The sequence below is a fragment of the Marinobacter sp. LM1 genome, from assembly GCF_042763285.1.
Lineage (GTDB): Bacteria > Pseudomonadota > Gammaproteobacteria > Pseudomonadales > Oleiphilaceae > Marinobacter > Marinobacter nauticus.
This window is the reverse complement of sequence record NZ_CP114373.1, coordinates 1,209,406-1,324,748: the sequence shown is the minus strand read 5'-3', so window position 1 is coordinate 1,324,748 and position 115,343 is coordinate 1,209,406. Positions and strand designations below refer to the sequence as shown.

Genomic DNA, 115,343 nt, shown 5'->3' with positions numbered 1-115,343 from the left:
CGACAAGGAATACCCGTTCCTCCGGAACAACTTCCAAAAGCTTTACCAGGGCTTCACGGTGCAGCCGCCTGAATCCTTCCCCCGGAAGCTGATCGGCACATGTGAGCACGAGAACAGCCAGCACAGCGGATTCAGGCGTGGGCGGGCGCAGGATGAGCCGGTGATGATCGGCAACGCCGAGAAGGCACGACTGGTGTATCAGGGTGGCGGCGACCTCGGTATTACTCATATCCACCAGCCTGGTACCCAGGAGTACCTGGAAAGCGCCATTGACAGTGGAGTTAAGAAACTCGGAGGCCTGCATTGAAGGAAGTAACGAAAAAGGCCGGCCCAGCGTTCAACCAGGAGAAGCGACCGCTCAAGCCCTGCCCTCATTGTCTTGGAGCGGGATTCGTTCAGTCGATGTTCTACCAGCTGCGATGCGACAACTGCGAGGCGTCCGGCGTTGTGTGCAAAGAGACCGGTGAAAGCCTGGCAATGGATGATCTGGTGATTCAGCTACGGATCCGCCTGAAGGAACGTAGCCAGCAACTCAAATCTGCGCACCGCCAGCTGGCGGAGCTCAGAGGCGGGGAAAGCGGCCGGGGTTATGGCGCTGGCGGATCACGGTACCACGGTGACTGACATGCTGAAGAAACCGACACCTATTCGCTCAAACCACATCCGGAACGCTGCCCGTGGCCAAGCATGCACCCTGCAGATCGTCGGCGTGTGTAACGGAGATTGGTCAACAACCGTACTGGCTCACCTTCCTGACGAAAGCCACGGCATTGCCAGGAAAGCGGACGATCTGAGCGCCTGCTTCGCGTGTGACGCCTGTCATTCAGTCATCGATGGACGGATGAAGTGGCCACCCATGGAGCGGGAACACAAAGACTGGTACCTGCGCCGGGCCCAGATGCGCACCTGGCGAGAGTTGTTTGGTATGGGGGTTATCACGATCAAGGGCGCGGCGTGATCCAGCTCACCGCGATAGTGGATGGTAAGCGCTCGATGATGCTCACAGGCGAGAGCATCGAAGAAGCTGGGCGCAGCTGCCGGGATCGGTTCGGAGCGAGATTCGAGGGCTTCGGGCCGATATCGACAGAAACGAAAGCCCGGGCAAAGTGGGCGGAGTATCGAGCCAAGGCAATCACCAGGGACGAGTTGGAAGCATGGCTGGCGGAGCAGGAGGACGAGCACGAAATCAGGGCGATGTTCAACCGGATGAGGAATGCAGCATGACCGACCCACACCCAGACCCAGAGCGTTACTGGAAACACAGGCGGCGACTCGCCTACACGGCCATGGGAGCTCTACTGCTCACGTTGGCGGCGGCATTGTTTACTCCGGTACGCCCCTCATCTGTCCCTCTGCTGGAAGGTCTGGCGTGGGTCTTTGGGGTAATCGTCATTGGTTACTACGGGAACAACGCTATCGAATCATTCAGCAGGGGGCGCAAATGATCGGGAAGCTGTTGACATCAAAAGCCCTGCCCTGGCTATCCGGCGGCCTCGTCGTCCTGATTCTCGGCCTACTGGCTACGGTGTACGCCCTCCACTCACGCAATAGCGCGCTGAACGAGAAGGTAGGCACCTTGAACACCGAGAACACAATGCTGGCCGAATCCCTGCGCAGCCAGTCTGAAAGCTATCAGGCCTTGGCCACGGAAATACAGAAGCGCGATGAGCTCATTGCCCAGGCACAACAATCCCGACAAACCTCAGAAAGGAAATTCCGTGAACAGATCGAAGCCCTTCGCCAGGCGCTGGCCGACGATGAGTGTGCTGGCCGCCCTCACCCTCCCGCTGTTGCTGACATCCTGCGCGCGGGATCCAGTGATCGAGTACAGGACTGAGTATGTGTATCCACCCTCGGTGCTCATACAGCAGAGCCAGATGCCTCAATACGAGGGCACTGACTGGGGTGATATCCCAGAGTATTGCGCACAGGTTCAGAGGGCTCTCAGTGACTGCAATGCAGACAAGGCTGCGCTGCGAGAGTGGGCGGGTGGTGAGTGACAGGACCGGTTTCAAATTCGGAAAGGTACTCCTGGGCATCAGAGCTGTACGGGGACGCGGAACCGCGAGTTTTGGCAAATTTTCGGGTTCCCATGGCTCCACCACCGCGAGCCCTTGGGGCGCGTGGCTTCGCGATTAACGGGTGGTGAAGGTGGCGGCGGAAATCAACAAGTTAGCGGATGCTTACAACTGGAACATCACCCGGCTGGCGGATGCCTTCGGAATGGACCGAGGGACAGTCCGCCGGCGGCTAAGGGAGGCTGGCGTACTTCCGGCTAGTCAGAAAAACGGAGTGAGCGTCTACGCACTCAAGGATGCCGGCCCCGCGCTGTTCGGCGATGTTGTGACCGGCACCGGAGCGGATCCGGACGAGATGCATCCCAAGGACCGCAAAGACTGGTACCAGTCAGAAAACGAGCGCATCAAGCTCGAAAAGGAAATGCGCTCCCTGGTGCCGGTCGAGGAGGTGCACCGAGAGATGAGCAATCTGGCCAAGTCCATTGCGAGCAAACTGGATGCGCTACCCGATTTACTCGAGCGCGACGCAGGGCTCCCGCCGGAGGCAATTGATCTGGTCGAGGGCGTGACCGACAACCTGAGGGAACAGATGTATCAATCCGTCATCGATGATGAAGAGGAGTTGGAGGCCCATGGGTAGTTACGGAAGCGCAAGAATGATCCGCCAGGATGTAGCAGAGCTGATCCGCCCTCCGCGCCGAATCAAGCCCAGCGAGGCGGCTGCCCAATACATGAAGATGGTGAACGGTGACGGCACTGTCCAAGACTGGAGCGCAGACGGCGCCCCATACATTCGGGAGCCGCTGGACTGCATGGGCGGGCGCAGCTATGACGCCGTGATCTTTGCCGGGCCAGCCCGGACAGGAAAAACGCAGGCGCTCCTGGATGGTTACATCGCATACCGGATTGAGTGCGACCCAGCCGATGGGCTGATCATTCAGATAAGTGAAGAAAAGGCTCGGGAATACAGCAAGAAACGAGTCGACCGGATGCTAAACCACTCTCCGGCGCTCGCAAAAAGACTGAGCCCCAGGGGGCACGACAATAACGTTCACGACAGGATTTTCAGAGCGGGCAATTACCTGGGCATCAAGTGGCCATCGAAGAACGTCATGGCCAGCTCCGATTACAAGTTTGTTCTGATCACAGATTACGACCGGCTGGCGGCGGACATGGGCGGTGAGGGTGACCCGTTTACCTTGGCCTCAAAGCGTACCCAGACGTTTGGCTCTACCGGCATGACGCTGGCGGAAAGCTCGCCTGGGCGGGATATCACCGATCCCACCTGGCGACAGCCGGAAGACGCGCCGCACATGGCCCCGCCTACGACCGGCATCCTTGATCTCTACAACCAAGGAACCCGCTGCCGCTGGTATTGGCAGTGTCCTGAGGGCCACTGCAGGGAGTGGTTCCAGCCCATCATGGAGAACTTCAACCTGCAGTCCGCCCGGGCTTTTTGTCCGCACTGCGGTACTGAGGTGGACCCTTCTTTGAAAAAGCGCCTGAACCTCAATGGCCGATGGGTTCCCGAGGGCGGTTACCTGAACGCGGACGGCGGGCTGGAAGGTGAGCCGCGCAAGAGCCGAATCGCATCGTTCTGGATGGAGGGCCCTGCCGCGGCCTTTCAGACCTGGTCCAGCTTGGCTGAAAAGCTTAAGCGCGCCCGGGAGACCTACGAATCCACCGGAAGCGAACACACCTACAAGGCCGTAATCAATACCGACTGGGGAAGGCCTTACCTCAGCCAGGCCATGCTTGAAGAGTCTCGCTCGACCAACGTATCGGATCTGGCAGAGGACTTCCCTAGATTTGTGGTTCCGGAAAATGCCCGTTTCTTGATTGCCTCCGCGGACGTGCAGGGGGGCCAAGATGCACGGTTCGTGGTTCAGGTTCACGCCTTCGGCCCACAGATGGAACAGTGGCTGATAGACCGCTTCGAGATCAGAGACAGCAACCGCCCCGGTGTTGGTGGTGGCAAAGCCCCTATCGATCCGGCCAGCTACCCAGAGGACTGGGATGTTTTGACCGAGCGGACTCTGGGCGCCACGTACAGAACTCAGATCGATGGCCAGGAGCTTCGAGTCCGACTGGTAGTCGCAGACTCCGGTGGTGAGGGCGGTGTATCGGAGAACGCAAAGGCCTGGTGGCTCCGCCTCCAGAAGCAGCAGCTCGGAGACAAAGCCAGGCTCTATAAAGGCGGCTCTACACTCACCGCCCCCATTCTGAGGAAAAGTCGAGTGGGAACCCGAAAGAACATACCCCAGCTGCTGTGCAACCCCAACCTATTGAAGGATTCCGTTTTCAACGCGAGCCGGCGTCAAAGTGGCGGGCCGGCCAGGCTCCACTTTCCCGCCTGGTTGGGCGCGGCCTTCTGGGATGAATTCAGGGCAGAGGTACGGCAGCCGAATGGCAAGTGGAAACAGATCCGCAAGCGGAACGAATCTATCGACCTCTGCGCAATGATCTGGGCTGGCGCCCTGCATCTGGGGGCAGACCGGATCAACTGGGATAACCCGACCCAACCCTGGGCAAGACCTATCGAGCACAACAGTGAACGCGAAACCCGGGAAGAACGCCGGGAAAGACAGCAGAAGCCAAGAACAACGAAATCCGCCCGCCGAGGCGTTGGCAAATCAGAGTGGAGTAGCCGGCTATGAACACAACCCTGAACCGCGACACTGATTCAGCAGTGGAGCTGCACCGAATTCTGACCGCCTGCCTTACCCGCAGGTATGGCCTGGTGGAGCTGGCAGCGTCAGCCATGGCGGACGAGATTGTGCTGGAGATTCGCCGGGAGGTGGGCGGCGGTGAGATCTACGTGCCCTGCCCCAACCGCAACCAAAGGAACAGCGAGATCGTCCGAGAGTACAACGGAACCAATGTCCCTGATTTGGCCAAGAAATATAACCTTAGTGAGCGGCATATCATGAGGATTGTTTCGGTCACACCTTGCCGGTAACGATGTCAGGCGGACATTTGTAGAGTGAAAACATCCACAAAAGCAGGTGCAGACCATGACAACCCCAACAGCCTCAGAAATGCTTGCCAAGTACCTATCCGCCGAAGCGGCTGTGCTTCAGGGCCAGCAGATTGAATTCGAAGGGCGTCGAGTATCGAGGGCAGATCTCGAATCAATCCGCAAAGGCAGAAAGGAATGGGAAGCGAAGGTTGCGGCGGAGCGGCGGGCGGCCTCCGGCGCACCCAGCTTCGGAGGCTTGGGGTTTGCAGTAGCGAGGCTTGATCGATGAGTAAGGCAAAGCTGAATTCAATAGACCGCCTCGTTGGTGTCTTCAGTCCTCAGGCAGCCCTGAAGCGAGCAAAGGCTCGTCAAGTGCTGGCCTACTATGAAGCGGCAAAGCCGGACCGGACGCGCAAATTTCGGAGGGATCAAGCCGGCCCGAACCTGCAGACTCAGCAGGGCGCAATTGCCATCCGTAACCAAATAAGGCACCTGGAACAAAACCACGATATTACTCGTGGCGCGTTGCGCACTATGGTCAACAACGTGGTTGGCCCCAAGGGTATAGGTGTAGAGCCGCAGCCCCGGCGAGCTGATGGCTCGATCCATCAAGAGTATGCCTCGGCATTGCTGGCGGCATGGAAAGACTGGGAGCACCATCCAGAGGTTACCCAGCAATTCCACTGGGCCAGAGTTCAAAGGCTTGCGTGCCGCACATGGATCAGAGACGGCGAAGCATTCGCACAAATGCTGTCCGGCCCAGTACCGCTTCTGGAACACGGAACACGAGTTCCGTTTTCGCTCGAGTTATTTGAGCCGGACATGGTGCCTTACTCATTCAACGACACCCGCCGCGGCATCCGACAAGGTATCGCCTTAAATGCGTGGGGGCGTCCAACCGGTTATTGGGTGCACAAAAACCACCCAACCGATGGCGTTGTCCTGTCGTCCAATAGCGACCTGAAGTTCGTTCCTGCTGACCGAATCCTCCACGTAACCATCGCTGACCGCATTGGCCAGATTCGTGGCGTTTCCGAATTCGCCAGCGTCATCACTCGCCTTGAAGATATCAAGGATTACGAAGAATCCGAGCGGGTAGCGGCAAAGATCGCGGCCATGCTCACTGCTTACGTTAAGCGTGGCAACCCAGAAGACCTGGACCCCGACACCCTGCCCCGAGACGAGAACGGAGACATCAAGCCCCGGGATATTGGGCTCGAGCCCGGCACCATCATCGATACCCTGGAGATCGGTGAAGAGATCGGGATGATCGACTCCAAGCGCCCGAACCCGAACCTGGTAACGTTCCGCCAAGGCCAACTCAAAGCGTTCGCCGCGGGCATTGGCGCGAACTACAGCAGTATTGCCCGGGACTACAACGGCACTTTCTCTGCTCAGCGCCAGGAATTGATTGAGCAGTGGGTTCACTACGCCACACTGACTGACGAGTTCGTGGGCAACTTTGTTCAGCCAGTATGGGCTCAGTTCGTCAGAGCCGCGGCCCTTTCGGGCGTTGTGCCAATTCCTCCCGACCTTGAGCTCGGCACTGAAGATGATGCCATGTTTGTTGGCCAGCAAATGCCGTGGATAGACCCGGCAAAAGAAGCCACCGCCTGGCTAACCCTCGTGCGCGCCGGCTTTGCCTCGGAGTCCGAGGTAATGCGCAAGCGCGGGGTCAACCCGACGGATGTCCTCGACCAGATCGACAAGTTCCGGCGGAAAGCCAAAGAAAAAGGCCTGGTGTTTGATTCAGATGCCGCCTGGAAGCTCGCCACAGAACAACTTCAAGAGGACCCAGAGGAAACCTGAAAATAACGACATTGCGCAGCTAAAAATGTCGCAAGTGCTTTGAGAGGCTGACAGCATCCAAGAACCAAGGGTGCTGTTATGCCTCAACCGAAGAACAACCCCTTTTCCATTAAGGCCCTCGCTGATAACTCCGTGGAGATTTTTATCTACGGCGATATTGGCGACAGCTGGGATGACGAAAGCACGACTGCTGCACAGTTCGTTAAAGACCTGGCCGGGCTGGGTTCCACCGACATTACCCTGCGCATCAACTCTCCTGGTGGATCAGTCACTGATGGCCTGGCCATTTACAACGCACTCAAACGCCACCCCGCGAAAGTAACGACTGAAATCGACGGCATTGCGGCCAGCATCGCCAGCCTGATCGCTATGGCTGGCGATACCGTCAATATGGCAAGCAACGCGCTGTTCATGATTCACGCCCCCTGGGGTTTCAGCATGGGCAACGCCACGGACATGCGCGACATGGCCGACACCATGGACAAGTTCGCAAGAGCGATGGCCGAAGCCTACGCCGATGGCACCGGCAAGCCCGCCGAAGAGTTCATGGCGCTGATGGAAGATGGCAAAGACCACTGGTTTACAGCTGCAGAAGCCGAGGCAGCCGGCTACGTGAACCAGGTAACAGAAGCCCTCCCTATTGCAGCCAGCATCGATAAAACGTTCGACCTCACCCGCTTTGCAAAATTCGCAAAACCTGAACCCGCGGCAGCCGCCGCAATAAAGCCAGAGGAACCAGCTATGCCTGATCCAGTGAAAAAGCCGGCGGCAGAACCGCAGGCCACGGCCCCCACTGAGGCCGAAATCCGCGCCAAGCTGCAGCAGGAAGAAACTGCTCGCCGCGAGGGCATTAACGCAAAATTCGATATGTTCAAAGGTCGCGATGACCTTGCTGAACTGAGAGCTGCCTGCCTGGATGACTTCTCCGTCACTCCGGAAAAAGCAGGAGAGAAAATCTTGGCCAAGCTGGCGGAAGGTGTTGAGCCAGTTCAGGGTCGGGTAACCGTGGTGCAGGATGAACGCGACGTTAAGCGTGCCGCTGCGGTTGAAGCCATTATGGCCCGTGCCGGTATTGCTGGGGTCAAAGCCGACCGCAATAACCCCTATCGCGGCCACAAGTTGCTGGATATTGCCAAGGACTCCCTGGTTGCATCCGGTACCAACACCAACGGCATGGACCAGATGAAGATCGTGGCCAGCGCCTTCACTCAGGGCACTAGCGACTTCCCGGTCATTCTGGAAGAAGCCATGCACAAAACGCTGCAGACAGCGTATGCCTCAGCTTCTGACACCTGGTCTCGCTTTTGCGCCGCCGGCTCCGTGAGCGACTTCCGCGCCCACAACCGGTACCGCTTGGGCAGCCTGGGCAATCTGGACGGCCTGAACGAGCACGGCGAGTACAAGTACAAGGCCATCCCGGACGGCGAGAAGGCCAGCATCCAGGCCGAAACCGTCGGCAACATCATCTCACTGACCCGTAAGGCGATTGTGAATGATGATCTGGGCGCGTTCATTGGCCTGTCCAACATGCTGGGCCGCGCAGCTGCTCGCACCATCGAGGCTGCTGTATACGCCCTGCTGGCGGAAAACGGCGGCAAGGGCCCGACCATGGATGATGGCAAGAGCCTGTTCCACGCCGACCACAAGAACATCGGCACCGCTGCAGCGCTGTCGGTGGAGTCGCTGGAAGCCCTGCGTGTTCTGATGGCCAGCCAGAAAGACATCAGCGGCAATGACTTCCTGGATATTCGCCCTTCCAACCTGCTGGTGCCGATGGGCCTTGGCGGCACCGCTCGGGTAATCAACGGCGCTGAGTACGATCCAGACACCAGCGGCAAGCTGCAGCGCCCGAACAAAGTTCGCGGCTTGTTCTCTGACGTGATCGACACCCCGCGCCTGACAGGTACCGGCTATTACACCTTCGCATCCGCGACCGAGGCTCCGGTTATCGAAGTCGCGTTCCTGGATGGAAACCAAGAGCCCTATCTGGAAATGCAGCAAGGGTTCGACGTAGACGGCACCAAGTACAAAGTGCGCCATGACTTCGGTGTGGCTGCGCTGGACTACCGCGGTGCAGCTTACAACGCTGGCGCATAAGGAGAACTGACATGGCTACAAACTTCATTCAGCCGGGTCAGGTTCTGACCCTCACCGCCCCTGCTGGCGGCGTTACCTCCGGCGTTGGTTATCTGATCGGCGCCCTGTTCGTTGTTGCCCTGCAAGATGCGGCAGAGGGTGCGGCTTTTGAGGGCCAGTGTACTGGCGTTTGGGAGCTGCCGAAGACCTCTGCGCAGGCGTGGACGGAAGGGGTGGAGGTGTATTGGAACGGCAATGCCGCCACCACTGCGTCCACCGATAACACCTTTATCGGTCACGCAGCGGCAGCAGCTGCCAACCCATCCAGCCACGGCCTGGTGCGCCTGAGCGCATAACCAGTGGGCTTTTACAGCACCCTGTTTCGGCAGGGTGCTGAATAAAGGTCATTGCTGAATCACGAGATCTATATGGACCGGCAACTACTCAGATCACAACTCGAACGGCACGAAGGCCTGCGCCTTAAGCCCTACCGGGACACCGTAGGCAAGTTGACTGTCGGGTACGGCCGCAACCTTGAAGATATCGGCATCAGTCGTGATGAGGCAGATTTCATGCTCGACAACGATATCGAGCAAGCCGAGCGCTACATGCAAACCGTGGATGAGTACAGCGAGCTGGACCCGGTGCGCCAAACGGTCCTGATGAATATGTGCTTCAACGTTGGATTCCGGGGGCTGATGGGCTTTCGGAAGATGTGGGCCGCTATCGCCCGAAAGGATTACGCCGAAGCTGCGCGCCAGATGCTGGATTCAAAGTGGGCCAGGCAGGTCGGTTCGCGTGCCGTAGAGCTGTCGGAGATCATGCGGACTGGCGAGGTGCAGCGGTGACGGAAATGGCAGATCGCAGAGGCTGGCATGTTGATAAGGGTATTCCTATCGCAGTCATCATAACGGTGATTATGCTGGCGGTAGGCATCTCTCGAGATCAAGCAAAGCAAGACGAGAGGATTGCCCTTGTAGAAAGCTCCGTGCAAATGATCCAGCAATCCCGGATCTCAGATCAACAGCGAAGCGAGAAAAAGTTTGACGAGCTAAAGACAGACCTCCGCCTCATCAGCGGGAAGCTGGATCGATTGATAGAGGATCGCCGCAATGATTGATCTGGCTCGAGAAACCGCCGAAGTCTGTATGGATATGTTCGGCGAAGATATCACATTTGCAGGCCAGCCCGCCCGGGGCATTGTCGCCAACGAGCTGGTGGAGCTTGGCAGCTACGAGCCGGTGGTGGAAAGCCGACTGACTGTATCTGTGCTGCCAGACAACGTGCCCGCCATCCGCGAGGGCCTGCCGGTGGTCATCCGAGGCGAGACCCACAAGGTTGATCAGCTGATGGCCGTGAAAGACGACGCGATGACCAAAGTGGTGTTGCGATGAGCCTGAGTATCGATAAACGCCAGTTTGCCCAAGCCCGGAAGTTTATCCAGGGCACCGTGAAAGCTGCCGAGAAAGCACAGTTCCGGGCGGTGAACCGAGTGGCCTCAAAGTTCCGAACGGCAGCCAGCAAGGCTATCCGCGACCAGGTGCGCCTGCCAGCGGCCTACGTTAACGACAACCTCACCGTTACTCAAAAGGCGACGGAGCGAAACCCAGAAGCCGTCATTTCTGGCCGCAAGCGCCCCACCCGACTTGCCCGTTATGGTGCCAAGCAAATGGCACGAGCTGCTCGCGGGGCCGCGGGTGACCAGCTGCGTGGCATTCCGTCCGGCAAAAAGCAGGCTGGTGTATCCGTGGCCGTGTCCCGCAAGGGCGGCCGAAAGAAGATGCGCGGCGCTTTCCTGCTGCCGCTAAAGAACTCCGGGGTTATGGGGGTGTTCGTTCGTACAGGCTCCGCCCGTGGCGACATCGAACACCTTTACGGCCCTTCGGTTGACCAGGTGTTCCGTGGGGTCCGGCGCGAACTGAAGCCCGAGATCAGCAAAGAGCTGGTGAAAGAGTATCGGGCCCAGCTCAACTACGCGATGCAGAAGGGGGGCCGGTAATGTCCGCCAAAGGCACCGCCCTGGTTAACCGAATCATCGAGGAGCTGGAGCGAATCCGGCCAGAAAATGGCTTCCATACCAGTGCTGGAAACAAGGTAACCCGAGGCCGGCCAGAGTCGCTGCGGATCAACCAGCACGATCTGCCGCTGATCTCTGTCAGCACATCGTCCAACGCCCCAGGCGCCGCCAAGCCCAAAACGGTCATGAAGTCCCGGGAGGTGCTGGTCACCGGCATGGTTGACGCCAACGATCGGGACTACGAGCCAGAGCTGGACGAGCTGGACGAAGACATCACCATGGCCCTGGCATCGCTACTGGCTATGGATGCACTGCCAAACACTACCAATGTATCGATCTCCGGCGGCGATTACGTCCACCCGGAGTCTGGATCAAACACCGCTGGTGTCACGCACACCATCACAATCAGCTACCCGCTGACCAAAAACGAGGGGTAATGCCATGTCCTTGCAATCAACCACACGCGGTTACAAAGGCCGCGGCCGCTTCATCCTCAAGCCGATTGGCGGGGGCCGTCCATTTGAGCTGGGGAACGTCACCGGCTTCACCGAATCCATCGAGGTGGATCGCCAGTCCCGACAGGACTACACCACTGCAGCTGGTGGAGAGCTGGACGTTGATGAAAACGTAACGTCCTTTACCTTCGAAGCCACCTGTAACGACATCACTCCGCGCAACATCGCGGCGGGCTTCCTGGCAAACATCGAGCAGATCGGCGCGCAGTCCATCTCTGATGAGATTGTCGAGTCCTGGTCTGGCACCCGTATCGGCTTCCGCTACCTGCCGGACCCGGATCAGGCTGTCAGCATCACCGTGGCCGACGACACCACATGGACAGCTACAACCGCGGTTGCAGCAGGCGCTGTGCTGGTTGACACCACCGAGGCCTATCTGGCCACAACTGGCGGCGAAACGGGTGCAACCGAACCAACATGGCCGACCGCAAACGGCACGGTCACCGATGGCACCGTTGTTTGGCAGCACATCGGCAACGCCGCTCTCGTTGCTGGTGATGACTACGACCGCACCCCGCACGGCATCCGTGTTAAAGACACCCCGGTGAATATCGCCTACCCAGACGATGAAACCATGGTGCCGCTCAAGGCCACCTACGAGCGCAACCCTCAGTACCTGATTCAGGCGCTGGCGGCCTCGCAACAGTTGTTCGAGCTGCGCTGGGAAGGCCTCAACTCTGTTGATAGCGGTAACCCGCTGCACGCAACGTACTTCCGCGTGAAGCTCTCCCCCACTTCGGGCTTCCAGCGTCACGGTGGCGACGACTTCGCCGAGCTGACTCTGTCCGGCACCGTGCTGGCGGATGAAGGTCGCACCGGCGCAGGCCTGAGCAAATTCGTCGAAATGGCGATGATCTAAGCTGGGAGGCAATGAAACCACATGGCCGGAGGAAATGACGAACGCGTCAACCTGCTGATTTCTGCAGCCGTCGATGGGCTCAAGAACGTAGAGGGCCTGATCAGCGATCTGCAAGAGCTGGAAAAATCCGGTCGTGTGGAGCTACCCGACAACTCCGCCGCCCTGCGCGAAGGCCTGGGGAAAACCTCAGAAGAAATGCAGGCGCTGGCGGGCCGCCTGACCGAGCTCCGGGAGCAGCAGGGGCTCGTCACTCAATTTGCAGAACTCAAGCGCGAAACCAAAGAGCTGGCCGAGCAGCAGCAGGCCGCGAAAGCCCGAGCCACCGAACTCGGCAAAGCGCTTGCACAAACCGAAGCACCCACCCGGGCGCAAGTCCAAGAATTCGAGCGCGCGAAGAAGGCCGCCCAAGGCGCGGACGAAGCCTGGATCTCCAATAACAGGCAGCTGAACGAACTCCGTGGCGAGATGGAAGCCGCCGGGATTAGCACCAAAGACCTGGCAGGCGAGCAGGTCAGAATCCGGAAGGAGCTGGACGGAGTAAACACGCAGGCGGCCAGCCTGTCATCCGAGCTCACCGAAATGGGCCAGAGCGCCCAGCAAGCGGCCCCCGCCACAGAAGACGTGGCAGAAGCTGCAGAAGACCTCGGCGAAAAAGCCGACAAATCCAGCGGCCTACTCAGCAAACTCGGCTCCGGCCTCAAAACCGTAGCTGCCGGCGCCACTGCGCTGGTCGCGGGTATTGGCGCATCTGCCGCCACGCTCACTGTATTCTCCCGTGGCCAGGCCTCGCTGGCGGATGAGCTCACCAACACCGCCAATGCCATCGGCGCAAACCGTGAAGCCCTGCAGGTCTGGCAGATCGCCGGCGAACGGGTGGGGCTGACTGGCGATAAAGTTGCGGACATTCTGCGCAGCGTAACTGAGCGCCTGGGCGAATTCGGCGCTACGGGTGGTGGTGAAGCAGCTCAGGTAATGGAAGCGCTGAACCTCAAGATTGAGGACTTTCAGAACCTGCGACCGGAAGAGCAGATGCTCAAGTTCGCGGCCGCAATCGAAAGCCTGCCCAAAGAGCAGCAGGTAGCCATGCTGGAAAAGCTGGCCAGCGATGCCAGCCAGTTGCAGCCCCTTCTGGAGAACAACGCCGCCGGCCTGAAAGCCATCCAGGCGGCTGCCGAGGAAGAAGGCGCCATCTACACCGATGAGGAGCTGGACAAGCTTCTCAAAGCCAATGACATCTACAACGACATCACCCTGAAGATTCAGGGCCTCACCCGCCGAATCGGTGCCGAGCTGGCCCCGGTGGTGGCCGACGCCACAGACAAAGTGGTGGATCTGTTCGACCAGAACGAAATGGGCGAGAAGCTCATCGATCTGTTCAAGCGCCTGACCGACTGGGGCGCCGATATGGCGGCCAAACTGGTGGAGAACGCGGACAGCATCTCGGCAGGATTCGGCACGCTCTGGAACACGATTGAATCCGGCGCCAGTGGTGCCATGACCGTTTTCCGTGGCCTTCAAACTATTGTGGCAGGATGGGCTACGCTGGTGGCCGGCAGCTTCGCGACAGTTCTGAGTGGTGCGGAAGGTATTGTTTTCGCAATGAACAAAGTCGGCTTGGCCAGCGACGAGACTTACAACAGCATCAGCGCCAAGGCCGGTGCTGCCAGAGATACGGTCGTCGATCTGGCGAAGCAAACGGCAGAGTATGGCCGCCAGACTGTAGAGGCAGGCCGAGGAATCGTCACCGCATTTGAAGATGTCGGCAACGCGGCAGAAGCTGCCGGGCAAAAGATCAAGGACACTGCCACTGCTGAGGAGCGCTTCTGGGAGTGGGTCCGGGAAAACGCCGAGAAAGCTGGGAACGACATCGATGAGGCCACCAGGAAGGCAAAAGATTTAGAGGATGCCTACGAGACTCTTGGCGTAACGGCGCAAAAAGAACTTGAAAAAACTGCCGAGGAGGCAAAGGAGGCTTTTCTCGAAATCGAGCAGAACGGAGAGGCAACCCAACGCGAAATCTCCGAAGCCTTCGAGGCCTATGCAAAAGCTGTCATTGCGACAGGAAACACCACCAAGATCAAAGCTCTTGAGAGCCTGGCCGCCGTCAAAGGATTGAGGGGTGAGCTTGAGCTGCTTCAGAAAGGCTCAGGCGGTGACGGTGCGGGAGGTGTCAGCAAGCCCATCAGAGATGCAGGTAATGAAGCTGCCGCCGCTACGCCCAAGATCAGAAACATGGCGAGCACCATCGGTGATAGCAGTGACGCCGCCGACGAGTTCCGGAGAAAGTGGCAGGATGCCTGGGGTGGTGCATTCGGAAAAGCCATCTCCAATGCGCGGCAACAAGTAACAGCCCTGAGCGTAGCGGCCCGAAACCTGTTCGAGATGAAGATCGGCGGTAACGCCTTCGTTACAGAGAGCGAATCAGCTGCAGACGCGCTTGAAAAAGCCCAGCAGCGCACCGACGAGTTGGCTGCTGCCCGCCGTCGGTTGATGTCCAGCAGCCTCGCGGCATGGTTCGCCGATACCGCCCTGGCCGCTGCCGAGGTAGAGGAAAGGTTCTGGTCCCAGGCCGTGGCCATGGAGAACCTCCAGGGCAAGATCGATTCCGGCAGCTTCAGCCTTGATCAGCTCAACCGCCTGAGCGAAACCGCAGCCAACCGGTTTGACCTGCTGGACAAGCAGCGCCTTAGCGGCCTGCAAAGTGCGATCGACTCCGCCAAGCAGAAACTGCAGTCACTCACCGACACCGCAGACAACACCCTCAACAGCCTGCGCCAGCGGCTGGCTGATATCCGGGGCGACACCGAAGAAGCCCAACGAATCCAATATGAGGCCGAACGAAAACGCCTGCAGGAACAGCTGGAACAGGCCCGGCAGGCCGGCGCCGATGAGGCCGCTGCCGACTACCAGCAATCCCTGGACACCCTCGAAAAGATCTACCAGATCGAACAGAAGAACCGCCGGGAAGCCGAGAACGCCCGCGAGAAAGAGGCCGCCGATCGGGCGCGTGACCAGCAGCTGGCGGAGATTGAGCGCCAGCGGGCAGAGCGTGAACTCAACAGGCCAACCCAAACCACAACCCAGGCCCGAGTCGAAACCGTCAAAACCCTGGACATCAATCTCGGTGGCGAGAGCTTCCGCGTGCTGGCGGCCGATGAAGACGCCTTTGTTCGGGCACTGGAGAAAGCACGGAGTACCGCCCTGTGAGCATCACTCTTTCGGATGACACCACGACCATCGAGCTGCCCGAAGACCTGAGATGGTCTGACCGGAATTGGTCGCCCGTGGAACAAAGCTTTACCCGTAGCGTGACCGGCAAGCCCATCATCATGGTAGACGCCAGCCAGTACGGGCGACCGATCACGTTGCAGGCGCCGGACCGGGGCGGCTGGATGCTGGCAACCAAGGAGCCCCAGATCATCACCTGGCATAACACTCCGGGACAAAAGCTTACGTTGAATTTCCATGGCGAGGTTCACACGGTTCAGTTCCGCCATCACGACGGCCAGGGCTACGAGAGCACCCCGCTGCGCTTCCTGATCAACCCGGGCCCAGATCACCAGGTCATCCCCACATTCCGATTCATCACCGTGGAGCCGTAATTCATGCCGATTCAAGAACAGAACATCAAGTTCCTCGCGTCCCAGGTTATGGACGACGTACCCGAAGGCGGCGGCGCTGCCACTGGCAACGAAATCCCTGACGGCATGATGAACAACGTCTTTGAGGATATTAGCGACCTGGACCGGGCCATGGGCCGGTTTAATTTGCGGAAGCTATTTCTGGCGGTGCGTACCCTGAGCACCGATCTTTTCGGCGGGGCTAAAACCGTGGTGACAGCCCTCCCGGAAGATCCGGCCATCGGCTATACCCTGTTCACCACCAACGACCCGTTCGATACCCGGGCAGACGCGGCGAACCGCGTGGAAGCCTATCTGTTCAAAGGCCCCATGTGGCACGGCGCTCTGTACGAAAACCACATCACCGGCATGCGCCAGATCCGGATCATCCAGCGCGACGAGAGCACCACCCTGCCGCCGCGCGGGAAAACCCTCTGCCTCGTGCAGAACGAAGGCCAGCCGGACGAAAAAGAGCAGTACGTGCGCGTGACCGAAGTCAGCGCCGAGATGCAGACCTTCACCGATGCCCAGGGCAACGATTTCCAGCGCCTGATCGTGTCCCTGGATCTTTCGGATGCCCTGCGCTACGACTTCACCGGCCACCAGGTTAACAAACAGGACAGCTACAACTACGACACCGGCGCGCGCCTGCGGGATACCACCGTCGCCGATGCAACCCGCTACTTCGGGGCACAACGGCTGACCGCTGCCGCCAATATCGGCGACCTGAAACTGAAAGCCGCCTCCATGTTCACCCAGCTGGTACCCGCCGCCCAGAGCGAAGAACCGCTGGCAAACCAGACCCTTAACCCGGAACTGGTGCAGACCATCGACGCCGGGGAGCGCGAGGTGGAAGTAGCGCAACAGGCCCACACCTTGGCCCGTACCGTAACCGCCGAGAACCGGCGCCTGAACTGGATCGAAACCCTGGCCCCGGTACCGGCCCCCAACGCTCTGACCATCAGCTACATGGCCCAGGGCAACTGGTACACCCTGAGCGATGACGGCAACGGCACCATCGCCGGTTCTGACCCCGGATTCGGTACCGGAACCGTGGATTACGTAACCGGCAACGTGACCCTGACCACCGGCGCCCTGCCGGACGTAGGCAGCCAGATCCTCTACACCTATGGCTCCCGGGTACACTACGAGGTTCGCAGCGGCACCCAGGCCCTGAACGCCGACGAGGCCCGCGTGCCCTTTACGCTATCCCAGAGCCCCGTTATTCCGACCTCCGTCGCCATAAGCTGGACAACAGGGGGCGCGGCCAAAAGCGCCACCGTGGACGCCACAGGAGCAATCAGCGGCGACGCTACCGGCCAGATGGACGAGTTCGAGGGCACCGGCGAGCTGATCCTGACCACCCTGCCGGATCGGGGCAGCGACCTGACCATCAGTTACAACTGGTACGAGGCTCAAGATGCCGGCGAGGCCGTAAAGGCGGACGAAACCGTGTCCGCAAGCAGCCCCATCACCCTGAGCGCCGCCGCAAAACCGGACACCCTAAGGCTGGAGCTTTGGCTGGTATCACCTACCGGACAGAGCCGGCAACACAAAATCACCGCAGTGGATCAGGGCGGCAACCTGGTTGTGCCGAAACAGCGCGCCTCAACAAGCTGGGGTAGCAGTGGCAGTGACAGTGTTGTGACTGATCAGATCATCGGCACCGTCAGCGGCGACACCGTGACCATCACCGAATCGGCGGTAGACGTTGAGTTCTACCAAAGGGGCTACGGATTGGCGAACTGGTACGAGCGCAGGGACACCAAAAGCCTGAGCATCGATACCAGCAAGGACGCCACCGCCCGCTATGTAGTGGACGGAGTAACCACCAACTCCACGGCCGCCACCGACACCACGCCCATCGCCAGCGTGACCCTGGAACTGACCCCGGGGAACATCGACGGCATCGTGCCGGATTCGGTGCGTTTTACCCTTGGAGGGAAAACCTACGACGACCGCAGCGGCAACCTGCTGACCGATATCGACCCCCAGACCGGCAGCGGCCTGGCAGCCGGCTCTATCGACTACAACGCCGGCACCGCCGAGGTAACATTCTGGCAGGACGGCCAGCCGGTCGGCCTGAACGTGACCAGCCTGCTGACCGTGTACGGGGAATGGACTGCCACCGAGGGCTTTTTCCGAACCCCCAGCGCCCCGCTGAAACCGGAAAGCCTGCAGATCGTCGGCACCACCGAGGACGGCGAGCAGATCATCGCCACCGCCAACCAGGACGGCGAATTTACTCACGAGTGGCTGCAGGGAACCGTCAACTACACCTTCGGCACCGCCGCCGTGACCTTCGGCAAGCTGGTGGCCGACAGCAGCCTGACCCCCGAGGAAAAAACCGAGTGGTGGTATGACCCCGCCAAGGTGGATGGCGACGGGAACATCTACAAGCCCCGGCCGATGATCACCAGCACCCTGCGCTATAACGCCGTCGCCTTCAGCTATATCCCGCTGAACGCAGACATCGTGGGCATCGATGCCGTGCGCCTGCCCTCCGACGGCCGAGTACCGATCTACCGCCCCGGCGATGTGGTCATGGTCATGCACCCGCAGGAAACCGCGCCCCAGACCGTGACCAATGGCGGCACCATCGCCACCCGCCCGCGCGTGGGCTGGATACGGGTGATTGACGCCAACGGCAACCAAGTGACCGACGGCTACACCCTGGACCGCGCCACCGGCACCGTGACCTTTGACGACACCAGCGGCATCACCATGCCCGTCACCGTAAAACACACGGTCGGCGATTTGCGCCTGGTCACGGACGTACAGATCACCGGCGATATCACCCTGAGCCGGCCCCTGACCCACAACTACCCGGCCAACGAGTCCATCGTTGCCAGTTGCCTGATCCACGGCGACCGGCGCGCGCGGGTGTCGGCGACCTGGGATCAGCAAACGTGGAGCGGCACCTGGCAGGACAGCATCGAAGGTGACGAGGCCACCGCCACCCTGAACACCATCGCACACCCGATCACTGTGACCAACGAGGGGGCCGAAACCGAGCGCTGGCTGCTGAGATGGAAGAACAGCACCGAGGTGGAGCTGATCGGCCAGCGGGTGGGCTTGGTCTATGCCGGCCCCTTCACCGAGGACATAGCGCCGATCAACCCCCGCACCAGAAACGAGGACGGCAGCGGCGGTGTGCCCTACCTGACCATCCCGGTCGCCGCCAACGGGGGCGGTTGGAGTGCCGGCAATGTTGTGCGTATTAACACCGTCGGCGCCTTGGCAGACTTCTGGATGGCCCGGGCAATCCAGCAGAGCGACGAGCCCCTGGACGACGGCGCAGACGGCTGCGAAATCCACGCCCTCGGCAACATAGACAGACCGTAAAGGAGAGACAAATGGCAGTTCCGCAAAACAGCACAGTTCGATGGTTTACCAGCGACATGGTCGGTGCTCCGATACTGGATGAAACCCCGGGTGCAATTGTCGCAATCCTTGACGCCTGTTTGATTAACGGCTTCGGTACCGCCACCCCAGACGGAAACAAGATCACCGTCAGTGGTGGCGTTGCGACAGTTGAGTTCAGCGGAGGCAATACCTTTGAAAAATATGCCGTAATTGAGATCGCCGGCGCCAACCCGATAGAGCTGAACGACGTATGGCGAATCAAAGCGACGACGGCCACGACCTTTAGTTTTGACTGCCCCGGCATCCCTGATGGTAATGCCACGGGAAGCATAACAGTGAAGCGCGCGACCCCCGGTTATTGGGAAAAGGCTTTCGGCGACAACCTGAAAGCAGCCTACCGCTCAACTCACCCGGACAGCTATGGTTGCTTTATTCGGGTAGACGATACTGCGCCGTACAACGACGCTTTCCGCGTCCCTGTTCGCTGCTATCAAGCCATGACTGATATTGATACAGGAACTGATGAGTTCCCTACCTTCGCCGACCAACCAGCCGATAACAGCACCTCAAACCACCAGTGGACTCGAATAGGCACACCCTCATACGCGCCGGCGAACTGGGCGATTGTTGCTGACGAGCGCTTTTTCTACTTTATGCCCAGTTATTATAACAACCGGGGAGCAGCACTTTATGAGTTTGGAGACATCGTTGGGGCGGCCCCCTTGGATGTCTTTGCATGCCTCACGTCGGCAGATATCAGGCAATCAACTTACCCTGGTCAAAACTGCAAAGCGCACGAAACAAGAGATAGTGCCTCTACTGGATACTACTTTGCCGCGTCGAGAGAGGGGGCAACGAGAGGGCCTAAAGCGTCGAAGGTCGGTATATACGGCCAGAATTACCTCGGGAACTCTGACACTTACGCATCAAGTAATATTTACCCTTCTCCAGTGAGCGGCGGTTATCTGTTTTTGCCGGTCATTGTAACGCAAGACAAAGTTATGCGAGGAAGAGCCCCAGGGCTTTTGCAAACCATCACTAAGCTAACGAGCGAATCCAGGGTGCCAGAAAACGGCGTTGCAAAGCTGATCGATAAAGCCCATGTCAATGATAACGCTTTGCTCATGGTTCAGCTCAATTTTGGCTCAACCAACGTCCTCGGCTCAGAGGTGGGAGTGTTTGACATAGAGGGGCCATGGCGATGAGCAGGCTCACACTAGGCGGCGTTTTTGGTCGTCGAGGAGGTCTCGGCGCCGGTAGGTTAAAAGGACTAGTCACGGACGCTACCGGTGCCCCGGCGGGAAGATGGGTGAACATTTACACTCAGGCTTCCAGTTCTTTCCTTGGGGAAGGGCCAAGAACCCACATTGCCAGAATTAAAGCCGACGAGCTGACGGGGGAGTGGGTATTGGACTATCTGGATACGGGGCGACTTTATACCGTGATAGCCCACGACCCGGACCAAGAATACGATCCCGTAATCAAAACCAACCTGCGCCCCGAGCCGATGGAGTAACGCATGGCCTTGACCCTATCGACAACCCATCAGGCGGCACGACAGGAAGCCGCGCGAGTGCCAGCCCTGCAGGCCAGCTATGCCCGGCTGGTCGCCAGCCCGGGGGAAGCCGTCATTCAGCTATTCGAGGGCACGCCGGACACCGGCACCCTGATCGCCGAGCTACCAATGGCGCCGGAGGTTTTGACGTTGGACACCGAACAGATCCAGATCAGAACCACCGCCGCCCTTGAAGGCCAGGTGACAACCGCCGGCATCGTAGACAGCGCCCGGATACTGGACGGCACCGGTGCCCATTGGGCCGACGCCACCGTGACCGACGAAGCCGGCTCCGGCGACATCAAACTGCAGGACACCAATCTGCAGGCCGGCGCCTTTGCCCGGATCACCAGCGCCGTATTTCAGGGGTAAACCGTGATCAAGCTTCGGCTCTGGAAGCGACGGCAGGACACCCCGGGGCCGGTAGACCTTCGGTTCACCCCAGACCCCGGCATCATCCTGGAGCTGCTGCGCCCGAGGGAACCAACCCCCGGGCCGGTCACGCTCCAGTTTGGCCGCTATGAGCCGCCGGAATACCCGACCACCAGCGGCACCCTGAGCGCCAGTCTGCCCGTTCCAGCCTTGCCGGACATAACCCTGGCCGCAGAAGGCGAAAGCGCCGTCCCGCCGGTCATGGGCACCCTGAGCGCGATCCTGCCGGCACCGGCGCTGGCGGACATAACCCTGCAGGCCATCGATCAGACCCTGCGGGGGGATTTGCTGGCCACCCTGCCAGAATCCAGCCCGCAGATCGCCATGGCCGCCGAGGGCAGCCAGAATCTGGACCTGCCCGACGCGGACGGGGTAGCCGCCGGGCTGCCCGCGCGCAACTTCCAGACCAGCCAGACCCGGCTGGCCACCCAGCAGCAAGAGATGGCGCGCACCCAGACCCGCGCGGCCCCGATCCAGACCGAGGCCCTGCCCGTCACCAAAGGCCAGAGCATCCGGCAACAGCAGTCTGAAAAGCTGGAAGCCAGCCGCCGAATCGTGGCCCAGCACGGCCAGAAAATCGAAGGCCGCGCCACCACCATCGGACACGCAGACGCGGTACGCATCCGGCAGGCGTTCACCAGCGAACACCAGCGCGGCATCCGCCTAAGCAAAGGCGTGGGCCAGCGATACGCGGAAACCATCAAACTGAGGGCCACGCGGGCGCTGACGGAGCAGCAGAGCCTCCCGGTCGCCGGCACCCTCACCGTGCGCAGCAATCAGGGCGCCAAGCTGGCCCTGAAAGTCAGCATCCGAGCAACCCAGGCGATTTACCCGCCGCCCGGGCTGGCCACCTGGCCACCACCGGTTGACCCGGAAACGCCGGACGACGACCAGATTGTGCTCCGGTTCTGCCGAGAGCAAGACGGCACCACAACACTGATATTCGGTTGCCCGGATGACAAACCAGACCCGGGCGGCACCGTCATCATACCCATCAGGGAGATTTACACCGTGATCAACACCCTGACCCTGACCGAGCTGGACGGCACCCCCGTCCCGGCCGAGGATTTCAGCGCCAGCATCGATGCCGATAGCTGGACCTGGAGCTGGTCAACCCGTATCCCGGCCAGCGCATTGGCACAAGTGCGGCCGGACAGCAGCACCCGAGTGGAGCTGATCGCCACCATCAACGGCGAACCCCTGCGGGTATTGGTCGAAAACATACAGCGGGAACGCCGCTGGGGCGAAGCCTGGCTACGAGTTTCAGGAAGGGGGCGCGCCGCGTTCCTGTCTGCCCCCCTCGCACCGGTCACGCAGTACACCAACACCAGCGGCATGACCGCCCAGCAGGCCCTGAATGAAACACTGAAAATCAACGGCGTTCCGATCGGCTGGTCGCTCGACTGGCAGATCGAGGACTGGCAGATACCCGTCGGTATCTGGTCCCATAACGGCACTTGGATCGACGCGGCGAAGCGGATCGCTGAGGCCGGCGGCGCCTACGTCCAGAGCCATGACACCGACCAGACTCTACGGATTCTGCCCCGGTACCCGGTCGCCCCCTGGGACTGGTTAAGCGCCACCCCCGACATTGTACTGCCGGAGGACGTTGTGGAACTGGAGGGCATCGAGTGGCAGGAAAAACCGGACTATAACGCGGTCTGGGTACACGGCGGCGACCAGGGGCGGGCCGACCGCATCATCGTCGGCACCAGCGGCGGCACCAAGCCGGCCCCGACCATCATCGACGAGCTGGCCACCGACCCGGCCATGACCCGCCAGCGAGGCCTGGCTCTGCTGGGTAACACCGGCAAGCAAGCCCAGATCAGCCTGCGCTTGCCCGTTCTGCCTGAAACCGGCCTGATCCGACCCGGCAAGCTGATCGAGTATCAGGAGCAGGGTAACACCCGGCGCGGGCTGGTTCGCAGTCTGAGCGTCAATCACAGCCGCCCTCAGCTTTGGCAAACCATTGGAGTAGAAACCCATGAGTAACCTGTATAAGCGCCTGCTCGGCGTGCTGCCCTCAGAGCCCAGGGATAAAGGAAAGGTGGTGGCGGTGCACCCTGATGGCGCGACAGTAGAGCTGGTAACCGGAGCGAGAGTGCGAGTGAGGGGAGATGTCCAGGTGGGCGATCATGTGTTCATCCGAGGCCGGCAAATTGAAGGGCCGGCCCCAGCTTTGGCTGGCATTGATCAAACAATCTGATCAGCGGTAGTAGCCACTCCAGTTAACAACACACCCGTTTCTGAAATACACATAATTGGCCGAGCCGCCAGTGTAGTGATAGGCCCACTGAGTCAGATCGCCAGTCGATATGCTTGATGGGCTCCCCCAAGATCTCCTGACATCATCCGGTTTCATGCCTCGCTTGATCTTGTTCTGCACGATCAGGCGTCGAAGCTCCGTAGAGTTAATGTAAGGGCATGGGTCGCTGGCATTGGATCTCTGGCGAGTTTCCGGCTCGTAGAATTCCGCATCCGTGCCAGTGTCGAATCGACCGCCAATAGCCGGAGCTGGCTTATGATCCAGTTCCTTGGCGTTATCACCACAAGGCTCGTCGGAGAAGATCGTCTGGCCATCAACCTTGCACTGATAGATGGCAGCCTGACCGACTACAGGGAATAGTAATGCGATGAAAAGCAACGTCCTTTTGAGCATGCTAACCTCCTTTATCGAGATACCTTAGCCAATGCAGTCAGAAACTGGATGTCAAAAGATGTTAAATAGCACGCTGGCGGATTGGTTGTACCCCTATTTTTGGCAGGGGTTTGAAGGGAAGGCTGGCGGAATTTCGAACCAAAACGGCATTGTAATATTTTGATTTTTAAGGGACGGTTTTCCCGATTTTCTGACCTTTCCAAACTCGCCTTTTTCTATATATTTCAGCGCCCTGCCCCACTTTCCACCCATACATGGGGTGCAAGGGGTCGTAGGTTCAAATCCTACCGTCCCGACCAGAATTCCCTACACAAAGCCCGGGCCGAAAGGTCCGGGCTTTGTCGTTCTATCAGGCAGCGACCGCCTGCCCACGCTTCTCCCAGGGGTATTCCCGAATCGGCAGGTGAATCAGTGCCGACAACGCCCCGACGCCTACACCGATCCACCACACCAGCGTGTAGTTATGGTAGAGGTCGTACAGGGCTCCACCCAGCCAGACACCAAGAAAACCGCCAAGCTGGTGCGAAAAGAATACCAGGCCATAGAGCGTGCCCATGTACTTCAACCCGTAGATGTGGGCAACCAGGCCAGACGTCAGCGGTACCGTTGCCAACCACAACGAACCCATCGCCACCGAGAAGAGCACAACGCTTTCAGGAGTGATGGGCGCCATGATAAAGGCGGCAGAGACGATTGTTCGTAACAGGTAAATCGTCGCCAGAAGGTACTTGCGCGAGTATCGGTTACCCAACCAGCCGGCCATCAGTGTGCCACCGATATTGAACAGACCGATCAGGGCAATTGAGATGGCGCCGAGCCCGGACGCTGACGTTACCCCCAGCACGTAGATCAGGCTGTCCGGCGTAATTGGCCCACACATTTCCGTAATAAACGCCGGAAAATGCGCGGTGATGAACGCCAGTTGGTACCCGCAAGAGAAAAAGCCGATAAAAATGAACAGGAAGGAGGGGTCTTTCACCGCTCGCTTCAGCACCACCCCCATCGGCTCATCGGTCGATACCGAGGGCGCCGCCTTGGGTGCCCGCATAAACAGAAGGGCAAGCATCGACACCGTAATGAAACCGGCCAACACCATGAACACGCTTTGCCAGGGCATCTGGCTCAGCAGCGCCTGCGCGACGGGCGGGCCAATGATCTGCCCTGCAGAACCGGCTGCGGTTGCAATGCCCAGCGCCATGGAGCGATGCTTTTCCGGGGCAGAGCGCCCTACGACAGCGAGGATGACCCCGAATCCGGTTCCGGCAATCCCGAACCCAACCAGGATTTCCAGAAGCTGGTGCTGGCCCGGGGTAATGGCGAATGCCGAGGCAACCAGCCCGACCACGTAACAGATACCGCCCACCAGGATAGCTTTGCGATCACCGTAGCGTTCGGCAAAAGCTCCAAAGATCGGCTGCCCGATGCCCCAGAACAGGTTCTGAATGGCGATGGCCAGAGAAAACGACTCCCTTGGCCAGGCAAATTCCAGGGCAATCGGCAGTTGAAACAGACCAAAAGAAGCCCGCACGGAAAAACCAACCAGAATAATAATACAGCCTGCGACAAGTACAGGGTTGATCAGTCGATCATAGGTGCCGGAGGCCGTGCCAGACATGGTTACAGATTCCCGGAGCTGAACAGTCGGTGCGCCACAATAAGCGCGAAGCCAATCAGTATACCTGAAGCAGCGAAAGCCAGTGTAAAGCCGCTCAGTTCAAGTAGCAGACCAAAGAACAGGGGCGCCAGAAAGTGCACCGCCCGGTTTGCCATCAAACGCATACCCAATGCCCCTGCACGCCGCTCCCGTTCCACGGATTCCGCCAGAATCACCATGGACAAAGGCTGGGTGAGGCCCGAACCGATACCCACCAGCATGGCCAGGGCTGCCATCAGCATGACCTGCTCAGACACGCCCAGCAAAGCCAGGCCAGTGGCGAGGGTTCCGAGCGAGAGCAAGACTGTCGGGACGCGCCCCCCCGCGAGACCAATAATGCGCGCCATAAACGGCCGAACCAGCATAGAAACGCCGGCACGAAGACTGACCAGAACTCCGATTATCAACGGGCTGATGGCCAGGCTCTCCAGGTACACTGGCAAATAGCTTCCGTAGACCCCGAGTGCGAACATCCCCAATACCGTGACCAGAATCGACAACTGCACCCCACGGTTACTGCCGACAAGCTGCCATTGCGCCCGGAAACCCGCCTGCTTTCGGGTAACGTGAATACGCTCCCTCGCCTGCCCGGTCAGGCGGAGTGTTACAACGCCCGAGACCAGCGCAAACAGAGCCATTACCAGGAACACGTACTCGGTACCGGAAGACTTCAGCAGGACACCGGCCAGCAACGGGCCAATAACCTGCCCGCCCGACAGCCAGGTGGCATACCAGCCAAAATACTGCTCCAGCCTCGGCCCGGTGCCCAGGTTGGAAATGATGGTTTGGGCGGCCAGAACCATCTGGAGGTGAGCCAGCCCCACCAGCAACTGACCAGTCACGAGGCCCGCATAGCCATACCACGCATGCATCGACAACAAGCCTGCCACCATAATGCCCGCCCCGGCCAGCAGCGTGGCCCTGCCACCAAACCGGCTCACGATGCCTCCCAGGGGAATGGCCAGCACCAGCGGTAGCAGATACTGGGCGCTTAACACTGCACCCAGAACGAGCGGAGAGGCGCCAAGTTGAAGTCCATACACAGGCACTGCCACAATCAGCATTGAGTAGACGACAAAACACAGCGTCAGTGACAGACAGACCGCGAAGAAATTTTGCGAGGCCTCAGAGGCTCCCCCGGAAGAGTCGCGGTGGCTGGAATGGTTGCTTTGCAAGTGGATGCCCGATTCGAATGATGTAGCTAAAACGGGCTATGGTAACGCGAATGGCTCGCAACAGAAACGCGAGGAAAGGAAAAGCCGGGGGAAGCACTCCCCCCGGCCCAAACCGGCTTTATTCAGCCGACGCAATCAGGCTGGCGTTACCACCGGCCGCTGTGGTGTCGATACACAGATGCCGCTCAATCACGTAGCGTTGATCCAGCTTGTGTTCTGTGATCACCGGCAACAGCGCGCCCTCACGCTTGCTCAGCGCCATGCGATACTGCTTGAGCAGCGGCTTCTCGGCTACGCTCACCACCGCTTCAAATCCGGTCAGGTGGCTCAGAGCGTCCGGATCAAGCATGCCATCGCTGGCAATAACCGGAAGTCCGGCCTTGATGGCATCGGCCAGTGCCTTCTCGGCACCCGGTGCAATCACTACCACCTTGTTACCCTGCGACAGGGCGGTGCCGGCCTGCTCAACGGCAGACTCGGCGTCTGGACCAAGGCACAGTACCAGCCCGCGACCATGGCAGGACAGATGGTTCTGCTCGCCCGTCGGCCCCGGCATCTCCTCGTACCCTTCGTCCAGAGGCGCCGGCACCTTACCGAAGAAGGGCTCCAGCAACGCCTGACGACCTTCCGCTTCCGGTACCGCTGCTTTGGCCAGCTTGTCGATCAGCTTCTGGGCCTTGTCGGTACTGAACACCTTGTCACTGGACTGAGCAGGCTTTTCAACCACCTCACCCCGCAGGAAACGGCGCACGTATTGCGGGCCACCGGCTTTCGGCCCGGTACCCGACAGTCCCTCGCCACCGAATGGCTGGGAGCCGACGATGGCGCCGATCTGGTTACGGTTAACGTAGGTGTTGCCCACCTTGATACGACTGGCAATGTGCTCGATCCGGCGGTCAACGCGGCTATGAATACCGAAAGTCAGACCGTAGCCCTTGGCATTGACGGCATCAATCACCTTGTCGATGTCCTTGGCTTCAAACGTAGCCACGTGCAGAACCGGGCCGAAGATTTCCTCTTCCAGTTCTTCAATTCCGCTCACCTGAAGCACTGCCGGCGACACGAACAGGCCCTTCTCCGGTACGTTGAGTTTCTTGAGCAGTTTGCCTTGCTGCTCGAATTTCTGGCAATGGTCGGTAATCTTCTTGCGGGCGTTTTCGTCGATCACCGGGCCCACATCGGTCGACAACTGCCACGGATCACCAATACCAAGTTCCTCCATGGCACCGTAGAGCATGTCCAGGAGATTATCGGCAATGTCCTTCTGTACATACAGCATGCGAAGTGCAGAACAGCGCTGACCGGCACTCTGGAAGGAGGATGCCAGCACGTCACGCACCACCTGCTCCGGCAACGCGGTGGAATCCACGATCATGGCGTTCAGGCCACCGGTTTCTGCCACCAGCGGTGCATCCGGCTCCATGTGTTCGGTCATGGCCTTGTTGATCCGCTGCGCCGTGGCGGTTGAACCCGTGAAACACACGCCGGTCACCCGGGCATCTGAGGTCAGTCCGGAACCCACGGTGGCGCCGGTACCAGGCAATAGCTGGATCGCAGCCCGGGGGATGCCCGCCTGATGCATCAGCTCCACGGCCCGGAAGGCCAGCAGCGAGGTTTGTTCTGCCGGCTTGGCCACCACCGCGTTACCGGCCGCCAGGTTCGCCAGAATCTGGCCAGTAAAGATCGCCAGCGGGAAGTTCCAGGGCGAGATGCAGCACATCACACCACGGGCTTCGCCGTCATTCTTGTAACGAATGCCTTCAATGGCATAGAACATGGCAAAATCCACGGCCTCACGAATCTCGGCCACGGCATCCAGCAGGGATTTGCCTGCTTCTCGGGTGGTCAACGCAAACAGCTCGTGCACATTCTCTTCGTAAAGGTCGCCGACCCTGCGAATCATGGCCGCACGCTCTTCCGCCGGTACCGAAGACCACTGTTTGAAGCCGTCCTGAGCGGCGTCCAGAGCTGACGAAATATCCACGTCTGAGGTATAGGTGATGTGACCGACCAGGTCGTCCGGGTTTGCAGGATTCCGTACCTCAACCACTTCGTCACTGACAGAATCCACGGCCAGTATCGGGCCACCTTTCCACTGATGGCTCTTGTAACGATTACGACCTTCATCAATCTCGGCCACCGTCACCGGATCCGTAATATCCCATCCTTTGGAGTTTCGACGCTGCTCACCAAAGATTTTCGACGGGTGCACAATCGCTTTGCTGGACAGGTTTTGGCCAAGGCCCACCACCACGTCAATAGGGTCTTTGGCGATTTCTTCCGGGGTGATGCTGGTATCCACAATCTGGTTAACAAAGGAACTGTTGGCGCCGTTCTCCAGCAACCGGCGAACCAGGTAAGCCAGCAGGTCTTTGTGGGCACCTACCGGCGCGTAGATCCGGCAAGGCACACCGCTGTCCTCCAGAACCTGGTCGTGCAGGGATTCGCCCATACCATGCAGGCGCTGGAACTCGAATTTATCCCGACTCAGATCCTTGGCCAGTTCCAGCACCGCTGACACCGAATGGGCGTTGTGGGTGGCGAACTGCGGGTAGATACGGTCGGTCATGCCCAGAAGCTTGCGAGCACCGGCCAGGTAAGCGACGTCGCTGCAGGCCTTGCGGGTGAAGACCGGAAAGTCTGACAGGCCCATCACCTGGGCACGCTTGATCTCGGCATCCCAGTAAGCACCTTTAACCAGCCGCACCATGATGCGGCGATCCAGTTTTTCAGAAAGCGCATAGAGCCAGTCCAGGGTCTGCGAGGCGCGCTTGCCGAACGCCTGGACCACAACACCAAAACCTTGCCAGTCTTTCAGTTCCGGGTCGGACAGGATGGCCTCAATCACATCCAGGGAAAGATCCAGACGATCCTGCTCTTCGGCATCAATATTGAAGCCCATGTTGGCCGCTGCTGCCTTTTTGGCGAGCTTGAGTGCCCGGGGCATGAGTTCATTCATCACCCGCTCTTTATGCCCGTACTCATAGCGTGCCAGCAGCGCTGACAGCTTCACCGAGATACCCGGATTCGTTCTTACATCGCCTTTGCAGCGCTTGCTGATGCTGTCAATGGCATCAGAGTACGCCTGGTAATAACGCTGAGCATCGGCATCGGTGCGCGCCGCTTCGCCCAGCATGTCATAGGAATAGGTATAGCCCCGCTCTTCCTGGGACTTGCCGCGGTCCTGCGCCTCTTCAATGGTACGACCCAGTACAAACTGGCGCCCCATTTCCTTCATGGCCTGGCCCGCCACGGTGCGCACAACCGGTTCGCCCAGGCGCTTGACCAGCTTACGAAGGGTATCCCCCACACTCTGGCGCTCGGAATCTTTCAGCAGGTTGCTGGTCATCAGCAGGGCCAGGGTGGCCGAGTTGATCATTCCGGACTTGGCCTTGCCCACGTGGGCGCCCCAGTTACCCGAGGTGATCTTGTCTTCAATCAGATCCTGGATGGTGAGATTGTCAGGTACCCGCAGCAGAGCCTCCGCCAGACACATCAGGGCCACACCTTCTTTGGTGGTCAGCCCGTATTCGGCGAGAAACTTTTCCATGATGGTCGGGCGGGCGCTGTTGCGCACATCCCGCACCAGCTCTGCCGCCCGGGCCGAAATCGCCTTTCGGGTTTCATCCGACAACTGGGCCTCAGCAATCAGCCGGTGGATCACTTCATGTTCATCTGCCAGGTAGTTTGCACGGATCGCCTGGCGAATGTCGTTAAGTTCCGGTGCCACAGATTGCTGAAGACTCATGGTGTACCCTCCTGATTGTTTGAATACTGACCGCATTTTAGCGAAGCAGGTACATGCAATTAGCCTGTTCAGCATCAAAATAGATTATTATTTTCCTTTTTTAGTACCCTAAAAATTATCTATAAGCCTGCACTTTCGCTAATATTGGACGTTTCGGCCTTTTAAAAAAATTCATCCACTATCTCAAAGGATAGCAGTCATGGCAGATCTCGACAGAATCGATCTTTCCATCATCCGGGAACTGCAAAAGAACGGCCGTATTACCGTGACAGACCTTGCTTCCCGGGTCGGTTTATCAAAGACTCCCTGTCAGGTACGAATGAAACGGCTGGAAGATCAGGGATACATTACCGGCTACAGCGCCATGGTGAATCAGACCAAGCTGGGGCTCTCTCATGTTGCGTTCGCCCAGGTCACTCTGAATGACACCAGCAGCAAGGCACTGGCGGCGTTCAATGAGGCCGTCCGGCAAATCTCCGCGGTGGAGCAGTGTCATATGATGGCGGCGAATTTCGACTATCTTCTGAAAATACGTACCCGCAACATGGCTGAATACCGCCAGGTTCTGGGAGAACAGATCTCCAGCCTGCCCCACGTACTCCAGACCAGCACTTTTGTCGTGATGGAAAACGTTAAAGACCGAGGACAGTAAGATGCGGATCGTTGTTGCGCCCGACTCCTTCAAGGAATGCCTGTCTGCGAAGCAGGTCGCCTCTGCCATCGCCCGTGGATGGCGCAAGGCTGCCCCGGAGGATGAGATTGTGGAAATCCCCCTCGCCGATGGGGGTGAAGGAACCACTGTGGCACTGACAGAGGCTATGGGCGGGCGGCTGCATACGGTGGCCGTCACGGGCCCGCTGGGTGAGCGTATCGAAGCCCGCTTTGGCCTGGCCAATAACAACGAAACCGCCGTCATTGAGGTAGCTGAAGCCAGCGGCTTGCATTGTGTACCCGCCGAGGCCCGTGATGCGCTCCGGGCAACCAGCCGTGGTACCGGAGAGATGATTCTGGCAGCCCTGAAACACCGGCCGAAAACATTGATCATGGGCCTGGGAGGAAGCGCCACAACGGATGGCGGCGCGGGCATACTGCAGGCTCTGGGGGCGCGCCTGCTGGATAACCAGAGCGAGGAAATCGGGCCCGGCGGCGCCGGCCTGGCAAGGCTGGCCACCGTTGACCTGGAACCTGCCATTCGTCGACTCAACGGCATCCAGTTGATTGTGGCCTGCGATGTCACCAATCCACTGCTGGGCCCGGAGGGAGCGGCAGCGGTTTTCGGGCCGCAGAAAGGCGCCAATGAAGACGACGTTCGTCAGCTGGACGCCAATCTTGCGCATTTTTCCCGTCTGGTTAAGGCGCAGGGCCTGGACATTGCCAGCTTTCCCGGTAGTGGCGCCGCCGGGGGTATTGGTGGCACGGTCAAGGGTATTCTGGACGCCCGACTCCAACCGGGAATAGAGCTGGTGATGGAGGCCGTCAAACTGGAGCAGCATATCCGCAACGCGGATCTGGTGATCACCGCGGAAGGCGCCATCGATGCTCAAAGCGCCTTTGGAAAAACGCCGGCCGGCGTGTCCAGACTGGCGCATGCCTGCGGTGTACCAGTGATTGGCCTGTGTGGAAAATTAGGGGCTGAACTGGCTCCGCTCCATAGCGTTGGGTTAACAGCGGCTTTCTCGATCACCCCCGCTCCCATCACCCTGACGGAAGCCTATGGTCTGGCAGAAGCTAACCTCGAGAAGTCTTCGGAGCAGCTGGCGCGCCTGACGCACAGTTTCTCACGCCGGTGAAGCGGTTTTCCGTAATCCGGTGAGCTCAACCCGGCCGCGGGCTAACCGAACCTGGCCCCGGCGTTCGAGTTCTTTAAGCAGTCGGCTGACCACTTCCCTGGCCGTTCCCAGCTCCACGGCCAGCTCCTGATGGGTAATATTCAGTACACTCTGACCATCAGCCGCACGGGCCTGAAGCCACTCCGCCAGGCGCTCATCCATACGGTGAAACGCTACTTCTTCAACCAACAACATCAGATCGTCAAGTCGACGGCCATAGGACTCCATAATCCCCAGCCGGAACTCTGCCGACTGATCCATCAGCCGATCGAATAATCCGCGCGGGATAATGGCGGCTTCTGCCTCCTCTTCAACGATGGCTTCAGCCCGGTAGCCACGGCCCGTCATCAGACAGCCAATGGACAACGTGCAGATATCGTCAGCGCCCATACGGTAGAGCACGATGCTGTGGCCAGATGCTCCGGTCATCTGCACCTTGATACTGCCATCCAGCACCAGGGGAAGCCCCCGGCAATGTTCTCCGGCACTGAACAGCACCTGCCCGGGAGGGAAACGCATGGCCTGGAGACCCTCCAGGGCATCTTTGCGCAAGGAGTCATGTAGTGTGTCGAGAATACTGTGCCTGGCCATTCCGCATTGCCTTGTATCGAAAGTCGTCTGCCTGTGTGACTTTATCACTGAACCCGGCCAATAACAGGCCTATAGTCAAACCATCATCCGACATCACACAGGAGAGACCAAGATGACGGTAAACATGGGTTCCGCTGATCGTATTATTCGTGCCATCGTGGGTGTTGTCCTGCTGGCCCTGGTCTTTGTTGGCCCCCAGACACCCTGGGGCTGGATTGGCATTGTACCGCTGGCAACAGCACTGGTGGGAAACTGCCCTGCCTATTCCCTGCTCGGCATCAAAACCTGCAAAACAAAATAGGCCTCCAGGCACCAGAAACACAAAGGCCAGAGCAGCTCTCGCCACTCTGGCCTTTGTCGTTCTTCAATGCAGACAGGCTTACTGCTGTTTCAGCGCACCGGCGTGTTCAGCACATCCAGCACTTCCTCAAGCTCGGTGATCATCTGACGGATCAACTGCTTGTACTGTGAAGTATCATCCTTCACTTCGCTGCTGCTGAGCTTCTGCTTGGCACCACCAATGGTGTAGCCCTGATCGTACAGCAGGCTGCGGATCTGGCGGATGGTGATCACATCCGCGCGTTGATAGTAACGGCGATTGCCCCGGCGCTTGACCGGCGACAGCTGCGGGAATTCCTGCTCCCAATAGCGCAACACATGCGCCTTGACCGCACACAGCTCGGCTACTTCACCAATGGTGAAATAACGCTTGCCCGGAATAACCGGGAGCTCATTGTTATGACTGGGTTCCAGCATACGCTTCTACTTTCTGCTTCAGTTTCTGACCTGGTCGAAACGTAACTACGCGCCGTGCACTGATGGGAATTTCCTCACCCGTTTTCGGGTTCCGTCCCGGTCGCTGCTTCTTGTCCCTGAGATCGAAGTTGCCGAAACCCGACAACTTCACCTGCTCGTTGTGGCTGAGTGCGCCTCTGATTTCGTCGAAGAAAGCTTCCACCATTTCCTTGGCTTCCCGCTTGTTAAGCCCCAACTCCTCGTACAAGCGCTCTGCCATGTCCGCTTTCGTCAAAGCCGCCATCTGTCAACTCCTCAGTGTTGCCCCCAACTCTTCTTTCAGGGCATCGATAACCCCATTGAAGAGCGAATGCACTTCGTCCTCGTTAAGCGTGCGTTCAGGATGCTGCCAGAACAGGCTCAGAGCCAGGCTTCGGTTACCCTCACCCAGGCTTTCACCTTCGTAGACATCAAACACACGCAACGCCGTGAGGTGCTCGCCAGCATGTTTACGGGCCACATGTTCTACCTGGGCGAACGCCACATCGCTCCCGATAATGATAGCCAAATCCCGGCGAACTTCCGGGAATTTTGAAATATCTTTGAAATTAGGCACATAACCGGCAACGATCGAATTCAAGAATAGCTCAAACATCAGGATCGTGCCATTAAGTTCAAGATTTTTCTGAACTTGTGGATGCAGTGCACCCAGCCAGCCCACATGCTCGCCATCCCTCAACAGTTCCGCCGTCTGGCCCGGATGCAGCGCAGGGTGCTGGCTGGCAATAAAATCAACCTCGATGCCAAGCAGTCGGAACAGGCTTTCCAATTCCCCTTTTACATCAAAGAAATCCGTGGTTCTGCGACCGTTTACCCAGTTTTCGGGATTCTGGTTACCAACCACCACCCCTGCCAACATCGGCTGCTGACTGATGCCATCGGCATCCTGAACGAATCGCAAACCGGTCTCGAACAAGCGAATACGGGGCTGCTGCCGGTTCTGGTTGTAGCCCACGGTTTTAAGCAGGCCGCTCCAAAGCGTCGTGCGCATCACCGAAAGATCCGACGAGATGGGATTGGCCAACGCAATCCCCTCACGTTCCGGATCCACCAGCTGTTGAACCTTGGGATCAACAAAGCTGTAGGTCACCGCTTCCTGGTAGCCCTGGGCGACGAAAAAGTTACGCACAGCAGACAGCGGCCGAACCGCTTCTTCCCGGGCCCGCAGCCCAAGCGAGCCGGTTGGCTCGGTGACCGGCAGATTGTTATAACCAAAAATGCGACCGACCTCTTCGATCAGGTCTTCTTCGATGGAAATATCCGGCCGGAAGCTGGGCACACTGATACGCCAGCCGTCTTTCAACAGCTTGTCGATGTGCAGGCCAAGCCGGCTGAGAATCTCTTCAACGGTAGTGCGGTCAATTCTAAGCCCCAACACATCCGCCAGGCGCTGCTCACGCAGATCAATCACCCGCGCCTTTGGCAGGTGTTCCTTGCTGGCCACTTCGACAATTTCGCCGGGCTCGCCCCCGACAATAGCCATCAGCAGACCGGTTGCCCGCTCCATGGCATCCCGTGCCAGCTCATAATCCACGCCCCGCTCAAAACGGTGGGAGGCATCTGTATGCAGGCCATATTGACGAGCCTTGCCGGCCAGCGTGATCGGGTCAAAATAGGCGGATTCAAGCACCAGATCCCGGGTTTTCTCACTCACCCCGGAATGCTCGCCCCCCATCACACCGGCAATGGCCACTGGCTTCTCGTGGTCGGCAATCACCAGCGTTTCCGGAGTAAGCTCGACCTCCTGACCGTCCAGCAATACCAGTTTTTCGCCCGAGCCAGCCATACGCACAACAATCCCACCCTTGATCTCATCCCGGTCAAAGGCATGCATGGGCTGGCCCAGTTCCAGCATGACGTAGTTGGTGACATCCACCGCCGCATCAATGGAACGGATACCGGAACGACGCAGCTTCTCCTGCATCCAGAGCGGCGTTTCTGCCTGCAGATTGACGTTTCGCAGAACACGCCCCAGATAACGGGGGCAACCCTCAGGGGCTTCCACCCGGATATCAGGCACTTCCGAGTGCACCGCTTCCACGTGCGGAATGGAAGGCGCATTGGTGACCAGGCTGTTCAACACGCCCACTTCCCGGGCCAGGCCCTTGATGGACAGACAGTCGCTGCGATTCGGGGTTAGATCCACATCAATGGTGATGTCATTCAGCTTCAGATAGTCAACCACCGGCTGCCCAACCGGGGCATCCTCCGGGAGCTCCATCAGGCCGTCATGGTTATCGGACAAGCCCAGCTCGGATTCCGAACACAGCATACCCTCGGAGGGCTGCCCCCGGAGCTTGGCTTTCTTGATCTTGAAATTGCCGGGCAGCACAGCGCCCACCTCGGCAAAAGGCACCTTCAGCCCGTCGCGAACATTGGGGGCACCACAGACCACCTGCACGGTCTGCTCGCCATTGCTCACCTGACACACCCGCAGCTTGTCGGCATCCGGATGGGGCGCAACGGAAACGACCTCACCCACAACCACGCCGGAAAATTCGCCGGCCACGGCCTCAAAGCCGTCGACTTCCAGCCCCGCCATGGTGATCTGGTCCATCAACTCCTGAGAGCCAATGTTCGGGTTTACCCACTCGCGCAGCCACTGTTCACTGAATTTCATTATCCTGGTCCTGTCCTGATTCGGTTGATTCTGAGCCTGTTACGCCAATTCCTGGTGTCGTATCAACGGAACTGACGAAGGAAACGCAGGTCGTTTTCGAAGAACATACGCAGGTCTTTTACTCCATAACGAAGCATGGCCAGGCGCTCGACACCCAGACCAAAAGCAAACCCGCGATATTCCTCGGAATCAATACCGCAATATTCGAACACTTTCGGATGCACCATGCCGCAGCCCATCACTTCCAGCCACTTGATGCTGCCATCCGGCTCACGTCCCCATTCAATATCCACTTCCGCCGATGGTTCGGTGAACGGGAAGTAGGAAGGACGGAAGCGCACTTTCAGATCCCGCTCGAAGAACACCCTGAGAAATTCCTCCACGGTGCTTTTCAGATCGGCGAAGCTGACATTCTTCTCCACCAGCAGACCTTCTACCTGGTGGAACATAGGGGTGTGAGTCATATCGGAATCACAACGATAGACCCGTCCGGGGCAGATCATGCGGAACGGCGGCTTGCCTGCTTCCATGGTCCGGATCTGTACCGGTGAGGTGTGGGTACGGAGCAAGGTACCCGGATTGAAATAGAAAGTGTCGTGCATGGCACGAGCCGGGTGGTGCCCGGGAATATTCAGAGCTTCGAAGTTGTGGTAATCGTCTTCGATTTCAGGCCCCTGCTCTACGCTATAACCGGCACGGGCAAAGATTTCCTCAATGCGCTGCAGGGTGCGGGTTACCGGATGCAAACCACCCAGGTCCTGCCCCCTTCCCGGCAGTGTTACGTCAATGGATTCCGCCGCAAGCCTGGCTTCAATGGCCGCTTTCTCAAGATCTGCCCGCCGTGCGTTGATGGCTTGCTCCACCTGCCCCTTGGCTTCATTGATCTTCTGGCCGGCCGCAGGGCGCTCCTCCGCAGAGAGCTTGCCCAGAGTTTTTGCCTGCTGGGTAATCACACCCTTTTTGCCGAGGTATTCCACACGAATTTGATCAAGCGCCTGCAGGTTGTCGGCCTTTTCTACGGCATTCAACCCGTCCTGAACCAGTTGCTCCAGGTTTTCCATTGACCCTGCTCCAAACCAGAAATGGGGTAGGTTAAAACAAAAATAGGGGAAGAGCGTGCCCTTCCCCTATCAGAAGGCGCCGTCATGAAACATGGGGCGCCCGGATCGATCAGCAATCGATGAAAGAGCTTAAGCGATCACAGGGACGCTTTGGCCTTCTCAACAACAGCGGCAAACGCCTGCTGTTCGTTCATGGCCAGATCGGCCAGAACCTTACGATCGATTTCAACATTCGCCTTCTTCAGACCAGCGATCAGACGGCTGTAAGACAGACCGTTTGCACGGGCGCCAGCGTTGATACGGGCAATCCACAGAGCGCGGAATGCACGCTTACGGTTGCGACGGTCACGGTAGGCATACTGACCGGCCTTGATAACCGCTTGCTTGGCAACGCGGTAAACACGGCTACGGGCACCGTAGTAACCTTTGGCCTGATTGAGAATCTTCTTGTGACGACGACGTGCTACCACGCCACGCTTTACACGAGCCATACTTTAATCCTTCTACCTTTACTTTCTAAGGAATGATTCGCGCGGCTGAATCAGCACGCGGTCATGCGCTTGATAGACGCTACGTCCGACTTGGCGATGAGCTTGGTACCGCGCAGCTGACGCTTACGCTTCGGGCTCTTCTTGGTCAGGATGTGGCTGGTGAAGGACTGCTTGTGCTTGAAGCCAGTGGCGGTCTTCTTGAACCGCTTGGTAGCTCCGCTCTTGGTTTTCATCTTCGGCATTTTTAAAACTCCGCATTCTATTTTGGATAAACAATTGTGCCCCTGAACGACAAATCCCCCGCTAATGCGGGGGACCCGTCACGGGATCAGGTTCACTTCTTCTTGCGGGGTGCGATAACCATGGTCATCTGCCGGCCTTCCATTTTCGGCCGCATCTCAACCTGGGCTATTTCTGCCACATCTTCCTCAATCCGCTGCATGAGCTTCATACCAATTTCCTGGTGTGCCATCTCACGTCCACGGAACCGGATTGTGATCTTGCCGCGGTCCCCGTTCTCAAGGAAACGTACCAGGTTGCGTAGTTTGACCTGATAATCCCCTTCTTCCGTTCCTGGTCGGAACTTCAGCTCTTTGACCTGCGTCTGCTTCTGCTTTTTCTTGGCAGCCGCCTTGGCCTTTTTCTCTTCAAAGATCTTCTTGCCGTAGTCCATTATCTTACAGACGATCGGATCGGAATCCGTAACCTGTACCAGATCCAGGGTCGCCTCTTCCGCCATACGCAGGGCGTCTTCGATCGGAACAATCCCGACCTGATTGCCTTCGGCATCAATCAGTCGGACTTCAGTTGCGTCAATATTCTCATTGATAGGCGCCTTGGGTGCGCGCCCACCCCGATTCGCTCGCTGTTTAATAATCAGATCTCCGTTTTGGTTCTACCTTTGCGCTCGACGTCGGCTGCAAGCAGCTTTTCAAAATCGTCGACCGACATGGTTCCCAGGTCTTCGCCCTTACGTGTCCGGACGGCAACGGCGTTGTTCTCGATTTCTTTATCGCCAACAACAACCAGATAGGGAACCTTATTTAGAGTATGCTCGCGGATTTTAAAGCCGATCTTCTCGTTTCTCAAGTCAGCATTAACCCGATAGCCTAAAGAATCCAGTTTTTTGGCCAGATTCTGACAGTAATCACGCTGTTTATCGGTAATATTCAGGACAGCAACCTGTGTCGGTGCCAGCCAGGTTGGGAAAGCACCCTCGTACTCCTCGATCAGGATACCGATGAAGCGCTCAAAGGAACCCAGTACAGCCCGATGCAGCATAACCGGCGTTTTGCGCTCGGAATTGTCGGCCACATACTGCGCCCCCAGACGACCCGGCATCGAGAAGTCGACCTGGATGGTACCACACTGCCACACCCGACCGAGGCAATCTTTCAGAGAAAACTCGATCTTCGGGCCGTAGAAGGCACCTTCGCCCGGCAACAGCTCCCAGTCAACCCCTTCACGGTTCAGCGCCTGCTCGAGCGCTGCCTCGGATTTGTCCCAGACTTCGTCCGACCCGACCCGCTTTTCAGGGCGGGTGGACAGCTTGTAAAGGATTTCACTGAAGCCGAAGTCTGCATATATCTCGTGCAACATGGCAATAAATGCAGACACTTCTTCCTGGATAGCATCTTCCTCACAGAAGATATGGGCATCATCCTGGGTAAAACCACGCACCCGCATCAGTCCATGCAACGCGCCAGAAGCTTCATTCCGGTGGCAGGAGCCAAACTCGGCCAGGCGCAGCGGCAGATCCTTGTAGCTCTTCAGGCCCTGATTAAACACCTGCACGTGACACGGACAGTTCATGGGCTTGATGGCGTAATCGTGCTTCTCGGACTCAGTGGTAAACATGTCGTCCTTGAACTTGTCCCAGTGGCCGGACTTTTCCCACAGGGTCCGCGACACCACCTGAGGTGTCTTGATCTCCTTGTAGCCATGCTTATGCTGCTGGGCACGCATGTACTGTTCCACCTCCTGATAGAGGGACCAGCCATCCGGATGCCAGAACACCATACCCGGGGCTTCTTCCTGCATGTGGAACAGGCCCAGCTTCTTGCCAATCTTGCGATGATCCCTTTTTTCAGCTTCTTCCAGGCGGTGCAGGTAGGCCTTGAGGTCTTTCTTGTTACCCCAGGCAGTACCGTAGATACGCTGCAGCTGCTCATTACTGGTATCGCCACGCCAATAGGCACCGGCCACCTTGGTCAGCTTGAAGGCCTTGAGCTTACCGGTGCTGGGCACGTGAGGACCACGACACAGATCGATGAAGTCGCCCTGACGATAGAATGACAGGTCTTCCTCTCCCGGAATGTCTTCGATGATGCGAACCTTGTACTCCTCGCCCATCTCGTTAAACAGCTTGATCGCTTCGTCCCGGGACATAATGGAGCGGGAAACCGGCAGATCCTGTTTCGCGAGTTCTTCCATACGCTTTTCAATGCGCGCCATGTCTTCATTGGTAAACGGGCGCTCATATTTGAAGTCGTAGTAGAAGCCGTTCTCGATTACCGGACCGATGGTGACCTGGGCGCCAGGGAACAGCTCCTGAACCGCCATGGCCATCAGGTGAGCAGTGGAGTGGCGAATAATATCCACGCCGTCTTCATCACGCTCCGTCACAATCGCCAGCTCTGTATCGTTTTCAATCAGGTGGCTGGTATCCACAAGCTTTCCGTTAACCTTTCCGGCCAGGGCCGCTTTGGCCAGGCCCGCGCCAATGTCTGCGGCAACGTCGTGTACGGTTACGGGTTCAGCAAAACTGCGATGACTGCCATCTGGCAGGGTAATGACGGGCATGATGATCTCCTCGTGGTTTCTCAGCGGTGATCTATACCAAAGATCACTTGGTTGCCGGGCTGCGCGACACAAACCGCGAGCCGGATTTGAGGGGGAGTCTAACAGAAAAAAACCCGGCAGCAACGCCGGGTTTTTACGGAGCCGAAGCCAATCAGGCCGGCTGGGGTTGAGCATCCTCCCGTGCCTTGCGCCTGAGCTGTCCGAAAGCGACCAGGCCCAACAGTAACAGTGCCGGGATAAACATCAACTCTTTTGGTGGCCGCTCCAGCTCAATCTGGACTGCATCAATGGTCCAGCCAAACTGGATACCGGCATCTTCCGCGGCACTGCCAAAGTTGACGAAATCCACCACCAGATCACCGCCCTGCTCTGACACTTCCAGTCCTGCACCCGCCAGGCGCTCCTGCGCGGTTTCACCTTCAGGGATCTCAAGCTCGACGTAGGTGGTGACATCACTGCCATCCAGCGCCATGCCTGACACCTTCAGCACCACCTCACCGTCAGCAGGCACATCCGCCACGTATTCCATAACGGCTGTCCCCGGCCGTTCTTCGTTCGGCGGATAGATCATGTCCCACCAGAAACCGGGCCGGAACATGGTAAAGGTAATCAGCAACAACAACAGGGTTTCCCACTTCCGGCTCCGGGTGAACCAGAAGCCCTGAGTTGCCGCCGAGAACACCAGCATGGCCGTGACGGCACTGAACACCGTAACCAGCAGATCAAACCAGCCAGTCAGGCCAATCAACAACAGCTGCGTATTGAAGATGAACATGAACGGCAGGATGGCGGTTCGAATATCGTAGGTAAAACCCTGGACACCCGTTCGGATAGGGTCTGCCCCTGAGATTGCGGCCGCCGCGTAGGCGGCCAACCCCACGGGCGGCGTATCATCCGCCAGTATCCCGAAATAGAACACGAACAGGTGCACCGCAATCAGCGGAACGATCAGGCCATTCTGGGCCCCCAGGGTTACGATAACCGGCGCCATCAAGGTGGAAACCACAATGTAGTTGGCGGTTGTCGGCAATCCCATCCCCAGAATCAGACTGATCACAGCAGTGAAGATGAGCATCAGCAGCAGATTTCCGCCAGACAGGAATTCCACGAACTGAGTCATCACCAGGCCGATACCGGTCAGCGTCACCGTACCAACTACGATGCCGGCCGTTGCTGTCGCAACGCCGATACCCACCATGTTCCTGGCGCCGGTCGCCAGCGAATGGAACAAATCACTGATGCCGCCGGTGAATTCAGACATCAATCCGCCATGCTTGCGGAAAAAGGCCTTCAGCGGCCGCTGGGTAATAACGATAAAGATCATGAACAAGGTCGCCCAGAAGGCAGACAGCTGGGGCGAAAAGCGTTCAACCGTCAGACACCAGACCAGCACCACCACCGGCAGCAGATAATAGAGCCCGGTTTTAACGGTGGGGCCTACCTCCGGCAACTCGTTCATTTCTTTATTGGGATCGTCTTCCTCCAGCTCCGGGAAGCGGGTGGCATAACCTACCAGGCCGACATAAATCATCACCAGAATCGGCCCAAGCACCCAGGGCGCGGCCTCACCCAACACCCCTTTGGTCCAGCCAACCCCGTAATAAACCGCGAAGGTCAGTACGATCAGGCCAATCAGAATGACCACCCAGTTCAGCATGCGCTGGGCCAGGGTTGGACGATTCAGCCGCTCTACCCCTTCCATCTTCAGCTTGCAGGCTTCCAGATGGACGATGTAAATCAGGGCAACATAGGAAATCAGTGCCGGCAGAATGGCGTGCTTGATCACCTCGAGATAGGAAATCCCCACGTACTCGACCATCAGGAAGGCCGCGGCACCCATGATGGGCGGGGTAAGCTGACCGTTGGTGGACGCAGCCACTTCAACCGCGCCGGCTTTGGTTGCCGGGAAACCGACCCGTTTCATCAGGGGGATCGTGAAGGTACCGGTGGTCACCACATTGGCGATGGAGGATCCGGAAATCACTCCACTCAGGCCACTGGAAACCACCGCCGCCTTGGCCGGGCCTCCGCGCATATGCCCCAGCATGGCGTAAGCCACCTTGATAAAGTAGTTACCGGCTCCCGCCCGCTCAAGCAAGGCACCGAACAACACAAACAGGAAAACAAAGCTGGTAGACACCCCAAGAGCAACCCCGAATACCCCCTCGGTTCCGAGCCATTGGTGGGAAGCCAGCTTGTTCAGGCTCACGCCTTTATGAGAAATCACATCCGGCATGTAAGGGCCGGCCAGTGAGTAGGCAATAAATACCGCCGCAACAACCGTCAGCGGGAGCCCAAGGGCCCTCCGGGTAGCTTCCAGCAGCAATACCAGGCCGCCCAACGCCACCCAGAGATCCATGGTGGTTGGTGCCCCCGGCCTCTGCGAAAGAGCATCATAAAAAACATAAAGATAGGAAGCCGCAAATGCAGCAGCCAAAGCCAACACCCAGTCATATATGGGCACCTTGTTGGCATGCACCCCTTTGATCATCGGGAATGCCGAGAATGCAAGAAACACCGCAAACGCCAGATGGATTGAGCGCGCTTCGGTGGAATTGAATATTCCGAAATTCAGAATGAACGGCAGGGGTGATGCAATCCAGAGCTGGAACAACGACCAGCACACCGGAACGATGAACAGGATAACCGCTGCAGGCCCGGTCAGCGCCCGGCCTCCGGTTTCGGTCTGCAATACCTGTTCTACCTTGCTGGCATCAACTCCCGCCCCGGTACCGGGGTCATTCTTTGCCATAGAATGTTCCTGTGATGGGAAATAACCTTACTGAATCAACAGAGCGGGCCTCAGCCCGCTCTGTTGACATGCCTGGCCGATCAGTCGATCAGGCCAGCCTCGCGATAGTACTTGGCCGCGCCCGGGTGCAGCGGCGCACTCAGGGCATCAGAGACCATTTCTTCTTTCTTCAGGTTGCCGAAGGCAGGGTGCAGACGCTTGAAGCTGTCGAAGTTCTCGAACACGGCCTTGACCACTTCGTAAACGACATCTTCCGGAACGTCAGTTGAGGAAACGAACGTAGCAGCCACACCAAAGGTGGTTACATCTTCGTCGGAACCACGGTACATGCCACCCGGAATCACTGCCTTACGGTAGTATGGGTTTTCCTTGATCAACGCTTCTGTCGCCTTGTTGTCAACGGCAACAATTACACTGTCACAGGACGTGGTGGCTTCCTTGATGGCACCGGAGGGGTGGCCAACGGTATAGAAGAAAGCGTCAATGTTGCCATCGCACAGCGCCTGGGACTGCTCGGCAGCCTTGATCTCAGCCGCCAGCGAGAACTTATCCATAGTCCAGCCCATTTCATCCATCAGCACTTCTGCTGTGGCGCGCTGGCCAGAACCCGGATTACCCACAGACACGCGCTTACCTTCCAGGTCTTCAAAGGTCTTGATGCCGGAACCTTTGCTGGCAACCACGGTGAACGGCTCAGGGTGCAGAGAGAAGACCGCACGCAGCTTCTCGTTCTTGCCCGCATCTTCAAACTGGCTGGTGCCATTGTAGGCGTGGTATTGCCAGTCGGACTGGGCAACAGCCAGGTCCAGCTCGCCCTGGCGAATGGCGTTCAGGTTGTAAACGGAGCCACCGGTACTCTCAACCGAGCAACGGATACCATGCTCCTTGCGATCCATATTCACCAGGCGACAGATAGCGCCACCCGCCGGATAATAAACGCCGGTAACACCACCGGTACCGATGGTCACGAAGCGCTGTTCCTGCGCGGAAACCGCAGAGGACGCGGCACCCAGGCTCACGGCGGCTGCAACGGCAAAAGCGGACGCTTTGAGTTTCAGTGTCATGTGTGCTCTTCCTTTTCTTGATAGTTATAGTCGATTACCCGCACGGGTATACGGGCAAACATCCGGTTCGTTCTAGAACATAGAACACTTCTGGCCATAAATAAAGGAAGGATTAGCACGCTAACCAGCTGACCTATCAACAAAAAAGCCCGCACAGGCGGGCTTTTTTGCTGGTTCAGGGCGATTTTCAGGACTTCGCAGCCCGTGCTTTCGCCAGCATCTTGTCCGGGCGAAGCAGGAATCTCGCCAGGGCCGGCAGCAGCCAGATTGCCCCTACCATGTTCCACAGGAACATGAAGAACAGCAGGAAGCCCATGTCCGCCTGGAACTTTATCGGAGAGAATATCCAGGTCACAACACCAAGACCCAGAGTCACACCGGTAAAGATAACCGCCTTACCGGTGGAGCGCAGGGTTTCATAGTACGCCTCCTGCAGCGTCTTGCCCTCCAGCAGGAACTTTTCAAGTTTGCTGTAGATATAGATACCGTAGTCCACACCGATACCCACACCCAACGCAATCACCGGCAGCGTGGCCACCTTGATGCCGATACCGGACACCGCCATGATCGCCTCACACAGGATGGAGGTCAGGCCCAGCGGAATCACAATACAGGCCACAGCCCTGATGGAGCGGAAGGTCAGGAAGCAGAGCAAACTCACTACGCCATACACCAGCAGCAACATCATGTCCTTGGCGTTCGAGATCACCTCGTTAGTCGCCGCTTCGATACCGGCGTTACCAGCTGCCAGCAGGAAGGTATGCTCCTCGTTGCTGTTGGCATCGGCGAACTGTTCGACCCGCTCGACTACCGTTTCCAGAGTTTCCGCCTTGTGATCTTCCAGGAACACCAGAACCGGCGTGAGGCTGCAGTTGGTATTAATCAAACCTGCCGGCGCGTCACGAATGGAGGCATTGATGATGGTCTGGTTGCGGGAAATCTCGTACCACTTCCAGTTACCCTCGTTCAGAGCCTTGGTAACCAGCTTGGAGACATCAGCCAGGGAGGCGGAGCTCTGCACACCCGGAGTGTTCTGCAGCTCCCACTGCAGACTGTCCATGGCCCGGAGTACGTTGTACTGGGTACATTGTTCTTCCGGGGTCTTCACCATCACCACAAGCACGTCTGCACTGGTGGAATAATTGTTGATGATGTAGGCGTTATCCTTGTTATAGCGGGAATCCGGGCGCAATTCGGGCGCACCCTGGTCCAGGTCACCCACTTTCAGGTCCTGCTTGTAGTACATGCCCAGCCCCAGGCCGATCACCGCGATCAGCAGGGAAATCGGCGCAACCCCCGGATGGGAGAAGTAGGACATGACCCGCCACTTGCGGTCCTGCTTTTCACCATGATTCTGAACATGCTGAACACCGCCTTTGGAGATGCCGATGTAAGACATGATCAGAACGTGCAGCACCAGGTTGGTAATGATGACGAACGCCACACCCAGACCGGCCGCCACAGCCAGATCACGAATAACGTCGATTTCGATAAACACCAGCGTGAGGAAGCCGACAGCGTCAGAAATCAACGCCAGCATGCCCGGAATATAAAGAGCCCGGAACGCCAGACGAGCTGAGGTGACGGCATCGAAACCCTTGGCCGACTCAACCGCCATGGCATTAACGATCTGAACCCCATGACTGATACCGATCGCGAACACCAGAAACGGCACCAGTACCGAGTATGGATCCAGGCCATAGCCCAGCAGCCGCAGGGCCCCCAACTGCCAGAACACGGCAATGATTGAGGTAAAGATCGGCACCAGGGTTCCGGCGATGCAGCGGGAATACCAGAACAGCAGCAGCGTGGTCAGCAGAATGGTAATGCCGGCAAACCAGGCAATGGAGCCGATACCTTCAATCAGGTCACCGACTTTCTTGGCGAAACCAACAATGTGAATATTGACGTTCGGATTCTGTGCTTCGTACTTCTCCCGGATCTTCTCTTCCAGCTCACGGGAGAATGCTGCGTAATCCAGAGCCTCACCAGTTTCCGGATTTTTCTCATACAGGGGAGCATACACAATCGTGGACTTGAAGTTGTCTGATATCAGACGGCCCACTTCGTTCGAACGCAATACGTTCTGGCGCAACTGCTCCAGGCTCTCCCGGGAGCCATCGTAGCCATCCGGAATAACCGTACCGCCCTGGAAGCCCTGCTCGGTAACCTCTACCCAGCGAACGTTCGATGTCCACAAGGTTTTCAGGCCGGAACGGTCCACCCCATTCAGATAGAACACCTCATCGGTGATCTGCTTGAGGGTTTCCATGTATTCGGCAGTAAAGATGTCGCCTTCTTCCACGGCAACCGCAATCCGGACAAAGTTACCCAGGTTGTCCAGGTCGTCCCGGTGATCCAGCATATTGACGATGTACGGATGTTCCAGCGGAATCATCCGCTCAAAACTGGCATCCGGCTGAATTTTGATGGCGTTGTAGCCAAGAAACAGCGTCAGCACAAAAAAGGCGACCAGGATCAGCGCCCGGTTGTTGAAAAGTAAACGCTCAAGGAACGGTTCCGCCTTGGGCGTTGTCAGGTAATGTTCACCCCTGTCATGCATCGGGTCAGACATTAAAAAACCCCTCTATCCATTAATCCGTTGATGCCACACCAGGGCGTTAATTCAGGTTCCGGCCGCGAGCGTCGGTAATCTCAACACCGCCTTCGCCGACCAGCAATAGATTGGTTCCCGGCAATGGAACCACACCCATGACACCTTCCCGGTCATTGCGGAAGTAGGGGCGGAAGCTTTCACCATTGTTGGTGCTCATCAGCACTGCGCCGCCATTTCCCACCAGGGTAATGCGTCCATCCTCGGCCACCGCCGCGTTATTCAGGGTGGCGCCGCCCTCATTGGGCACCATGGTCCAGCTACGGCCAAGATCGGTCGACAGCAGAGTGTTGCCCCGCAAGCCGAACGCCAGCACCTCGTTCACCCGTCCGGTTCCGGTGACGCCAAACAGGGAGCCATCGTATGGGCTTTCCCGCTTCTCCCAGGATTCGCCGCCGTCAACAGAAACGTGAATCTGACCAGCTTCACCGACCACCACCAGCGCACCACCCGCTACCTCGGCGATGCTGTTGTAGTGGAAGTTGGTTGGGTTATCGAGTTTCGGCGCCCAGTCTTCCCAGGTCTGCCCACCATCCTGGGTTCGCAGAATCATGCCATAGGCACCCACCACAAAACCGTGGTTCTCGTCTTCGAACCAGACATCAAGGAACGGGTTAACCGGCCCGATTTCCATATCTGCCTGGGTGTTTTCGAGGGCGAAGAACAGATCGTCAAGCGCCCACTCCAGGTCAGCCTTCTCTTCTTCCGGAGCCTGTTCAATGCGCTCTTCCAGCTCAGCAATCTGGTCTTCCTTGCTGGCAATCACCAGCTCGGCGGCCTGAATACCATCGAGCTGCAGCTCCCAGGTCTCCCCGGAATCGCTGGAATGCAGCACAACACCGCTGTGGCCAACCACCCAGCCATGCTGCTCGGTGCCAAAATCAACGGCGGTCAAGGTGACCGCCACCGGCACCTCGGCCTGCGTCCACGACTGGCCCTGATCGTCGGAATAGATTACGTGCCCACGCTCACCCACTGACACGATTCGATCGCCTGCGCGGGTTGCGTCGGTCAGTAGTGACTGGGGAGCCAGTTCTGTTGGCCTCGCCGGTGTCTCGATAATATCCGCGAGTGCAAATGCCGCTGGAGCTGCCAGTGCCATAGAGAGGCCAAGGCAGGCAGTTCCCAGTGTCTCGCACATGAACCTTTTAGCCATTCAGATTGCCTTTACGTTGGTTAAATCCTGATGCGCCTGCTGCACGACTGGCAGCAGCCTTCGCAAACAAACCGGCAGCCCCCTGGGCCGCCGGTCGACATCCTGCTTGTGGCCTCGGGCGCCGGATCAAACCGGCGCCGAAGCCTCAGCGTACGCTTCGCCTGCGCAAAGAAGCTGGCGAGAAGTACCGTGTGTTTGGTACATCATTGGTAAATACACGGGTATTCGGCTCTTCGGTATCCAGACCCAACACGTGATATCGACGGGCCTGGAGATCGTGATACACATCAAGCACCGTCCAAACTCCCGGCAACTCGTAGTAGTTCTTGGGAATACCCATGGTCACACGCCAGAGATTGCCGCGACCGTCATACTGGTCGAGCAATACGGTGTTCCAGCTGTCTTCATCCACATAGAAGCGACGCTTACCATAGATGTGACGCTCACCTTCCTTGAGGGTCGCTTCGACCACGTGCACGCGGTGCAGCTCCCAGCGGGTCAGATCAGGATTGAGGTGGGACATACCCAGAATTTCAGAGTAAGGCGTTCCCTTCTCACCGATCCGGTAGTTGTTGTAGGGAATGTAGATTTCCCGAACACCTTCGTAATCCCAGTTATAGCGGTCCATGGCACCATTGAAGATATCGGTGTCATCAGCGGTACGCAGGTTATCAGAGGCCGCAATCGGTGAGTCGTAGCCCAGGTTCGGAGCACGGCGGACACGACGTTGACCAGCGTTATAGCCCCAGCCATTGCGCGGATTGATGATCTGGTTCAGGGTTTCGTGAATCAGAATGGCGCCACCGGCAAGACGGGGTGGCGACTGAGTGAACGAGAGATAGTAGAAGATCACGTTGTCCAGATCTTCTTCACCACCCTCAGGGTTGTAGAAGTTGAAGAACGCTTCCTGCTGAGAGGTCACCAGGCTGTAGTCGCCGTTGGTCTGAACCGCCACCTCACTGGAGCGCCGGGTGACAGACACACCGCGCCAACGGGTCAGGTGGTTCCAGATTACCTGCCAGGCCTTTTCTTCGTTATTGCCGTGAAGAATCGGGAAAGGATAGCCACCAAAGGCACCCTCAATACCCTCTGCCTCACCCACAATCTCGGCATTCACCGCGTTCTTACGGGTGTTTTCAGCCACCCATTCGGGCACCGCGTGGGTGCGCCGGGACTGATACACGGGTATGCGGAAGGTGGTCGGGTAGGTTTCCAGCATCGCCCGGACGCCATCGGTCAGATACTCGCTGTACTGATCCATGTTGGAGGCTGTTATGGTAAACAGCACTTCGTCGTCGGGGAATGGATTGATATGGTGCTGCCCGCTGCCTTCGTAGCCAGCCGGCGGCTCCGTCAGGCCGCCATCCCACGCCGGAATGGTGCCGGCATCGTTACCGGCCTTGGGTGAACCGAACGGGGTGAGATCCTGGCCAAGGCGCGCTGCCTCGGATGAAGACACTGCCGCCTGAAGTGGCGAAGCAGCAAAGGACAGAGCCAGCAACCCGCCAAACAAAACGTTTTTGTTGTATCTCATTGTGCAACCTTAAATCCGTCTGGAAGCCTCTGTGGGCCTTTTTGTTATCGTCTGATGCAATCGCAGACTTTCTGACAGATTAGCCGATCCGGCAACATTGTCTATCGACCGAAAGTGCGATTTTGTATCCGGCTGTGACGACGGCTTTACAATCACAGCCAGACAAAGGGCCCCACGGCATCAGTCGCGGGGCCAGGCTCCGGCGTCAGTCTGCCAGGCTCTTGTGTACTACTTCATACACGTCTCGGGACAACTCGGCTTTATCGCGAATCCGCTCCAGTGCCGATTTCATCTGTTTGCTATACCCGGGAGCGAACTTCCGCCAACGGGTCAGCGGTGCCACCAGTCGCGCCGCAATCTGAGGATTGCTGTCATCCAGTCGGCATACCTGCTCGGCAAGGAATTCATACCCGCTGCCGTCAGGATTGTGGAATGCCGCCAGGTTCTGGGCCGCAAAGGCACCCACGACAGAGCGCACCTTGTTCGGATTCTTCCAGTCAAACGCCGGGTGGTCGAGCAACTGCCGTATCTGCGGCAGCTGACCTGCACGATCGCTGGAGGCCTGCACCGAGAACCACAGCTCCACCACTTGCGGGTCGTCACTGAATCGCTTGTAAAAGGCTTCCAGAGCCTGTGTACGATCTTCCGCGAAATCAGAATTCACCAACGCTCGCAGTGCGCCGAGCCGATCCGTCATGTTATCAGCGCCCCGGAACTGCTCTTTGGCCAGCGCCAGCGCTTCCTGATCACCAATATGCAGCAACCAGCCCAGCGCGGTGTTACGGAGACTGCGGCGGGCAATGGCCTCAGGCGTCAGCTGGTAATCGCCCTGCCCGGCGTTGCCCCGATAACAGGCCATGAGTTCATCCCGCAGGCCTTCAGCCAAATAACCAAGCACGTTTTCACGGGCCTGGTGAATGGCAGCAACATCAGCCTGCTCCGCCAGCTCAATGAGATAGGCCTCTGAAGGCAACTGCAGCATCTTTGCCATCAGAGCCTGATCCAGCTCGCTGTCCTGCAGCAACGACCGATAAGCATCCACCAGGCGCGGCTCCACCCCGGCAGACTCCGGAGCCCCCACCAGAGACTGAATAACGTCCACGGCCAGGCGCTGACCTGCGTCCCAGCGGTTAAAACCGTCCGGATCATGGCTCATCAGGAACAGTAGTTGCTCCCGCGTCCAGGGGTAGTGCACCCGCACGGGGGCAGAAAAATCTCTCAGCAGAGAAGGTACCGGGCGCTCCGACAGGCCCTCAAACTCAAAGCAGTGTTCCTCCTGGCTCAGCTCCAGCACCCGCTCCAGAGGCGCTTCGCCACTCTCACCACTCAGCTTCAGGGGCAGAGGCTGCCCGTCGGCGCCCAGAAGGCCGAGCGCAAATGGAATATGCTGCGGCTTCTTGCCGGTCTGGCCTGGCGTGTCAGGAATACTCTGGCGCACGGTAAGCCGATAGATACCGCTCGACTCGTCGTACTCATCAGACACCGAAACCACCGGCGTGCCGGCTTGCTCATACCATAGCCGGAACTGGCCCAGGTCCCGCCCGGAGGCGTCTTCCATAGCGCGAACAAAATCATCGGTGGTGACCGCCTGCCCGTCATGGCGCTGGAAGTACAGATCGCTGCCCTTACGGAACATCTCGTCACCAAGGAGGTTGTGGATCATCCGAACCACTTCGGCACCCTTTTCGTAGATGGTCAGGGTATAGAAGTTGGAGATCTCCATGTAAGACGCCGGGCGCACCGGGTGGGCCATGGGGCCGGCATCCTCAGCAAACTGTGCTGTGCGCAGCAGGGTGGCATCCTCTATTCGTTTCACAGTCGGCGATCCCATATCGGCAGAGAACTGGGAATCCCGGAACACCGTAAAACCCTCTTTCAGGCTCAGCTGAAACCAGTCGCGGCAGGTTACCCGGTTGCCGGACCAGTTATGGAAGTATTCGTGGGCGACGATGGCCTCGATACGCTGGAAGGCGGCGTCCGTGGCAGTCTCCTGACTGGCCAGCACACAGGAAGAGTTGAAAATATTCAGCCCTTTGTTTTCCATGGCGCCCATGTTGAAGTCGTCCACCGCCACGATCATGAAGATATCCAGGTCGTACTCCCGCCCGTAGACATCTTCGTCCCAGCGCATGGAACGCTTGAGGGCATCCATCGCGAAATCACACTTCTTCGCGTTGCGGGGCTCGACATACATCCGCAGATCAATGTTGCGGCCGGAACAGGTGGTGAAGGTATCTTTTTTCTCCACCAGGTCTCCGGCTACCAGGGCAAAGAGGTAAGCCGGCTTGGGGAACGGGTCTTCCCAGGTGACAAAATGGCGTCCGTTTTCCAGCTCGCAGTTATCCACCGGGTTACCATTGGAGAGCAGCACGGGATAGGCGCTTTTGTCTGCCTCGATACGGGTACGGAAGCACGCCATGACATCCGGCCGGTCCGGATAGAAGGTAATGCAGCGAAATCCTTCCGCCTCGCACTGAGTGCAGAACATACCGGAGGACTTGTACAAACCTTCCAGCCGGGTGTTGTTCTGAGGTTCGATCCAGGTGACTACCTGCAGCTCGAATTCTTCCGGCACCGAGGGCACTACCAGCGCATCGCCACGGTCTTCGAACTCACCAGTGCCCAGAGGCGAGCCATTCAGGGAAACCGATTCCAGTTGCAGACTATCACCGTGCAGAAACAGAGGGGCAGCGCTCTCCGCGGAATCCGGGTTGCGGCGCACAGTCAGGGTACTGTGCACACGTGCGCCGTCTTCAAATAATTCAAAACGCAGATCCACCTGATCAACCAGATACGCAGGAACCTTGTATTCACTCAGGTAAATGGTTTGTGGCTGGTTGGTTCGCATTCATACTCTCCAGAGAAAAGACATGGCGGATTCAGTCAAGAACCCGGAACCGGACTTCATAGCCGGTAAATTTGCGGATATTGATTACACCGGTGTCGAGCATCAGATACTGGCCTTTGATACCTTCCAGCAAGCCTTCCACTTCCGGCGTTTTGTCCAGATTATGGGTTTTCACCTTGGCCGGCCATACCTGAACCGGATAACCCAGCCCAAGTGTGGCTTCGTCCACAATTCGTATGCTGTCTTCACCATGCTGCGCCCGCAATTGCGCCAGGTCGTCTGCGATCAAGTCCAACAGGCGCTCACGCTCCTGCACCAGATCCAGCTCCGGCACATCACCCTTTAGCATGGCTCGCCAGTTGGTGCGGTCGGCCACGTGGTTCTTGCACGCCACTTCCACCAGACCAGACAGGTAACGGCTGGCGACCCGCAGCATCGGTATCGCCGTTACCGCCCCCTGATCAATCCAGCGGGTCGGTACCTGGGTGGCCCGTGTTATACCCACTTTCAAGCCGCTGGAATTGGCCAGATACACAACATGTTCAACCATGCAGTTGGCCTCGCCCCACTCCGGCTCCCGGCAGGTACCCAGGTGATAGTGGCATTTTTCCGGGCTCATGATGCAGCTGTCGCAGGCGGCCAGCTTTCGGAAACACGGATAGCAGTAGCCCTGATTGAAACTCTTTTTGGTGGTGCGATCGCAATGAATACAGCGAATCACGCCATCAAAATTCAGCCGGACCTTATGACCAATAAGGTCATTCAGGGTAATGCGGTTGTCGCCGATGGCCAGGTTATAAGCCACCGGGTCGCCGGCCTCGACCGGCATCTTGCGAAGCCGGCCGGTTACATCAATGGATTCGCTCAAACCTTGACCTCAACAAACTGATCTGGGTCCACATCGTTGTTGCCCTGGCGATCTTTGCGGAACTGCACAGACGGATCGCAAGCGGTACCGGCTTTCTCGCCACGGTCCAGGTATCCCACTCGCTGTTCTTCCGGGACGTTGTGCTTTTCTTCATAATAAATCACCGCTTCCAGGCTGATAGCGCGCTGCTCACGGGTCAGCGCGCGACCATCTGGCCATTTACCAAGCTCAATGGCCCGTTTCAGGTTGCGGTAAACCGTCGGGTCCAGCCGCTCAATCAGTTCTTCGTATGTCATTCCCGCCTCCTGAACGTTTCTTCATATAAAAAATGCCAAGACCGTTTGACAATTAAAAATGATAACGATTATCATTAATTCACCAAATGACAACGGTCGTATCATTTGGTCTCTCTCATCAGGAGCTAAAAGCTCTTTTAACAGCCTCACCTTTTGGTGGGGCTTTTTTTTGTTTCAGCCTCGGTATCGACGAGGAGGCATGATCGCCGCCATCGCCAACCCGGCCAGAAAGCCGCCCAGGTGTGCCTCATTGGCCATGCGACCCACGCCAATCATCTCCGGCACTGGCGTAAAGCCAATGATCATCCACACCAGCGCAAAGGTCACGAGTGCCGGCGGGAATTGGAAACGCGGCAGTCTTCGCTGGCTCAACCAGCAATAACCGAGGATGCCGTACACCACCCCCGAGAGCCCGCCGAACAGCGGGCCGGACACCAGATACTGTAGAAGATTGGACGCCAGACTGGTGGCCAGAAACAGCCCTACCAGCCGTGCCCGGCCGTCCATCCATTCGATCTGACTGCCCAGGAACCAGAGCATCACCGAGTTGAAGATGATATGGGTCCAGCTGAAATGCAGGAAATCCGGCGTCAGCAGCCTCCAGACCTGGCCTCCCGAAAGGGTGATAGAGAGCGCTTCCAGGCGCCCGGCCAGTGTGCTGAAGGTATCCCAGCTGAACGGCCGGGGGTCGACAATCATCATAGCGGCGGCAAAATTGCTCTGCCCCATGCCGGTCAGCCATACCATCACCACGGCAACCACGATGACGCCAATGACAAAAGGAGCATGGCGGGGCGCCGGCTGCCAGCGGCCGCCAGGAGTGATCGGGGAAGACGACGGACTATCCAAAACTACCTCTCTGGTGTTAGCGGGCGACACTATCTTCGCTGGTCGGGTAATCGGGCTGCTCCGGCCGGTCAACATCAACCCAGACAAATTTGTCCGAAGAGAGCACTTTTTCCCCATCAAACCGATAGGCCACCAATTTGCCATACTTCACGGCGCTGAAATCAATACACGCCACATTGTGCTTGAGCGGAGCGGGGGCACCCTCCATCCAGTAATGCCCGACAAACACCGGCGGCGCGTCCAGTGGATAGGTAATCAGCTGCTTGCGCTCCTCCTCGCGCAAAGTCCTGCTGGCCACCTCCGGCGGCAGCGGATCCGGCTGAAACACCACATCTGCATAGGTTTGCGGGTCGTCTGCCCAGAACTTGGTACGGAAGAACTGCCGGACGTAGCCATCCCGGCCCGTAATGGACATCCCTTCCGGCAGGCGCAGGTCAGTTCCGCGCAACAGGGTATCCATCACCTGCCCGGCGAAGGATTCGATGGCCGCCGAGGCGTGCAGGAAATCCTCGTCGATACAGGCGCCGCCCTGGCTCTGGCGGAACTGATCAATCAGGGTCTGATCCCAGCAGGCATGCACCACGCGGAAGCCTTCCTCATCAATGAACAGCGGAATGCTGTAAAACCACTCCAGAAATTCGTTCCATTCATGTGGATACGCATCAAACTGCTCAAGGGTTTCCTTGATCAGCCGATCGTGGCGGGCATTGTGTTCCCTCAGAAATTTCTTGCCGCTGCCTGGCCGTGCCCGGGTGCAGTAACCCAGTGCGTTGTACTCGTGGTTGCCCATGACAATTCGGGCAAAGCCGTGTTCCACCATGTCACGCACCAGGTGCAACGCTTCCCGGATTCTCGGCCCACGATCAATAATATCGCCGATAAAAATGGCCTGTCGGCTGGGGTGCTGGTAAATGCCGTTCCGCTTCCGATACCCCATCTGCTCCAGCAATCGCTCCAGGGTATGGGCGCAGCCGTGGATGTCACCAATAACGTCGTAGCCGCGATGTGCGGTTGTCTTGATTGCCGCCATGATCAACTCGCTGCTATTTCGCTTGCCCAGCCCAGCTTGTCCCGGCAGGTCGCGTAAAAATTGTGATCGGTGGGATGAATCAGACGGATCTTGAATGGTTTTTTGGTGATTCTGATGATATCCCCCGGGGCACAGGCAATGTTCATCTGACCATCGAAGCTGACCTGTGGATAGGTCTCATTGGTTTCGCCGATCACCAGTTTGATCTCGCTTTTACCATCCACCACGATCGGCCGACTGCTCAGGGTGTGGGGGAACATGGGCACCAGCACCACCGCATCCAGCTTCGGATGCATAATCGGGCCACCAGCCGACAGGGAGTAGGCTGTAGAGCCGGTCGGCGTCGCCACAATCAAACCATCTGAACGCTGGCTGTAGACGAAATGACCGTCGATAAACAGATCAAAGCCAATCATGCGCGTGGATTTGCCCGGATGCAGAACCACATCGTTGAGTGCCGAGCCATACCCCAATGGCTGGCCATTGCGCTCAACGTGACCATCCAGCAAAAACCGGGACTCTTCGATGTAATCGCCCTCAAGAACCCGGGCCAGGCGCTCTTCAAGATCTGACGGCGAGATATCGGTCAGAAACCCCAGTCGGCCGCGGTTCACGCCAAGAATCGGAATCTTGGACTTGGCCAACTCCCTGGCGGCGCCCAGCAGGCTACCATCGCCCCCGACCACGATCACCAGATCACAGATCTCACCCAGGAGCTTCTTGCTGGCCACCTGCAGACCATGGCCCGGAATCATGGTGGAAGTGTCTTCCTCGATGATCACATGGTAATTGTTGGCGGTAAGGTACTGCTTGAGCTGCCGTAAAGATTCCACCACCTTGACGCTACCCATGCGCCCGACGATGCCGATATTCCTGAACTGGTCCATGAAGTGTCCCGTGGTCTCTGAATGAAACAGGAAACAGTTTAACGAAACTCGGGCCGATTCTGAAAAAAGATACCGATCAGGCCTTGTGCTGGTCGCAGCGATCGTCCTGTCCGGGCTCGAATTCGGCAGGCTGGGTCACGCGCATGATGGGCTCGCCACAGGCTTTGCCTTCGTCATCAACATGTTTGCATACGGGGTGTTCATAGTGGGCAAGCCATTCCCGATAGGCTGGCTCATTCATGCCACAGCGCTCTGCGGCATAGGCCAGTGGGTTCCCGAAGTAAGTGTCGATGTCTTCGTAGGGCAAAGTAATATGCCCGACACCGGGGTGGTAGGCCACCAGGAATACCGCCTGGGTGCGCAGCTGCTCCAGCAGGGAATCTTCCGGAGGCTGGCGATGGCGGAGTTCATGGTTCTCCTGCTCCAGCGCCACAATCTTGTCGTCGCGCAATTCCAGCTCCCGCTGTTTGCGCTCCAACTGTTCCCGCAACAACACCGTCTCGGCATTGGCGTTAGCATCTTCCCTGCCCTGTTCGGCACTGCCCTCCGCCATTTTCTCCTGCATGGTGAGGTATTGCTCATTGCGCTGGGACAGGCGTTTTTTCAACTGTTCGTTGGTCAGTTTCAGGCGCTCGTATCGCTGTTCCAGGTCCGCCAGCTCACTGCGCAGCCCCTGCATTTCATTGCGATGCTCACGCTGAAGGTCAGCCAGTGAATCCCGATGGACGCTCTGGAGCGTCTTGATTCTGAGCCGTTGCTCGCGGAGGACCTGAGCCAGACGCGCGCGGTCACGGCTACCATCGTCACTATTCGATTGCGGGGTCGGGGCAGTGAGTACCGGGATATTCTCTTCTTCGGGCTCGATCTTCTGAAAACGGAGAGTATTGGCGTCAACCGCCTTGCGAATGGCCTGAAAATGGTTGTTGCCGGGGGTCATGTCCGGGTCCCAGAGTTCATTGGCAAACTCCGGATCCGGACACTGACTACGACACACCAGCCTGATAGGGCCGCCCCCCATGTTGGGGCCTTTCGCGCCCTGCTCTGCCAGCGCTTCAATGGGGACATTCCAGTGGCTGTCTGCGCGCCCCTCCTCATCAAACCAGATGCGGAAGAACACCAGAGAACGCACATTCAGATCGGTGCTGAGATTGACGAGAACCGCCCGGACATCAGTCTCGGCCAGGTCTGACAGACCAACATAGCCATCCAGGAAAGCGCCAAATTCCGACAGTCTCATCTGCCGGGCAACCTGGCTACCGTCCATAAAAAATACCGCCGAATAACCTTCAGCGGCCTGGCTGGCATTTACCATCAACCTTCTCCGTGCCCCGGGAATCTCAGTTCCGGACGCTCGCCAGCGCCCTTTGGTTCCAATTCAAACACTTTCCGACATAGTCTAGCCAGACAAGTGCCGAAGCACAGAGAAAAACTGCAACGATTTGTGATCAAATCTCCGCAGCGAGCCGGCTACCCTGGTTAATGGCCCGCTTGGCATCCAGCTCCGCCGCCACATCGGCGCCACCAATCAGGTGTACCGGAATGCCCGCTGCCTCAACACCGGCCTGCAGTTCGCGAAGAGGTTCCTGACCGGCACACACAATGATGGTATCCACCGGCAGGATCTTGTCCTCACCCTGCTCTGCGCCTTTCGGCGTAACCGTGATGTGCAGACCTTCATCGTCGATCTTGCGATAAGTCACCCCCGGCACCATCTGAACATGGCGATTCTTCAGCGAGGTTCTGTGAATCCAGCCTGTGGTCTTGCCCAGATTCTTGCCCACTTTGGAGGCCTTACGCTGCAGCAGATAGACCTCGCGAGCCGGTGCCGGCACTTCCGCCGTAACGCCCTGGATACCGCCGCGATGCTCTACCGACAGGTCCACGCCCCACTCCTTCATGAAGTGTTCGGTATTCAGAGAGGGAGAATCGCCCTTGTGGACAATAAACTCGGACACATCAAAACCGATACCACCGGCACCGATCACCGCCACTCGCTGGCCCACCGGCTTGCGCTCCAACAGGGCGTCGAGGTAACCGATAACGTTCGGGCGATCAATGCCCTCGATATCCGGAGTGCGGGGTTCCACACCAGTAGCCAGAACCACTTCATCGAAACCACCCGCTTTGAGTTCCTCGGCGGAAACCCGGGTATTCAGACGTACATCGACCCCGGTCTTGTCGAGCATTTTCCGGAAATAACGCAGGGTTTCGTAGAATTCCTCCTTGCCCGGAATACGCTTGGCCACGTTGAACTGGCCACCGACTTCGCTGCCGGCATCAAACAGGGTCACCTTGTGACCACGCTCCGCGGCCACGGTGGAAAACGCCAGGCCCGCAGGGCCGGCACCCACCACCGCGATGGACTTGGGCTGCGCCGCTTTAACGTAAGCCAGCTCGGTTTCATGGCAGGCCCGCGGGTTGACCAGGCAGGAGGTCAGCTTGCCGCTGAAGGTATGATCCAGACAAGCCTGGTTACAGCCGATGCAGGTGTTGATCTCGTCGGCACGATCCTGCTCCGCCTTCAGCACCAGCTCAGCATCGGCCAGGAACGGCCGGGCCATGGAGACCATGTCGGCATCGCCGTCCGCCAGGACTTTCTCGGCGACATCCGGCATGTTAATCCGGTTGGTGGTCACCAGGGGAATGCTGACCTCGCCCTTCAGGCGCGCTGTTACCTTGGTAAATGCGGCCCGGGGCACCGAGGTGGCAATGGTCGGAACACGGGCTTCGTGCCAACCGATACCGGTGTTGATAATGGTGGCTCCGGCTTTCTCGATTTCCTTGGCCAGGTGAACCACTTCTTCCCAGGTGCTGCCGTCTTCAATCAGGTCCAGCATGGACAACCGGTAGACGATAATAAAGTTCTCACCCACCCGCTCACGGACCCGGCGCACAATCTCCAGCGGCAGACGGATACGGTTCTCGTAGCTGCCGCCCCACTGGTCGGTGCGGTGGTTGGTGTGAGCGACGATAAACTGGTTGATGAAGTAACCTTCAGAACCCATGATCTCGACGCCGTCATAGCCGGCCCGCTGCGCGAGAGCGGCGCAATTCACGTAATCGTCGATCTGCTTCTGGATACCGGCTTCGTCCAGCTCCCTGGGTTTGAAAGGGTTGATGGGCGCCTGAATAGCAGAGGGTGCCACCAGCTCCGGAGAGTAGGCGTAGCGGCCAGCATGCAGAATCTGCATACAGATCTTGCCACCTTCGTCGTGAACCGCCTTGGTGATGACCTTGTGCTTGTCGGACTCTTCCTCGGTATTCATCTTGGCCGCATGCTGGAATACCGCACCTTCCGTATTCGGGCCTATACCACCAGTCACGATAAGACCAACGCCGCCACGGGCGCGCTCAGCGTAGAAAGCCGCCAGGCGCTCAAAACCGTTTTTCACTTCCTCAAGACCGGTGTGCATGGACCCCATCAGGGTACGGTTGCGTAACGTGGTAAAGCCCAGATCAAGAGGCTTCAGAAGATTCGGGTATTTGCTCTCGCCGGAAGCAGTGGTCATGAAATTCTCCTCATCTGATCAGGTATCGGGACATCCGCCCATTTGTTATGGGCATAACACTACCGACCCTGCTCTGCGCCAACAATATCAAAAAATAACATTTGATTATCCCTGAACAACATCAATAATAGGCCCATGATCAAATCCCGAACGCCGGCCCGGAATGCTCTGGGCGATATCAGCCTGCTCTATGTCTCCGTGCTACTGCGGGCCGTTGCTGCCGAAGGTGGAGATGCGGAACAGCTGAAAGCACGGTTCCATCTGAGCGCTCCGGAACAGGCGGCTGTCGATGCCCGTATCAGCATCCCCAGATTCATGCGACTGGGCCACGCCGCTATCAATGCCACGGGGAATACGGCGCTGGGGCTGCGCATGGGGGCGCTGTCACGCCCGGTCGACGCCGGCATGGCGGGGCTCGCCGCCGAAACCGCCGGGACAGTCGCCGGGGCACTTGAATTGCTGGTGCGATATTCACTCCTCACCAGTCATAATTCCCGCGGGGCTCCCAGCTTTCAGCGCGCAATGAAAACCGTGAGCTTCTATTCCATTCGCCCCTACAACCAATACAACTATTTTGTCGTGGATTCTGTGCTGGCCGCCTGGACCCAACTGATTCGACACATGACCGGCCGCTACGATGTACTGGAGCGTGTCCGGATTGAGTACCCATCCATTGGTCAGGACGACCTGTTCGAGAGCTGGTTCCGATGCCCCGTGGAATTCGGGGCTCCGGCAAACGATATCCGGATCAAGGACACAATCTGGGAGCTGGTACCGGCGCAGGCGCAGAGAGGCATGAATGAGAAACTGGTGAGCCTGTGCGAACAGGAACTGCAGCGAATCCAGCGAGGGTGGAGAATTACCGATCGCGCCCGCCATCACATGGCGCCATTACTGGTGGGTGGCAAGGTGTCGGTGGACGTTCTGGCCGCAAAAATGGGCCTGACGCCCTGGACACTGCAACGACAGCTGGCCGAAGAAGGCAGTGGATTCCGGCAATTACTGGACACTACCCGCCAACAACTGGCCTGGGATTACTTGAAGGAAACCGACAGCTCGCTGGCAGAAATTGCCTGGCTGCTCGGCTTTGCCAACCCTCCGGCATTTCACAAGGCATACCAGCGATGGCATGGCATCAGCCCGGGCGAACATCGAAAGATTCTGAGGATCAAGAAAAACTGATAAGACTTCAGGGGAGGTAAAAAATGGCGGAGCGGACGGGACTCGAACCCGCGACCCCCGGCGTGACAGGCCGGTATTCTAACCAACTGAACTACCGCTCCGCGTAGCTGCCTGAGCTGTCTTGCGACTGCTCTGTGACAACGAGGGCGCATTATAAAGAGGCCCTCGTTTATGTCAACGATTTTCCCAAACTTTTTTCAGATTTGCCTGAATCGCCACTTACATGGCATCAACCATTGCATCCTTGCCCTGGGCGGTCTTGCGGTATTCAATCGGTGTCATGCCAGACCAGCGCTTGAACGCCCGATAAAACGTACTGGGTTCTGAAAAGCCGGTCAGGTAGACAATTTCATCAATGGATTCATCGGTGGTGGCCAGTAGCTGCCGTGCTAGACGGTAGCGGAAATCCGCCAATACCTGATTAAAACTGGTCTCGGCCTCGGTCAGCCGGGTTCGCAGGGTCCGGGGCTTGATCCCCAAACGCTCAGCCACGGCATCAAGCGTGACTTCGCCGCTATCAAGCAATTCCGCGATGATGCGCTCCACCTGGCCAACAATGTCCTTCTTCTCGAGCCGGGCCACCTGCTCACTGGCGAAGCGTTCATGCAGGGCCAACAGTTCGGGTTCCGCATGAGGCGATGCATGGGACAGCAATTCGGCGGGGAAATAAAGCCGGTTCTCCTCGGCACCGAACACCACCTCACACCCCAACACCTCACGAACATGGTCCTGACCCTGCTCCCGATCATGCTCGAACTCAATCCGGGATGGGTAGAAATTGCCGTCGGTAATGGATTTGAAGAAGGTAATCAGGCCTTGAACAAAACACTCATTGAAGTGTTTCAGACGGCGAACATCGTCTGAGGCGGTATCAAGAACCATGCAGGCTTCATCGCCAGCCACGAAAAAATCCGTGTTGGCGGCATCGCTGAGCAAGCGCTGATAATTCTGGGCGCGGCGCAAGCCCTCGCCAAACGTCGGACTGCTCAGGAACAGGTATTCCAGTACCTGCCCCTTGTAGGCGGGGAGCAATGGCCCAAGGTGCAAACCAACATCGGGGTCACCGGAAACATCCTCCACCGCCTGCCAGAAATAGAGCTGGGCGCTGTGGGGAGTCCTAAGCTGATCCGTGTATACATACTGCTCGTTAACGCCAAGGCGGCTGAAGATGGCGTCGGTATCAATACCTCTTCGCTTCATCGCCTCGTATATCAGGCGTAGCATCACGCCTGCATCACGTAGTTCCTGCATAGTATCCCGCTTTTTTATTTATTGGTTACTACTTTGACCCGCCGGACAGGGCCCGGAGCACGCCAGGTCAATGCCAGATCTGGCCGGGTTTGCCAGACTTTCGTCGTACATTAGAGCATATCAGGCCACAGACGCACAGTTGTACCAGAAATTGGCAATGCCCAGAATAAAACCACATTGCCATCAAGACATGCACATGGACGCCGGCCCCGGGCCGACCAAGGAGAACGCTACGATGTCCGCGCCACTGGTTTATCACCACACGCCTCCTGCCCTCTTGCCTCTGTACGGCCGGGCACTGCTGCCGAAATCCGGAACGAACAACCCGGAAGCGGTGCAGATTCCAAGACTGGAGGCCAGCCTCCTGGGCGTTACCACGGACACCCCTGCACTCCGTGATTATCTGAAAATCTGCAGTTTTCATCCGGGAACCCGGCTGCCTGTGACCTGGCCGCATATCCTGGCGTTCCCCCTGCATCTGAAACTGCTGACCGAACCCGCATTCCCGCTGCCGTTGCTGGGCCTGGTGCATCTGAGAAACAGCATCACCCAGCATCGCCCTCTGGCCGCAGGCGAAAACCTGGACCTCAGGGTTATCCTGGGCAACCAGCAACGCACCGACCGGGGCCTGGAATTTGACCTGGTGACGGAAGCGAGGGCCTCAGGGCGCCTGGTCTGGGAGGAAGTCAGCACCAACCTGTTCCGGATGGCCAACGGACACAGTAAAGCCGGCTCAAAACCGAAACCGGAGCTGGAAACCTATCCATTCTCCGAAGCGATCAAGGCCCCGGAAAACCTGGGCCGGCAATACGCCAAAGTCTCGGGGGATCGAAACCCGATCCACATGCACGCCCTGAGCGCCAGAGCCTTCGGCTTTCCACGGGCCATTGCCCATGGCATGTGGAGCAAAGCACGGGCATTGGCGCTGCTGGAGAATCAGAAGGGCTGGAAGGATGGCCCTGTGCGGGCCAGTTGCCAGTTCAAGAAACCCCTGCTGCTGCCGGGAAACGCGATGCTGAACTGGCAGACAGGAGAGGATGGCTGGGATTTCCAGTTACTGAATGCGAAAGGCGATGCCCCGCATCTGACCGGGCGCATCGACTGGCTGTAGCGCTTATTCCTCCGGAGCGCAGAGCCCTCCTTCGGCTCCGGAAACAGGCAGGGTGAACCAGAAACAAGCGCCGCCGTCGTCCGGTCGTTCGTATCCGATTTCGCCGCCCTGGGCCTGAATCAGGGAGCGGCAGGTGGCCAATCCGATACCCATACCCTCGTCCTTGGTGGTATGAAACGGATGAAACAGTTTCTCTTCGGCCTCTTCGGCGACTCCGATGCCATGGTCCCGCACCTGAACCCGGACACAGTGGTCGCCACAACGGCGGGCACTCACTTCAACCGGCGTTGCCGCGCCGGCACTGCGGGTGGCTTCCAGGGCATTGCGTATCAGGTTCAGGGCGACCTGCTGCACCTGTATGGGGTCGGCCAGCACATCCGGCAGCGAATCCTCTACCTGTACCTCGATGCCACCTTCGTTGTTGCGCATGTCGACTTCGGCAAACTGGCGGGTATCCTCCAGCAAACCGGGAACCGAGAGTATTTCCTTACCGGTGGCGGGTTTTTTCATGAATCGCCGGATCCGGCGGATGATTTCGCTGGCGCGATGGGACTGAGCCTCGACCTTGTCCAGGGTTTCCTGCAGCAAACCCAGGTCGGGTTGCTCCTTGCCCATCATACGCTTGGCCACTCGGGCGTAATTGGTGATTGCCGTCAGTGGCTGATTGACTTCATGGGCAAATCCCGCCGCCATCTCGCCCATGGTGCTCAAACGGGAGGTGTGGGCCAGCTGATCCCGCTGCTCCTGAACCATGGCCCGGGCATCCTCCAGTGCCTGCTCGTTTTCCAGCTCGGTAGTGATATCCCGGAACACCACCACCGCGCCGTGGAGTTCTTCGTCATCCAGCTTTGGCGTTGAGCGATACTCCGCGGGGAAACCGGAACCGTCGGCCCGTAGCATACGGATATCGCGCTGGTTCTCGGCCACGCCTTGCCGGCAGGTAGCCATTACCGGCAGGTTGTCTTCCGAATCTGACGCGGTGGAAAAATGCAGATCAAAAAAGCTCTTGCCGATCAGGTCTTCAACCGGGCAGCCCATGATCATGCCCGCAGCGGGATTGGCGAATTCAATGATGCCATTCTCGTCGAGGCCGTAGATGCCCTCGCTGATGGAATTGAGAATCCGGGCCTGATCACCCTGGAGTTCGCGGTTCCGGGCCTGCAATTCACGCTCAAGGCGAATCACCTGGGCATGGGTTTTCACCCGCGCAATCACTTCCTGGGACTGAAACGGCTTGGAAATGTAATCCGCGCCGCCAAGAGAAAAACCTTTTACCTTGGCCTGCAGATCATCCAGTGCCGACAGAAACACCACCGCGCAGTCGGCCGTTTGCGGGTCGGCTTTCAGGCGCTCGCAGACCTCATAGCCGTCCATTTCCGGCATCATGATATCCAGAAGGATGACTTCAGGGTGGTGTCGGTGGGCAAGGTCCAGTGCTTTCTCGCCTTCGTTGGCGATCAGCAAACGGTAGCCTTTGTCTTTCAGGGTCTCGTAGAGGACCTTCAGGTTCTGCGGGTTGTCGTCCACCAACAGAACCGTCACCTCGGAGTTCTCACTGACAGTTTCAGTCATAGAAATACGGCCGGTTAAAAACGTTCGGACATGATGACGGTGCCGGCCGTCCTAGTCGATAAGGTCCTTTACGGACAGGACCATACGTACCAGATGGGCCAGGGAATGGGTGCCCATTTTGTGCATTACGCGGGAACGGTGAATCTCCACGGTACGCTGGCTGATTTCCAACTCAATGGCGATGACCTTGTTGGCCTGGCCGGCAATCATGCGGTCCATGATTTCCCGCTCGCGGGGCGTCAGGCTCTTCACCCGGCGGATGATTTCCTGTTTTTCGTCCAGGGATTTACGCTGTTCCTGATCCTGCTCCAGGGCCGCCTCGATCTTCTCCAGCAGAGCCTCTTCACGGTAGGGCTTCTGGATGAAATCCACGGCGCCCTCTTTCATGGCGTCCACCGCCATCGGCACATCGCCATGGCCGGTCACAAAGATAATGGGCAGGATCGAATGCTTGTCGTTAAGCTTCTTCTGAAGCTCCATGCCATCCATCCCGGGCATACGGATATCCAGCACGATGCAGCCGGCCATCTTGTCGGAATAGTCCTTCAGAAAGGCATTGGCGCTTTCGTAGGTTTTCACCGGCTTGCTATCGGATTTCAACAACAACTCCAGTGAATCACGAACGGCTTCATCGTCCTCTACCACGTACACAGTTTGCTGGATCTCAGTCATGGATCTGTACTCTCCTGTCCGTTTTATTATGGTGCCGGTCAGTGAATGGACGGATCTTTATGATCGTCCCGGGCGTGCTCCTGCCGCTCATGCTCGCGCATTTTTTCGAGCCGTTGCTGAATAATGCCAAAAACACTCTGCTTGGGGTACCTGCCTTTCTCATCGGCTTTGCCCGCCGGCTTGCCCAGTAACAGTGTAATCGCCTCTTCCACCCGGGCAACCGGGTACACGGCAAACCGCCCTGCCCGGGCCGCCTGCACCACTTCGCTGTCCAACATCAGGTTCTGGACATTGGTGGTTGGAATGATGACACCCTGGCTGCCGGTCAGACCACCTTTAAGCTCACAGGTGGCATAGAAGCCTTCCACCTTTTCGTTCACACCACCAATCGGCTGAACCTCGCCAAACTGATTAACAGAGCCGGTAATGGCCAGATCCTGCCGCACCGGAATGCCGGACAAGGCCGAAATCAGCGCACAGAGTTCCGCCAACGAGGCACTGTCGCCATCCACCTCGCCATAGTTCTGCTCAAAGGTCAGGCTGGCAGACAGGTGCATGGGATCGTTCACGGCAAAATGAGAGGCCAGCCAGGAACTCAGAATCATCACGCCCTTGGAGTGGATATTGCCTCCCAGCTTCACATCGCGCTCAATGTCCATGACTCCGCCATCTCCATAGTAGCAGCTTGCGGTCACACGATTGGACAAACCAAACTCGAAGCCACCGGTGGACAATACCGAAAGCGCGTTTACCTGACCTACGCAGGTGCCCGTGGTGGTCACCAGAGTGGAACCGTCCCGGATGGAATCATAGAACTGATCACGGATGCGACTGCTGCGGTAACGGGCGCTCTCCAGCGCACGTTCCACATGTACCTCAGAAATCAGCTTGGCACCAGCCTGGCGGGCCCAGAAATCCGACTCTCGCAACAGGTTGGCGATGTCGGCGGCATGCAACGACAGCCTGTCCTGATGGTCAGCCATGCGGGCACTATGCTCGATAATGCGAGCCACCGCCTTGTTGGTGCAATGCAACAGCTTCTTCTCAACCACAAGGCTGGAGATGAACTTGGCGTACAGCAACTGGCTCTCTTCGGTGCGGTACATCTCGTTTTCGAAATCCGCCGTTACCCGGAACAGCTCGGCAAACTCGGAATCGTATTCCTGCAGCAGCATCCAGGTTTCCCGATCGCCGAACAACACAATCTTGACGTTCAGGGGAACCGCCTCCGGCTCGATGGAAATGGTACCGGACAGGGTCAGCTCCCGCTCCAGGGAGTTGATCTGGATCGATTTTGATCGCAATGCGCGCTTCAGACCATCCCATACGAACGGCTGCTCCAGCACCTTGATGGCGTCCATCAGCAGATAGCCACCGTTGGCCCGGTGCAGGCTTCCGGCCCGAATCAGAGAGAAGTCGGTAAAGACCGTGCCCTTGTAGGTCACGTTTTCCACATAGCCGAACAGATTGTGATAGGTGGGATTATCTTCCACCACCACCGGTACTTCATTGGTTTTCTGATGCACCAGCACATTGATGAGGTAGCGCCGGGGCATTCTCTTGTCCAGTGCGGCCCAGGCAATGGCAGCCTGCTCCTCGTCGTCTTCCAGGAAAATATCCAGGTTATCCACCAGGTCTTTGCGAACCGCCTCCAGGTAAGTAACCACATCGGGCTGTTCACGGTATTTCTCCACCAGCTCGTCAATCTGATGGCCGGAGATACCCTCCAGGGTCTCCTGGTTCAGAGCCTGCTGTTTGTCGGCATATTCCTGTTCCCAGTCCGCCATTTTCCGCAACGCCTGGCGCAACTTCTTCTCAAGCTTGTTGATCGAGTCCTCAAACTTGTCCCGCTGCTCCTCGGTCAGAGCCTGGAAACTTTCCGCGGTGTGAGGCTCGTCGCCGTTCATGGCGACCAGGCGATAGCCACCGGGGGTGGTTACCGTCAGGCTTACCTTTTTCCGCTTGGCCTGGGCAGCCACTTTGGCCAGCTCATCTTCCTGCCTCTTGCCGTAATCATTCTTCAACTGCTCCGAGCGTTCCAGAAAGCTGTCGCTGTCAAAAGTCTGGGGGATCGTTTTCACCAGCCGGGTCATCAGCTTTTCCATGTCCTGCTTCAGCTGGGTCCCCATACCTCCCGGCAGCTGCAACAGCTTGGGATTACGCGGTTCCTCGAAGTTGGCGACATAACACCAGTCATGGCTTTGCTGCAGCGTGTCCACATGATGCTCAAGGTAACGCAGCATCATGGTTCGCTTGCCCAGCCCATTCCGACCCACGGCATAGACGTTGTAGCCGCCATGGGGCATGGCCAGGGCAAAGCGCACGGCCTCCTGGGCACGGTTCTGGCCCACGATTTCGGCCAGGGGCTCAAGTTGCCTTGTGGTCTTGAATGGCAGGTCTTTGAGGACGCAGGCTTTATACAGCTGATGCAGGGGCAGAGACTTCAAATTGGCTTCCCGTAACGGTCAGTTTTGTCGGATTTCAGGCCCGCCATTGTAGTGCCTGGGGCCGGGTCTGTCGCGTACCTCGTCCGGTTTTATCGAAAGGGGCCAGAGCCGACCGCAAGTGCCAACTTGGTCACAAATCCGGCCGTGGTCATTTTTCATGCAAGCCGTCGATTACTACACTTCATCTCCCGGACGGAATCCGGCCACAACAAGTACAAGACACGTGATGACTGAAAACATGACGAATAATTCCGCAGATCGCCGCATCAAGGATCGTTTTCCGGCGTCCTGCCTGAGGGTTCAACTTCGTGAGCGCGGTTTCTTCGGCCGTGGCAAACAGCCTGTGGCAGTTACCTGCCTGGACATGAACCGCTATGGTATGGCGGTTCTCTGCCCACGACCGGTGGATGTAGGTGTGCGACTGTTTCTTGATATCGAGGGCAAGTACATCAGTGAATCCCGGGTCGGAGCCCGGGTTATCGCCTGCCAGCCCTACCAGGCGGGATATCGGGTCAGTCTGCAGTTTGCCTATTGCCTGGACAAAAATGCCTACTCACGAACGATGGACAACGCACTGTCCCGTATTGAAGGCTTCTACAACCGCTACGCCAGTTGATCAAATCAGGCCGGCGTCAAGGCTGGCCGCCACTGCCATACCCAACTCGTAACACTGCTCTTCAAACTCGGGCCGGAATTCACCCCGGCATACCAGTGCATCCTGCACCAGCTTCCAGCGCAGCCCTGTGGTTATGGTCTCAATAGCTCGGCGGGTCCCGGTACCATCATGGCCGGCACGGATATAAAAGGCAAAAGGCAGGCCCTGGGTTTTCTCCAGGCAGGGATAGTAGCTGCGGTCGAAAAAGTCTTTCAGGGCGCCAGACATGTAGCCGAGGTTTTCCGTGGTGCCCAGGATGATGGCGTCGCATGCGAGGATGTCTTCGGGGCCAGCTTCGAGAGGCGCCTTTACCACCACCTCTACCGCTTCGATGTCCGGATTACGAGCGCCATTTTCGATGGCGCTCCGTAATCTCAGGGTATTCGGAGACGGGGCATGAGCCACAATCAGCAGTCGCTTCATGTCACGCCTCCCTATCTTTCTCTTTTTAGAATTTATAGCAGTTCGCCATTGGCTTCAGCAGGAGCCTCCGCCGTCTCTTTCTTGACCGGCTTGGGCATCAGCTTGTCACGCACTTTAGCCTCGATTTCATTGGCGATATCCAGGTTCTCTTCCAGGAACTTACAAGCGTTTGCTTTGCCCTGGCCGATCTTGTCGCCGTTATAGGCGTACCAGGCACCGGACTTGTCCACAAAGCCTTCTTTCACGCCCATGTCGAGCACTTCCGCCATGTGGTAGATGCCCTTACCGTACATGATCTGGAATTCTGCCTGCCGGAACGGCGGCGATACCTTGTTCTTGACGACTTTTACGCGGGTTTCGTTGCCCACCACTTCGTCGCCGTCTTTCACCGAACCGATACGGCGAATATCAAGGCGCACAGAGGAGTAGAATTTCAGGGCGTTACCACCGGTGGTAGTCTCGGGGCTACCGAACATAACGCCAATCTTCATACGGATCTGGTTGATGAACACCATCAGGCAATTGGCGTGCTTCACATTACCGGTAAGCTTGCGCAGTGCCTGTGACATCAGGCGAGCCTGAAGACCCACGTGGCTGTCGCCCATTTCGCCTTCAATTTCCGCTTTCGGGGTCAGCGCCGCAACCGAATCGACAATGATCACGTCCACCGCGTTCGAGCGCACGAGCATGTCGGCGATTTCCAGCGCCTGCTCACCGGTATCCGGCTGGGAAACCAGCAGCTCATCAACGTTAACACCCAGCTTTTCCGCATAAACCGGGTCCAGAGCGTGCTCGGCATCCACAAAGGCACAGGTTTTACCCTGTTTTTGCGCTTCCGCGATAACCTGCAAAGTCAGCGTGGTTTTACCGGAGCTCTCCGGGCCGTAAATCTCAACGATCCGACCGTAAGGAAGACCACCAATACCCAGAGCAACATCCAGCCCAAGAGAGCCGGTGGATACGGCAGGAATCGCCTCACGGGGCTGGTCGCCCATCTTCATTACGGCACCTTTACCGAACTGGCGTTCGATCTGGCTCAACGCTGCGCCGAGTGCTTTCTTGCGGTTATCTTCCATTCTTGCAAACCCTCGTTACCAGGGCCGCTCAACCTTGTCGGCCAATGCGGCAGAATCCGGAGAAAACCTGAATAGCCATCCAGTTTTTTCCTGTATATTTGAACAGTATTAAAACATATGGCCAGAAGGAGACCAACCCCCGGAAAGGTGAAAATCCTCACAGGGTTTCGACAAATCCGGTAACTCCTTCTAATACATACAAAACCGACTGCCGGCGCACCTGATCCCGATCGCCATCGAAATGCGCTACCCGGGCTTCGATGTTGCCAGCCCGGCTGCCCCAGGCAAACCAGACCGTACCAACCGGCTTGTCTGCACTACCCCCACCCGGCCCGGCAACACCGCTGATAGCGACGGCAATATCCACGCCTGTGGCACGTATGGCACCTGTCACCATCTGTCGCACCACCGGTTCACTGACCGCCCCGCACTGCTCCAGAGTATCAGCCTGTACGCCAAGGATGGCCTGCTTGGCGGCGTTACTGTAGGTCACCAGACCCGCCATAATATAGGCGGACGACCCCGCCCGGTCAGTCAGCACCTTGGCCACCCAGCCACCGGTGCAGCTTTCAGCGGTGGCGATGGTCATCCCCTTACGCTCAAGCGCCACCGCCAGCGCGTCACCAGCCTTGGCCAATTGTCCGTCGGTCACATTCATACGGTTCTCCCGTTTCCTGTAATGCCCGTCGCCAGTCTCAGGCTCCGGGAAAACTGTCAACAAATCCGCGATCAATGCGGTCTTTCCACTTCCAGACCCAGGCCCCCGAAAACGTCAAAGGGCCATAACTACCAATCGCCGTGCAGTCTCCCGCCGCCAACAGGTACAACGAAAACCTTCGCGGATAGAAACGCGCCAACGGTTTACCCGATATCGCAGCAGCAAGATTACGGGCCAGTATCGGCCCGGCACGAACCGCGTGTACCCCGGAACGGTCCAGCCTTTGGTCAACCCGGCTACAGGTATCTCCGGCCACAAACACATTGTGGTGAGACGTACTGCGATGGCTGGCGTCTACCCTGACAAAACCGGCTTCGTCTACGGCCAGGCCGCTGGCTCCCAGAAAGGGCAGAGCCCTGCCACCGGTAGATACCAGAACCGCATCGGCCCGCATTCGTCGCCCACCGGCCAACCGAACCCCGTCAACCACCGGCTCTCCATACTCCTCAACAATCTCGACACCGCAGCGCATCAGCGCCCGCCGCACCAGGCGGCGAAAGCGGGGACGAAAGCCCGGTACCACACCATTGCTGCCGGCCACCAGAACAACGCCCGCCTGGTCGCAATCCGCTGATCGCCGGGCCAGGGCCATAGCGATCTCCGCACCTCCTGCGCCTCCACCAAGAACAACAATACGCGGGCGCGCTCTGGCGCGCAGTGATCGCTCGGTTGCCGGCCAGTCTTCAGCAAATCGTTCGACGGGCTTAACACCGAGGATCATGCTGTCCGGCTCGTTCAGCACGGCACTGTCACTGGCCGATCCAACATCGACAGAAAGCAGATCGTAGGGCACCCCTTCACCACTTGCCAACACGACCTCCTGCTCGGCTGCCCGCAATTCAACAGCCCGATCGAGCACCAGCCTGCCACCGGCGGCGATCACCGTGGGCCCGACCAGGACACGACACTGATCGAAGCGATAGTGCCCGGCCAGCCAGCCCGGGATCATCCCGGAGTAGTACTGCCACCGGGACGGTGACACTAGCACCAACTCAGTCTCCGGCAACGGATCGCGCGCGAACTGACGCAACGCCACCATGTGAGCGTGGCCGGCACCCAGCAAAACCAGTCGCTTCATATTCTCATCTCTCGCCTGCCATGCTCACCATCCCGAGCTCTGATATGCTCCTCTCAGGAGGTCACCAAAATCCATGTTGCGACACCCAATACGCGAAGAAGATCCCCGGCTCGCAATCATCGTCCCCGTTCTCAACGAGATTGACGGTATCGAACCACTGCTGAGCCACCTGGAAATCTGGCGTCAGCGGGGCGCCGAAATCATTGTGGTGGATGGCGGCAGCGACGACAAATCGGACAGTCTCATTGAAGCAAGGGGGTTTCCCCTGATTCGCTCTGCCCGCGGACGCGCAACCCAGATGAATGCTGGAGCACGAAGCAGCCAATCGCCTTTCCTGATATTCCTGCACTCGGACACCCGGCTGCCGGAGCATGCGGACACGCAAGTGATGACTCACCTGGCACGCTCAGAAACCAGCTGGGGCCGTTTTGATGTTTGTATCGACGGCCGCTCCCGCCTGTTGCCGATCGTTGGCGCCATGATGAATCTGCGCTCGAGACTGACCGGCATCGCCACGGGCGATCAGGCCCTGTTTATGACTCGAACCCTGTTCGAGCAGGTCGGAGGGTTTCCGGAACAACCACTGATGGAAGATGTGGAAATCTGCAAACGCCTGAAACACATCACGCCCCCGGTGTGTCTGAGGGACAGAGTGGTCACCTCCGGCCGGCGCTGGGATCAGCGCGGCGGCTGGCGGACGATCTGTTTAATGTGGCAGTTGCGCTGGGCCTATTGGCGCGGCGTTCCCGCAGACCAACTGGCAGTCCGTTACCGATGAACCAGACACGCATTATTGTTATCGCCAAAGAACCCCGGCCCGGGAAGGTAAAAACCCGTCTGATCCCGGCGCTGGGTGAGGCCGGTGCCGCCCGGCTGGCAGACCGCATGCTGCGGCACACTCTGGCGCAGGCCCTCGACGCCAGTATCGGCCCGGTGGAGCTCTGTGTCAGCCCGGATCCTGCGGCAGAATACTGGCAACAGTTGGACCCTGGTGACCGAGCCATCCTGTCTTCCCAGGCTGAAGGTGACCTGGGCCATCGCATGGCGGAAGCGGCCAGGCATGCCCTGACAGCCGGCTTACCGGTGATCCTGATCGGAACGGACTGCCCGGATCTTGACGCCAACCGACTGAAGCAAATGGCCGGCGACCTCCTGAACCACGATGCCTGCCTGTGCCCGGTCGCCGACGGCGGCTATGCCCTGCTGGGGCTCCGGCGTTTCAGCCCGACCCTCTTCACGGATATACCCTGGAGTACCGAGCAGGTGGCCGCCATCACCCGACAGCGTCTGGCGGCCCTGGGGTGGCGCCTGGCGGAGAGCGAAACCCTGAACGACGTCGACGAGCCGGCTGACCTGCAAAGGCTGGCGACAGACTATCCCGGACTGATGATGCCCTGAGTGACTGACCGGCTGCCGACACCTCCGGACCATGGTACCATCGCGGGTTTTGGTATCCCGAACGGCGTGCCACCACCCTTGCCGATGTTTACCCGGAAGAATTGAGGAACTATGACGGACCTGTCCAAGCACACCCCGATGATGCAGCAGTACCTGAAAATCAAGGGAGAACACCCGAACGAGATGGTGTTCTACCGCATGGGGGACTTCTACGAGCTGTTTTACGACGACGCTAAAAAAGCCGCAGAGTTGCTGGACATTACCCTGACCGCACGTGGCCAGTCCGGAGGTAATCCGATTCCCATGGCAGGGGTACCCTTCCATTCGGCCGAAGGCTACATTGCCCGCATGGTTCGCGCGGGCCAGTCCATCGCTATCTGCGAGCAGATTGGTGATCCTGCCACTAGCAAGGGCCCGGTGGAACGCAAGGTCGTGCGCATTGTCACTCCCGGTACACTGAGTGACGAGGCGTTTCTGGAAGACCGCCGCGATAACCTGCTGGCAGCCATCTACCATCACAAAGAGCAGTTCGGCTTTGCCTCTCTGGATATTTCCAGTGGCCGGTTCGCGGTGTCGGAACTGGAGAGCCTTGAAGCCCTGCAGGGTGAGCTTCAGCGCCTGCGACCCGCTGAGATCCTGATCAGCGAGGATTTTCCCTATACCGACATCCTTGAGGGTTTCACCGGCGTACGCCGTCAGGGCCCCTGGCTGTTTGAATCGGACACCGCCCTCCGGGTGATCACCCAGCAGTTGCAGGTACGCGATCTCACCGGCTTTGGCTGCGAAGACCTGACCCTGGCCGTTTGCGCTGCAGGCTGCCTGTTGCAATACGCCAAGGAGACCCAGCGCACGGCGCTGCCGCATATCCGCAAACTGACCCGCGAACGCCGGGAAGACGCCGTGATACTGGATGCCGCCAGCCGCCGTAATCTGGAAATCGACACCAACCTGATGGGTGGCCAACAACACACCCTGGCCTGGGTGATGGACCGCACCGCCACTGCCATGGGAGCCCGGGAGCTCCGACGCTGGCTGAATCGTCCACTTCGGGATGTTGAGCGCGTGCGCCAGCGCCAGCAGGCAGTATCTGCGCTGCTGGACGGTTTCCACTATGAGCCGGTGCACGATCTACTGAAACGGGTGGGTGATATCGAACGGATTCTGGCCCGGGTTGCCCTGCGTTCTGCCCGCCCCAGGGACCTTGCGCGCCTGCGCGACGCTTTTCATGCCCTGCCAGAACTGCAGGAGGCACTGAAACCGGTCAACTCACACCATATCGTGAAGCTGGCCACCGTCATCGGTGAATACCCGGAACTGGCCGACCTGCTGGAACGCGCCATCATCGACAACCCGCCGGTGGTAATTCGTGATGGCGGTGTGATTGCCGAAGGCTTCGACGAAGAATTGGATGAACTCCGCAACATCAGTGAAAACGCCGGCCAGTATCTGCTGGATGTGGAAACCCGGGAGCGTGAACGCACCGGCATTTCCACCCTGAAAGTGGGCTACAACCGGGTGCATGGTTACTACATCGAAATCAGCCGGGCGCAGTCTGACCAGGCACCCGTGGACTATATCCGCCGCCAGACCCTGAAAAACGCCGAACGCTTCATCACCCCGGAACTGAAAGAGTTTGAGGACAAGGCACTGAGCGCCAAAAGCCGTGCCCTGGCCCGGGAAAAAGGCCTGTACGACGACGTCCTGGAAACCGTGGCCGAACAGCTGGCCCCGCTGCAGGACGCCGCCCAGGCCCTGGCCGAACTCGACGTGCTGAGCAACTTCGCCGAACGAGCCACGTCCCTGCGCTTCACCGCGCCGGAATTTACCGACCAGCCAGGATTTGATGTGGAGGAAGGTCGGCACCCGGTGGTGGAGCAGCTGCTCGACGAGCCGTTTGTGCCCAACAACCTGTTGATGGATACCAAACGCCGCATGCTGGTGATCACCGGCCCGAACATGGGCGGTAAGTCCACCTACATGCGCCAGGCCGCCCTGATTGCCCTGCTGGCCTACACCGGCAGTTTCGTGCCCGCCAACCGCGCCGTGCTTGGCCCGGTGGACAGGATCTTCACTCGCATGGGCTCCTCGGATGACATAGCCGGTGGCCGCTCCACCTTCATGGTGGAAATGACCGAAACCGCCAATATCCTGCACAATGCCACCGAACACAGCCTGGTGTTGATGGATGAAGTGGGCCGCGGCACCAGCACCTTCGACGGCCTGTCGCTGGCCTGGGCCACGGCTGAGCACCTGGCAAAGAACATCCGGTGTTACACCCTGTTCGCCACCCACTACTTCGAGCTGACCCAGTTGGCCGATGACCTCGAACATGCGGTTAACGTGCACCTGACCGCCACCGAGCACGACGACTCCATCGTGTTTCTGCACAATGTGCACGATGGCCCGGCAAGCCAGAGTTACGGGCTGCAGGTGGCAAAACTGGCCGGGGTACCCCAGGATGTGATCCGCAACGCCAAAACCCAGCTGGCACATCTGGAAGGCCTGGAAGCAGGCAGCAACCCGTCGCCGGCACCCGCGAGCGTTAATGAGCCGAAACCGGCTGCACCATCTGCTACAAAGACCGCCAGTGTGGACGCAGTGTACCAGGGCGATATGTTTGCCATGGCCGAGCCGAGCGTGGTGGAACAGGCCCTGGAAAAGCTCGATCTGGACGGCATTACCCCAAGAGACGCGCTGAACCAACTTTATGAACTCAAGGGGTTACTGGCAAAATAACAGCATTCTGCGCCAAACTTGATCTGGGTAATAACGATATAGCAGGCCAACGCTTGCGGCAGTGTGGGGGGCTCCCTACAATATCGCTCCAAATTATAAACGGGGCCGGGTAACTGACAGGCTCCTGATGAGACTGAATCTTCTACGAACCAGGGATCTGACTATGGCGTTTATCGTTACTGATAACTGCATCAAGTGTAAATACACCGACTGCGTGGAAGTCTGCCCCGTGGACTGCTTCTACGAAGGCCCCAACTTTCTGGTGATCGACCCGGACGAGTGCATTGACTGCGCCCTGTGCGAGCCAGAGTGCCCGGCCGAGGCAATCTTCTCGGAAGACGAGCTACCGGCAGGCCAGGAAGCCTTTGTTGAAATCAACGCAGAGCTGGCCGGCAAGTGGCCCAACATCACTGAAAAGAAAGACCCGCTGCCAGATGCCGAAGAGTGGGACGGTAAGCCCGACAAACTCAAGTACCTGGAGCGCTGAGACCAGGCCGCGCGCAAACAAAAAGGCCGGAGGCATCACCTCCGGCCTTTTTTGTGTTTGGCCCTGATGCGTTTCAGCCAGCGGCCGCCAGCAGCTTTTTCGTCGCCGCCGAACGATAGAACGGTTCCAGCCTGCGCCGCAACAACGCCTCCAGATAGCCCTCCTGCCGGAGCAGATCCACCAGCGGCAAGCCCACCGCTTCAAGTTCTGTGACAATCACTTCCCGCGTGACGCCGATATCCGCGAGCAGGTTCATCACTGGTTGGTTACCATAGCGGGCATACAATCCCTCCACTACTGCCTGAACACAGCCCTCAAAATACGGTGTCTGGCGGAAATGCAGCCAGAAGTCATAGCCCAGCACCACAAATTCCTGCAGCTGAACATCACCCAGTCCGTCCTGCAGATCCTCGATGGTTCGGTCTTCGAGAGACACCCAGGCCGCCATGACTGTGTCACGCAGTTCGTCATCACTCAAAGCCTTGTGCAGGAACTGCTCACTTCGGGCAATCAGGCTCGGCAGGCTGTCCGAAAGCCAGGCCTTGATGCGGCGTTCAAAGGTCTCATCCAGCCCCGGCACGGCCTTGTTAGCCATTTTCTTGCCGAATTTCATCATCGAGCCCACCCCGGGTACTGAGCGGGTAATCAGATTATCCTCGTAGAGGTAGTTCACCAGGCCGTGATAGACCACATTCGACACCAGCTCCTGATAAACCGGGTGCGCCATAATCTCACTGATCACCCGTTCCCGCTGGTGGCGCAACTCCAGGGCTTCCTCAACAAACGCACTGGCCTGCTCCCGGGACAGAATATCGCCCAGCCTGGTCTGGCTCTGAACCGGGGCCTTCAACACTTCGGTTGCCAGGTCCGCTGCCAGCTCCGGAATGCCGGCATCCAGCTCCATGCTCACCACCACTCGCCGGATCAGGCCCATAATCTGCTCGGCACTGACCACGCGTTCCAGGGTCACGCTATTGGCATACTCCAGCAGTTCGTCCACTTCCTGATGCAGGAACTTTTTCAGTTTGGCGCCTTTCAGGGCATTCAGCTCGTGCCGAACGTGGGCTTCAAGTAATTGGTCCGCCAGGGTTGAGGTGGTCTCGGTCATAAGCCTGTTTTCCTTTGCCAGGTTTTCTTGTCTGGCAAAGAGGCTAACACGTTCCGGGGTAAGGCGGGTTTGCCCGAACTACACCTTCAGGCGTGATACAGGGCCAGTCTGGCGACCGGCCCGTTCGATTTACTGAAAATCACTGAACTCGTGAGGCTCGGCTGCCAAAGCCAGGCAGATACTGCCCGGCCCCACATAAATGGCACTGGTAATGCCCATCTGGGACAACAACAGCTCAACGCCGTTCTGCTCGCAGGCGTCGCGAAGCCGATTCAGGCCCGGCAGATCCTCGATTTCGGTCCAGCTCAGGCCACAGGAAAGGCTGACATACGGCGTCAGCAAACCAGCTTCCACCCGGGCGACCGCGTAATTCATCACCTTCTCTACAGCCATGTCGAAGTTACGGGTCTTGGCAACCGGTTTGCCTTCCACACCCTGCCCGAAAATCACCGGGATGATGTTCAGCGCCTTACCCAGGAAAGCCGCCACCGCAGACACGCTTTTGTCCCCTCGGCGCCGGGCGCGTTCACGGATGTAATGCAGATCCCGGGGAATGACACAGGTGTAGATTTTGTCGGTGAAGGTTTCCACTTCATGGCGAAGCGCATTCTTCGATACTTTCTGGCCAATCAGCTTCAGCGTGTGAGCCGCCAGCAGCCCCTGGCCGGCAAAGATCTGTTTGCTGTCGATCACCCGCATGGAAAACTTACCATCCCGGCCTGCAGCCTTGCGCGCCTCTTCATAATGCGCCATCACAGAGTTCATGGCTTCAGATGCGTTCTGGTAAATCAGGCTCCGGCTGCGGGTTACGGTTTCGCAGATGGCGACATCAAATTCGGTGACAATTTTTTCCATGAAAAGATCATGAATCTGCTCGGCGCTGAACGCCTCCGTTTCCGCCTGGTGCCCCTTATCGAGCAGGCCGCTCTGATAGAACTCCTGAGTACGGACAGGATCGTGGTTATCGATGTAGGTCTGGCCATCAATAATGGCCGTGACGGGCAGCACAAACAGGTCGTGTTTGCGGGCGAATTCATAGGGTAGATCACAGGCGCTATCAACGATCAGACCAACTCGCATGCTGAATGTCTCCGGGTTCGGGCGCGTCCTCTGGCGGGTACGCCCTTTCTTATGATTATTTTGCAGCGCCCCAGTGTTACACAGGCTGATGAAAATTTCAGCAACCCGGGAACCGGATCAGGCTTCCAGCTCCCTCAGATTGGCTTCCAGCAAACCGCGATTGTCCTGCTGCCACGGATGAAAATCCCGCCGGAAATAGGCCAGAAAATCCGGCAGGCACTTGCGCAGAACCCCCGGCTTGCCCCACAGGAAATTCAGCCCGCCCAACCAGGTTCTCAGGCTCCAGAGCTTGCCGTCGGTTTTCAGAAGGCTGCAGGTATTAAGGAAGGTGTAGCGGAAGAAATTCCAGGTTACGAACAGGAACACGATCCGGCGAAGCTTGTCGTTGCCAATACAGGCACGGTATACGTCGAAAGCCACCGACTTGTGTTCGGTTTCCTCAATGGCATGCCAGCGCCACAGCCTCTTCATGGTTGGAGTCGCCCCTTCCATCCACTCCGGGTGACTGAGAATTGCGTTGGCCAGAACGGCCGTGTAGTGCTCAGCACCACAAGTCCCGGCCAGCTGCCGACTCGGCGGCAGGCGCCCGACCCACTCCATATGTTTGCGGAACCGTTCGTCCAGGGCATCAATATCGTAGCCCCGGGCTTTCAGAGCCTCGTTGTATTCCTTGTGCTCGCGGCTATGCAGAGCCTCCTGGCCGATAAAGCCCTTGATCTCCTCCTTCAACTTGGGATCGGTAATCTGATCCCGGTAGAGCCGGACTGCGTTGATAAACTGTTGCTCGCCATCCGGAAACTGCAGGGACAAGGCATTGAAAAAGGCCGTTCGAAAGGCATCGTTACCATGCCAGAGCGTTCTCAGTTCGGTACGAACATCAAACCGCAGGTGCCGGGGTTTGACCGTGACACCATCGGGGGTGGAGCTGATCGTCATGGCAGCCTCCTGTGGTCTGTTTGTTGTTATCGGGAGTTTGACTGCGGATGATTTTTAATCAACGGGATCAGTTTACCCCCACGTAACTGCAAACCGGAAGGCATACCTCAAGAAAAAAAGACGCTTTGTCACAATATGACAACTTGTCAGAAATCCGAACAGAAACAAAAAAGGGAGGCGCTCAGGCCTCCCAAGGACACACAGTGGGTAGATGCCGCCGCCGAACACGGCGGCATCAGGTTCAGTGCTCGTTGACCGGCTCCGCGCCCGGTGCTTCCGGGTCGGGGGTAAAGCCGAGAATATGAGTGCGCTCGATCAGGAAGTACAACACCGCACCAGTGGCCAGGCCCCAGCCCGCGCCGTAAACCGCGAGTACTACGCCCATCGTGCCAGCAATACCACGTTCAGTGTTGTTTTCCAGTTGCTCCAGGCCCACCATCAGACAGATGTAGCCAGTCAGCAGCAGTGTCAGCGACAGGGCAATCGGCAGCACCGGCTGGAAGAAGCTCACGAGCGGCAGCACAAACAGTGCGATGAAGCCTGTAATCCAGAAGGTGCCACCACCGCTGTAGATGGAATCCATGGCATTACGGCCATACTTGTAGCGCTCGGCCATGGTGGCGGTCACCGCCGTCCAGATCGGGCCAGCCAGGCCAGGGTAAGGCGCGAAGAATGCGTGGCCGCCATTACGGATAGCGGTCACCAGGTGCACGCGGTCCACGCTGTTGTCGATGTCTTCGTCTTTGCGCAGGTGGTCGACACGGTTCATCAGGGACTGACCAACCACGATGTCACCGAAGGCAATGACGTAGGCAATGACTGCGGTCGGAATCGCATACAGGAATACATTCAGATCCGGGAAACCAACACTAAACGGCAGGTAGTTCCACAACTGGTCGAACGCTGGCTTGGTGATCCCCCACTCAACATTCGGCACATCGTATTCGCCGGTGGCAAAGCCCACCAGAATGGCCACCACCATGCCCGGCACCATGCCGTAGTTGGCAATCTTGCGGGCCAGCACGTTCTTGTCGACAAAGCCTTTGAACGAGACGGAGAACATCAGATACAGACACACCAGGCCACCCACGATCAGGGAGATCGGCGTGTTGGCCAGGCGGCCGCCGGCCTCGATTTCACCCATCAATGCCGCAATACCGGCACCGATAATGATGCCGCCCTTCATAGAGCGCGGGATCCAGTTAACCAGTTTACTGCCCAGCCGGGTCACGCCCAGAATCAGGAAGATCAGGAACACCAGGAACTGCAATGCAAACAGCGCCTGGATGGCCTCAGGACCGGGTTCATAATCGGAAAGGAACAGCAGCACCACCGGAATACCCGGGGTAATCCAGCCGGGCACCAGAGGCACACCCAGCAAGGCTGGCAGCATAAAGCCGATACCGCAGATCACCACGTAAGCAAGGGCCACATCGTAGGGAACACCGAGATATTTTTCCAGCAGCGGAATCATGGCCAGACTGACCACAAACATGATCAACGCCTGCACCATCTCCGCGAATTCCCAGCGGTAATGCACAAACGGAAGACGAACCTTGAAGGGACCAGCAGGCCAGTACGGCTGCTCTTCACCATTTTTTCTGTGGAACATTTGCATAAAGAAACCTCCAGACACCGTGTTTCAGGCGCCAGCCAGTGTTGTTTTTGTGGAGAGGTATGGCTGCGCCGGCAGGCGCAGCCGTTAAAGGATTCAGTTCAGGTCTTTGGCCTGGTCCCTCAGTACGAACTTCTGGATCTTGCCGGTTGAGGTTTTCGGCAGCTCCGTGAAGACCACGGTCTTGGGCACCTTGAAGCGGGCCAGGTGCTCGCGGCAGAAGTTGATGATGTCGTCTTCAGACACATCCCCGGCTTCCGGCTTCAGGGTGATGAAGGCACAGGGGGTTTCGCCCCACTTCTCATCAGGCCGGGCAACCACCGCCGCTTCCAGTACGGCCGGATGGCGATAGAGGGTATCTTCCACCTCGATGGTGGAGATGTTCTCGCCACCTGAGATGATGATGTCCTTCAGGCGATCCTTGATTTCCATGTAGCCGTCTTCGTGCCACACCGCCAGGTCGCCAGTGTGGAACCAGCCACCACGGAACGCCTCTTCCGTGGCGGTCGGGTTTTTCAGGTACCCCTTCATCACGGTGTTACCACGCAGGAAGATCTCACCGATGGTTTTGCCGTCCTTGGGGACTGGCTGCATGGTGTTGGGATCAGCCACCATGGTGCCGCCCAGCGTGTGGTAACGCACACCCTGGCGGGCTTTGATCTTGGCGCGATCATGCAGAGGCAGCTCGTCCCACTCGGATTTCCAGGCACACACAGTGACCGGTCCATAGACTTCGGTCAGGCCATACACGTGCGTAACCTTGATGCCCATTTCTTCGATGGAGCCAATCACCTGGGCAGGGGGCGCAGCGCCGGCAGTCATGGACTTCACTTCGTGGTCGATGCCCGCCTTGGCTTCCGGTGAGGCATTCAGCAAGGCATTGAGGACGATCGGGGCACCACACATGTGGGTAACCTGATGGTCACGAATCAGCTGCAGAATCTTCTCCGGGTCTACCCGGCGCAGGCACACGTGGGTACCGGCCATGGCAGTAATGGTCCAGGGGAAACACCAGCCATTGCAGTGAAACATCGGCAGCGTCCACAGGTACACCGGGTGCATGTCCATGGACCACACCGTCTGGTTGCCCAGCGCGTTGATGTAGGCACCGCGGTGGTGGTACACCACGCCTTTGGGATTACCGGTAGTGCCGGAGGTGTAGTTCAGGGAAATGGCATCCCACTCATTTTCCGGGAAACTCCACTGGAACTGCGGGTCCCCTTCCTGCAGGAAGGCCTCGTAATCCAGGTCGCTGACCTGAACGCCCTCACCATACTCAGGGTCATCCACGTCAATCACCAGCGGCTTGTGCTCCAGATGGCGCACCGCATCCTTGATCACCTGACCGAACTCCCGGTCAGCAATCACCACCTTGGCTTCGCCATGCTCCAGCATGAAGGCGATGGCTTCGGCATCCAGGCGAACGTTCAGGGTATTGAGCACGGCACCGATCATAGGGATGCCGAAATGGCACTCCACCATGGCCGGAATGTTCGGCAGCATCACGGCAACGGTGTCGCCCCGGCCGATTCCACGGCCTTTCAGGGCAGATGCCAGGCGCAGACAGCGGTCGTAGGTTTCAGCCCAGGTGCGGCGGATAGCACCGTGGATGATGGCCGGGTAATCCGGATACACACTGGCCGTGCGCTCGATAAAATCTATGGGGGATTGAACAGCGTAGTTCGCGTCCCGGGGCTCTAGGCCCTGGTCAAAAATCGACGTCATTGGCGTGGTCCTCTAACTCGGATGTTGTTCTTATGGCGTATTCAGAAGAATCGCTAAAGCAGCTATACTCAGCATTGCCGAAAATGGTAGACCACAGCAAAACTACTAGAAACTCTACCATGGTATTATGGGAATACTTCTATAAAACATGACAGATCCCAACAATTCTCGACAAATCAATCTCCTACTGGACAGCGACCCGCAACCCACGCTGATTCTGGCAGCCGACGCAACGGTATCCGACTACAACCGTGCCACCCGTGAGTTGCTCACTATCAGTAAAGCACCTACACCAGATGCTTTGTTACCGGTAAACACTCAGGCGCTGGTGCAGGCGGCCATCGGCCAGGGCCGGGCCATTGAGGATGTGGAGTCACGGTTCAGTGATCGAATCGTTCTGTGGAGCTTTATTCCCCTGCCAGAGGGCACGCAGGTTCTGGTGCGCGGGCGTGATGCCACCAACGACATTCGGGATCAGGAGCAGGCGGTCCGCTCCAACCGGCTTTACCGCCTGATCACTGAAAACACCACCGACCTGATCTCCCGGCATGCCCCGGATGGCCGTTTTATCGACGCCACGCCCGCCTCCTGGCGGCTGCTGGGATACTGGCCCGAAGAGCTGCGCGGCAAAGCCCTGGAAGACGTTTTCCAGGGGGAGAATCTGGCCGAAGAGCTGGCACAAACCCGCCACCGCCTGCGGGAAGACGGCTACGCCACCCTCACTCTGGAACTCCATCACCGGGACGGCAGCCGCCGCTGGTTCGAAATTGCCAGCCGGGCCATCCGCGAGACATACACCGGTGCCGTAGTCGAAGTGATCAGTGTCTCCCGTGATATTACGGCCCGGGTAGAATCGGAAGAGCAGAACCGCCGACTGGCAGACGAGCTGGCCCATACCGCCCGCCTGGCCACCCTGGGCGAGCTCGCCTCGAGCATTGCTCATGAAATGAACCAGCCGCTGGCCTCCATCGTCAATTTCGCCAGCGCCAGCCAGCGTTTTCTCAAGGAAGCGGACAAACATCCGGACCGTCTGCTGAAAGTGGACGACGGTCTGCAGAAGATCGTACATCATGCCAACCGGGCCTCAGAAGTCATCAAACGGCTACGAGCTTTCCTGCGCAAAGGCCAGAAGCGCATGGCACCGGTCTCGCTCAATGCCGTTATCAGCGACGTGGTGAAACTGTGCCAGTGGGAAGCTGAAAAAAACGGGGTCCGGTTACAGGAGTATCTGGCCGCCGATTCTCCCGTGATTACCGCAGACCCGGTTCTGCTGGAGCAGGTGTTGATCAACCTGGTCCGTAACGGCATAGAAGCCAATGTCGAAGCCCGTGGCGAAACCGGCCGGCTGTCCCATATCGTGGTGACCACCTGCATCAACGATCAGCGCGAAACCCTGATCCAGGTCACCGACGAGGGCACGGGCCTGGATGACGAAGGCATACGCCAGATGTTTCAGCCGTTTTTCACCAGCAAACCCAAAGGCCTGGGGCTCGGGCTTTCCATGAGCCGTTCGATTATCGAAGGTTTTGGCGGCTTTCTCGACGCCATACCCGCCGAAACCGGCGGGCTGTCATTGATCTGTCGATTCCCGCCTAACCAGCACCGACTCGCCCCAAATCGCACCGCAGATTTCGCACATCCGCCAGGAGAAAAACCCTGATGCCAGACACGCACAACACGGTCTACGTGGTCGACGACGACGCCGGCATGCTTGAATCCACCCAGTGGCTACTGGAATCAGTGGGGCTGAAGGTGAAAGCCTACAGTGATGGCCGCCAGTTTCTGGATGCGGTGGAAGACCAGCGCCCTGGCTGCGTGGTTCTGGATATCCGTATGCCGGGGCTGGGGGGGTTGAACGTACAGGAAGAGTTGCAGAAACGAGGCCTGGACGTGCCGATCATCTTTGTTTCCGGCCACGCCGACGTGCCCATTGTGGTACGGGCCTTCAAGTCCGGGGCTTTTGACTTCATCGAAAAACCATTCAACGAACAATTGTTGCTGGACAGTGTGCAACAAGCCCTTCAGGACGCCGACGATCCTGTACCAAACGCAACGCCTGCTGCCAGTACCGAAGCATTGATTGCCAGCATGACCCGCCGGGAAAAGGATGTATTCCTGCCCCTGGCCCAGGGTTACACCAGCAAGGAAATTGCCGAGCAACTGGATGTCAGCGTCAAGACCATCGACCTGTACCGGGCCCGGGTGATGAAGCGCCTTGGTGCCGAGCGCCTGCCAGACGTGACCGGCCTGGCCATTGCCGCGGGTCTGTTGAACCCGCTCGAACTCAGGCAGCCCGCTCAGCCAGAATGACGCTGGACTTCGTGGGCCAGGGAGCCAAGTCGTATCACCGCGGTCTCCAGCCGGTCTGTCCAGGGATTGCCACCGTTCAGTCGCAGGCAGTTCTCGAACTTGTTGGTGGTTGAGAACATCAGCCCCGGTGCCACGTTGATGTTTTCGGCCCGGGCGCGCCGATACACTTCAGTACCGGACACACCGTCCGGCAGCTGCACCCAGAGCACAAACCCTCCCTGTGGCCGGCTGACCGCCGTGCCCTCCGGGAACGACCGGGCCACGGACGAACGCAGCCGTTCGGTCACCTCACGGTAGTGTTGGCGGGCAGCGCGCAAATAACGATCGTAACCACCCTGCTCCAGAAAATGCGCCACCGCCAGCTGAGGAATGGACGAGGTTGCCAGGTTGACAAAATATTTGTGCTGGCGGGCACTGGCCATGTGTCGGCCGGGGATCATCCAGCCCAGTCTCAGGCCCGGTGAAATGGTTTTGGAGAAAGAACTGCAGTAGATCACGTTGTCTGCACGATCAAAAGCCTTGGCGGGCCGCGGGCGCTCACCCGTGTGGTACAGATCGCCATAGATATCGTCTTCAATCAACGGCACATTGGCGGCCGCCAGCATGGCCACCAGTTGTTGCTTGCGCTCGTCCGTCATCCTGGCACCCATAGGATTACTGTGATTCGGCACCACCACGCAGGCTTTCAGAGGCCACTGCTCCAGGGCCAGCTGAAGCCCCTCCAGGCTGATACCATCGGAGGGATGGGTTGGAATCTCAATCACCCGGAGCCCCACCACTTCCAGCGCCTGCAGGATTCCCGGAAAGGAAGGCGATTCCACGGCCACAATGTCGCCGGGCTGGGTGACCGCTCGCAGAGCCAGGATGATGGCCTCCTGGGCACCATTGGTGGCTAGTACATCGTCTGGCGAGATCGGCACGCCGAGGCTCGCCATGCGCTGGGCAATCTGCCGGCGAAAGGATTCCTTGCCGGGGAAGGCGTAGTCCAGGGTTTCCAGGCCCCGCCGGGCAGCCCACAGGGTGCTCTGCTGGATCTGCCGCAGCGGCAGGTAATCCGGGTGTGGTATGGCGGTGGCCAACGGCACCATGCGCTTCTGCTCGTCCGCGCACAGATCCAGTGTCATTTCCCGGGCAGACACCGGCAGCGGCTGGCTGCGTTGTTCCGACATTCTGGGTTCCGGCACGTCCCTGGCAGGCAACCTTACGAAATAGCCACTACGCTCCCTGGCCTGCAGATAGCCACGGGCTTCCAGCGTCTGGTGGGCCTGAAGCACTGTGGAAATGCTGACACCAAACTGACGGCTGAGCACCCGAACCCCGGGCAAACGCTCACCCTCCCGGTAAACGCCATCACGAATCAGCCCCTGCAGCTGATCTGCTACCTGGTTATAAAGCACACCCATGGTCTTCTCCCTGTTTGCAGTGGCCAATCAAGGTCTATTGCAGCAGATCCGGCGCCGATTCAGGCAGTACAGATTGGCTACTTTTCGGCCAGCACAGTTCAGATTATAGATCATCTGTACCGATTCAATGCCTGGTTAACTGAATCTGTTATGGCAATACGGATAAGCGAACAATAAAGCCATCCACTGAAGAAGGAGTTTCACCATGGCACAGGTACAGAAAACCCACGAGCGTTTTGATCAGCAACCGGAAAGATCCAGAGCCAGTCAGAAAGACCTGTTCAACCTCGCCGGTGCAGACGCTACCACAGGCAACGGCCTTCACCTGAAAACCATACAAGGCCTGGCCCGGGAGGGCATCCGGGTAATCCCGGCCGGCCACAACCACTGGATTCTCACCGGCAACCGCCCGCTGCCGGAAGTCCACTGCTACAGTGAGCAGGAATTACAGCGCTTCGCCCATTCGCGAGCCAGACATTATCTGACCACCCCCAACAGGGAGAGCCTATGAACACCACACCGATTTATCAGATCGATGCCTTTACCAAGACCCTGTTCGGCGGTAATCCGGCGGCCGTCATGCCGCTGGACCAATGGCTGCCAGACGAGCAGATGCAGGCAATAGCGCTGGAGAACAACCTGTCGGAAACCGCGTTTCTGGTGCCGTTGCCAGAGTCTGAGCCGGCGGATTTTCACATCCGCTGGTTCACCCCTGCGGTGGAAGTGCCGCTGTGCGGCCATGCCACACTGGCCTCAGCGTGGGTGGTGTTCAACCGGCTGAGCTGGCCGGCCGACACCGTGCATTTTCACTCCAGAAGTGGTCCATTGGCCGTTACCCGCCGGGCAGAAGGCTGGCTGGAGCTGGATTTCCCGAATCTGCCTTTCGAGCACAGGCCAACGCCGGCGCTGATTCTGGAGGCTTTGCCCGGGGCGCCGGCCGAGTCTTTCTACGTGCCTAACGACACCAATTACATGGTGGTGCTGGGCTCCGAAGACGAGGTGCGGAGCGCAACTCCGGACAACCGCAAACTGGCCGAGCTGGGTAACCAGGGCCTGATTGTGACCGCCCCGGGAACGGACTGCGATTTTGTCAGCCGGTATTTCGCTCCCGGCGCCGGTATCGACGAGGACCCCGTGACTGGCTCCATCCACAGCGTGTTGGTGCCCTACTGGGCTGAGAGGCTCGGAAAAACGGAACTCAGGGCTCGCCAGGTTTCTGCCCGCGGCGGCGAACTGCGCTGCGAGCTCCGGGGCGAGCGGGTGGCCATTTCTGGCCAGGCAGCCTTCTACATGGAAGGCTCCGTTCACCTGCCGTGAGGCTGGTATACTGCCCGGCGTTTTTCACCAACGGCGGGTAGTATCATGGCAGGTTCATCCTCAGCGTATGACGTAATCATCATCGGCGCCGGCGCAGCAGGGCTGATGTGTGCGGCAACCGCCGGCTACCGTGGTCGGCGTGTGCTGGTGCTGGACCATGCCAACAAACCGGGCAAGAAGATCCTGATGTCCGGCGGCGGGCGCTGCAATTTCACCAACCTGAACAGCACACCCGCCAACTTCCTCTCGGACAATCCCCATTACTGTATCTCAGCGTTGAAGCGGTACACTCCCCAGGATTTCCTCGAACTGGTGGATCGACACTGCGTCGAGTACGAGGAGAAAGCGCCCGGTCAGTTGTTCTGCCGGGACAGCGCCAGAGACGTCCTCAATGTTCTGCTGACCGAATGTGAATGGGCGGGCGCGGAGATCCGACTGAAGACCCAGATTCAGAAAGTACGGGAAGCGAACGGTGGCTATCAGGTTGTGACTGGCAGCGGCGTGCTGAGCTGCGAATCTCTTGTGGTTGCCTGCGGCGGCCTGTCCATTCCCACCATGGGCGCGACCGGATTCGGTTATGAGCTTGCCAGAAAATTCGGGTTGAACATTCTGCCGACCCGGGCCGGGCTGGTGCCCTTTACCCTGCAACCGGAGCTGAAACAGCAACTGGCACCACTCTCGGGGGTCAGTTGTCCGGTCGATGCCCACTGCCACAACCAGCATTTCCGCGAGCCCATGCTGGTGACGCACCGGGGGCTGAGTGGCCCGGCCATGTTGCAGGTGTCCAGCTACTGGCGGCCGGGGGATGAGGTGCACATCAACCTGTTGCCCGGCCTGCGTATTCAGGAGGACCTGCTGGCACTTCGCAGGCAAAAGCCGCAATCCACTCTGGCGCAGTATCTCAACCAGCATCTGCCCAAACGTTTTGCCCAGGCATTTAATGAACTTCAGGGCTGGCAGGGCCCACTTCAAGGCTGCAGCAATCAGGACATCGAGCAGATTGCCGACACTCTGGGCAACTGGACGGTGAAACCTGCCGGCACCGAAGGTTATCGAACCGCAGAAGTGACCCTGGGCGGAGTTGATACACGCCAACTCTCCTCCAAAACCATGGCGGTTCTGGATCGGCCGAACCTGTTCTTTATTGGCGAAGTGGTGGACGTGACCGGGCACCTGGGTGGTCACAATTTCCAGTGGGCCTGGGCGTCTGGTGTGGCTGCCGGCAACGAGGCCTGAGCCCCGCTACAGGTATTTCTCGATAGGCAACCACGACAGCATCCGCGACATGGCCCGGCGCCAGAAACCCACCTCCGGCTCGTGCTGCACCTCCTGCCCTTCTGACCGCCAGACCAGCTCATCCTGGCCATTCAGCTCAACCCGCCAGCTGTTCCGGGGCTCCATGGCGTAACGGATATCGTCCGCCACGGCATCCGCGAGCTCTGGGCTTTTGATCACCAGCACCGTCTCGCCATTGAGATAGATGGAACGAAGATTCACGTTAAAGGACCCGACAAACAGGGTTTCCCGATCAAACACCACCGCTTTGGAATGAAGGCTTACCTCACCGCCTTCACAGGCTGCACTGGCGGCCACCCAACGTTGGCATGCAGGGGCATCCGGTCGTAATTCGTGTAGCTCAATACCCTGCTCCAACATCGCCCGGCGCCACCGTGCGTATCCGGAGTGGTTGGTAACCAGATCATTGGTGGCCAGCGAATTGGTCAGGGCGGCAACCTGTAAACGACCTCTGCCAATGTCGCTCATGGCACTGAGCTGATGGTCAGTCAGGATCAGATACGCCGATTCAATAAGAATCTCGGACCGGGCACCGTCCACCAGGTCATACAGGGTTTGCGCGGTTCGCTGGGGAGCCTCTGCGGGGGCATCCGGGTCTTCGGGAGGCGGATCAAACACCAGTTCGGCGGGTGCGGAAACGGTGTTGGCAAACAAGGTCTCCAGATAGGTTCTTGCCGTTTGCCGGTTTCCTGGGGGCTCGATCTGGTAATGCCGCGAGGCGGCAGATTCAATCAGGACGCTGAGCTTCGGTTGTGCCTGTTCAGGCTTGGGATAAAGCTCTGCCAGCGGCAAGGTCCAGGGACTGTCCCAGTAGGCCTCGAAATTGGCGGTCATGTCCCCCGCCAACGGCCCCAGCACCAGAACATCGCGATCCCGGAAGTTCAGTGTCGGATGCTGATCGAAGTACTCATCCCCGATGTTCCTGCCCCCGGCAATACCCACAAGACTGTCCACCACAAAGGTTTTGTTGTGCATGCGCCGGTTGATGCGATCAAAGTCAGTGATAAACGAGAGCCAGCGACCGAATCCATCCCGGGACCGGGATGGATTGAAAATACGCACACGGATATTGGCGTGGGCATCCAGCAAGGCGAACAGGGATTCCTTGCCAGCAACATTAATGTCATCCAACAGCAGGCGAATCACCACCCCGCGATCTGCGGCCGCAACCAGACGGCTGGCCAGGTAACGCCCACTGTCATCATCGTTCCAGATGTAATACTGGGCGTCGATGCGCTGGCTGGCAGTCTCGATCAGTGCGGCCCGGGCCAGAAAGGCATCCTGGCCGGTGTTCAGCAGTTTTACCGCCGGCAACCCGGCGCCGACCCGCTCTTCGCTCTGTGCCTGCAGAAAAGCGTCTGGCTCCGAGGCGACCGGTATTGCCGGCCCGTGTTCCATCGGCTTGATCCCTCCTGCACAGCCAGCAAGGACAACCAGGGATATCAGGGTCAATAACCTTCTGATCATCGGGTTCCCTTCTCGGCTGCCTGTGAGCAATGGTTGCTCCTTATCTGAGAATAACCAGCGGCTTGTGCGCGGTTTTCAGCATGGTGGTTGTTGTACTGCCCACCAGAAATTGGCGGATTCGCGAGTGGCCGTAAGCGCCCATCACCAGAATGTCGATGCCGTGCTCTTCCTGATAGGCGTGCAGCGTGGGCTCCACATCGCCAGCGCGGACAGCCAGCGTGATCTCAACACCGAGGCCTTCCAGCATTTTTTCCGCTTTTTTCAGTTGCTCCCAACGATCGGCCGTGTCGGCTCCAACCATCACCAGGTGCAAAGGCATGCCCCGTAACACCGGGCTGGCCGCAATCATCTCAATGCCCTTGAAGGCGGTCGCGGAACCATCAAAGGCCACCATGGCACTTTTCGGCTCGCGGTATTCATCTGGCACCAGTAGAATCGGACGATGCACACTACGGATCACGGTCTCAAGCTGGCTACCGATGTGCACATCTCGATCGGAACTGCTTTCACCGTGCAACCCCATCACAAATAGCCGGGTTTCTTTTTCCAGCGCGGTCAGGGCCTCGGCCAGGTTGTCATGGCGCTGGCGCTTGACCGTCTCGCCAATACCCGCAGTTTTTACCCTGGCCTCTGCTTCGTCCAGCATGTGGTGGCCATGCTCCAGGGCAAGCTTGGAGCGCTTACGGTCCAGCTCCGCCAGCTCATCCAGCAAATGCTCGCGGCTGCCAAGGCCGATGCTGCCAGCCAGATCCGGCTCGGCCGGATACCGTTCTTCATCCAGAACATGCAGCAGCATCAGCGGCGTGTCCATGTGGCGGCTGGCCCAGGCGGCAAAATCGCACACTGCAGGGGCGGCCCGGGAACCGTCAATACACGCCACAATTCTCAACTTGTCTGCCGTCATAGCTGCCTCGCCTTGCGCCTGATTCTGGCTGTTATTATTGCTGCGAATGTCAGAGTTTTCTTTGGTCTGAGTCATATCAGTGCCCCATCAGCTGGTCAACGGCGTCGGGCTTGTCGTGCACCCCGAAGCGGTCAACGATGGTGGCACTGGCCTCATTCAGGCCAATCACTTCCACATCCGCACCCTCACGGCGGAACTTGATCACTGCCTTGTCCAACGCGCCAACGGCGGTAATGTCCCAGAAGTGCGCGCGGCTGAGGTCTATCACAACATTGTCCACCGCTTCCTTGAAGTCAAAGGATTCCAGGAATTTTTCCGAGGAACTGAAAAACACCTGGCCCACCACGGTATAGCGACGGGTGTCTGTTGCCTCGTCCAGCTCGGAGGTCACCAGCATGTAATGGCCAACCTTGTTGGCGAAGAACAGGGCCGCCAGCAGGACACCGGCCAGCACGCCGAAAGCCAGGTTGTGGGTGGCGACGACCACAATGACCGTAACCAGCATCACGATATTGGTGGACAATGGATGCTCCCTGAGATTACGGATGGAATCCCAGCTAAAGGTACCGATGGAGACCATAATCATCACGGCCACCAGGGCGGCCATCGGAATCTGCACCAGCCACTTGTCGAGCACCAGAACCAGAATCAGCAGAAAGACACCGGCCGTGAGCGTGGATAAACGTGTGCGACCACCGGATTTCACGTTGATGATGGACTGACCGATCATCGCACAGCCGGCCATGCCGCCCAGTAAGCCGGAACCGATATTGGCAATGCCCTGGCCCTTGCACTCGCGGTTACGGTCGCTGGTCGTGTCCGTAAGATCATCGACAATCGTCGCCGTCATCAAGGATTCCAGCAGCCCTACCACGGCAAGACCGAGTGAATAGGGCAGGATGATCATCAGGGTTTCCAGCGTGAGCGGTACGTCTGGCCACAGAAAAATCGGCAAGGTATCCGGCAATTCACCCATATCACCTACGGTACGAATATCCAGCCCCATAACCATGGAGACAATGGTCAAACCGACGATGCAAACCAGCGGAGACGGAATCAACTTGCCCACAGTGGGTATCAGCGGGAAGAGATAGATAATAGCCAGACCAGCGGCGGTCATGGCGTAGACATGCCAGGTCACATTGGTGAGTTCCGGCAACTGGGCCATAAAAATCAGGATGGCCAGAGCGTTCACGAAACCGGTCACCACTGAACGGGATACAAACCGCATCAAGCCGCCCAGTTTCAGGTAGCCGGCGGCAATCTGGATCACACCGGTCAGCAGGGTTGCCGCCAGCAGGTATTGCAGCCCATGCTCTTTGACCAGCGTCACCATCAGCAGCGCCATGGCGCCGGTGGCCGCCGAGATCATTCCCGGGCGGCCACCGACAAAGGCAATAATCACGGCAATACAGAAGGAGGCATACAAGCCCACTTTCGGGTCAACCCCGGCAATGATAGAGAAGGCAATCGCCTCCGGAATCAGTGCCAGCGCAACCACGGTTCCGGCGAGCAAGTCGCCGCGGATGTTCGAAAACCAGTTCTGCTTGAGTGCGTTTGTCATGGTCAGGGGTGTCGCTTTCAATTCTTGGGGATATCAGATCGGGGCCGCGAAGGGTACCAGAAACCGTCCTGAAAGTATGGCCAGACTGACCATCCCGACAGACCGGGGGTGCCGCCGGGGCCGCTAATTGCCTAGAATGCGTTTAAATAATCTTTTTGGTGACAAGTACATGGATGATGTAGCAAGCCAGTTCCTAAACGCCAACCAGACCACCATCAATCTGGCCGTGGCCTTGCTGCTCGGAGCCATCATTGGCCTGGAGCGGGGCTGGGATGCCCGGGAGCAGAAATCCGGGGAACGCATTGCCGGTATCCGCACCTTCTCACTGGTCGGGCTGTTGGGCGGTATTGCCGCCGTATTGTCGGAGCAGATTACCCCCTGGGCCTTTCCGGTATTGCTACTCAGTGTAGTGGCCATGGGGCTGGTGGCCTACAGCGAGCGCCTGGAACACATCCGCAATTTCAGCATTACCGGCATGGTCGGCATGTTGTTGACCTTCTGTTTTGGCGCCGTTGCCGTGGCGGTGGATCCGGTGATCGCCACCGCTGCTGCGGTGGTCACCGCCATCATTCTGGACAACAAGGAAGAAATCCACGGCTGGGTACACAAGCTTCAGGCCAGCGAACTGGACGCGGCCCTTAAACTGCTCTTGATCTCGGTGGTGATGCTGCCTCTGCTACCAAACGAGGCCATGGGCCCGGGTGGCGTGCTCAACCCCCGGGAAATCTGGTGGATGGTGGTGATGATCGCCTCCATCTCATTTGTCGGTTACTTTGCCATCCGGGTGGCCGGAGCCCGCAAAGGCATTCTGTTCACCAGTCTGTTTGCCGGATTGAGTTCATCTACCGCCCTGAGCCTGCACTTCGCCCGGCAATCGGCGAAGAATCCCGACTTCAGCCCGCAGTTTGCTGCCGGCATCCTGATTGCCTGCGGCACCATGTTCCCTCGGATTCTGGTTTATTGCCTGGTCATCAACAAGGCACTGCTACCCAGCCTGATCTGGCCGGTCGCCATGATGACCGCCCTCCTCTACGTGCCCGCGCTGATCATTTGGCGCCGCAACGCCCGGCAACTGCAGGTGAGCCAGCCCACCATGAACCAGAACCCGCTGGATCTCTCTTCCGCACTGGTGTTCGGTTTCTTGCTGACCGCCATTCTGTTACTGGGGGAATTCCTCAAGAATGCCTTTGGCGATGTCGGCATTTACGCCCTGGCCGCCACCTCTGGCGTGGCGGATGTCGATGCCATCACCCTGTCTCTTACCCGGATGTCCAACGACGGCCTGGGCATGGATGCAGCCGTGCTGGGGATTGTCATCGCGGCAGCGGTGAATAATCTGGTGAAATCGGGCATCGCCTGGAGTATCGGCAACCGACAAACCGGTCTGCTGGTGGCTGGCCCGATGGTGTTATCTCTGGCCGCAGGCCTGTTGGTGGCCTGGCTGCAATAAGGTATCAGCCAGCCTTACGGAAGGTCAGATTGTAGCGGGCCGAGCCGGTCACCGGGTGTTCACCGGCTTTCAGAGTCAGAACGCCGTGGTAACGCAAACGGGCCGGGCCGCCCCAGACCACCACATCACCATGTTCCAGCAGAATACGCGCGGGGCGGTCGTTGCGCTTGAGTCCACCAAACTGAAACACAATGGGCAGGCCCAGAGACACCGACACAATGGGCCAGGCAAAGTCTTTTTCGTCCTTATCCTGATGCAGTCCCATTTTGGCCCCTGGCTGATAGCGATTAATCAGGCAGGCATCCGGGTCAAAGCCGGTAAACCCCGCTTCCTGGGCCGACTTGCGGGCCAATGAGACAAAGCTATCGGGTATAGCCGGCCACCGAAGCCCGGATAACGGATCCTGGGGCTGGTAGCGATACCCTGTCTCGTCAGTCACCCACCCCAGGGGGCCGCAACAGGTCATGGCGGCCGACATCTGATGGCCACCCGGCGTTTTCATATGGCGGAACGGCGCGTGTCGCGTCACCTGATCTATATCTCGCATCAAGGCCTGCTGGTGCTTCACGGCATGACGCCGTAGCACAACCACGCCCTCGTCAAAGGCTTCCACTGTCGGTTGATCATTCAACCCGGAAAACAGATCTGGCGTCATAAGCCCCCGTTTATCTTCTGAAATCAGAATAACGCCCGCAGAGCGTCTACACTTAGAGAACCCTTCATCCGTCGTTGGATCCCGACGCTGTGAGACAGACAAAACCGCCACACAACAAACAGACCGCCCGGGTATCACTGGCATTCCTGATTGCGTCTGCCATCACCCTGGGAATGCTGATACTGGCCATCACACTGGTGGCCCAGAGTTATCGGGGCATGGAACAGGCCAAGGTCACCGCTGCCGCCGCCACTGCCCGACAGCTGGCTCTCAGCGTGGACGATCGTATCAATGCCATTACCCAACCGCCGGCTACGGCGCTGGCCTTGTTGCGGCACGACCCACTCACCCAGAGTTCCACCCTTGAGCAACGACTGCAACGCCTGCCGGTGATTGCCGATGTGCTCACCAGCAGCGATATTGTCAGTGCGGTATACGCAGGCTATGACAATGGCGATTTTTTCCTGTTCCGTAAGATTCGCAGTTCGGGCTCACTCCAGTTTCCGGACGCCCCCGCAACCAGTCGCTATCTGCTGCAAAGCCTGGAATACCAGGGCAATCTGCGCGAGGGTATCTGGCAATTCTATAACAGCGACCTGGAACTGCTCGAACGCCGCTCGCTGCCGGATTACGACTATGATCCCCGCCAGCGCCCCTGGTATCAGGCAGCCAGGGCCGGAGATTCGCTCCAGCTATCAGCGCCTTATGTGTTTTTCACCACCCAGGAAACCGGGCTGACCCTGTCTCAGAGGGCCGCCAGTATCCCGGGTACCGTGCTGGGTATTGATGTCACCGTGACCGACCTGGGCTCGCAACTGGCGGAGCTGAAACAGACCGCAGGAAGCCGGCTGGCCATTGTCAGCGCTTCCGGGGAACTCCTTGCAGACGCCGACGGTAACACCGAACCCGATGCCGTGATCCGCCAGGTGCTTGAGCCGGGCACCAACCGGGAAATCCGCCGCTTTCATCAGCAGGGCCGGGACTGGTATGGCATGGCCGAGCAACTTGGAACCCTGCCCGATGAAGCACTCTCCGTAGTTGTCGCCATTCCCTCGGATGAACTGCTGGCCGATGTCTGGGCTGCCCTTGCCCGCCAGACCGCGATCGCCGGCGCCATAGCGCTTCTGCTGTTGATACTTGGCTGGTTTATGGGGCGCCAGGTGGGCAAACCCCTTGAACGCCTGACCGACCGGGTCAGCAGCCTCTCCCGCTTCCGCTTTGACACGCCAATCCGCTCGGAGTCCCATATCCGGGAAGCCTCGGAACTCAGCATTGCCCTGGATGACATGGCCCGCACCATCCGAAGCTTCCAGAACATCGCCACGGTGCTCAACCGGGGCCAGGATCTGAACCAGTTGTTACGCGACATTCTTGATCAGATCATCGCCATCGTCAGCCAGGAACGGGGCGCGATTTACCTGTACAGCAGCCATGAACATAAGCTCGACCTGGCTGTTAACCGCGGACTTGAACTGCCCGCCAGCCTGCCAGCCATCAACCAGGCGGCAGACGATAACGAGATCATTCGCCAGCTCAGAAACCACATATCCGGCCACCCGGTGTTTGCCATCCTGCGTAATCGACGCAAGAAACTCATTGGTGCATTGATCATCGAAATGGAAGTGGGCGACCACACCCATCTCAGTGATGACCTGATTGTTTTCGTGGATGAAATTGCCGGCTCCGCCGCAGTTGCCATCGAAACCCGTGAACTGATCGAAAGCCAGCAGGCCCTGCTCGATGGGTTTATCCGCCTGGTGGCCAGCGCCATTGATGCCAAGTCGCCCTACACCGGTGGTCATTGCGAGCGGGTACCCAAGCTCGCCCAGATGATCACGGAGGTGGCAGAGCAGGCATCGGAAGGGCCTTTTGCCCATTTCCGCATGAACGAAGACGAACGTTACGAATTTCACCTGGCGGCCTGGTTGCACGACTGCGGCAAGATCACCAGCCCGGAATATGTGGTCGACAAAGCCGTAAAGCTGGAAACCATCTACAACCGCATCCACGAAATCCGGGCCCGCTTTGAAATCCTGCACCGGGATGCCGAGGTCCGTTACCTTCAAGCCTGCCTGAATGGAGAAGACCCGACCGAGGCTGCCCGTTACAGAGATGAGGCCCAGGCAAAACTTCAGGCTGACTTTGGCTTCCTGGCAGACGCCAATGTGGGCAGTGAGTCCATGTCGGACGAGGATGTAGCGCGCATTCGCCAGATCGGAGCCCAGACCTGGCAACGCCATTTCAGTGACCGGCTGGGCCTCTCCGGGGATGAGCAGCAAGCCCTGGCGGATTCTCCGGAAGCGGCACTGCCCGCCACCGAGCCACTGCTGGCAGACAAACCCTGGCATATTCGCACCTGGGGCGACCGGGTGCCTCCGGTCCAGCGGGACGACCCGCGCAATCTCTGGGGCTTTGACATGAAGCTGCCTGAGTATGCCTACAACCGGGGAGAACTCCACAATCTGACCATCCAGTACGGCACCCTGACGGAAGAAGAACGCTTCCGTATCAACGAACACATCGTGCAGACCATCTGCATGCTGGATGCCCTGCCCCTGCCAGACCGTCTGGCCCGTGTGCCCCGGCTGGCCGGCACCCACCACGAGCGTGTGGACGGCAAGGGCTACCCCTTCGGCCTGAGCGGTGAGGACATGAGCATTCCCGAGAAAATCATGGCCGTGGCTGACATCTTCGAGGCGCTGACCGCCGTGGATCGCCCTTACAAGCAGGGCAAGACACTGTCTGAAGCGCTGAACATCATGGATAACATGACCAGACAGGGCCATATAGACCGGGAGGTATTCCTGCTCTTCGTGCGCTCCGGAACCTATCGGCGCTACGGTGCCCAGCACCTGAAGGCCGAGCAGATTGATGCCGTGGATGAAAGCCTGTTCATGAAGCCCTGACCAAAAACACGTATATTCTCAGGACTGTTTACTCAACGAAGGATAGAGAATGCTGTTCGCAATCATTTTTGGCGGTCTGATCGGTTATGCCTTTGGTCGATTCCCCGGCTTTCTGGTTGGCGCAGCCATTGGTGCGTTCCTGTTCCAGCGCATGAAAAGCCGACTGCTGGGCAAGCTTCAGGGGCTGCAGGCCGGTTTCATTGAATCCGTGTTCGCGGTGATGGGCGCCCTGTGCAAGGCCGATGGTGTGGTCTCACGGGATGAAATCCAGATGGCAGAGGCCATGTTCGTTCGCTTTCGCCTGAACGAATCCCAGAAAGCCATGGCCAAGGAAGCGTTCAACCGGGGTAAAGCATCGGACTTCGACCTGGACGCCGAACTCCAGCGCTTCATGCAGGCTTCCGGCCGCCAGCCGGTGCTGTTGCAGATGTTTCTGCAGGTACAGGTGTCTGCGGTTGCCGCAGACGGGCAGGTACATCCGGCCGAGCACGAAATGCTGGTTCGTATCGCCCGTGGGCTGGGGCTGCCGGAAAGTCAGGTCGACCAGCTCGAAGCTATGCTGCGTGGTGCCCATGCCGGCCAGGCGGGCGGTACCCGCAATTATTCCAGCAGCCAGCAGATCGATGATGCCTACAAGGTTCTTGGCGTCTCGCCAGAGGCCTCAGACGCCGAGATCAAGCGCGCTTACCGCAAGCTGATGAGTGAAAACCACCCGGACAAACTCGCCGGACGCGGCTTGCCCGAAAGTATGCGGGAAATGGCGGAAGAGCGAACCCGTGAAATCAGCCACGCTTACGACGTGATCAAGGAAGCGCGGAACAAAGCGTCCTGAGCCCGACAGTCAGAACCAGCGGGGCACCCGTTTGCAATAGGCCTCGTACTGTTCATCAAAACGCCTGGCCAGGGCTTTCTCTTCCTCCCTGGCCTGGCGCATGATCACCAGCACGCCAGTCACCAGGCACACCAGCGAAAACACGCTGGGCAACGCCAGAAAGAACCCCAACTGCCCCGTCATCACCGCCAGAAACAGCGGGTTCCGGCTGCGACCAAAAGGTCCATCGGTCAGAAGGTGCCCACTGCCATGCTGGTCATCAATGCCGGAACGCCAGTCCTCATGCATGTAGGCCTGCAGATAGTTCACGGCAGTGTAGGAAACCAGCAGAAGCACAGCCCCGGCCAGTAACACCGGCCAGTGGTACAGCAGGGGGAAAACGCCCAACCAGGCGTCCAGATCAACCCAGATCCTGGCCAGGCAAACCAGCAGAATCGCAGCCCGGAACAGGTTAAAGGTGTGGCGATGCCACCAGGTAGCCGTACCGACCCTGCCATAATTGATGTGAGAGAAGCCCAATCGTGAATACAGGCCGAGCGTACGGGCCGCAAACTGCAGGCCAATCATCAGGAAAAAAACGCCGAGAAAAACCCGGACAGCTGGCTCGATCAGATCCATTATTCATTCTGGTTCAGTAGGTTGGCAAACAGCTTACTGTGCTTGAGGCTTCATTGAAAGAGACACAGATCAATCCTTTGCTGCCATATTTTGCACCCATTTTGTGACGCCATACCTGAAATGACATATCGTCACGTTTAAGCCTGAGTTATGTTAGTAAGCCTCTGTTTTTGCTTTCAGGAGCCGCCATGAATCAGCCACCCAGTACCCGCTTCCATTGTTTCCGCAACGACGCGATGGCCGACAACGACGCTACTGCACTTGCTGAACGGATTCGTTCAGGCGAGGTTTCGGCGCAGGAAGTGACGGCGGCGGCGATAGAGCGGGCACAGCTGGCGGCGCCGGTGATCAATGGTGTGGTGGCTGAACGTTATCAGCCAGCGCTGACACAGAGCCAGCGACCGGGCGCCCAGACTGGCCCCTTTGCCGGTGTACCTACCTATATCAAGGACAACACAGACGTTGAGGGTTTGCCCACCGGGCACGGGTCACAGGCGGTCACGCCCCGGGTGGCGAAAAGAACCAGCCCTTTTGCCGAACAGATGCTGTCCCAGGGCTATATTTGCCTGGGCAAGTCCACACTGCCGGAATTCGGTTTTAACGCCTCAACTGAGCCCGCCCAGGGAGACCCGACACGCAACCCATGGAACCTGGACTATTCCTGTGGCGCTTCCTCCGGCGGTGCTGCCGCCCTGGTCGCAGCCGGCGTGGTGCCCATCGCCCACGCCAATGACGGTGGCGGCTCTATCCGCATACCGGCTGCCTGTTGCGGGCTGGTAGGCCTGAAACCTACACGAGGCCGAGTGGTGGATAACGATGCCGCCCGGGATTTGCCCGTCAACATCATCAGTGATGGTGTCGTCACGCGTTCAGTGCGCGATACCGCCGGCTTCCTGGCGTACGCCGAGTCCTGGTTCAAGAACCGGAATCTACCCGCCATCGGGCATGTGCAGGGCCCCTCTGGCCGACAATTGCGCATTGGCCTGGTGCTGGACTCCATCAACGGCCACCCCACCGACCCGGAAACCCGGCTAGCCGTGGAGCAGACGGCCCGCTACCTGGAAAAGCTGGGGCACATTATCGAGCCCATGGATGTGCCGGTCGCCAGCTCATTTCCGGATGACTTTGCGCTTTACTGGGGGATGCTCGCGTTCGGTGTAAAAGCCCGCGGTAAGAAGCTCTATCACCCGGATTTCGACAAATCCCGAGTGGACGGCCTGACCAATGGCCTGGACAAAATGTTCCGCCGCCAGTTCTGGCGCCTGCCCGCTGTCATCTGGCGGCTGAAACGCTCCTGGCACGACTATCAGAGGCACATGAATGATTATGACGCGGTGCTGACCCCCGTCCTGGGACATACCACACCGCCACTGGGCCATCTGAACCCCGGTGTACCTTTCGATACCCTGTTCGAACGGCTGACCCGCTATGTGAGTTTTACGCCGCTGGCCAACGCCACAGGTGCTCCGGGTATCGCCTTGCCTATGGGGGAAAGCAGCCAGCACCTGCCCATTTCGGTGCAGTTTATGGGTCGGCATGGCGATGAGCGAACGCTACTTGAAATTGCCTACGCGCTGGAAGCCAACCACCCCTGGCCCACTCTAAGCCAGGCAGCCCGGTCAAATCAGGCCTGACAGACTGCCTGGTCCTGCCCGGCCTGGGTATTTGCAATTACCCGGTTGCGGCCCTCCGCCTTGGCCTGGTAAAGCGCGTCATCGGCGCAGGCAAACAACGCTTTGGTAGCGTCCGCCCGGGCGGGCGCGCAGCTGCAAACACCGATACTGACGGTCAGATGAAGTACCTGATCGGAGACCCGGAAAGCTGTTTTCTGAATCTCCTCGCGGATTCTCTCGGCGACCCGAACGGCGCCCGCTTCCGGAGTGTCTGGCAACAGGACAACAAACTCCTCGCCGCCGTATCGCGCGGCCAGATCCTGCGGCCGGGTGACGTGACGTTTGATGCAGTCGGCGACCATTTTCAGACAATCATCGCCAACGAGATGTCCGTAGGTATCGTTAAAGCTCTTGAAGTGATCAATATCTACCACCAGCAGCGACAGCGTCTCCTCAAACCGATAGGCATGGACCACGTCAGCCTGAAATTTTTTGTCAAAGTGCCCCCGGTTTTTGAGTCCGGTAAGGGGATCCGTCGCACTCAGTTCCAGTAGTTGTTCGTTCAGGGATTCCAGGTCGCGGGTCCGCTCCTGCACCCTCTCTTCCAACAGGGCATTAGCCTCTTGCTGAACACGCAACGATTTTTCCTGGGCCAGTCGAGCTTTGCGTTCTTCACGCAATAGCTTCTGCTGGGCCGCAAATGACTTCTTCTTCTCCCGGTTCAGCCTGTCGGCCAGCGCAAGCGATAACAGAATCACGCCAAGGGCCGAGCCAACCTGAGTGGCATTCTCAGTCAGCAGGTTCCTGGGCAGCATGGTAAATTTGCTCAGCGCCAATACGATGCCCCCGAACAGCATAAAAACCCAGGCCACCGTGTAATACCGGGCAGCTGGGTCACGCTTCAACCAGCGCACCACACTCAGCATAAGCATGGTGGAGCATCCCACAAAGGCAACCACAATGGTCGGAAGAATCATCAGCCTGTAGGGAATCAGAAGGCCCGCCAGGGCAAGCAGACCGGCCGTCATGATCATCGCCATCGTCCACCGGTTCAGCCACAGGTGGTTTTTCCTTGTCACACTGATGAAGCGAATGCTGAAGGCTCCCCCGAACAGCACCACCAGATTCAGGAACACAATAATGGATTGGTCGTTCCACCAGGTCGCTTCGGGCCAGAGATACTGAAACGCCACACCGTGCAGTGACGCCAGAAAAAGTGGCATCGCCGCAATATAGCCCACGTAGTAGAGAAAACTGCGCTCTCCCACGGCCATGAAGACGAAAAGGTTGTAAAGCATCATCACCAGAACAATACCGTAGTAAATGCCCTCAAACAGGCTCCGGGCCTGCTCCGCCGAGTAGAAGGCATCCTGATCCCAGAGCGTCATGGGCACCTGCATGGAGCTGGTAGTGTCCACCCGAAGATAAACCGTTGTGGACGATTCCGGGGGCAGCACCAGCGGGACAATGAAATTGCGGTGGTGAATCGGGCGATCATAGAAGGGACGTTTGTCGCCCAGCAGCAAGGGCTCCTGCATTCGGCCGTCGACTTCCCGGTAGACTTCAACGTGGTCCAGAACCGGGTAGCCAATTTCCAGAAAATTACCGGCTTCGGATTTCAGAGTATTGGTCAGTTCAACGCGGAACCAGTAGATGTCGTCGCCATAGCCAAGACTGACGCTGTCGCTCCCGTTCCGGGTCCAGGCCTGCGCCGGCAAACCACGAACGTCTTCGATCGACCGGGCGCCCTCTTCCTTCCAGTAGTCGACGAAACGGGAGAGCTCCAGTCGCTTGGAGAACGGGCCCCATTCCACCGATTCGGCACTCGACAGCGACGGTGCCAACAAGCAACACAGCAGACTGAGTAAGACAAAGAGCCTTGGCATATGGGTCTCTGGCGTCAAGCGCCTTAGTTATTGGTTATAAGCCTACAAAGGAGTATGCACCAAGTTGAACGAAGCGTCTGCCGAGGGTACTATTTGTCGCAAATTGACATAAAAAGCTACACAAGTTGGCCTGTTCGGAAACGCTCCGCTATTGCGGCAGTGGAAGGTCGTCCCCGTCAAAAATTGCCAAAACCTGCAAGAAACTGCGCTCAGGGTGGGCCTTCAGACACAGAGGCTCATCGGTTACCGGATGTTTCAGCCGCAACTCCGTCGCCGCCAGCATCAGGCGCCCCTGACCGAAGCGCTCGGCGAAATACCGGTTGTGCCTGCCCCGACCATGGTTGGCATCACCAATGATCGGGTGGTTGATGTGTTTCATATGTCGGCGCAGCTGATGTTTCCGGCCGGTCTCCGGCTTCAGCTCCACCAGGCTGTATCGACTCGTGGGGTAACGCTCAATCGCCACCGGCAATTCGGTCGTCGCCAGCCGGCGATACCGGGTGAGCGCCTCACGAACCGGCTGCTCCTGACCTTTGAGACGTCGGTCTTCCGGCTCATCCCGGAGCGGGTGGTCGACCACCCCCTGCTCCGGTGCCCAGCCCCTGACCATCGCCAGATAGGTTTTGCTCACCCCCCCGGCCATCATCGCCAGACCAAGCGTACGCGCCGTCTCCGGATCCCGGGCAAACAACAAGACACCCGAGGTGGGACGATCCAGCCGGTGCACGGGGTAGACATGCTCACCGCCGTTCATAGCCCGGGCATACTGCAGGGCAAATTCGGTTTCGTGCTTGTCGATGGGACTGCGATGCACCAGCAATCCGGCCGGCTTGTGCACGGCCAGCAGCCAGTCGTCCCGATAAATTTCAGTAAGCGGGTTCAGCATGTAAGATAGCGGCCGATAAACAAACCAGGAGCGCTCAGCGGCCTCCTGCGGTTCGTTATTCTACTCTCACCCTCCGGATTAAAACAGGAACCCCACCCATGAACTGGTACTTCAAAAGTATCCTTAACCGGATCCTTACCATTATTGTGGTGTCCAACCTCGTGATTGCCGTTGTTGCAGGCATCTACTTTAACCGTTCTCTGGCCACCCAGAATGAGTATGATCATCTGGTGAGCAAGGAAATGGTCCAGGCACTTCAGGCCCAAGACATTCTCAGCGACTTCAAAACCCAGGTTCAGGAATGGAAAAACGTGCTGATCCGGGGCGCCGATACCGGCCAGCGTGAAAAATACTGGCAGCGTTTCCAGGCGGTGGAAGCGAATATCCAGCAACAACTGGGCGCATTGATTCCTGAACTGAATGACAACCAGGCAAAAACCCTGATGACGCAGTTCCGAACCGCTCACCAGCGTATGGGCGAAGCCTATCGCAAAGGGTTCCGTGATTTTGTCTCCTCGGGTTACGACCACAACGCAGGCGATCAGGCCGTTTCCGGCATTGACCGGGAACCATCCAAACTGATTGAAGAGGCATCCGCCAGAATCCGGGACACCGCCGTGGCTCATTCCGCCGAGCTTCGTGACGAAGCCACCAGCACCACCTGGCTGATGGGAGGATTTCTACTGGCAGCCATTATTCTCGGCACACTGGCGTGCTTGAGCGTGCTGGTTCGCTCTGTGGTTCGACCAACCCAGGAACTGATCGGCAAGCTGGATCGCATCGGCAAAGGCGATCTGACCGATCCGGTCACTCTGAAGCGCCCGGATGAGTTGGGCAAGCTGGCAGACACCGCCCGCGCCTTGCACCGGTTCCTGCAGGAAACCGGCGAAATGATGAAACACAACGCCGAAAAACTGGCAGACACCGGCGCCATGATCCGGACCAACGCCGATGCCGTGTCGTCCCACTCTGATCGGGCTCATCAGCGTATCGACCAGATCGCAACCGCCATGAACGAGATGTCCGCCACCGCTCAGGATGTTGCTCAGCATGCGGCCTCAGTGGCCAGCCAGGTCGATGAGACCACGAACCAGACCCGCCATGCCGACGAACAGATCAACGATGCCGTCAGCAGCATGAATCGCCTGACAGATCAGATCCTTAGCTCGGCCACCACAGTGGCGGAACTGGCCAAGAGTGGTCAGCGCGTGGGTGATGTGATGCGAGTCATTCGCGAGATTGCCGATCAGACCAACCTGCTGGCGCTGAACGCAGCCATCGAAGCTGCTCGGGCAGGCGAAGCCGGCCGAGGCTTTGCGGTGGTGGCCGATGAAGTGCGCAACCTGGCTGCGAAGACCCAGGAGGCCACTGTCGAGATTGATGAGATTATTGCCAGCATTCAGGGCGGCTCCCGGGATGCCACGGAATACATGCAGGCATCAGAAGTGGTGGCCCGGGAAAGCAGTGAATCGGTGGATGCCGTTCGCAAAACCCTGGAGGACATTACCCGGCGGATGGTCAGCGTGAATGATGCCACCACCCAGGTGGCCACGGCCGCCGAGGAGCAGACCAGTGTGAGCGAAGACATCAATCGCAACGTTACCGAAGTCGCTGAAATTTCCGAAGCCATGCACAGCGCTGCCGAGGATAACCTGCGCACGGTGCCGGAACTTGAAGCTATGGCCAGCAAGGCCAAAGACCTGGCGGAACGAATCCGCTACTGATTGCGCCTCGCAATGCGCCCGGCCAGCGCCCTGACCCACTGGCCGGTGCGCTCTCCCAGAACCAGCAGAGCGGGCGTCAGCAGCAATGTCAGCAGAGTCGCAAAGGCAAGGCCCCCGGCGATGGCACTGGACAGCTGGGTCCACCATTGGGTGGATGGTGCCCCCAGACCCAATGACGGCTCCAGCAGATTGACATTCACCCCCAACACCATGGGCATCAGGCCAAGAATCGTGGTGACTGCCGTCAGCAATACGGGCCGGAAACGCAGACATCCGGTCTCCAGGGCGGCCTCGTAGGCGGCTTTGCCCTCCCGCTTCATCTGGTTGAAGGTATCGATCAGGATGATGTTGTTGTTCACCACAATACCCGCCAGCGCAATAATGCCCATGCCCACCATCACTACGCCGAAAGACTGACCGGAAAACAGCAAGCCCAGCAGCACTCCGGCGGTGGACAATACAATCGCCGACAGGATCAGAAGGGTCTGGTAAAGAGAATTGAACTGGGTCACCAGAATCAGCAACATCAGGCCAACCGCAACCAGAAAAGCGGAGGTCAGGAAGTTGGCGGCCTGCTGCTGATCCTCGTTTTCGCCGGCGAAGCGCACGCTCACCCCTTCCGGTGGCTCAGGCATCTCAGCCTGCAGGGTCCGCAGCAGCTCGTCCATTCGCCTGCCCGGCGCAATATCCGATTTGATGGTGATCGTGCGCTGGCCATCAACCCGAACGATTGAGCCGGTCTTGTCGCCTGGCTCCAGGTCCACGAATTCCGACAGCGGCACCTGACCGCGAGGGGTGTTCAGTGTCTGGCGCTCCAGGTGATCCAGCTCCCGCCAGTTGTTGGGCACCCGCACCGCAATGTCCACCTCATCGCGAACATCTTCCGGCCGGTAGGTGGCCAGCACCAGGCCATTGGTTACCAGCCGAACCGCACTGCCGATGCTCAACACATCGGTACCGAATCGAGCGGCCGCCTCACGATCCACATTCAGGCGCCACTCGATCCCGGGCAAGCTCCGGTCGTCTTCAATATCGACAAAACCACCGAGTTCGCGCATGCGGTTCTCAATGCTGTCGACATAGCCATCCAGCTGTGTGCTGTCCATACTGCTGACCTGCAGCTCGATGGGCTTGCCTTCAGCCGGGCCGCCCTCCTGCTTGCGGAACTCCAGTTCAATACCGGCGATATCTGCCGTACGTTCCCGAAAGTCTTCCAGAATATCCGTGGCAGTGCGGCGGGTGTACCAGTCCGTGAACTGGAACTGCAGAACGCCGATCACATCCGGAGCCATCTGGGAGCTGGTGGTCACCATGGAGCGCGCATACAGGGCCTTTACCTCCGGCATATTCTGCAGCCGAGACTCCACTTCACGCACAATGGCATCCCGTTCCCACACCGAAAGATCGCCACGAGCCCGCACCTGAACCTGGGCCGACTCGGGCTCGACACTCGGGAAAAACTCGACACCATGGTTAAAGCGCCCATAGGCGGCGTAGATCACAAAAATCACCATCAGGGTGCCGAGCAAGGTCAGGCCCGGGCGCTGCAGAAGAGCGGCCAGCACCTGTCGGTAGCCCCGCATGAAACGCCCTTCACTGGCATCCTTTTGGTGCCGGCGACCACCGCTCACGCCACCCAAAACCGGGAGAAAAACCAGCGCCATGGCCAGCGAAGCAATCAGGCAGATCAACACGGTCATCGGCAGGTATTTCATGAATTCGCCCACCACTCCGGGCCAGAACAGCAGCGGCACGAAGACCGCAAGCGTCGTCGCCGTGGAGGCAATAACCGGCCAGGCCATGCGCGAGGCTGCTTCCACCCAGGCGGCTTTGACCGGCTGCCCGTCCGACAGATTCCGGTCTGCCAGCTCAGACACCACAATGGCGCCATCCACCAGCATGCCCGCCACGAGGATCAGGCTGAACAGCACGACGATATTGAGCGTCAGGCCCATGCTCCAGATCACCAGGATGCCGGTCAGAAACGCCCCGGGGATGGTGAGCCCCACCAGCACAGCTGAGCGTGGGCCCATGGCCGCGATCACCACGATGATTACCAGCACAATGGCAGTCAGCACGTTGTTGAGCAGATCCGAGAGGATATCGCGCACTTCCTCGGACTGGTCCATGATGAAGCGGATATCGAGGGTCTCCGGCAACCGGGGCCGGGACTCATCAATCAGGGTGCGAATCTGCTCAATGGTTTCAATAATGTTGGCGCCCGAGCGCTTGGAAACTTCCAGTACCAGGGCTGGCTCCCCGTTGATGCGGGCGAAGCCGGTCGGGTCTTTGAAGGTGCGCTGCAGCATGGCCACATCACCAAAGGTAACCACAGTGTCGCCGTCCACCTTCACTGGCATCGACATCACATCTTCGATGGTTTCGATTACTCCCGGCACTTTCAGCGCCATCCGACCATTACCCGTGTCCAGTGAGCCGGCAGCCACCAACTGGTTGTTCCGGGTAACCAGGGAGGCCAACTGATCAAAATCGATGCCGTAGCTTTCCAGCACCTGGGGATCCACCACGATCTCCAGCAGATCCTCCCGGTCGCCACCAATTTCCACCTCCAGCACTTCGGGAATGGCTTCGATGGCATCCTGAAGTCGGCGCGCAATGGTAATCAGCTCGCGTTCCGACAGCGGACCGGACAGGCCTACCGACAATACCGGAAACAGCGACACGTTGATTTCATTGACCCGGGGTTCGTCGGCTTCCTGGGGTAGCTTGCTGCGGGCGGTATCCACCTTCTCCCGGACATCCTGCAGCGCCTTGTCCGGATCGAAACCGGCGTCGAATTCAAGCATTACCGAGGCATGGCCTTCTGAGGCGGTACCCCGCATTTCCTTGATGCCTTCCAGCGAGCGCAGCTCCTGCTCCATGGGACGGACCAGCAGGCGCTCAGCGTCTTCCGGGCTGATGCCTTCAAGCGTCATCGAGACATAGATCATCGGGATGGTGACGTCCGGATTGGATTCCTTTGGAATCGCCTGGTAGGCCGCCATACCGCCCAACAGCAGGAACAGGAACAACAACAGCGTGGTGCGGCTTCGGTCCATGGCCGCGGCAATCAATGCTCGCATGACGGTCAGCCCCGCTGGTCTGAGGCGTCAACAGGGCGCACCTGCTCACCCGGCGAGACAAATCCGGCCCCTCGGGTAATCAGGCGGATCTCCGGCGGCAATCCGGCAACCCAGGCGCCGTCGGTCGAGACGCTCAACAACCGTACGGTTTCGAACACCACCCGGTTATCAGCATCGACAAACTTCACGCCGGGGCGACCGTCGTCATCCAGCCCCAGGTAGGCAGGCGATATGAAGGTGGCCTGTTGCTCCGGCAGTTGAATACTCAGGCTGGCAGAGCCGCCCGCAGCCCGCTTCAATTCAGGATTCTCCACCACCACTTCCACCGCAAAACTTCGGGTGTCCGAATTGGCAGCGCTGGCCACAAAACTGACAACGCCGGCCAGCCGGGAGCCGTCCAGCAGTTGTATATCGACTGCCTGCCCCGGTTGAACCAGCGCCGCCGATTGTTGGGGGATCTGCCCGGTGGCTTTCAGGCGGTCTATCTGTACCAGCTCAAACAGGGGCGTTCCCACCTGCACCAGACTGCCTTCGTCCACTTCGCGACGATTCACAGTGGCATCAAACGGCGCGATGGGCTTGAGGTGATTCAGCGCCAGTTCGGCCGCGGCGAGTTCTGCTCGAGCCGCGGCGAGTTCACTCTGCAGACGCAGTATTTCAGTTTCGGCGGCCAGATTGCTGGAACGCAGCTTCCGGGCGGCGGCCAGATCCGCTTCCAGTTTGCGAATACTGGCCTGCCAGCGCTGTACCACCGTGTCCCGACCATCCATCGACAAGGTCGCAAGCACCGTACCCGCTTTCACCTGCTGCCCCAGCTCAACGTTCAGTTGCTCAACAGTGCCAGCCACGCGGGCACTGACCTGAACCGACTGCCAGGGTTCCAGCTGGCCCTGAAGTTTCAGGGTTGGTTGATAAGCCTGGGCGCTGACCGGTGTTACCTCTACCCGAGTTATGGCTACCTGTTCGGAGGCCGACTCCTCCGGCGCCTCATCACTGGCAACTTTTACCTCACCCGTTGCCATCCAGATAACCAATAACACGATGACCAGAAGGGATAATCCCAGGGAGCTCCATTTTGCTCTTGTCATGCACCACTCGCCGTGAACAGATTCGGTTTGAGAAAGCGGAAAAACCGGCACCGGTTGAATTTCCGGAAATAAGCCCTTGCATCCGCCTGAAAACGTGGGTTAGATTCTACACACATTGTTCAACTCTATTCAGAGCAGATTGTCGATTCCATGAATCTCAACGCAGTTATGGTCCTTGTGAAGCTAGTCCTGGTGGTCGTGGTACCGTCCGGGGGCTTTTGCGTGGACAAGCGGGTGAGATAGCGACAACCTGACAACGACACCAGAAACCCCCGGCACCGCAAGGTCCCGGGGGTTTCTTTTTTTTTGCGGCAAAGAAAAAGGGAAAAACGACCATGAACGGCTCACAGCACATTCTTGCAGCGTTCCACCGCCACAACATCAGCACGGTTTTCGGGTATCCGGGTGGCTGCATCATGCCCCTGTACGACGCGCTGGTGGATGACGTGGGTGTGGGACATGTGCTGTGCCGTCACGAGCAGGCCTGTGCCCTGGCGGCGGATGGGTATGCCCGGGCCAGTGGCCAACTGGGAGTTTGTATTGCCACCTCCGGCCCCGGCGCCACCAACCTGATCACTGGCGTTGCCAATGCCTACATGGATTCCATCCCCCTGCTGGTGATCACCGGGCAGGTCCCCTCCGGATTGATTGGTACCGACGCCTTTCAGGAAACCGACATCCTTGGCATGACCCTGGGCATCGTCAAACACAGCTACCTGGTGGATGACCCCGAAGACCTGCCGGGCATCCTGGAGGAAGCCATTGGCCTGGCCCAGGCTGGCCGCCCCGGGCCGGTGTGGATTGATATTCCCAAAGACATTCTGTTGTCCGAGATTGAGGCTCCAGCCCCGGCCTGCACCGAGGCACCGCCAGCGGATTGCCCGGAGATCGGCCCGGCCCTGGCCATGCTGAGATCAGCCAGGCGGCCCCTGCTCTACAGCGGTGGTGGTGTGTCTCTGGCCGGAGCCGAAGACCGTTTTCGTACCTTTGCCGAAGTCTCGGGGCTGCCGGGCGTGGTTACCCTCAAAGGCATAGGCAACGCCGGCCGAAACAACCCGAATGATCTGGGCATGCTCGGCATGCACGGTTCCCGGGCGGCCAACAAGGCGGTTGACGAGTGCGACCTTCTGGTCGTGATCGGCGCCCGGCTGGATGACCGTGCCACCGGCAAGCTGGACGGGTTCGCGCCTAATGCCCGGATGATCCACGTTGATGCCGATGCCGCCGAGATCAACAAACTGCGGCCGGCAGACCTGTCTCTGCGTGGCGATCTGAACGCCATTCTGGCGGCATTGACCGATGCCATTGCGGCTGAGCCACTGGCTATCGACGCCTGGCAGAAACAATGCCGCACCTGGCATACCACCGGAGGCTTCCGTGCTGCAGACAATGAAGAACCTCTGGCGCCCATCACTGGCCCTGCGTTCATCCGTCAGCTTTCCGGCATCACCGGCGACGACACTGTCATCGCCTGCGATGTTGGCCAGCATCAGATGTGGGTTGCCCAGTATTACCAGTTCGCCCATCCACGCCACCACCTGACCAGTGGTGGTCTGGGCACCATGGGCTTCGGGCTTCCGGCGGCCATCGGCGCCCAGTTCTCGGACCGAACACGAACCGTCATCAACGTGACCGGTGATGGTTCGTTCATGATGAACGCACAGGAACTGGCCACCATACGGCGCTACAACCTGCCGTTGAAGCTGATCATTCTGGACAACCAGTGCCTGGGTATGGTTCGTCAGCAACAGGAACTGTTCTACAACAACCGCGAAAGCCAGATCGATCTGGATGACAATCCGGACTTTGTCGCTATGGCCCGGGCGTTCGATATCCCGGCCCTGCACATTGAGCGGACCGACCAGATCCGCCGCGGCATCGAAACCATTCTGGCGTACAACGGCCCGATGCTGCTGCACGTTGCCATCAGTCGTGAAGAGAACGTCTGGCCCATCGTCAAAGCCGGCGCCAGCAACAAGGAAATGATTGACGAACCCCGTAAAACGAACAGCCGCAAGGAGCAGGTAGCATGAATCCGAATCATGAAAGCGCCAGTCAACGATATACCCTGAATTGCCGCATGAACCAGGAAGCGGCAGCTCTGGAGCGGCTGTGCCGGGTGGTACGGGTGCGCGGCTTCCGTATTTCCAGGATGGCCATGGAATCAACTGGCGATACCCTCGACATTGCCCTCACGCTGGAGGGTTCCCGGCCAGTTGCTATGCTTCAATCTCAGCTGGAGAAACTGCATACCGTTGCCGGAGTTGAACTTGTCTCCGATACCATGGCACGGTCGCGATCGGCTTGAAACGACGGAGAGGGATAACGCATGACAACCGATAAACGACGCCGACACTCGGCACCGGTGGTAGACGGCATCAACAAGTCCGCCAGCCGGGCCATGCTCCGGGCCGTGGGTTTTACCGACGAGGATTTCCGAAAACCCCAGATTGGCATTGCCTCCACCTGGAGCAACCTCACGCCCTGCAACATGCACATTGACGGCCTGGCCCGGGAGGCCGCCAAGGGTGCCGACGGAGCCGGCGGCAAGAGCCTGATCTTCAACACCATCACTATCTCTGATGGCATCGCCAACGGCACCGAGGGCATGAAGTATTCCCTGGTGTCGCGCGAGGTGATTGCCGATTCCATTGAGACCGTGGCCGGCTGTGAGGGCTTCGACGGACTGGTCGCCATCGGTGGCTGCGACAAGAACATGCCGGGCTGCATGATGGGCCTGGCCCGGCTGAACCGGCCCTCGGTCTTCGTTTACGGCGGCACCATCATGCCCGGCGAAAACCATACCGACATCATCTCCGTGTTTGAGGCGGTGGGCGCCCATGCCCGCGGTAACATGGAGCTGATCGAAGTCAAACAGATCGAGGAAACCGCGATTCCCGGCCCAGGCTCCTGTGGCGGCATGTACACCGCCAACACCATGGCCTCCGCCATTGAGGCCATGGGCATGAGCCTGCCAGGCAGCTCGGCCCAGAACGCCGTTTCCGACAGCAAACTGGCGGATTGCGAAGCCGCAGGCGCCGCGGTGCTGAAACTGCTGGAAGCCGATATCAAGCCCTCCGACATCATGACCCGGGAAGCGTTCGAGAACGCCATCACCGTGGTGATCGCGCTGGGCGGTTCCACCAACGCCGTGCTTCACCTTCTGGGTATGGCCAGTACCGTGGGAGTGGAGCTGTCACTGGACGATTTCGTACGCATCGGCAAACAGGTACCGGTCCTGGCAGACCTTCGCCCCTCCGGCCTCTACATGATGTCCGAGCTGGTGGCCATTGGCGGCATTCAACCGCTAATGAAGATGCTGCTCGACCGGGGGCTGCTGCACGGGGACTGCCTCACGGTGACCGGCAAGACCCTGGCAGAAAACCTCGAGACCGTGGTGCCCTACCCCGAAGACCAGCAGATCATCCACGCCTTCGACAACCCGATCAAAGCCGACAGCCATTTGCGCATTCTCTACGGCAACCTGGCTCCGGAAGGCTCGGTGGCGAAAATCACTGGCAAGGAAGGCACCCATTTCTCCGGCCGCGCCCGTGTCTTTCACTCGGAAGAGGAGGCCCAGGCACGCATCCTGGACGGCACCGTGGTGGCCGGCGACGTGCTGGTGATCCGATACGAAGGCCCCAAGGGCGGGCCCGGCATGCGGGAAATGCTCAGCCCCACCTCGGCGATTATGGGCAAAGGTCTTGGCAGCGATGTAGCCTTGATTACCGACGGCCGCTTCTCCGGTGGCAGTCATGGTTTTGTGGTTGGCCATATCACACCAGAGGCCGCCGTGGGCGGGCCAATTGCGCTGGTGGAAGACGGCGACACCATCACCATTGATGCCGTGAGCAACTCGATTGTGCTGGAAATCTCTGACGCGGAAATGGAAAAACGGCGCAAAGCCTGGACGCCGCCAGAACCCAGATTTACCCGGGGCGTGCTGGCCAAGTATGCCCGTGTGGTGAGCTCTGCATCTACTGGGGCCGTAACAGATCTGCCTTAGTGGGGCTTGGGTTCCCAGCCTTCTCGTCTAGGGGCAGGTACGGGGGTATGGGGTATTTTTTCTTCGGGAAAAAGAACTCGCTTCGCTCAGACACCTTTTTCCTGTCAGAAAAAATACCCCATACCCCCTACCGACGTGCATCACTGGTATACCCCTAATGCCCGTCGGCGCGGGGTGGTCGGTGGATTTTTCGCCGGAAAAAGGTGTCTGAGCGAAGCGAGTTCTTTTTACAAGAAAAATCCACCGGCCATCCCGCAAGCCCGCCCCAGAGCTGACAGGCTACAGGGGAAATAAGCCGATCAGATCAGTTCAATAGCCACAGCCGTACCCTCACCCCCGCCGATGCAGAGTGAAGCCACGCCGCGCTTGAGCCCTCGCTGTTTCAGCGCATTGATCAGGGTGACGATAATCCGGGAGCCGGACGAGCCGATCGGATGCCCCAGCGCGCAGGCACCGCCGTGCACGTTGACCTTCTCCGCAGGAAGCTTCAGCTCATTGATCGCCGCCAGGGTGACCACGGCAAAGGCTTCGTTGATCTCGAACAGATCCACATCATCCACATTCCAGCCTGCTTTCTTCAGCACCTTTTCGATGGAACCGATGGGCGCGAGGGTGAATTCAGCCGGTAAGCGGGCGTGAGTCGCATGCGCCACTATGCGGGCCTGCGGAGTCAGGCCCCGGGCATCGGCTTCGGCGGCGGAGGCCAGTACCAGCGCGGAAGCACCATCACTTATGGAGCTGGAGTTGGCGGCGGTGACAGAGCCGTCCCTGGCGAACGCGGGTTTAAGGTGTGGAATTTTTTCCGGTTTGGCGTTGCCCGGTTGTTCATCGGTATCCACTTCGGTGTCGCCGCCCCGGCCCGGGACGGTTACCGGTACGATTTCGTCCCGGAACCAGCCGTTTTCGATGGCCGCCAGGGATTTCTGCAGGGAGCCGATGGCGAATTCATCCATAGCCTGGCGGGTGATGTCGAATTTGTCTGCCGTGCGCTGGGCGAATACGCCCAT

Annotated in this window: 100 protein-coding genes and 1 tRNA gene (2 of these 101 only partly in view); 50 read left to right on the top strand and 51 right to left on the bottom strand. The window is 58.5% G+C overall.

Annotated features, from left to right (window positions below; all coding sequences use genetic code 11):
• The 27 genes from OZ656_RS06160 to OZ656_RS06030 form a co-directional block, all read left to right on the top strand.
• Nucleotides 1-307 carry the 3' portion of a DUF6475 domain-containing protein gene (locus OZ656_RS06160; RefSeq protein WP_379945077.1) on the top strand. It extends 368 nt beyond the left edge of the window, so the window shows 307 of its 675 coding nt (coding positions 369-675); its start codon lies off the left edge, out of view; the stop codon is at nt 305-307.
• Between the two features lie 95 nt (nt 308-402).
• Entirely contained in the window at nt 403-624 is a 222-nt protein-coding gene (locus OZ656_RS06155; protein ID WP_379945076.1) for a hypothetical protein, read from the top strand.
• A gap of 1 nt (nt 625) precedes the next feature.
• Entirely contained in the window at nt 626-958 is a 333-nt protein-coding gene (locus OZ656_RS06150; protein WP_121206909.1) for a nuclease domain-containing protein, read from the top strand.
• Entirely contained in the window at nt 955-1,224 is a 270-nt protein-coding gene (locus tag OZ656_RS06145; protein WP_379945075.1) for a hypothetical protein, read from the top strand. The genes OZ656_RS06150 and OZ656_RS06145 overlap by 4 nt, the downstream gene beginning before the upstream one ends.
• Nucleotides 1,221-1,445: a hypothetical protein gene (locus tag OZ656_RS06140; RefSeq protein WP_379945074.1), complete on the top strand. Its 225-nt coding sequence runs from the start codon at nt 1,221-1,223 to the stop codon at nt 1,443-1,445. Before OZ656_RS06145 ends, OZ656_RS06140 begins: the two co-directional genes overlap by 4 nt.
• Entirely contained in the window at nt 1,442-1,837 is a 396-nt protein-coding gene (locus OZ656_RS06135) for a DUF2570 family protein (protein ID WP_379945073.1), read from the top strand. The genes OZ656_RS06140 and OZ656_RS06135 overlap by 4 nt, the downstream gene beginning before the upstream one ends.
• A gap of 386 nt (nt 1,838-2,223) precedes the next feature.
• The gene (locus OZ656_RS06130; RefSeq protein WP_379945204.1) at nt 2,224-2,658 is read left to right on the top strand and encodes a DUF1441 family protein; all 435 of its coding nucleotides are present in this window, start codon (nt 2,224-2,226) and stop codon (nt 2,656-2,658) included.
• Nucleotides 2,651-4,675 (top strand): phage terminase large subunit family protein, encoded by a 2,025-nt coding sequence (locus OZ656_RS06125; protein WP_379945072.1) that lies wholly within the window; start codon nt 2,651-2,653, stop codon nt 4,673-4,675. Before OZ656_RS06130 ends, OZ656_RS06125 begins: the two co-directional genes overlap by 8 nt.
• Nucleotides 4,672-4,977, top strand: a complete 306-nt coding sequence (locus OZ656_RS06120; RefSeq protein WP_379945071.1) for a Mor transcription activator family protein — start codon at nt 4,672-4,674, stop codon at nt 4,975-4,977. Before OZ656_RS06125 ends, OZ656_RS06120 begins: the two co-directional genes overlap by 4 nt.
• Nucleotides 4,978-5,032: 55 nt before the next feature.
• Complete coding sequence (locus OZ656_RS06115; RefSeq protein ID WP_379945070.1) at nt 5,033-5,266, top strand: primosomal replication protein PriB/PriC domain protein; 234 nt, start codon at nt 5,033-5,035, stop codon at nt 5,264-5,266.
• On the top strand, nt 5,263-6,786 hold the full coding sequence (locus OZ656_RS06110) for a phage portal protein (protein WP_379945069.1): 1,524 nt from the start codon (nt 5,263-5,265) through the stop codon (nt 6,784-6,786). Before OZ656_RS06115 ends, OZ656_RS06110 begins: the two co-directional genes overlap by 4 nt.
• A gap of 78 nt (nt 6,787-6,864) precedes the next feature.
• Entirely contained in the window at nt 6,865-8,883 is a 2,019-nt protein-coding gene (locus OZ656_RS06105) for a ClpP-like prohead protease/major capsid protein fusion protein (protein ID WP_379945068.1), read from the top strand.
• A gap of 11 nt (nt 8,884-8,894) precedes the next feature.
• Nucleotides 8,895-9,218, top strand: a complete 324-nt coding sequence (locus OZ656_RS06100) for a DUF2190 family protein (RefSeq protein WP_379945067.1) — start codon at nt 8,895-8,897, stop codon at nt 9,216-9,218.
• A gap of 72 nt (nt 9,219-9,290) precedes the next feature.
• Nucleotides 9,291-9,710, top strand: a complete 420-nt coding sequence (locus OZ656_RS06095; RefSeq protein ID WP_379945066.1) for a glycoside hydrolase family protein — start codon at nt 9,291-9,293, stop codon at nt 9,708-9,710.
• A gap of 5 nt (nt 9,711-9,715) precedes the next feature.
• A complete protein-coding gene (locus OZ656_RS06090; RefSeq protein ID WP_286872000.1) occupies nt 9,716-9,982 on the top strand; it encodes a hypothetical protein in 267 nt (88 codons plus the stop codon).
• Nucleotides 9,975-10,256: a hypothetical protein gene (locus tag OZ656_RS06085; protein WP_379945065.1), complete on the top strand. Its 282-nt coding sequence runs from the start codon at nt 9,975-9,977 to the stop codon at nt 10,254-10,256. Before OZ656_RS06090 ends, OZ656_RS06085 begins: the two co-directional genes overlap by 8 nt.
• Complete coding sequence (locus tag OZ656_RS06080; protein ID WP_286871995.1) at nt 10,253-10,861, top strand: phage tail protein; 609 nt, start codon at nt 10,253-10,255, stop codon at nt 10,859-10,861. The genes OZ656_RS06085 and OZ656_RS06080 overlap by 4 nt, the downstream gene beginning before the upstream one ends.
• Nucleotides 10,861-11,316 (top strand): hypothetical protein, encoded by a 456-nt coding sequence (locus OZ656_RS06075; protein WP_379945064.1) that lies wholly within the window; start codon nt 10,861-10,863, stop codon nt 11,314-11,316. Before OZ656_RS06080 ends, OZ656_RS06075 begins: the two co-directional genes overlap by 1 nt.
• Nucleotides 11,317-11,320: 4 nt before the next feature.
• On the top strand, nt 11,321-12,253 hold the full coding sequence (locus tag OZ656_RS06070; protein ID WP_379945063.1) for a hypothetical protein: 933 nt from the start codon (nt 11,321-11,323) through the stop codon (nt 12,251-12,253).
• A 21-nt stretch (nt 12,254-12,274) separates the two neighbouring features.
• Nucleotides 12,275-15,460, top strand: coding sequence for a hypothetical protein (locus tag OZ656_RS06065; protein WP_379945062.1), 3,186 nt, complete (start codon nt 12,275-12,277; stop codon nt 15,458-15,460).
• Nucleotides 15,457-15,855: a hypothetical protein gene (locus OZ656_RS06060; protein ID WP_379945061.1), complete on the top strand. Its 399-nt coding sequence runs from the start codon at nt 15,457-15,459 to the stop codon at nt 15,853-15,855. Before OZ656_RS06065 ends, OZ656_RS06060 begins: the two co-directional genes overlap by 4 nt.
• Nucleotides 15,856-15,858: 3 nt before the next feature.
• Entirely contained in the window at nt 15,859-19,218 is a 3,360-nt protein-coding gene (locus OZ656_RS06055; protein WP_379945060.1) for a hypothetical protein, read from the top strand.
• Between the two features lie 11 nt (nt 19,219-19,229).
• Nucleotides 19,230-20,444 carry a hypothetical protein gene (locus tag OZ656_RS06050; protein WP_379945059.1) on the top strand — a complete coding sequence of 405 codons (1,215 nt, stop codon included), beginning with the start codon at nt 19,230-19,232 and terminating at the stop codon, nt 20,442-20,444.
• 104 nt (nt 20,445-20,548) lie between these two features.
• Nucleotides 20,549-20,755 carry a hypothetical protein gene (locus OZ656_RS06045; RefSeq protein WP_379945058.1) on the top strand — a complete coding sequence of 69 codons (207 nt, stop codon included), beginning with the start codon at nt 20,549-20,551 and terminating at the stop codon, nt 20,753-20,755.
• A 3-nt stretch (nt 20,756-20,758) separates the two neighbouring features.
• Nucleotides 20,759-21,166: a hypothetical protein gene (locus OZ656_RS06040; protein ID WP_379945057.1), complete on the top strand. Its 408-nt coding sequence runs from the start codon at nt 20,759-20,761 to the stop codon at nt 21,164-21,166.
• Between the two features lie 3 nt (nt 21,167-21,169).
• Nucleotides 21,170-23,218 (top strand): hypothetical protein, encoded by a 2,049-nt coding sequence (locus OZ656_RS06035; protein WP_379945056.1) that lies wholly within the window; start codon nt 21,170-21,172, stop codon nt 23,216-23,218.
• A complete protein-coding gene (locus OZ656_RS06030) occupies nt 23,211-23,432 on the top strand; it encodes a hypothetical protein (protein ID WP_222447732.1) in 222 nt (73 codons plus the stop codon). The genes OZ656_RS06035 and OZ656_RS06030 overlap by 8 nt, the downstream gene beginning before the upstream one ends.
• Here the strand turns inward: OZ656_RS06030 and OZ656_RS06025 are convergent, their stop codons facing one another.
• From OZ656_RS06025 to putA, 4 genes are all read right to left on the bottom strand, one after another.
• Nucleotides 23,433-23,885, bottom strand: a complete 453-nt coding sequence (locus tag OZ656_RS06025) for a DUF4124 domain-containing protein (RefSeq protein WP_222447731.1) — start codon at nt 23,883-23,885, stop codon at nt 23,433-23,435.
• Nucleotides 23,886-24,234: 349 nt separating this feature from the next.
• Nucleotides 24,235-25,500 carry an MFS transporter gene (locus tag OZ656_RS06020; RefSeq protein WP_278349919.1) on the bottom strand — a complete coding sequence of 422 codons (1,266 nt, stop codon included), beginning with the start codon at nt 25,498-25,500 and terminating at the stop codon, nt 24,235-24,237.
• Between the two features lie 2 nt (nt 25,501-25,502).
• A complete protein-coding gene (locus OZ656_RS06015; RefSeq protein WP_278349918.1) occupies nt 25,503-26,714 on the bottom strand; it encodes an MFS transporter in 1,212 nt (403 codons plus the stop codon).
• Between the two features lie 118 nt (nt 26,715-26,832).
• A complete protein-coding gene (putA, locus tag OZ656_RS06010; RefSeq protein WP_278349917.1) occupies nt 26,833-30,462 on the bottom strand; it encodes a bifunctional proline dehydrogenase/L-glutamate gamma-semialdehyde dehydrogenase PutA in 3,630 nt (1,209 codons plus the stop codon).
• A gap of 199 nt (nt 30,463-30,661) precedes the next feature.
• Between putA and OZ656_RS06005 the strand changes: the two genes are divergently transcribed.
• Nucleotides 30,662-31,114 carry a winged helix-turn-helix transcriptional regulator gene (locus tag OZ656_RS06005; RefSeq protein ID WP_011785524.1) on the top strand — a complete coding sequence of 151 codons (453 nt, stop codon included), beginning with the start codon at nt 30,662-30,664 and terminating at the stop codon, nt 31,112-31,114.
• A 1-nt stretch (nt 31,115) separates the two neighbouring features.
• A complete protein-coding gene (locus tag OZ656_RS06000; RefSeq protein WP_379945055.1) occupies nt 31,116-32,252 on the top strand; it encodes a glycerate kinase in 1,137 nt (378 codons plus the stop codon).
• Here the strand turns inward: OZ656_RS06000 and OZ656_RS05995 are convergent.
• The gene (locus tag OZ656_RS05995; protein WP_153741387.1) at nt 32,241-32,882 is read right to left on the bottom strand and encodes a Crp/Fnr family transcriptional regulator; all 642 of its coding nucleotides are present in this window, start codon (nt 32,880-32,882) and stop codon (nt 32,241-32,243) included. The two genes, OZ656_RS06000 and OZ656_RS05995, sit on opposite strands and share 12 nt — an antisense overlap.
• 112 nt (nt 32,883-32,994) lie before the next feature.
• On the opposite strand from OZ656_RS05995, the gene OZ656_RS05990 reads away from it, so the two are divergent.
• The gene (locus OZ656_RS05990) at nt 32,995-33,183 is read left to right on the top strand and encodes a DUF2892 domain-containing protein (RefSeq protein ID WP_011785527.1); all 189 of its coding nucleotides are present in this window, start codon (nt 32,995-32,997) and stop codon (nt 33,181-33,183) included.
• A gap of 89 nt (nt 33,184-33,272) precedes the next feature.
• On the opposite strand, the gene OZ656_RS05985 is transcribed toward OZ656_RS05990, so the two are convergent.
• The 21 genes from OZ656_RS05985 to OZ656_RS05885 form a co-directional block, all read right to left on the bottom strand.
• A complete protein-coding gene (locus tag OZ656_RS05985; RefSeq protein ID WP_011785528.1) occupies nt 33,273-33,638 on the bottom strand; it encodes a MerR family transcriptional regulator in 366 nt (121 codons plus the stop codon).
• The gene (gene ihfA / locus OZ656_RS05980) at nt 33,619-33,921 is read right to left on the bottom strand and encodes an integration host factor subunit alpha (protein ID WP_011785529.1); all 303 of its coding nucleotides are present in this window, start codon (nt 33,919-33,921) and stop codon (nt 33,619-33,621) included. Before ihfA ends, OZ656_RS05985 begins: the two co-directional genes overlap by 20 nt.
• Before the next feature lie 3 nt (nt 33,922-33,924).
• Nucleotides 33,925-36,297 carry a phenylalanine--tRNA ligase subunit beta gene (pheT, locus tag OZ656_RS05975; RefSeq protein WP_014420987.1) on the bottom strand — a complete coding sequence of 791 codons (2,373 nt, stop codon included), beginning with the start codon at nt 36,295-36,297 and terminating at the stop codon, nt 33,925-33,927.
• A 62-nt stretch (nt 36,298-36,359) separates the two neighbouring features.
• Entirely contained in the window at nt 36,360-37,358 is a 999-nt protein-coding gene (gene pheS / locus OZ656_RS05970; protein ID WP_011785531.1) for a phenylalanine--tRNA ligase subunit alpha, read from the bottom strand.
• A 137-nt stretch (nt 37,359-37,495) separates the two neighbouring features.
• Nucleotides 37,496-37,849, bottom strand: coding sequence for a 50S ribosomal protein L20 (rplT, locus tag OZ656_RS05965; protein WP_011785532.1), 354 nt, complete (start codon nt 37,847-37,849; stop codon nt 37,496-37,498).
• Nucleotides 37,850-37,899: 50 nt separating this feature from the next.
• Nucleotides 37,900-38,091 (bottom strand): 50S ribosomal protein L35, encoded by a 192-nt coding sequence (gene rpmI / locus OZ656_RS05960; RefSeq protein WP_007151842.1) that lies wholly within the window; start codon nt 38,089-38,091, stop codon nt 37,900-37,902.
• Nucleotides 38,092-38,183: 92 nt separating this feature from the next.
• Nucleotides 38,184-38,729 carry a translation initiation factor IF-3 gene (infC, locus tag OZ656_RS05955; RefSeq protein ID WP_081432078.1) on the bottom strand — a complete coding sequence of 182 codons (546 nt, stop codon included), beginning with the start codon at nt 38,727-38,729 and terminating at the stop codon, nt 38,184-38,186.
• Nucleotides 38,726-40,651: a threonine--tRNA ligase gene (thrS, locus tag OZ656_RS05950; protein ID WP_014420984.1), complete on the bottom strand. Its 1,926-nt coding sequence runs from the start codon at nt 40,649-40,651 to the stop codon at nt 38,726-38,728. Before thrS ends, infC begins: the two co-directional genes overlap by 4 nt.
• Before the next feature lie 151 nt (nt 40,652-40,802).
• Nucleotides 40,803-43,403, bottom strand: coding sequence for a TRAP transporter permease (locus OZ656_RS05945; RefSeq protein WP_011785535.1), 2,601 nt, complete (start codon nt 43,401-43,403; stop codon nt 40,803-40,805).
• A gap of 80 nt (nt 43,404-43,483) precedes the next feature.
• Complete coding sequence (locus OZ656_RS05940) at nt 43,484-44,467, bottom strand: TAXI family TRAP transporter solute-binding subunit (protein ID WP_011785536.1); 984 nt, start codon at nt 44,465-44,467, stop codon at nt 43,484-43,486.
• Between the two features lie 187 nt (nt 44,468-44,654).
• Nucleotides 44,655-47,042, bottom strand: a complete 2,388-nt coding sequence (locus OZ656_RS05935; RefSeq protein WP_011785537.1) for an RND family transporter — start codon at nt 47,040-47,042, stop codon at nt 44,655-44,657.
• Nucleotides 47,043-47,088: 46 nt separating this feature from the next.
• A complete protein-coding gene (locus OZ656_RS05930; protein ID WP_011785538.1) occupies nt 47,089-48,237 on the bottom strand; it encodes a YCF48-related protein in 1,149 nt (382 codons plus the stop codon).
• Between the two features lie 145 nt (nt 48,238-48,382).
• Nucleotides 48,383-49,771: a DUF1329 domain-containing protein gene (locus OZ656_RS05925; protein WP_011785539.1), complete on the bottom strand. Its 1,389-nt coding sequence runs from the start codon at nt 49,769-49,771 to the stop codon at nt 48,383-48,385.
• Nucleotides 49,772-49,976: 205 nt separating this feature from the next.
• Nucleotides 49,977-52,619, bottom strand: a complete 2,643-nt coding sequence (gene pepN, locus OZ656_RS05920) for an aminopeptidase N (protein ID WP_278349915.1) — start codon at nt 52,617-52,619, stop codon at nt 49,977-49,979.
• Between the two features lie 31 nt (nt 52,620-52,650).
• Nucleotides 52,651-53,487, bottom strand: coding sequence for a DUF2797 domain-containing protein (locus OZ656_RS05915; protein ID WP_273030610.1), 837 nt, complete (start codon nt 53,485-53,487; stop codon nt 52,651-52,653).
• The gene (locus OZ656_RS05910; RefSeq protein ID WP_011785542.1) at nt 53,484-53,783 is read right to left on the bottom strand and encodes a YeaC family protein; all 300 of its coding nucleotides are present in this window, start codon (nt 53,781-53,783) and stop codon (nt 53,484-53,486) included. The genes OZ656_RS05915 and OZ656_RS05910 overlap by 4 nt, the downstream gene beginning before the upstream one ends.
• 174 nt (nt 53,784-53,957) lie before the next feature.
• A complete protein-coding gene (locus tag OZ656_RS05905) occupies nt 53,958-54,632 on the bottom strand; it encodes a rhomboid family intramembrane serine protease (protein ID WP_379945054.1) in 675 nt (224 codons plus the stop codon).
• A gap of 16 nt (nt 54,633-54,648) precedes the next feature.
• Nucleotides 54,649-55,662, bottom strand: a complete 1,014-nt coding sequence (locus OZ656_RS05900) for a metallophosphoesterase (RefSeq protein WP_113878887.1) — start codon at nt 55,660-55,662, stop codon at nt 54,649-54,651.
• A 2-nt stretch (nt 55,663-55,664) separates the two neighbouring features.
• Nucleotides 55,665-56,549 carry an NAD(+) kinase gene (locus OZ656_RS05895; RefSeq protein ID WP_011785545.1) on the bottom strand — a complete coding sequence of 295 codons (885 nt, stop codon included), beginning with the start codon at nt 56,547-56,549 and terminating at the stop codon, nt 55,665-55,667.
• 76 nt (nt 56,550-56,625) lie between these two features.
• Nucleotides 56,626-57,861, bottom strand: a complete 1,236-nt coding sequence (locus tag OZ656_RS05890) for a DNA repair protein (RefSeq protein WP_153741381.1) — start codon at nt 57,859-57,861, stop codon at nt 56,626-56,628.
• Nucleotides 57,862-57,994: 133 nt separating this feature from the next.
• The gene (locus tag OZ656_RS05885; RefSeq protein ID WP_011785547.1) at nt 57,995-60,058 is read right to left on the bottom strand and encodes an NADPH-dependent 2,4-dienoyl-CoA reductase; all 2,064 of its coding nucleotides are present in this window, start codon (nt 60,056-60,058) and stop codon (nt 57,995-57,997) included.
• Between the two features lie 135 nt (nt 60,059-60,193).
• Between OZ656_RS05885 and OZ656_RS05880 the strand changes: the two genes are divergently transcribed.
• Nucleotides 60,194-61,240 (top strand): AraC family transcriptional regulator, encoded by a 1,047-nt coding sequence (locus tag OZ656_RS05880; RefSeq protein WP_226611028.1) that lies wholly within the window; start codon nt 60,194-60,196, stop codon nt 61,238-61,240.
• Between the two features lie 24 nt (nt 61,241-61,264).
• Here the strand turns inward: OZ656_RS05880 and OZ656_RS05875 are convergent.
• Together OZ656_RS05875 and OZ656_RS05870 are read right to left on the bottom strand one after the other, a co-directional pair.
• A tRNA-Asp gene (locus OZ656_RS05875) sits at nt 61,265-61,341 on the bottom strand.
• A gap of 118 nt (nt 61,342-61,459) precedes the next feature.
• Nucleotides 61,460-62,491, bottom strand: a complete 1,032-nt coding sequence (locus OZ656_RS05870; protein WP_014420974.1) for an AraC family transcriptional regulator — start codon at nt 62,489-62,491, stop codon at nt 61,460-61,462.
• Between the two features lie 235 nt (nt 62,492-62,726).
• On the opposite strand from OZ656_RS05870, the gene OZ656_RS05865 reads away from it, so the two are divergent.
• Nucleotides 62,727-63,602, top strand: coding sequence for a MaoC family dehydratase (locus tag OZ656_RS05865; RefSeq protein ID WP_278349914.1), 876 nt, complete (start codon nt 62,727-62,729; stop codon nt 63,600-63,602).
• Nucleotides 63,603-63,605: 3 nt separating this feature from the next.
• On the opposite strand, the gene OZ656_RS05860 is transcribed toward OZ656_RS05865, so the two are convergent.
• The 3 genes from OZ656_RS05860 to OZ656_RS05850 are packed head-to-tail and all read right to left on the bottom strand — an operon-like array spanning nt 63,606 to nt 68,293.
• Nucleotides 63,606-65,174, bottom strand: coding sequence for a response regulator (locus OZ656_RS05860; protein WP_113878883.1), 1,569 nt, complete (start codon nt 65,172-65,174; stop codon nt 63,606-63,608).
• A 51-nt stretch (nt 65,175-65,225) separates the two neighbouring features.
• Nucleotides 65,226-65,846: a response regulator FixJ gene (gene fixJ / locus OZ656_RS05855; protein ID WP_014420970.1), complete on the bottom strand. Its 621-nt coding sequence runs from the start codon at nt 65,844-65,846 to the stop codon at nt 65,226-65,228.
• Between the two features lie 38 nt (nt 65,847-65,884).
• Nucleotides 65,885-68,293: a Lon protease family protein gene (locus OZ656_RS05850; RefSeq protein WP_011785551.1), complete on the bottom strand. Its 2,409-nt coding sequence runs from the start codon at nt 68,291-68,293 to the stop codon at nt 65,885-65,887.
• Nucleotides 68,294-68,531: 238 nt separating this feature from the next.
• Between OZ656_RS05850 and OZ656_RS05845 the strand changes: the two genes are divergently transcribed.
• A complete protein-coding gene (locus OZ656_RS05845) occupies nt 68,532-68,909 on the top strand; it encodes a PilZ domain-containing protein (RefSeq protein ID WP_031210250.1) in 378 nt (125 codons plus the stop codon).
• On the opposite strand, the gene OZ656_RS05840 is transcribed toward OZ656_RS05845, so the two are convergent.
• The 4 genes from OZ656_RS05840 to OZ656_RS05825 form a co-directional block, all read right to left on the bottom strand.
• Nucleotides 68,910-69,371 (bottom strand): flavodoxin family protein, encoded by a 462-nt coding sequence (locus OZ656_RS05840; RefSeq protein ID WP_014420968.1) that lies wholly within the window; start codon nt 69,369-69,371, stop codon nt 68,910-68,912. It lies immediately after the preceding gene.
• A gap of 32 nt (nt 69,372-69,403) precedes the next feature.
• Nucleotides 69,404-70,447: a recombinase RecA gene (gene recA / locus OZ656_RS05835; protein WP_011785554.1), complete on the bottom strand. Its 1,044-nt coding sequence runs from the start codon at nt 70,445-70,447 to the stop codon at nt 69,404-69,406.
• 157 nt (nt 70,448-70,604) lie between these two features.
• Entirely contained in the window at nt 70,605-71,105 is a 501-nt protein-coding gene (locus OZ656_RS05830) for a nicotinamide-nucleotide amidohydrolase family protein (RefSeq protein WP_023009325.1), read from the bottom strand.
• A 37-nt stretch (nt 71,106-71,142) separates the two neighbouring features.
• Complete coding sequence (locus OZ656_RS05825) at nt 71,143-72,243, bottom strand: FAD-dependent oxidoreductase (RefSeq protein ID WP_278349898.1); 1,101 nt, start codon at nt 72,241-72,243, stop codon at nt 71,143-71,145.
• A 73-nt stretch (nt 72,244-72,316) separates the two neighbouring features.
• On the opposite strand from OZ656_RS05825, the gene OZ656_RS05820 reads away from it, so the two are divergent.
• From OZ656_RS05820 to fdxA, 4 genes are all read left to right on the top strand, one after another.
• Entirely contained in the window at nt 72,317-73,021 is a 705-nt protein-coding gene (locus OZ656_RS05820) for a TIGR04283 family arsenosugar biosynthesis glycosyltransferase (protein ID WP_023009327.1), read from the top strand.
• Nucleotides 73,018-73,641, top strand: coding sequence for a TIGR04282 family arsenosugar biosynthesis glycosyltransferase (locus OZ656_RS05815; RefSeq protein WP_023009328.1), 624 nt, complete (start codon nt 73,018-73,020; stop codon nt 73,639-73,641). Before OZ656_RS05820 ends, OZ656_RS05815 begins: the two co-directional genes overlap by 4 nt.
• A 111-nt stretch (nt 73,642-73,752) precedes the next feature.
• A complete protein-coding gene (gene mutS / locus OZ656_RS05810; RefSeq protein ID WP_183579265.1) occupies nt 73,753-76,377 on the top strand; it encodes a DNA mismatch repair protein MutS in 2,625 nt (874 codons plus the stop codon).
• A gap of 163 nt (nt 76,378-76,540) precedes the next feature.
• Nucleotides 76,541-76,864 (top strand): ferredoxin FdxA, encoded by a 324-nt coding sequence (fdxA, locus tag OZ656_RS05805; RefSeq protein ID WP_011785560.1) that lies wholly within the window; start codon nt 76,541-76,543, stop codon nt 76,862-76,864.
• A gap of 73 nt (nt 76,865-76,937) precedes the next feature.
• Here fdxA and OZ656_RS05800 read toward each other — a convergent pair whose 3' ends face one another.
• The 5 genes from OZ656_RS05800 to OZ656_RS05780 all read right to left on the bottom strand — a co-directional run bounded on the left by OZ656_RS05800 (nt 76,938) and on the right by OZ656_RS05780 (nt 83,328).
• A complete protein-coding gene (locus tag OZ656_RS05800) occupies nt 76,938-77,972 on the bottom strand; it encodes a hypothetical protein (RefSeq protein ID WP_011785561.1) in 1,035 nt (344 codons plus the stop codon).
• Nucleotides 77,973-78,101: 129 nt separating this feature from the next.
• Nucleotides 78,102-79,052 (bottom strand): DegV family protein, encoded by a 951-nt coding sequence (locus OZ656_RS05795; RefSeq protein WP_011785562.1) that lies wholly within the window; start codon nt 79,050-79,052, stop codon nt 78,102-78,104.
• A gap of 117 nt (nt 79,053-79,169) precedes the next feature.
• On the bottom strand, nt 79,170-79,988 hold the full coding sequence (locus OZ656_RS05790; protein ID WP_011785563.1) for a metal-dependent hydrolase: 819 nt from the start codon (nt 79,986-79,988) through the stop codon (nt 79,170-79,172).
• Between the two features lie 241 nt (nt 79,989-80,229).
• Nucleotides 80,230-81,606: a solute carrier family 23 protein gene (locus OZ656_RS05785; protein ID WP_014420962.1), complete on the bottom strand. Its 1,377-nt coding sequence runs from the start codon at nt 81,604-81,606 to the stop codon at nt 80,230-80,232.
• 93 nt (nt 81,607-81,699) lie between these two features.
• Nucleotides 81,700-83,328, bottom strand: a complete 1,629-nt coding sequence (locus OZ656_RS05780) for an acyl-CoA synthetase (RefSeq protein ID WP_022990962.1) — start codon at nt 83,326-83,328, stop codon at nt 81,700-81,702.
• A gap of 148 nt (nt 83,329-83,476) precedes the next feature.
• Between OZ656_RS05780 and OZ656_RS05775 the strand changes: the two genes are divergently transcribed.
• On the top strand, nt 83,477-84,988 hold the full coding sequence (locus tag OZ656_RS05775) for a PAS domain S-box protein (protein WP_222534524.1): 1,512 nt from the start codon (nt 83,477-83,479) through the stop codon (nt 84,986-84,988).
• Complete coding sequence (locus OZ656_RS05770; protein WP_014420959.1) at nt 84,988-85,638, top strand: response regulator transcription factor; 651 nt, start codon at nt 84,988-84,990, stop codon at nt 85,636-85,638. The genes OZ656_RS05775 and OZ656_RS05770 overlap by 1 nt, the downstream gene beginning before the upstream one ends.
• Here the strand turns inward: OZ656_RS05770 and OZ656_RS05765 are convergent.
• Nucleotides 85,626-87,041: a PLP-dependent aminotransferase family protein gene (locus OZ656_RS05765; protein WP_278350137.1), complete on the bottom strand. Its 1,416-nt coding sequence runs from the start codon at nt 87,039-87,041 to the stop codon at nt 85,626-85,628. The genes OZ656_RS05770 and OZ656_RS05765 overlap by 13 nt on opposite strands.
• A 205-nt stretch (nt 87,042-87,246) precedes the next feature.
• On the opposite strand from OZ656_RS05765, the gene OZ656_RS05760 reads away from it, so the two are divergent.
• From OZ656_RS05760 to OZ656_RS05750, 3 genes are read left to right on the top strand one after another with little or no spacing between them, the layout of a single operon-like run.
• On the top strand, nt 87,247-87,552 hold the full coding sequence (locus OZ656_RS05760; RefSeq protein WP_278350138.1) for a hypothetical protein: 306 nt from the start codon (nt 87,247-87,249) through the stop codon (nt 87,550-87,552).
• Nucleotides 87,549-88,358 (top strand): PhzF family phenazine biosynthesis protein, encoded by an 810-nt coding sequence (locus OZ656_RS05755; protein WP_222447712.1) that lies wholly within the window; start codon nt 87,549-87,551, stop codon nt 88,356-88,358. The genes OZ656_RS05760 and OZ656_RS05755 overlap by 4 nt, the downstream gene beginning before the upstream one ends.
• A 45-nt stretch (nt 88,359-88,403) precedes the next feature.
• A complete protein-coding gene (locus OZ656_RS05750) occupies nt 88,404-89,594 on the top strand; it encodes an NAD(P)/FAD-dependent oxidoreductase (protein ID WP_278350139.1) in 1,191 nt (396 codons plus the stop codon).
• Nucleotides 89,595-89,600: 6 nt separating this feature from the next.
• Here OZ656_RS05750 and OZ656_RS05745 read toward each other — a convergent pair whose 3' ends face one another.
• The 3 genes from OZ656_RS05745 to OZ656_RS05735 all read right to left on the bottom strand — a co-directional run bounded on the left by OZ656_RS05745 (nt 89,601) and on the right by OZ656_RS05735 (nt 93,589).
• Nucleotides 89,601-91,052 carry a phospholipase D family protein gene (locus OZ656_RS05745; RefSeq protein ID WP_379945053.1) on the bottom strand — a complete coding sequence of 484 codons (1,452 nt, stop codon included), beginning with the start codon at nt 91,050-91,052 and terminating at the stop codon, nt 89,601-89,603.
• Nucleotides 91,053-91,161: 109 nt separating this feature from the next.
• On the bottom strand, nt 91,162-92,100 hold the full coding sequence (locus OZ656_RS05740) for a universal stress protein (RefSeq protein ID WP_278350141.1): 939 nt from the start codon (nt 92,098-92,100) through the stop codon (nt 91,162-91,164).
• 1 nt (nt 92,101) lies between these two features.
• A complete protein-coding gene (locus OZ656_RS05735) occupies nt 92,102-93,589 on the bottom strand; it encodes a SulP family inorganic anion transporter (protein WP_011785574.1) in 1,488 nt (495 codons plus the stop codon).
• A 169-nt stretch (nt 93,590-93,758) separates the two neighbouring features.
• Between OZ656_RS05735 and OZ656_RS05730 the strand changes: the two genes are divergently transcribed.
• On the top strand, nt 93,759-95,039 hold the full coding sequence (locus OZ656_RS05730; RefSeq protein WP_022990968.1) for an MgtC/SapB family protein: 1,281 nt from the start codon (nt 93,759-93,761) through the stop codon (nt 95,037-95,039).
• A 4-nt stretch (nt 95,040-95,043) separates the two neighbouring features.
• On the opposite strand, the gene alkB is transcribed toward OZ656_RS05730, so the two are convergent.
• Nucleotides 95,044-95,694, bottom strand: coding sequence for a DNA oxidative demethylase AlkB (gene alkB, locus OZ656_RS05725; RefSeq protein ID WP_379945052.1), 651 nt, complete (start codon nt 95,692-95,694; stop codon nt 95,044-95,046).
• Between the two features lie 89 nt (nt 95,695-95,783).
• Between alkB and OZ656_RS05720 the strand changes: the two genes are divergently transcribed.
• Nucleotides 95,784-98,600 (top strand): HD domain-containing phosphohydrolase, encoded by a 2,817-nt coding sequence (locus tag OZ656_RS05720; protein ID WP_278350142.1) that lies wholly within the window; start codon nt 95,784-95,786, stop codon nt 98,598-98,600.
• Between the two features lie 49 nt (nt 98,601-98,649).
• Nucleotides 98,650-99,432, top strand: a complete 783-nt coding sequence (gene djlA / locus OZ656_RS05715; RefSeq protein ID WP_011785578.1) for a co-chaperone DjlA — start codon at nt 98,650-98,652, stop codon at nt 99,430-99,432.
• A gap of 9 nt (nt 99,433-99,441) precedes the next feature.
• Here the strand turns inward: djlA and OZ656_RS05710 are convergent, their stop codons facing one another.
• Nucleotides 99,442-100,050 carry an isoprenylcysteine carboxylmethyltransferase family protein gene (locus OZ656_RS05710; protein ID WP_228223236.1) on the bottom strand — a complete coding sequence of 203 codons (609 nt, stop codon included), beginning with the start codon at nt 100,048-100,050 and terminating at the stop codon, nt 99,442-99,444.
• 188 nt (nt 100,051-100,238) lie between these two features.
• Here OZ656_RS05710 and OZ656_RS05705 point away from each other — a divergent pair, with 188 nt between their 5' ends.
• The gene (locus OZ656_RS05705) at nt 100,239-101,684 is read left to right on the top strand and encodes an amidase (protein ID WP_286715169.1); all 1,446 of its coding nucleotides are present in this window, start codon (nt 100,239-100,241) and stop codon (nt 101,682-101,684) included.
• Here OZ656_RS05705 and OZ656_RS05700 read toward each other — a convergent pair.
• Together OZ656_RS05700 and OZ656_RS05695 are read right to left on the bottom strand one after the other, a co-directional pair.
• A complete protein-coding gene (locus OZ656_RS05700) occupies nt 101,675-103,549 on the bottom strand; it encodes a diguanylate cyclase (protein WP_286715167.1) in 1,875 nt (624 codons plus the stop codon). The two genes, OZ656_RS05705 and OZ656_RS05700, sit on opposite strands and share 10 nt — an antisense overlap.
• A gap of 148 nt (nt 103,550-103,697) precedes the next feature.
• The gene (locus OZ656_RS05695; RefSeq protein ID WP_153741355.1) at nt 103,698-104,435 is read right to left on the bottom strand and encodes a pseudouridine synthase; all 738 of its coding nucleotides are present in this window, start codon (nt 104,433-104,435) and stop codon (nt 103,698-103,700) included.
• A 98-nt stretch (nt 104,436-104,533) separates the two neighbouring features.
• On the opposite strand from OZ656_RS05695, the gene OZ656_RS05690 reads away from it, so the two are divergent.
• A complete protein-coding gene (locus OZ656_RS05690; RefSeq protein WP_286715164.1) occupies nt 104,534-106,159 on the top strand; it encodes a methyl-accepting chemotaxis protein in 1,626 nt (541 codons plus the stop codon).
• Here the strand turns inward: OZ656_RS05690 and OZ656_RS05685 are convergent.
• Both OZ656_RS05685 and OZ656_RS05680 read right to left on the bottom strand, forming a co-directional pair.
• Nucleotides 106,153-109,242: an efflux RND transporter permease subunit gene (locus OZ656_RS05685; protein ID WP_379945051.1), complete on the bottom strand. Its 3,090-nt coding sequence runs from the start codon at nt 109,240-109,242 to the stop codon at nt 106,153-106,155. The genes OZ656_RS05690 and OZ656_RS05685 overlap by 7 nt on opposite strands.
• A gap of 5 nt (nt 109,243-109,247) precedes the next feature.
• Nucleotides 109,248-110,330: an efflux RND transporter periplasmic adaptor subunit gene (locus OZ656_RS05680; RefSeq protein WP_278350147.1), complete on the bottom strand. Its 1,083-nt coding sequence runs from the start codon at nt 110,328-110,330 to the stop codon at nt 109,248-109,250.
• Between the two features lie 335 nt (nt 110,331-110,665).
• Here OZ656_RS05680 and ilvG point away from each other — a divergent pair, with 335 nt between their 5' ends.
• From ilvG to ilvD, 3 genes are read left to right on the top strand one after another with little or no spacing between them, the layout of a single operon-like run.
• Nucleotides 110,666-112,363, top strand: a complete 1,698-nt coding sequence (ilvG, locus tag OZ656_RS05675) for an acetolactate synthase 2 catalytic subunit (RefSeq protein ID WP_226597218.1) — start codon at nt 110,666-110,668, stop codon at nt 112,361-112,363.
• Nucleotides 112,360-112,638: an ACT domain-containing protein gene (locus OZ656_RS05670; protein ID WP_278350148.1), complete on the top strand. Its 279-nt coding sequence runs from the start codon at nt 112,360-112,362 to the stop codon at nt 112,636-112,638. The genes ilvG and OZ656_RS05670 overlap by 4 nt, the downstream gene beginning before the upstream one ends.
• Before the next feature lie 21 nt (nt 112,639-112,659).
• Nucleotides 112,660-114,336 (top strand): dihydroxy-acid dehydratase, encoded by a 1,677-nt coding sequence (gene ilvD, locus OZ656_RS05665; RefSeq protein ID WP_278350149.1) that lies wholly within the window; start codon nt 112,660-112,662, stop codon nt 114,334-114,336.
• Nucleotides 114,337-114,635: 299 nt separating this feature from the next.
• Here the strand turns inward: ilvD and OZ656_RS05660 are convergent, their stop codons facing one another.
• Nucleotides 114,636-115,343: the 3' portion of an acetyl-CoA C-acyltransferase gene (locus OZ656_RS05660; protein WP_379945049.1), read on the bottom strand. It continues 474 nt past the right edge of the window; only the last 708 of its 1,182 coding nucleotides appear in the window; its start codon lies off the right edge, out of view; it ends in the stop codon at nt 114,636-114,638.

Coding starts and splice junctions, on each gene's coding strand:
- OZ656_RS06085 (WP_379945065.1), top strand. CDS start 9,975: ATGATTGATCTGGCTCGAGAAACCGCCGAAGTCTGTATGGATATGTTC.
- OZ656_RS05885 (WP_011785547.1), bottom strand. CDS start 60,058: ATGACCACTGCTTCCGGCGAGAGCAAATACCCGAATCTTCTGAAGCCT.
- rplT (WP_011785532.1), bottom strand. CDS start 37,849: ATGGCTCGTGTAAAGCGTGGCGTGGTAGCACGTCGTCGTCACAAGAAG.
- OZ656_RS05940 (WP_011785536.1), bottom strand. CDS start 44,467: ATGACACTGAAACTCAAAGCGTCCGCTTTTGCCGTTGCAGCCGCCGTG.
- OZ656_RS06070 (WP_379945063.1), top strand. CDS start 11,321: ATGTCCTTGCAATCAACCACACGCGGTTACAAAGGCCGCGGCCGCTTC.
- OZ656_RS05735 (WP_011785574.1), bottom strand. CDS start 93,589: ATGACAAACGCACTCAAGCAGAACTGGTTTTCGAACATCCGCGGCGAC.
- OZ656_RS06095 (WP_379945066.1), top strand. CDS start 9,291: ATGGACCGGCAACTACTCAGATCACAACTCGAACGGCACGAAGGCCTG.
- OZ656_RS05935 (WP_011785537.1), bottom strand. CDS start 47,042: ATGTCTGACCCGATGCATGACAGGGGTGAACATTACCTGACAACGCCC.
- OZ656_RS05840 (WP_014420968.1), bottom strand. CDS start 69,371: ATGAAGCGACTGCTGATTGTGGCTCATGCCCCGTCTCCGAATACCCTG.
- OZ656_RS06030 (WP_222447732.1), top strand. CDS start 23,211: ATGAGTAACCTGTATAAGCGCCTGCTCGGCGTGCTGCCCTCAGAGCCC.
- djlA (WP_011785578.1), top strand. CDS start 98,650: ATGCTGTTCGCAATCATTTTTGGCGGTCTGATCGGTTATGCCTTTGGT.
- OZ656_RS05910 (WP_011785542.1), bottom strand. CDS start 53,783: ATGACATACGAAGAACTGATTGAGCGGCTGGACCCGACGGTTTACCGC.
- OZ656_RS06125 (WP_379945072.1), top strand. CDS start 2,651: ATGGGTAGTTACGGAAGCGCAAGAATGATCCGCCAGGATGTAGCAGAG.
- pepN (WP_278349915.1), bottom strand. CDS start 52,619: ATGCGAACCAACCAGCCACAAACCATTTACCTGAGTGAATACAAGGTT.
- OZ656_RS05765 (WP_278350137.1), bottom strand. CDS start 87,041: ATGGGTGTGCTTTATAACCAGGTAGCAGATCAGCTGCAGGGGCTGATT.
- OZ656_RS06050 (WP_379945059.1), top strand. CDS start 19,230: ATGGCAGTTCCGCAAAACAGCACAGTTCGATGGTTTACCAGCGACATG.
- OZ656_RS05740 (WP_278350141.1), bottom strand. CDS start 92,100: ATGACTCAGACCAAAGAAAACTCTGACATTCGCAGCAATAATAACAGC.
- OZ656_RS06055 (WP_379945060.1), top strand. CDS start 15,859: ATGCCGATTCAAGAACAGAACATCAAGTTCCTCGCGTCCCAGGTTATG.
- ihfA (WP_011785529.1), bottom strand. CDS start 33,921: ATGGCGGCTTTGACGAAAGCGGACATGGCAGAGCGCTTGTACGAGGAG.
- OZ656_RS05925 (WP_011785539.1), bottom strand. CDS start 49,771: ATGAGATACAACAAAAACGTTTTGTTTGGCGGGTTGCTGGCTCTGTCC.
- OZ656_RS06000 (WP_379945055.1), top strand. CDS start 31,116: ATGCGGATCGTTGTTGCGCCCGACTCCTTCAAGGAATGCCTGTCTGCG.
- OZ656_RS05760 (WP_278350138.1), top strand. CDS start 87,247: ATGGCACAGGTACAGAAAACCCACGAGCGTTTTGATCAGCAACCGGAA.
- pheS (WP_011785531.1), bottom strand. CDS start 37,358: ATGGAAAACCTGGAGCAACTGGTTCAGGACGGGTTGAATGCCGTAGAA.
- OZ656_RS05945 (WP_011785535.1), bottom strand. CDS start 43,403: ATGGCAAAGAATGACCCCGGTACCGGGGCGGGAGTTGATGCCAGCAAG.
- OZ656_RS05695 (WP_153741355.1), bottom strand. CDS start 104,435: ATGCTGAACCCGCTTACTGAAATTTATCGGGACGACTGGCTGCTGGCC.
- OZ656_RS06040 (WP_379945057.1), top strand. CDS start 20,759: ATGGCCTTGACCCTATCGACAACCCATCAGGCGGCACGACAGGAAGCC.
- OZ656_RS05865 (WP_278349914.1), top strand. CDS start 62,727: ATGTCCGCGCCACTGGTTTATCACCACACGCCTCCTGCCCTCTTGCCT.
- OZ656_RS05815 (WP_023009328.1), top strand. CDS start 73,018: ATGAACCAGACACGCATTATTGTTATCGCCAAAGAACCCCGGCCCGGG.
- OZ656_RS06020 (WP_278349919.1), bottom strand. CDS start 25,500: ATGTCTGGCACGGCCTCCGGCACCTATGATCGACTGATCAACCCTGTA.
- OZ656_RS05870 (WP_014420974.1), bottom strand. CDS start 62,491: ATGCAGGAACTACGTGATGCAGGCGTGATGCTACGCCTGATATACGAG.
- OZ656_RS06140 (WP_379945074.1), top strand. CDS start 1,221: ATGACCGACCCACACCCAGACCCAGAGCGTTACTGGAAACACAGGCGG.
- OZ656_RS05990 (WP_011785527.1), top strand. CDS start 32,995: ATGACGGTAAACATGGGTTCCGCTGATCGTATTATTCGTGCCATCGTG.
- OZ656_RS05775 (WP_222534524.1), top strand. CDS start 83,477: ATGACAGATCCCAACAATTCTCGACAAATCAATCTCCTACTGGACAGC.
- recA (WP_011785554.1), bottom strand. CDS start 70,447: ATGGAAGATAACCGCAAGAAAGCACTCGGCGCAGCGTTGAGCCAGATC.
- mutS (WP_183579265.1), top strand. CDS start 73,753: ATGACGGACCTGTCCAAGCACACCCCGATGATGCAGCAGTACCTGAAA.
- fdxA (WP_011785560.1), top strand. CDS start 76,541: ATGGCGTTTATCGTTACTGATAACTGCATCAAGTGTAAATACACCGAC.
- OZ656_RS05710 (WP_228223236.1), bottom strand. CDS start 100,050: ATGGATCTGATCGAGCCAGCTGTCCGGGTTTTTCTCGGCGTTTTTTTC.
- OZ656_RS05790 (WP_011785563.1), bottom strand. CDS start 79,988: ATGACGATCAGCTCCACCCCCGATGGTGTCACGGTCAAACCCCGGCAC.
- OZ656_RS05880 (WP_226611028.1), top strand. CDS start 60,194: ATGATCAAATCCCGAACGCCGGCCCGGAATGCTCTGGGCGATATCAGC.
- OZ656_RS05800 (WP_011785561.1), bottom strand. CDS start 77,972: ATGACCGAGACCACCTCAACCCTGGCGGACCAATTACTTGAAGCCCAC.
- OZ656_RS05780 (WP_022990962.1), bottom strand. CDS start 83,328: ATGACGTCGATTTTTGACCAGGGCCTAGAGCCCCGGGACGCGAACTAC.
- OZ656_RS06080 (WP_286871995.1), top strand. CDS start 10,253: ATGAGCCTGAGTATCGATAAACGCCAGTTTGCCCAAGCCCGGAAGTTT.
- OZ656_RS05700 (WP_286715167.1), bottom strand. CDS start 103,549: ATGCCAAGGCTCTTTGTCTTACTCAGTCTGCTGTGTTGCTTGTTGGCA.
- ilvG (WP_226597218.1), top strand. CDS start 110,666: ATGAACGGCTCACAGCACATTCTTGCAGCGTTCCACCGCCACAACATC.
- fixJ (WP_014420970.1), bottom strand. CDS start 65,846: ATGACTGAGATCCAGCAAACTGTGTACGTGGTAGAGGACGATGAAGCC.
- OZ656_RS06110 (WP_379945069.1), top strand. CDS start 5,263: ATGAGTAAGGCAAAGCTGAATTCAATAGACCGCCTCGTTGGTGTCTTC.
- OZ656_RS05755 (WP_222447712.1), top strand. CDS start 87,549: ATGAACACCACACCGATTTATCAGATCGATGCCTTTACCAAGACCCTG.
- OZ656_RS05830 (WP_023009325.1), bottom strand. CDS start 71,105: ATGAATGTGACCGACGGACAATTGGCCAAGGCTGGTGACGCGCTGGCG.
- OZ656_RS05795 (WP_011785562.1), bottom strand. CDS start 79,052: ATGCGAGTTGGTCTGATCGTTGATAGCGCCTGTGATCTACCCTATGAA.
- OZ656_RS05890 (WP_153741381.1), bottom strand. CDS start 57,861: ATGGTAAATGCCAGCCAGGCCGCTGAAGGTTATTCGGCGGTATTTTTT.
- rpmI (WP_007151842.1), bottom strand. CDS start 38,091: ATGCCGAAGATGAAAACCAAGAGCGGAGCTACCAAGCGGTTCAAGAAG.
- OZ656_RS05730 (WP_022990968.1), top strand. CDS start 93,759: ATGGATGATGTAGCAAGCCAGTTCCTAAACGCCAACCAGACCACCATC.
- OZ656_RS05900 (WP_113878887.1), bottom strand. CDS start 55,662: ATGGCGGCAATCAAGACAACCGCACATCGCGGCTACGACGTTATTGGT.
- OZ656_RS06100 (WP_379945067.1), top strand. CDS start 8,895: ATGGCTACAAACTTCATTCAGCCGGGTCAGGTTCTGACCCTCACCGCC.
- OZ656_RS05995 (WP_153741387.1), bottom strand. CDS start 32,882: ATGGCCAGGCACAGTATTCTCGACACACTACATGACTCCTTGCGCAAA.
- OZ656_RS06120 (WP_379945071.1), top strand. CDS start 4,672: ATGAACACAACCCTGAACCGCGACACTGATTCAGCAGTGGAGCTGCAC.
- OZ656_RS06155 (WP_379945076.1), top strand. CDS start 403: ATGTTCTACCAGCTGCGATGCGACAACTGCGAGGCGTCCGGCGTTGTG.
- OZ656_RS06130 (WP_379945204.1), top strand. CDS start 2,224: ATGGACCGAGGGACAGTCCGCCGGCGGCTAAGGGAGGCTGGCGTACTT.
- OZ656_RS06105 (WP_379945068.1), top strand. CDS start 6,865: ATGCCTCAACCGAAGAACAACCCCTTTTCCATTAAGGCCCTCGCTGAT.
- OZ656_RS05845 (WP_031210250.1), top strand. CDS start 68,532: ATGACGAATAATTCCGCAGATCGCCGCATCAAGGATCGTTTTCCGGCG.
- OZ656_RS06005 (WP_011785524.1), top strand. CDS start 30,662: ATGGCAGATCTCGACAGAATCGATCTTTCCATCATCCGGGAACTGCAA.
- thrS (WP_014420984.1), bottom strand. CDS start 40,651: ATGCCCGTCATTACCCTGCCAGATGGCAGTCATCGCAGTTTTGCTGAA.
- OZ656_RS05770 (WP_014420959.1), top strand. CDS start 84,988: ATGCCAGACACGCACAACACGGTCTACGTGGTCGACGACGACGCCGGC.
- ilvD (WP_278350149.1), top strand. CDS start 112,660: ATGACAACCGATAAACGACGCCGACACTCGGCACCGGTGGTAGACGGC.
- pheT (WP_014420987.1), bottom strand. CDS start 36,297: ATGAAATTCAGTGAACAGTGGCTGCGCGAGTGGGTAAACCCGAACATT.
- OZ656_RS05860 (WP_113878883.1), bottom strand. CDS start 65,174: ATGACTGAAACTGTCAGTGAGAACTCCGAGGTGACGGTTCTGTTGGTG.
- OZ656_RS06115 (WP_379945070.1), top strand. CDS start 5,033: ATGACAACCCCAACAGCCTCAGAAATGCTTGCCAAGTACCTATCCGCC.
- OZ656_RS05745 (WP_379945053.1), bottom strand. CDS start 91,052: ATGGAACACGGGCCGGCAATACCGGTCGCCTCGGAGCCAGACGCTTTT.
- OZ656_RS06135 (WP_379945073.1), top strand. CDS start 1,442: ATGATCGGGAAGCTGTTGACATCAAAAGCCCTGCCCTGGCTATCCGGC.
- OZ656_RS06025 (WP_222447731.1), bottom strand. CDS start 23,885: ATGCTCAAAAGGACGTTGCTTTTCATCGCATTACTATTCCCTGTAGTC.
- OZ656_RS05820 (WP_023009327.1), top strand. CDS start 72,317: ATGTTGCGACACCCAATACGCGAAGAAGATCCCCGGCTCGCAATCATC.
- OZ656_RS05670 (WP_278350148.1), top strand. CDS start 112,360: ATGAATCCGAATCATGAAAGCGCCAGTCAACGATATACCCTGAATTGC.
- OZ656_RS05825 (WP_278349898.1), bottom strand. CDS start 72,243: ATGAAGCGACTGGTTTTGCTGGGTGCCGGCCACGCTCACATGGTGGCG.
- OZ656_RS06150 (WP_121206909.1), top strand. CDS start 626: ATGCTGAAGAAACCGACACCTATTCGCTCAAACCACATCCGGAACGCT.
- OZ656_RS05785 (WP_014420962.1), bottom strand. CDS start 81,606: ATGCAAATGTTCCACAGAAAAAATGGTGAAGAGCAGCCGTACTGGCCT.
- OZ656_RS05680 (WP_278350147.1), bottom strand. CDS start 110,330: ATGACAAGAGCAAAATGGAGCTCCCTGGGATTATCCCTTCTGGTCATC.
- OZ656_RS05930 (WP_011785538.1), bottom strand. CDS start 48,237: ATGGCTAAAAGGTTCATGTGCGAGACACTGGGAACTGCCTGCCTTGGC.
- OZ656_RS05690 (WP_286715164.1), top strand. CDS start 104,534: ATGAACTGGTACTTCAAAAGTATCCTTAACCGGATCCTTACCATTATT.
- alkB (WP_379945052.1), bottom strand. CDS start 95,694: ATGACGCCAGATCTGTTTTCCGGGTTGAATGATCAACCGACAGTGGAA.
- OZ656_RS06075 (WP_379945064.1), top strand. CDS start 10,861: ATGTCCGCCAAAGGCACCGCCCTGGTTAACCGAATCATCGAGGAGCTG.
- OZ656_RS05895 (WP_011785545.1), bottom strand. CDS start 56,549: ATGGACCAGTTCAGGAATATCGGCATCGTCGGGCGCATGGGTAGCGTC.
- putA (WP_278349917.1), bottom strand. CDS start 30,462: ATGAGTCTTCAGCAATCTGTGGCACCGGAACTTAACGACATTCGCCAG.
- OZ656_RS05705 (WP_286715169.1), top strand. CDS start 100,239: ATGAATCAGCCACCCAGTACCCGCTTCCATTGTTTCCGCAACGACGCG.
- OZ656_RS05685 (WP_379945051.1), bottom strand. CDS start 109,242: ATGCGAGCATTGATTGCCGCGGCCATGGACCGAAGCCGCACCACGCTG.
- OZ656_RS06090 (WP_286872000.1), top strand. CDS start 9,716: ATGGCAGATCGCAGAGGCTGGCATGTTGATAAGGGTATTCCTATCGCA.
- OZ656_RS06065 (WP_379945062.1), top strand. CDS start 12,275: ATGGCCGGAGGAAATGACGAACGCGTCAACCTGCTGATTTCTGCAGCC.
- OZ656_RS05750 (WP_278350139.1), top strand. CDS start 88,404: ATGGCAGGTTCATCCTCAGCGTATGACGTAATCATCATCGGCGCCGGC.
- OZ656_RS05985 (WP_011785528.1), bottom strand. CDS start 33,638: ATGCTGGAACCCAGTCATAACAATGAGCTCCCGGTTATTCCGGGCAAG.